Origin of the sequence: Streptomyces racemochromogenes (genome assembly GCF_044129415.1) — a bacterium.
GTDB lineage: Bacteria > Actinomycetota > Actinomycetes > Streptomycetales > Streptomycetaceae > Streptomyces > Streptomyces racemochromogenes_A.
On record NZ_JBBDHD010000022.1, the window covers coordinates 1 to 87,303 of the forward strand.

Sequence of the window (87,303 nt, forward strand, 5' to 3'; positions counted from 1 at the left end):
GGGAACGAGCCCCACCACGTCGACTGGACGCGCGGGAGTTCGTCGCGTCGCCACCGCGTCACAAGTGGCAGGTTCCTTCGGCTGACCATTCATGAACGGAATCCTGCCAGGCAGAACCGAGCGTCGCTGTTGTCCGTACCTGGCGCCGGGCGACGGATTCAATGCTCAGTTGCGGGCGGCCGGCCGGCGGCCGCTGCGGCTTCTGCGACGAACGGCCGGGGGGCGACACGGCCGACGGGCGGACTCAGGCGATGTGGCGGAGGAGGCTGACGCGAAGCTCGCCGTCGAGGAGGTCGTCCAGCCGGGCTGTGAAGTCCTGTAGGTGGGCGGTCTGGAGGTTCGCGGCGTGATCGGCGCGGCTGCGCCAGATCTCGTAGAAGCAGAACGAGGCGGGGTCGTCCACATCAACGTGCAGTCTGTAGGCGACGCAGCCCGGCTCGCGCGACGTGGGTGCCACGAGCGCTGTGAGTGCCTGGTGCAGAGCCTGCTCCTTGCCGGGCTTGGCCCGCAGCTGGGCGACGACTGTCAGGGCGTGGGATTCGATGTTCGTCATCAGGGGTGTTCCTGTTCATGGCGCGGTGACCCGTTGCCACCGGCTGCACAGGACGACGCTAGGGGCAAGTAGTCCGGCTATACAGTCCTCTTTCATGGGCATTGACCGAACCAATCGAGCCACCGGCCTCCTCATCGAACTGTCCGAGGACGGTGGGTCGTTGTACGAGCGCTTGACGAGGGGGATCAGGACCGCGATCGTGGACGGCCGCCTGGGACCGGGCCACCTGCTCCCCCCGAGCCGCGCGCTGGCCGCCGAACTCGGCTGCTCCCGATGGGTCGTCAACGAGGCGTACACCCAGCTCGCCGCCGAGGGCCAACTGCAGACGCGGCAGGGCTCCGGCACGCGCGTCACGGCCCATGCCACCGGGCCCCGCCCGGACCGGGCACCAACGACCCGGCGTGCCCCTTCCGCACCGCCGGTGGTGGCCGACCTCCGGCCGGGCACACCGGACGTGGCCGCGTTCCCCGCACCCGGGTGGACGCGGTCCATGCAACACGTCCTCGCCACCGCCGACTGGGAACCATCGGTCTTCCCGCAGGCGGCAGGCGCGCAGCGGTTGCGGGAGGTCGTTGCCGCCCATCTTGGCCGGGTACGCGGACTGACGGTCGAGGCCGACGAGGTGCTCATCACCTGCGGTACCTCCCACGGCGTGTCGCTCGTCGCGCGGGTCCTGGCCGCACGGGGGGTCGCACACCTGGCTGTCGAGGATCCCGGCTGGCCCCGTCTGCACCAGGTCGCGGCCGCCGCCGGCCTGCCCACCGAGCCGGTCGCCGTGGACGCGGAGGGCCTCGACGTCGAGGCGCTGACTCGAACAGACGCCCGGGCGGTGCTGTGCGCGCCGGCCCATCAGTTCCCCACGGGCGCGGCCCTGTCCCCGGCACGCCGGAGGGCTTTGCTCGCCTGGGCCGCGCAGCGCGCCGCCGTCATCGTCGAAGACGACTACGACGCCGAGTTCCGCTACGACCGCAGACCCGTCGGCGCGCTGGCCGGCCTCGACCGCAACCTCGTGGTCTACCTGGGCTCGGTCAGCAAGACCCTGCATCCCGGACTGCGTCTGGGCTGGATGGTCCCACCGCCGGCGCTGCGCCGGCCGCTGCTTGACGCCCTCGACAGCGCGGCCGCCGGCCCCAGCACCCTGGACCAGCTCACCTTCGCCAGGCTGGCCGGCACCGGCGGCTACGACAAGCACCTGCGCCGTGTGCGCAAGACGTACAGGGCCCGCCGCGACGCCCTGGTGACCGCGCTGGGCAGCCATGCCGTCATCCGCGACTGCGGCCCGGTCCGCGGCATCGCCGCAGGCCTGCACCTGTTGGTCCCGCTGCCCCCCGGCCTCCACGACCACACGATCGTCGAACACCTCGCAGACCGCGGCATCGCCACGGTCGCCCTCTCCGGATATACCACCCGGCGCCACCCTCCGGCCCTGGTCATCGGCTACGGCCGGCTCTCCCCGAGCCGCGCGCAGTGGGCGGCCGAGCAGATCGCGGAGGTCCTCCTCGACCAGCCACCGACTTCGGCGCTCGGGCGGGGGTGACCGGCCAGCCGGTTCGTGCAGCAGCTGACCGGCCGTTCGCCGTGTGCGTCACCGGCGCAGCCCTCCCGAAAGTTCGGAGGCGCACGGGGGCGCGGAGTCCGATGGGCCAGTGCCCCTTGGCGCCGTGCGCGCGCCAGGTGTCGTCGCCCCCCGGACCCGACCGGCCCCCATACCTTTCCCCTGTTGGCAGGGCCGCGCACGTCATCGGTCGTACGACACCCAAGCCGGCGCCGGCGCCGGGCGTACCCGGGCAGCCAGAACCGCCGCCGGGCCGCGGCACCAACCGGCCGAAGGCGGTCCCTGCGGTGACTCATCCGGCAGACGAGGGAAGGCGGCAGTACATGGCCAGGCACGGCAGCGAACCGAGGGTCGACGTCAGCACCGCGGCGTGGACGGGCGCGGAGGGCGCCGAGGAGGCGCAGGGCGAGGCGCCGGAACCGCTCCGGCAGGGAGTGCTGTTCGCGCCCACACTGCGGGGGGACACGTCCCGCAAGGTGAACAAGCCGAATACGGTGTGGCAGCTCACCGGCGCGTTCGCGTACGACGGGGAGACGGCCACCGGGACCGCCGCCGTCTACTACGGCCTCGACGCCGACGGCACGCCCCACAAGGGCCTGGTCAACCCGATGATCTTCGCGGACGGGTTCAACTACGGCGAGAGCAGCCTCGACGACCTCTGCTCCCACCTCGACGCGCCCTACAACGCCGACGGCAAGCGGCTGCTCAGCCAGCTGCTTGCCGCGGGTGTGGACGTCATCCTGCTGGGCTTCAAGGAGCGCCACACCCACATCCAGGCCAACGCGGCCGTCGCGGTCAGCGCCATTCGCAGGGCCATCACCGACCGGCAGGAGGGCGGCGCCCCCCTGATCGTGGGCGGCGTCAGCATGGGCGGACTCATCACCCGGTACGCGCTGGCCTGGATGGAGAACGAGGGCGAGGACCACGAGAGCCGCATCTACCTCTCCTACGACTCCCCGCACAACGGCGCCTGGATCCCGGTCGCCCTGCAGCAGCTGGCGTACTTCTTCGAGTCCGTTCCCGACCCTTCCGGCAAGCCGAAGCAGGCCGAGCTGATCAGGAGCGCCGCCGCCCAGCAGCTCCTGTGGGCCTGGGTGCCGAACGCCAAGGACTCCGGCGCCGTCGCGACCTGGAGCGAGAAGCGCGTCCGGTTCCTCCAGGACCTGAAGGACATCGGATGGTTCCCGTCCAAGCCGGGCCTGCGCAGGATCGGCGTCGCCAACGGCACCGGTGACGGCACCTCGGGCCCGCTGCTGCCGGACGAGCCGGTCTTCGACTGGAGGGCCCCGGGAATCGCCCGCGCGGTACTGCGCACCCAGCCGGCTTTCGGCCAGGACCAGGAAGTCGTACGGATGTCGGCCCTGCTCCTCGGCTACCGTACGAGCCGCACCAGCGAGATCCCCCCGCTCGACGGCGCGCCCGGCGGCACCCTCAGCTCGTACGGCATGCTCGCCGACGCGCTCGGCGCCACGATCGACGAGCGCCACCGCTCCGGCTGCTTCGTGCCCTCGGTCAGCGCCGTCGCCCTCAAGTACGACCCCGTCACCTGGGACGTCGACCTCACCACCCCCCTCAACGACCTCCCCTCCGGCCGTAGCGAGCTGGACGCCTTCCGCTGCGACGACACCAACTCCGAGCACAGCCTGGTGACCGAGAGCCTCGCCGAGTGGATCCTCGCCGAACTCATCGGCTGACCGCGCCGGCCACGGATGGAGCCGGCCCGACCAGGACCGAGCCGCCGTCACCGGGCCCCCGCGCGTGCAGCGCGGGGGCCCTACGCGTCTCGGGGATCAGCTCTGCGTCTCCTCGCGGCGTCCCGTAGCGGCCGCACCGGGTACGACGAGCAGCTTGCCGGTGGTGCGCCGAGCCTCCAGATCGCTGTGGGCCCGGGCGGCCTCGGACAGGGCGTAGCGGCCCGTTACGGTGACCTCAAGCGCCTTGGAGCGCACCCACTCGAACACATCGGCGGCCCGTCGGAGCAGTTCGGACCGGTCGGCGATGAAGTCCCCGAGGCTGGGCCGGATCAGGGTCAGCGAACCGCCGTGGGCGAGCCGCATCGGATCGAACGGCGGCACGGCACCACTTGCCGCGCCGAAGAGCACGAGGTGGCCGCGCCTTCGCAGGCTGGCGAGGCTCGCGTCGAAGGTGTGCGCGCCGACGCCGTCGAAGACGACCGGCAGTCCCTGACCGCCGTTGAGCCGCCTCACCTCGGCTGCGAGATCGTCGACTGCGGAGGAAAGGATCACCTCGGCGGCCCCGGCGCGCTTCGCCGGCTCGGCCTTCGCCGTGGTCGACGTCGTGCCGATCACCCTGCCGCCGAGATGGGTGATGAGCTGGGTCAAGAGCAGCCCCATGCCACCAGCAGCCGCGTGCACGAGCACCGTGTCGCCCGGCTGAACCGGGTAGGCGTCCTTGATGAGATAGTGCGCGGTCATGCCTTGCAGGAGCACGGCGGCGGCGGTGTCGAAGCCGATGTCGTCGGGCAGCGGCACCAGCCGCGAGGCGTCCACGACGGCCCGCTCGGCGTACGTGCCGGGAATCTCCACCCAACCGACCCGGTCCCCGACCGCGACGCCGGTGACGCCGGGTCCGACTTCGACGACCGTGCCGGCGCCCTCGGTGCCCGGGGTGAAGGGCAGCGGGAGGCTGTACCGCCCGTCGCGGTGGTAGACGTCGAGGAAGTTGACCCCGGATGCGGCGACCTCCACGACCGCCTCGCCCGGCCCCGGCGGCGGCTGGTCCACCTCGACCTCCCGCAGCACCTCGGGACCGCCCACTTCGTACACCTGAATCGCTCGCATGACCCCTCCAATGACGGCTTGTCCCCCCAACCCCGTCGATGCCGATCCGATTCCCGGCATGCGGACCACTCCGCCGTCCCCGCTGACATCTGTCGGCATGGAGAGACCCTGCCTGTGCGGGCCAGGGGCAGGCACCCGCTCTCCAACGAAGGCCGCGGCCCGCTGTGGGAGCACCACGACATGGGGTGCCCCGCCTTCCTGCCGGCGGTGCTCACAGGAACGGCGGCCTCGCATCGGGCGCCGATCGTGGAGTGGGCGGCGGGCCGCCGGAGCGGCCCCCGCACCACCAGCAGGTCAGCGGATGGCCGTCCCCGGGTCTTCCAGTTCGTACGGGGACACCCACCAGCCGTTGCGGCAGATGCGGCCCTCGGGGTCGTGGTCGCCCTCGGCGTACTCACCGCTGCCGGTCTTCTCGCCGTTGGGGCCCGTGAAGTAGCTGGTGTAGTAGTAGCGGCAGCCGGCGGCGGCAGCCCTCGCGGCGGGCGCGGCCTGCGCCGCGGGGACGACGGTGAGTGCTGCCGCGGCCGTACAGGCGGCGACGGCGACAACACGCGTGAACGTCTTCATGACGGGGATCTCCTTCCTCAGCGGGGCGGGTGGTTCGCGCGCCCTCGCGCCGCCAAGGCTGCTGTCATCCGCCCTTCGGCGCGCAGCCCACGCGCAGAGCTTCACCCGGCCTGGGCGGGGAAACCGATTCGCCGCTGCGCCATACGGTGCAACGGTCTGGGCGGCCGGGCTCGCCGGCCACAGGCTGCGCCGCGCCCGGTCGTCGGGGGCCGGCGGCCCGGGCTTGGCGTCGGCAGTACGAGGCAGACCGCCGTCCGTTGCACAGCCGGTTACTCTCGGGGCATGCGGATCTCCGTTTCCTCGGACATGGACGAGCCCGTGGCTCGCGCGCTCCTCGGGCAGCTGCGCGACCGCGGGCACGAGGTGGTGCCGTACGGGGCGCTGAGACCGGGCGACGATCCGCAGTGGGCGGCCTGCTCGGAGGCGGCAGCCCGCGAGGTCGCCGCCGGGAACGCCGACCAGGCCGTCGTGTGCTGCTGGACCGGTACGGGCGCCTCGATCGCCGCGAACAAGGTTCCCGGCGTACGCGCGGCCCTGTGCACGGACGCCTACACGGCGGACGGGGCGCGCCGCTGGAATGACGCCAACGTGCTCGCGCTCAGCCTGCGCCTGACCTCGGAACCGCTGCTCAAGGAGATCCTCGACGCCTGGTTCGCCGCCGATGCGAGCACGGACGCCGAGGACCGGGAGAACGTAGCGCGCGTCAAACGGCTCGACGGCAGCCGAACCACACCCTGAATCAAGGGGGGCCGGCCGCCACCGTGGTCCGCGGCAAGCGCCGCTGTCGGCAGGCGTTCATGGTGAGGGCCGGCGTGGGGGTGGGAGTACGGACGTCAGTACTCCCAGGGCCCGGACCCGGTCGGCTTCCGCCGCCGCGACGCGGGCGCGGACCGCGTCGGCGGTGTCCGGGTCGGCGGCGACGTCGGGTTCGACCACCGCCCAGCCCTCGCCTTCGGCGGTGGGCACGGTGATGACCTCCAGGTCGGTGCGGCCCGTCATCAGCACCGCCAGCAGGCTCAGGTACTCGCGCTGCAGCACCGGCCCGAACGCCGAGCCCTCCGGCCCGGCCAGCACCGCCGTGTGGCCCTCGGCCAGCATCGCGCAGGTGTCCCGCACGGCCGCCACCACCGCCTCGAAAACGGCCGGCCCGCACCGGGCCGCCAGAGCCGCGAGGTAGCCGTCCAGCAGGTCACCGTCCACGTGACCGCCCGCGTCACCGCCTGAAGCCGGCATCGACCTCGCCCACCATTCCGCACCGTCCCGCAAGCCGCCGGGCGCCCCACCCCAGGCCGTCAGGTTACGCCCCCAGGGCCGACGGGGCAGCCACTTCACCGTGATCAGTCCTGCCCCGGCACAGCGGGCGCGAACCCGGCAGGAGCACGGCAGCCGGGAACGTGCCGGGTCAGCGGTCGAGTCTCAGCGCGCGGCCTGCCGGATGGGTGTGCAGGGCCTCGGCCAGCGGCGTCGAGCCCCGGGTGGTCTTCGCCAGCAGGTTCCATACGGGGCGGATGCGGGTGACCGCCATGTACGACAGGCCGGTGTGCCGCTGGAGGAAGTCGAAGACGCGCCGTCCCACGGTCATCTCCGCGCCGAGGCCCGTCGTGACGGCGTTCGCGTAGTGCAGTGCCTGGCGGTGGACGTCCGCCGTGTCGCGGGCCTGCGCGATGCGCACCGCCGACTCTCCCGCGAGGCGGCCCGAGCGCAAGGCGAAGGAGATGCCTTCGCGGGTCCACGGTTCGAGCAGGCCGGCCGCGTCGCCGCACACCAGGACCCGGCCGCGGAACAGCGGGGAGTCGTCGCTGCGGCAGCGCGTCAGGTGGCCGGAGGAGATGCTGGGCTCGTAGTCCGCGAGGCCGAGCCGGACCACGAAGTCCTCGAAGTACTGTTTCGTGGCCGCGCCTTCGCCGCGCCTGGAGATCACGCCGACGGTGAGCGTGTCGCCCTTGGGGAACACCCAGCCGTAGCTGCCCGGCAGGGGACCCCAGTCGACGAGCACCCGGCCCGCCCAGTGGGCAGCGACCTTCGCCGGCACGGGAATTTCCGCCTCCAGGCCCAGGTCCACCTGGTCGAGTCTCACCCCGACGTGCGCTCCCACGCGGCCCGCGCTGCCGTCGGCGCCCACGACCGCGCGCGCCAGGACGGTCTCGCCGCCCTGGAGGACGAGCCGGGCCGTGCCCGCGTCCGGCTGGTGCTGTTCCACGCGCGCCACGGTGGCTCCGGTGCGTACCTCGGCGCCCGCCTGCCGGGCGTGCTCCACCAGTTGCCGGTCGAACTCCGACCGGTTGACGAGCCCGAACAGCGTCCTACGGGAGCGGCGCGTGCGGGAAAACCTGCCGTTCCGTGTGAACGTCACCGCGCGCACCCGGTCGCGCAGTCTCAGCTCGAAGCCCGGCGGCAGCGCGTCTCGCGAGAGGCCGATGATGCCGCCGCCGCACGTCTTGTACCGCGGCAGTCGTGCTTTCTCCAGGAGGAGCACGCGGCCTCCCGCGGCGGCGGCCGCGTAGGCCGCGGAGGCTCCGGCGGGGCCGGCTCCGACCACGACGACGTCCCAGACCTGCTGCGGATCGTCCGCTGGCTTCTCGGTGCTCACGTCGGTCTTCCCCTCGCAGTTCCGTCGTGGTGGTGGGGGATTCTGTCGCGCGTGCCCGCGTGGCTTTCCGCATGCGCTGCGAGATTACAGCGGGCCGTAGGACTCGCTCCGCAGGACGAGCGGCGCGGCGCCGGGGAGGACCTCGTACGCGAGACACCGCTCACCCCGCTCGCGCTGCCCGGCGCCCGGCGATCACCGAGCGGTGCCGTGGGGAGCGACCGTGGCGTGCCCGCACGGTGGGCCGCCGAGGGGACGTTCGGGGGGAGAAGGGGGAGAAAGGGGCCGTGGCCGGTGGTAGGAGCGGGTGCGCAGCCAGAAGGCCAGCGTGCCCACCGCCGAGGTGAGCGCGAACCACACCAGTCCTCTGGCCGCGAAGCCGCCCGGCCACGCCTGGGTGAACGCCGCCGCGTAGGCGGCCTGGGAGGGGCCGTACAGGGGCATGAAGGGCAGCCACGGCTGGTCGGCGGGCGGGTTCAGGCCCGGGTTCTGCAGGCCGTTGTCGATGATGCTGGTCATGATGACGACGAAGAAGCCCTCCAGCTCGCCCCGCAGGAGGGAGCCCAGCATGATGCCGAGGCCGCCGAACGCGGTGTTCGCCGCGAACAGCGCCAGCGCCGTTCCTCCTGCCTGCCGCTGTGTGAAGGACAGGTGGATCAGCGCGGTCGCGTACAGCGCGAGCAGGGCGGCGATGACGAGCAGCGCGGCGGCCCGGGCCGCCATCAGGTGGCGGCGGGGGTAGCCGGCCAGGACCAGGCGCCGCTCCAGGGGCCCGGATTTGAGCGTCTCCAGGAACGCCATGAACCCGGTGATCACGGTGACGGAGTTCATCACGCTGGAGACCTGGCTGCTCTGGTTGTTGTCGGCGCCGATGTACCCGCCCGCCGGGAACACCTGGAAGTGCAGGGTCGCATGGTAGGAGCAGGCTCTTGTGAGGAAGAGCCATCCGGGCGTGAAGACGAGGGCGAGCACCAGCGCGAGCCGGTTGCGCTGATGCGCCGCCAGGACGAACCGCAGCGCCGTCGTGAACGGCGTGACGTGTGCCCTCACCGCTGCCGGGCCCCTTCGGTGAGGACGCCGTCCCGCAGCTCGTAGACCGTGTCGAAGTGCTGGAGGTCGTGGAGGAGGTGGGAGACGACCACGACCGCCTGCCCGTCGTCGCGGAACCGCCGGGCCAGGTGCCAGAAGCGCCGGTGCGTGTCCCAGTCGAACCCTTGGTACGGCTCGTCGAGGACCAGGAGCGTGGGCCGGTTCATCAGGGCGAGCACCAGGTTCAGCTTCTGGCGGGTGCCGCCCGAGAGCGTTCCCACCTGCTGCTCCATCGCGTCGGGGCAGCCCAGCGCTCCCAGCAGGTCCTGGGCGTGTCCGGTGTCGGGCAGCCCGTGGGCGGTCCGGAACAGTTCGAGGTGCTGCGAGACGCTGAGCAAGGGGTTGACCACGGTCTCCTGGGGGCAGTAGCCGATCCGGCCGTCCCGGTGCACCGCGCCCTCGTCGGGGGCCAGTTCGCCCACCATGGTGCGCAGCAGCGTGGTCTTGCCCGCGCCGTTCTCGCCGGTCACGCCCAGCAGGGTGCCGGGCTCGACCGTCACGTTCACGCCGCGCAGCACGCTCCGGGCGCCGTAGGACTTCCACACGCCTTGCATGGACAGGGGAGCCCCGGTGCTCTGCCTGACCGGTTGCCGGCCCGTGCGGAATCCGTTCTTCACGGAACGGGCCAAGGAGCGAGCGGTGGGCAGGGCCCGAGGCGTCGTTCGTGCGACCGCGTGACGTTGTCCTGCGTGGTGGTGCACCGGTTCCATCCCGTTCGCTGTCAGTGGGCCAGCTGTGTCCATCGTCCGATCTGCGGAGGGAGCCGGGATCGGCGGGGGCCGCGGTGCGGCGGTGTCGGGCCGGAGGTGATGGGAGGTTTCCGCTGGTGGGGGGTGGTGTAGCGGAGGGTGTCGCGGCTGAAGGTGGTGATCCCGGCGGAGGCCCGGCCGAGGAGGTCGACGTAGTCGCGTGTGCGGGGGCCGGTGTCGGCGCGGGCGGCGGCGGCGAGCCGAAGGTGGAGGTCCATGACGCGGTCGCGCAGGGCGGCGGCGTCGTCGACGGCTTCCTGGAGGGTGCGGGGGCCGGGTTCGGCGAGCAGGACGGGGATCAGGCCGCAGTCGTACTCGCCGCGGTCTTCTTCCTTGCGGCGGGAGAGGAGTTCGTTGTCGAGGAAGGCGGCCGTCAGGGCGGTCTCCTGGGCGGCCTGGACCAGGGGTGAGCCGATCTCGTGGGGAGGCAGGTCGAACTCGCCGGCGATCTCGACCAGGCTGGCCATCCACCGGCCGGAGGCCAGGGCGTAGCGGAAGGGCAGGTAGTGGTCCAGGGGCGGCAGGGAGGCGGTGCGGCGCAGGGAGGCTTCGTGGACGCAGCCGAGGGCGTAGGCGCGGATGCCGTCCTGGGCGCGCTGCCAGGGGGCGGGGAGGGCGCAGGCGCGCAGGTCGTCGATGGCTGCCGCCCATGCGCGGGTCCACGGGTCGGGGTCGTCGTGGCCGGTTTCGGGTGCGTCCATGACGGCGGCGAAGCGGGTGGCCCGGTGGATGAGGCGGTGCAGGGAGCGCTCGGAGTCCGCCGACTGGTCTTCCTGGTCGTCGATGGCGAAGCCGACGGCGACGGCGCGGGCCATGGCGTGTGCGCAGGGTCCGGTCGCGGCCGGGATCGCGTAGCCCACGAGTTGGGCGCCCGCCGCGCCGAACCGGGCGGCGCCGGCTTCGTCGGGGCATGCTCCGGTCTGTCGGAGGAAGGCGGCGACCGGGGCGGCGAGTTCGAGGCTGTCGTGGTTGGCGACGGTGTCGATCGGGGCCCACAGGGCGGGGAGCTCGTAGGTCATCGGGCTGCCGGGGGTCATCGGTCGCTGAGGGCGTAGGTGGTGGCGAGTGCGGCGAGGGCTTCGCGGGCGGCGGGGTCGGGGACGAGGTGGTCCAGGGGGGCGAGGGCGTCGTCGAGCTGGCGGCGGGTTTCCGTCAGGGTGGCTTCGCGGCCTCCGCACCGGTCGATGAGGTCGGCCGCGCGTTGTGCGTCCTGGTCGCTGAGCGGGCCGGGCGGGGCGTGGTGGTAGAGGTCGACGAGACGTTCCTGCTGTTCGCCGGTCTGGGCCAGGGCCGTGAGGAGGGGGTAGGTCTTCTTGCGGCTCTTGAGGTCGGAGTGCGCCTGTTTTCCGGTGAGTGAGGGGTCTCCCCAGATCCCGAGGTAGTCGTTGCGCAGCTGCCAGATGAGGCCGAGGCGGCTGCCGAACGCGGCCAGTCCCTCCACGGTGGCCGCGTCGGCGCCGGCGAAGGTCGCGCCCAGCGCGCAGCCGCACTCGGCGAACGACCCGGCCTTTCCGTCGACCATGGTCAGGTAGTCCTGGAGGGTGACCTCGTCCCGGTCTTCGAAGCGGATGTCGAGGAGTTGCCCGGCGTTGAGCTTGACGACGGTGCGGGCCAGCCAGCCGGTCGTCACGGCTGCCAGGTCGGGCCGCGCGGTGGCCAGGACGTCGAAGGCCACCGCGGTGAGGGCGTTCCCGGCGAGGATCGCGTCCGGCTCGCCGAACAGGGCCCAGACCGCCGGCCTTCCCCGGCGGGTGCGGTCGCGGTCGATGATGTCGTCGTGGATGACCGCCGCGTTGAAGGCCAGCTCGCAGGCCAGCGCGGCGGGCAGGCCCCGGCGCCAGTCGCGGCCGTTGAGGCAGGCGGTCAGCAGCGTCAGGGCGCCGAGCCGTCGGCGCCCACTGGGCAACGCACAGCTGCGGCCCTGCTCGTCGCGCCAGCCGAAGTAGTAGGCCACGGCCTGGTGCGCGGCCGGTTCGAGTGCGGAAACGGCCTCCCGGAGGCCGGATTCCAGGCTGCCCCGGACATCGCTCAGCCAGTCGGATCCATTCGGCCGGCTGCCCGTGCGAAAAGAGTGATCCATCTCGCGCTCCTGTCGATATTTAAGGCACGCCGATTTTCCGGCTCCGCGAGCGGAAACGGAAAGGAATCATCGCCATCCAGGAACAGCCGGACGTGGCATGTTTCCGGATGCATGGGCACGACAGACTGGCAGCACTGCGGCCGGCAATGATTTTTCAGGTGATTCCGGTCGATGCGCGGAGAAGGATTCATCGGGGCAGACCGGGAGGACCAGCGGTGGGTCGATCGACATTGTTTCCCCCCGGCCCCGCCCTTGTCAAAGGGGCGCCGGGTGCTCGATGCATTCACCTCCGGAGGGGCGTACGCCCGGCGCACGTCCAAGTGACCCGGTCGCGGGTGTGCGCCGAATCCTGCCCCCCAGCTCATTTCAGCCTGCACGGAAGACTTCTCTCGCTACGTCACGCCACACGAACCGAAAGCGCGTCCATATTTTCACCACATCAGGTAACACCCGGCGGATCCTTGATTTCATGGCGTTAGCGTGAGTTCGGCAATGCAGAATCGCGCAGGAGGAGAGGTATGAAATCTTCGATGGAAGACCAGGGCCTGGACCGGCAGGCGCTACTGCTCGCGGCCGGCCTGGCGGACGTGGCGGTCAGTACCGCCTGCTCGGCCCTGGCAGGGGTACGGCAACTGCTGCGCCGGTCCGACGGTCCCGACCTCGTCCAGGACGCGCAGCAGGACCTCATGGCCCGCGGCCGCATCGCCCTGGAGCGCGTCGCACCGGCGGCCCCGGCGCACCTGGAGGTCCTGGCCCAGCACGTCGTGGCCCGCGGGGCCGCTTTCGCCGACGATGTCTGAGCACTGGGACCCGGCCGGCTTCAAGGACCGGATCGACGCGCTGCTGGAGGACTTCCTGGCGGCCGAGGCCGAGCGGCTCGTGACGATCGACGGCGCGCTGCGGCCGGTCACGGAGCAGCTGCGGGTGGCCGCGCGGCACGGCAAGCGCATGAGGGCGGCCTTCTGCTACTGGGGGTGGCGGGCGTCCGGCCAGCCGGGATGTGACGCCCTGCTGCGCGCGGCCGCCTCCATGGAGCTCGTCCACGCCGCGGCGACCGTCCACGACGACATCATCGACGACAGCCCGATACGCCACGGCCTGCCCACCGTCCACGTCGCCCTGGAGACGCCCCTGGCCGGCGGGTCGCGTCCGCGCGCCGGGGGCCGCTCGCTGGCCATGCTGGTCGGCGACCACCTGATGTCCCTGGCGGGGCAGCTGTTCGCCGAGAGTGGCCTGCCTGCCGCCTACCTGAGCCGGGCCCGGCCCATGTGGGCGGACCTGGCACGGGAACTGATCGCCGGCGAATGCCTGGAGATCCTCGCCACGGGGGCGTGCCCCGACCCGGAGGTCTCCCTCAAGGTCATCCGTTACAAGACGGCCAAGTACACCGTCGAACAGCCCCTCCTCATCGGCGCCCTGCTCGCGGGTGCCTCCCCCGGACTGCGCGAGGCCCTGTCGGCGTACGGGCTGCCGCTGGGAGAAGCGTTCCAGCTGCGCGACGACCTCCTGGGCCTGTTCGGCGACCCGGAACACACGGGCAAGGCGAGCCTGGACGACATCCGCGCCAACCGCCCCACCGCCCTGCTGGCCATGACCTGGCAGGCCGCCCTGCCCTCCCAGCGCGACCACCTCGCCGCCGTTCTGGGAAGCCGCGACCTGGACGACGGCCACCTGCGCGAGGTGCGCGAGCTGATGGTCGAACTGGAAGCACCACAACGGGTGGAGGAGCTGATCGCGCAACGGGTTCGGGAGGCCGTCCGCCACCTGAACGGGGCCGGTGTGCCCGCGCAGGCCCGACAGGCCCTGACCGTCCTCGCCCACCACGCCACCGACCGCCACCGATGACCCCACTGCGCGGCATCCGCCCACCGCCGTCCAGCCCGTCCGAAGGGACCGCCGAGATGATCTACACCGAGACCTCGATGAACGCCTTGCGCCAGAGCGGGGACGAGCTCGCCGACGCCGTCGTGGCCACCCTGTTCGAGCGGGGGGAAGTCGGCACGTTCAACACCCTGATGCGCTACGTCTCCGCCGTCGGCTCACCCCTGCCGGACGGACTGCCCGACGTCGCCCGCGAGTACCTCGCCACCACCGCCGCGCCCCCTTCCTGGGTCGACTGGGGCGAGATGGAGAAGGCGCGGCTGTTCTTCATCGACAACAACGTCCACATCACCACCGCCCTGTCCTTCGCCTCCATGCCCGCCTGCTACCTCGTGCCGCACGTGGCCAAGCTGCTGTCCGCCACGCACGGGCTGAACTACCCCTCCAAGCGGATGGCGGAGACGGGTCAGTTCACGGTCTACCTGATGAGGCCCGACGCCTTCGAGGCCGGCAGCCGCTTCGTCCCCGCCGCGCAGAAGGTCCGCCTCCTGCACGCCTCCATCCGCCACCACCTGCGGCGCGAGGGCCGCTGGGACACCGGGGTCCTGGGGACGCCGATCTGCCAGGAGGACATGATCGGCGGGCAGATGTTCTTCTCCCTGCTCGTCCTGGACAGCCTGCACCGGCTCGGCATCCACATGTCCACCGAGGGCGCCGAGTCCTACTTCTACGCCTGGCGCGTCGTCGGCGCCATGCTCGGCGTCGACCAGGGCGCCGCACCCGCGACCCTCGACGAGGCCCGGCGGTTCCTCGACCGCTACATGATCCGCCACATGGGCCCCTCCGACGAGGGCTCCCACCTGACCCGCCAGCTGATCGACCTCTACGAGGAAGTCGTCCCCGGCACCTTCTTCGACCCGATCGTCTCCGCCCTCATCCGCCACCTGGTCGGCGACACCTGCGCCGACTGGCTCCAGGTCCCCCGCACCGGCTGGGACCGCGTCGTCAAGGTCATCCCCAGCCTGCTGGGGGTACTGGAGACCATCGAGGACCACTCACCGCTGGGCGCCTGGGCCCTGGACCGCCTCGGCCACCTCACCACCGTCTTCGAACTCTCCTCCCTCACCCGCGGCCGGGTCATGCACTACGCCATCCCCGAGCACCTGAAGAAGGACTTCGGCCTCGACCACGCGGTGCCGCCCCACCGCCGCTGGACCCCGCCCGCCCCCACCCAGGTGCCCTGAGGCCGAGGGCTCGCGGGCCGGTTCGTCAACGTCCCGCACCCGGGAGCGCCGACTGCGCCCCTGTTCCACCCCGCCGTCCCGCCCGAGAGGCATCCCATCCGAGGAGGTGTACAGCGGAGATGACGCCCGACGACGCGACACCGCCCGTTCCGCGCCACCACGTCCCCGCAGGTCCGACGGCCGCGTCCGTCCCCAGGCGGTCCGACGTCGTCGACGACCTCGGTGACGTCGTCGGCGGGGGCGCCCCCGGACACCCCGCCCCGCCCGCCGACCCGGCCGCCCGTACGACCGGAGCCGCTGGGGCCGGAGCAGGGGTGTCCACCGGCACCCTGGCGCGCCGGCTCGGCGTCTCACCCACCACCATCCGCTCCTGGGAGCGCCGCTACGGCATCGGGCCCGCCCGACGCGCACCGGGGCGCCACCGGCGGTGGGAACCCCGGGACATCGCCGTACTGGAGGAGATGTGCCGGCTCACCTCCCGCGGTGTCCCCCCGAGCGAAGCCGCCCGGGCCGCGCTGGCCGGCGCCCGCCCCGGCCCCGCTCCGGCCGTCCCCCCGCCCGCCGGCCGGGCGGCGGGCGCCCCGGGCGGTCGTACGCTGCCGGTGGGAACCGTCCGGCCCGAGTGCCGGGGCCTGGCCAAGGCCGCCGTGCGCCTCGACGTCGGCGAGCTCACCCGTATCCTGCGGGACAGCATCCGCGATCTCGGCCTGGTCACCGCCTGGACCGAGGTCATGACCCCCGCCCTGCGCGCCGCGGGGCGCCAGTGGATCACCGAGGGGGAACGTTTCGTCGAAGTGGAGCACCTGCTCTCCTGGCACGTCGCCGTCGCTCTGCGGGAGAGCGCCCGTCGCGCCGACCCGGCCACCGGTCCGACGGCGGTGCTCGCCTGCATGCCCAACGAACTGCACTCCCTCGCCCTCGAAGCGGTCGCCGCCGGACTCGCCGAACGCGGCATCCCCTGCCGCATGTTCGGTGCCGCGCTGCCCCCGGAAGCGCTGATGGAGGCCGTACGCCGCACCGGACCGCCTGCCGTCCTGCTCTGGTCGCAGATCCAGCGCACCGCCGACCGTGCCCTGGCCGATCGTGTCGCCCGGACCACCTGGGGGCCGCCCGGAGCACGCGTCAGCCCCACCGTCATCACGGCCGGTCCAGGCTGGACCGGTCCCCGGCTGCCCGGCGCTCTGCGCCCCCGCGACCTCGCCACCGCCCTCGACCAGTTGACGGAACTGATGCCCTGACAGGTGGGGGAGCCGCTGCGAAAACGATGCTGCTTTCGCGCGGGAGCACCCACTCGCTATGTTCCATGGCAGTGCGGATCGTACGGCGCCCTGGTGCCGGAAGGCCTCCGCCGGCCGAGCTCCCGCATCCCGCGACATGCGGGCCCGGGAGAAGCGCCGCATCACCGAACCGCTTCCCTCTTCCTGACGGGCCGTCGATCCCGTCGGGCGAAACCTGCGCATCCACGAGGCCTTGGCGCCGGCGCACCCGCCGACGCCGGTCAGGCCACCGCACGTCGGCCGTCCGGCGGCTCCGGTGACTCCCCCGGAGCCCCCCCCCGGCGGAACCCCGCCGAGCGGGCCGAAGGCCCCGTGACACACCGAGCCCCGGAAACCAGCGAGCATCGGAGCACCGCGATGCCGATCCCCCTGTCCTCCCTCCCCGCCACAGCCGGCCCGGCCGGCGGTCTGGACCTCGACCGGATCCGAGACCGGACCGCCGACATCGTCACCGAGTTCTTCGCCACCAGGACCGGCCCCCTCGCCCGGCCCCTCCGCGAGGCGACCGAGGGCGGCAAGATGTTCCGCCCCGTCCTGTGCACGGTCGGCTGGCACGCCGCCGGCGGCCCGCCCGCGGACGACCCGGCGCTGCACCTCGGTGCTTCGTTGGAGCTGTTCCACGCCTCCCTCCTCATCCACGACGACATCTGCGACCAGGCCGACACCCGCCGCGGCCGCCCGACCCTCCACCGGGCGCTGGAAGCCGAGTACCCCGGCGCCGGTACGGGCCTCGCCCTGGTGGCCGGCGATCTGCTGGCCTTCTGGCACCAGGAGGTCGTCGACCGCGCTCCCCTGAACTCCGGCCAACTCCGGCGCGCCCGGACGGTGTTCGCGAGGATGCGGGAGGAGGTCTTCGAAGGCCAGTACCGCGAACTGGCGCTGTCCCGGCAGGGCCCCGTCGAGGACCTCGACGAGATCCTCGCCGTCGCCCGCGCGAAGTCCGGCAACTACTCGGTCACCTGGCCCCTGGTCCTGGGTTCCACCCTCGCCACCGCCGACCCCGCCGTACCCGCCGCGCTGCACCGCTACGCCGTCCCGCTCGGCGAGGCGTTCCAGCTACGCGACGACCTGCTGGGGGTCTTCAGCGACCCCGGGGTCAGCGGCAAGCCGGTCGGCGACGACCTGCGCGAGGGGAAGCCGACCGCCCTCCTCGCCCTCGCCTGGCGCACCGCCGACCCCGACCAGAGGCGGGTGCTGCGCGCACACGTCGGACGCCGGGACGCCACCGAGGCGGAGATCGCCGAGTGCCGGGCGGTCCTGGTCGCCCTCGGCGTTCCCGGCCGCGTCGAGACGATGATCGACGAGCGGTACGGGCAGGCGGTCGAGGCCCTCGGACGAGCCGCGGTCACCGGCCCGGCACGCACCACCCTGCGGCACCTCGCACACCGTCTGGCCTACCGGGACAGCTGACGACCGGCGGCAACGATTCCCGTTCACCCGTCAGAAAGGGACACCCACGTGGATGGACTTCCCGACCCGCGCCGAGCGGTCGTCAACACGATCAGGCGTTCTCCCGGCACGGGAGCCAGGATCGCGGGCCTGGGCGCCTACCGCCCCGCACGAGTGGTGGGCAATGCGGAGGCCGCCGCGGCGGCCGGGGTCGACGCGCAGTGGATCGAGCAGCGCGTGGGAGTCCGGGAACGCCGTTACGCGGCGGAGGAGGACACCGTGGTCTCCATGGCCGTCGAGGCGGGACGTTCGGCGCTCCAGGACGCTGCCGTGAGCGCCGCGGAGGTGGACACCGTCATCCTTGCCACCAGTTCCATGCCCTCGCCGATGCCCAACGGGGCGGCCCGGGTGGCGGCCGCCCTGGGCTGTCCGGCGGCCGGCTTCGACCTGAACGCGGCCTGCTCCGGGTTCAACCACGCCCTGGCCGTGGCCGACGCCCTGGTACGGGCCGGAACCGCGGGCGCCGTCCTGGTCGTCGCCGCCGAGCGGATGACCGACTGGGTGGCGCCCGAGGACCGCGACACCGGACCCATCTTCGCCGACGGGGCCGCCGGGGCCCTGGTCCTGCCGTCGAGCGAGCCGGGCATCTTCCCGGTGGCCTGGGGCAGCGACGGGGCGAAGGCCGACCTGATCGTGATCCCCCGTGCGACCGGCCGCATGGAGATCGCGGGACGCAGGGTCTTCCGCTGGGCCGCCAACGCGCTGGCGCCGGTCGTCGCGGCCGCCTGCGAGCTGGCCCGGATCAAGCCCTGCGACCTCAAGGCGTTCGTCCCCCACCAGGCCAATCTGCGCATCGTCGACGCACTGGCCCGGAGCCTTGACGCACCGGAGCTCGCGGTCGCCACGGACATCGTCGGCTCCGGCAACACCTGCGCGGCCTCCGTCCCCCTGGCCCTGCACGCGCTGCGCCGGAGCGGAGCGATCACCAGCGGCGACCCCGTCCTCCTCTTCGGCTTCGGCGCCGGCCTCACCTACGCGGCGCAGGTCGTGCACTGCCCCTGACCACCGACCGTCCACGGCCGTCACCGACGGCCCTTCCACCCCTCCCCAGATGAAGGAGAACCAGAGATGACCACCGACATCGCGGTACTGGACCGGGTCCGGCAGATCGTCGCCGCCCTCACCGAGCGCCCGGTCGAGGAGATCCGGCCCGAGGACCGGCTCTTCGAGGACCTGAGCCTGGACTCCCTCCAGATCACCGAGCTGGCCGAGAAGCTGGAGAACGACACCGGGCTGTCCGTGGACGAGGACCGGCTGAACGCGAGCGGCGTGACCGTCGTCCGCTGCGCCGAGCTCGCGACCGGCCACTGAGCCCGGACCCGGTCCGTCACCGCAGGAACCGCACGGCCCGAGCGGGCTCGGGCCGGGAAGGGCGAATCCCCATGACCGCCGATCCAGACGCACCCGCACACGTGATCCGCTGCGCCCCGGAACCCGGGCGGATCGGAGCGGGCCGCGCGCACGCCAAAGCCATCCTGCTCGGGGAACACGCCGTGGTCTACGGCGCGCCCGCGGTGGCACTGCCCCTTCCCGGCCTGTCCTGCACGGCCTCGGCCGTGCTCAGCGGACCGCCGGGGCACGGCCTGAGGGGCTACCGCCACCGGGACGCGGCGGGTGCCACGGCCGGAGAGGAGGCCGGCTCGCGGGCACCCCAGGCGCTGGGGTACCTGGTCGAGAAGACCGTGGAACGGTTCTGCCCGGGCGAGGTGTTCGGAGTGGAGCTCGTCCTGGAGAGCGGCATACCGGTGGGGCGCGGGCTGGGGTCCAGCGCGGCCTGCGCCCGCGCGGCGGTGCACGCCCTGGACGACCTGCTGCGGCTGCGGCTGTCCGCCGACGACGTCTTCGACCTGGTGCAGCTCGCCGAGACGCGGACGCACGGCCGGTCCAGCGGGATCGACGCCCTCGCCACCGGCAGCATCGGGCCCGTGCTGCTGGCGAGCGGCCGGGTGAGCGTGCCGAGGGTCGCCGCCCCGGCCTGGGTGGTGGTCGCCGACAGCGGGGAGTCCGGCAGCACCAGGGAAGCCGTCGCCCTGGTGCGCGACGCCTTGCGCCGGCGGCCGGGCCGGCAAGCCTCCTTCGTGAGCCGTTCCGCCACCCTGACCGCCAGGGCGCTGGAAGCGCTGGGCAACGGTCGTCTCGACCTCGTGGGACCGGCGTTGACGGACACGCACCGGCTCCTGGCCTCGCTGGGACTGAGTACGCCGGCACTGGACCGCCTGGTCCGCGCGGCCCTCGGCCACGGGGCGCTGGGCGCCAAGCTCAGCGGCGGCGGGATGGGCGGCTGCGTCATCGCCCTGGCGGACACGCCCGAGGCCGCCACCGGCATCGCCGCCGAGCTGACCCGTCAGGGGGCGCGGGAAACCTGGACCGCTTCGATCGCCGAGCGAGGAGAAGATGACTGACGCGTCCACCGCCGTCGCGACCGCCCACCCGAACATCGCACTGGTCAAGTACTGGGGCAAACAGGACGAGGAGCTCGTCCTGCCGCTGGCCGACAGCCTGTCCATGACCCTGGACGTCTTCCCGACCACGACCTGCGTCACCCGGTGTCCGGGGGCTCCGGCCGACACCGTGACCATGGACGGCCGCCCCGCGTCGCAGGAGGCCGCCCGGCGGGTCGTACGCTTCCTCGACCTGGTCCGGCAGCGGTCCGCCTGCGACGACCGCGCCTCGGTCGCCACCCGCAACACGGTCCCCGTCGGCGCCGGACTGGCCTCCTCCGCCAGCGGTTTCGCCGCCCTCGCCCTGGCCGCGGCCGCCGCCTACGGGCTCGGCCTCGACCCGGCGGGCCTGTCCCGCCTGGCCCGGCGGGGCTCGGGCTCCGCCGCGCGGTCGGTCTTCGGCGGCTTCGCCCTGTGGCACGCGCCCGGCCCGCACGCACCCGACCCCGACGCCGCCTGCTACGCCGAGCCGCTGGCCGGGGTCCGGGTCGACGCCGCCCTGGTGGTGGTCCTGCTGGACACGGGGCCGAAGTCCGTCTCCAGCCGCGAGGCCATGCGCCGCACCGTGGCGACCTCCCCGCTGTTCCCGGCGTGGCTCGCCGCCACCCGGCTCGACCTGCGGCACATGCGGGCCGCCCTGGAGGCGGGCGACCTCGCCACCGCCGGGGAGATCGCCGAGCACAACGCCCTGGGGATGCACGCCACGCTGGAGAGCGCCGACCCGCCCGTCCGCTACCTCACCGAGCAGTCGCACCGGGTGCTCGAACAGGTCCGCGCCCTGCGCACCGCCGGAGCCGGCTGCTGGGCCACGATGGACGCCGGGCCCAACGTCAAGGTCCTGTGCCCGGGCGACCAGGCCACCCGGATCGCCGAGCGGCTGACCACCGCCACGGGGTTCCCCGCCGTCGTCGCCCGGCCCGGGCCGGCAGCCGCCCTCCACCCCGGGGCGGAGGCGGCACGGTGAACGCGCCGGCGACGGCCCGCGCCCCGGGCAAGCTCCTCCTCGTCGGCGAGTACGCGGTGCTCGAACCCGGCCGGCCCGCCGTGGTGATGGCCGTCGACCGGTACGTGACCGTCACCGCCACGCCCCCGGAACACGCCGAGGTCGAGCTGGTCACCGACCTGCTCGACCATCCGGTCGGGCTGCGCCGCGGCCCCCGCGGGCTCGCCGTGTGCGACGGACGCGACGCCGGACACCTGGCCGGTGCCCTCGTCCACCTGGCCGCCGTGGTCGACACGGTGGACCGGCTGTGCACGGAGTCGGGCCTCGGGCGCGTGCCGGTCCGGCTGACCGTACGCAGCGAGCTGCACCGGCACGGGGTCAAGGTGGGCCTGGGATCGAGCGGCGCGGTCACGGTCGCCGCCGTGCGGGCCCTCGGCGGCCACCTGGGGATCCCGTTGGCCGGCGAGGAGCAGTTCCGGCTGGCGATGCTGGCGAGCGTCACCGTCGACGCCGGCCCCTCCGGCGCCGACCTCGCGGCCGCCACCTGGCAGAGCCTGCTGCTCTACCGCTCCCCCGACCGCGACGCCCTGCTGGGGCGGCTGCGCGCCCACGGCGTCCTGGAAACCCTCGGCGCTCCCTGGCCGGGCCTGTCGGTACGGCTCCTGCCCGTGCCGGCCGCCGTGAGCGTGCATCCGGGGTGGACCGGTCAGGCCGCCTCCACCGGCGCACGGATCGGCCTGCTGCGACGCACCGGCTGGCGGGGCAGTGACGACCACCGGCGTTTCCTGCTCCACAGCGAGCGCATCACGACCGCGATGGCCGGAGCCTTGCTGCGGGACGAAGCCCCGGCGCTCCTCGCGGCCGTCCACGACGCCCGCCGGCTGCTCGGCGAACTCGACCGCCGGACGGGGCTGGGCATCTCCACCCCCCTGCTGACCGCGCTGTGCAGGGCGGCTCAGGAGGCCGGAGGAGAGGCCAAGCCGTCGGGGGCCGGCGGCGGCGACTGCGGCATCGCCCTGCTCCCGGCCGACGCGTCCGTCGACGGACTCCACCGGCGGTGGACCGAGGCGGGCATCGTCCCGCTGCCCCTGCGTCCCTGCCCGCCGCCCACCACACGCCGTGCGCCGCGCACCCCAGCCCGGAGGACGATCCGATGAACGCCACCCGCAAGGACGACCACGTCCGCCTGGCCGTCGCCCAGCACGAGGGTCCGCACGCCGACCGCCCCAGCACCTTCGACGACGTGCGTTTCGTCCACCACGCCCTGGCCGGAACCGACCGTGACCGCGTCGACCTGACCACCACGGTGGCCGGACGGACCTGGCCCGTCCCCCTCTACATCAACGCGATGACGGGCGGCACGGCCGCCACCGGCCGGATCAACCGCGACCTGGCCATCGCGGCCCGCGAGACCGGACTGCCGATCGCCACCGGCTCCCTCAGCCCCTACCTCAAGGACCCCGGCACCGCGGAGACCTTCACCACGGTCAGGCGTCACCATCCCGACGGGTTCGTGATGGCCAACCTCAACGCGAACGCCACCCCCGAACAGGCCCGCCGCGTCGTCGGCCTCCTGGAAGCCGACGCGCTGCAGATCCACCTCAACAGCGTGCAGGAGACCGTCATGCCCGAAGGGGACCGCTCCTTCGGGCACTGGCCCGCCGCGATCACCGCCATCGCCGAGGCCGTCGGGGTGCCCGTCATCGTCAAGGAGGTCGGCTTCGGCCTCAGCGGCCGCACCGTGGCGCACCTCGCCCGGCTGGGGGTGGCCGCCGCCGACGTGGCCGGCCGCGGTGGGACCGACTTCGCCCGCATCGAGAACGGCCGGCGCCCCGAGGCGGACTACGCCTACCTGGAGGGCTGGGGACTGAGCACCGCCGAGGCGCTCCTGGACGCCCGCGACAGCGGACTGCCGCTGCTCGCCTCCGGCGGCGTCCGCCACCCCCTGGACGCCGTACGGGCGCTGGCGCTGGGCGCCCGCGCCGTCGGCTCCTCCGGTCCCTTCCTCACCACCGTGACCGCGGGCGGCCCCGACGCGCTCATCGCCAGGATCACCACGTGGATCGACCAGCTCACCGCCCTGATGACCCTGCTCGGCGCGCCAACCCCCGCCGACCTCGCCTCGTGCGAGCTCCTGCTCACCGGAGCCCTGCACGAGTTCTGCGCCCAGCGCGGCATCCGCCTCCAGTCCGGGAAGGACACCTGATGTCATCCGAACCCGCCGTCACCTCCACCACGGTGCCCGCCCAGGCCGTCAACGGGGTGGCCGACGAGCCCGCCGGCACCCGGGTCCCGCTGCGCTGGGTCGGCCCGCTGCGCATCAGCGGCAACGCCGCCCAGGGCGAGACCCACGTTCCGCTGGCCACCTACGAATCACCGCTGTGGCCCTCCGTCGCCCGCGGCGCACGCGTCTCCCTCCAGGTCGGGGCGGGGATCACCGCCACCCTGGTCGACGAACGCATGACCCGTTCCGTCCTCGTCGAAGCCCGCGACGCCCAGGGCGCCCACGCCGCGGCCCAGGCCGTCGACGCGCGCTTCGAGGAGCTGCGCGCGATCACCCGCGCCACCAGCCGCTTCGCCGAACTCCTCGCGGTGCGCCACGAGATCGTCGGGCCCCTGCTCTACCTGCGCCTGGAGTTCGCCACCGGTGACGCCTCCGGGCACAACATGGCCACCCTCGCGGCGGACGCCCTGCTCACCCACCTCCTGACCCACGTCCCGGGCATCGGCTACGGCTCGATCTCCGCCAACTACTGCACCGACAAGAAGGCCACCGCCGTCAACGGCATCCTCGGCCGGGGCAAGAACGTGACCGCCGAGATCCTCGTGCCCCGAGCGGTCGTGGAGCGGCGCCTGCACACCACCGCCGCCCGCATCGCCCGTCTCAACACCACGAAGAACCTGATCGGAACCCTGCTCGCCGGCGGCATCCGGTCCGCCAACGCCCACTACGCCAACATGCTCCTGGCCTTCTACCTCGCCACCGGCCAGGACGCCGCCAACATCGTCGAGGGCTCCCAGGGCGTCACCTACGCGGAGGACCGCGACGGAGACCTCTACTTCTCCTGCACCCTGCCCAACCTCATCGTCGGGACCGTCGGCAACGGCAAAGGACTGCCGGGGGTCGAGGAGGCCCTCACCCGCCTGGGCTGCCGGCAGGACCGTCCCACGGGCGCGAACGCCCGCCGGCTGGCCGCACTGGCCGCCGCCACCGTCCTGTGCGGGGAACTGTCCCTGCTGGCCGCGCAGACCAACCCCGGCGAACTCATGTCGGCCCACACCCGCCTCGAACGATCAACCGGACCGAGCCATGCCCAGTGACAGCGTTCCCGTCGGCATCCACGACCTCACCTTCCGCACCACCAGCCTCCAGCTCACCCACGCCGAACTCGCAGGCCACACCGGCGTACCGCTCGCCAAGTACCACCGGGGCATCGGGCAGAAGGCGATGAGCATCCCCGCCCCCGACGAGGACGTCGTCACCATGGCGGCCGACGCGGCCGCCGCGGTCGTCGGACGCCACGGCGCCGACCGCATCCGCACCCTGGTCTTCGCCACCGAGACCTCGATCGACCAGGCGAAGGCCGGCGGCCTCTACGTGCACTCCCTGCTCGGCCTGCCCCCGCACATCCGGGTCGTCGAGCTCAAGCAGGCCTGCTACGGCGCGACGGCCGCCCTCCAGTTCGCGACCGCCCTGGTCCACCGTGATCCGGACCAGCAGGTCCTCGTCCTGGCCAGCGACATCGCACGCTACGACCTCGACAGCCCCGGGGAGCCCACCCAGGGGGCCGCCGCGGCAGCCTTCCTCGTCACCGCCCGGCCCGCGCTGCTGGAGATCGACACGCCCTCCGGGGTCTTCACCCGCGAGGTCATGGACTTCTGGCGCCCCAACTACCGCACCACGGCCCTGGTCGACGGCAGGGCCTCCATCGACGCCTACCTGCACGCGCTCACCGGCGCCTTCGGCGACTACCGGAGGCGCGGCGGAGCAACCCTCCGCGACATCCACACCATCTGCTACCACCAGCCCTTCACCCGCATGGCCCACAAGGCACACCACCACCTGCTCCAGCAGGCCGGGCTCCCCGCTGGCCCGCAGGACATCGCCGCGGCCCTGGCCCCCACCACCACGTACAACGAGCTGCTCGGCAACAGCTACACCGCCTCCCTGTACGTCGCCCTCGCCGCGCTCCTGGACAGTGGCACCCCCCTCGACGGCGAGACGGTGGGCCTCTTCAGCTACGGATCCGGCAGCGTCGCCGAGTTCCTCACCGCCACCGTCCGCCCCGGCTACCGCGACCACCTCCGCACCGAGGCCCACCACGCCGCCGTCACCGACCGTCGGCCCGTCGGCTACGCGGCCTACCGCGACCTGCACGGCAGCGGGCTGCCCACCGACGGGAGCCGGTACGCCACGGCGGCCTCGACGCCCGGCCCCTACCGCCTCGCAGGCATCCGCGACCACCGGCGCCTCTACGAGACGAACGGGCCGGCGGCCGGACCCACGGCAGCCACGACCGGCACCGCCACAGACCGCGGCGTGCCCGGAGAAGGGGAGGGCGGCGGTGGCTGAGTCGCGGGCGGTCGTCGTCGGCGCAAGCATGGCCGGCCTGCTGACGGCCGCCGCACTGGCCGGAGCCTTCGACGAAGTCGTGGTCCTGGAGCGGGACGTGCTGCCCGAGGGAGAGGACTTCCGGGCCGGTGTGCCGCAGGCCCGGCAGTTCCACGGCCTGCTGATGCGCGGTGCGCGGTCGATCGAGAAGCTCCTTCCCGGCATGCTGCAGGAGCTGGCCGCGGACGGAGCCCCGCTCTTCGATCTGGGGGAAGGGTTCCTGCTGTCCGTTCACGGCCGGGTGGTACCGCCGCGGCCCTTCGGCCTGCGGGCCCAGCTCTTCACCCGGAACTTCCTGGAAGCCCGGCTCCGGACCCGGGTGCGCGCGCTGCCGGGCGTGGTGCTGCGGGAGAACAGTCCGGTCACGGGCCTCCTGGCGGACCGCCCGGGCGGACCGGTCACCGGAGTACGGACCGCTCACGGCGGTGACCTCGCCGAGGAACTCCTGGCGGCGGACCTGGTGGTCGACGCGAGCGGACGCAGCTCACAGGCCACCGCCTGGCTGGGGGCGCTGGGATACCCCGCCCCGGAGGAGCAGCGGGTCGACTCCGGCCGGTCGTACGCGACCGCCTGGCTGGGAACACCGCAGGAGCTGGGGTTCACGGGGGCCCTGTACGAGATCGGGCAGCACGTCACACGCGGGCGCGGAGGACTGGTGGCGGCCCTTCAGGACCGGCAGGTCCTGCTGATGCTGTACGGACGCGGGCCCGACCGGCCGCCCACTGACCCGGACGGCTTCCGTGAGCGGGTCGACCAGCTGGGCTCGCCGGCCCTGTCGGAACTCGCGGCGCACATCGGCCCGAACACTCCGATCCACCCCTACGCCAAGCTGATCAACCGTCGCAAGCTCTACCACCGGATGCCGCGCCGGCCCGACCGGTTCCTGGTCCTGGGAGACAGTCTGTGCATCTTCAATCCGATCTACGGACAGGGCATGACCGTCGCAGCCATGCAGGCCGAGGCGTTGCGCGACGCGGTCCGCGGCCCGCACCACCGCTCCGACTGGACCCGGACGACGCAGCGCCGCATCCACCGCCGCACCACCGTCCCCTGGCTGCTGGCCACCGCACAGGACTCGCGATGGACACAGCGGCCCTCGGCACTCGGCCCGGCCGTCGCCTGGCTGATGGAACGCCTCATGAACCGGGTCGGGCACAGCCCGCAGCTGCACCGCGCCCTGCTGCAGATCTACCAGCTCCTTCCACCGACCGCGCTGTGCGACCCGCGGGCCGTGCTCGCCGCATGCCGGCCCGGGCGGCTGGTGCGGCGTGGCCGCACGTGATCCGCGCGTGGTTCGGCAGCGCCACAGCAGCGTGATAGGTGTTGACTCCTCACCGGGACGAGCAGGTGAGGAGTCGACCGTCCGCCCCACGAGAACAGGCAGGTGTCATGAACTGTGCCGAGTTCGTCGAGCTGGTGACCGAGTTCCTCGACGGCGCCATGGGCGAGCCGACCGAGCTGCGCTGTCTCGTCCACCTGGCGCGCTGCGAGGGCTGCGAGACGTACCTGGACCAGTTCCGGCAGACCAGCGCGGCTGTGGGTGCGCTGCCCGGCCCGAAGCTGCCCTCCGCCCTGCGCGATCAACTCCTCGGCGCCTTCCGCGGCTTGCCCCGTGACTGACCCCGGCGTCCGGCGGCCGTGAAGGTCCTTACAGGGAGATGACCGAACGCACCCCCGCGGACCCCGCCCGTGTTCCGCTGCCCTAGGCTGACGCTTCCAGTTGACGCCGGCAAGGAGAGAATCATGGCGGCCCCACGCGAGTTGCCCTCGGACGAGGTCCTGGTGCAGCGCCTTCGCGCAGGTGACGAGGAGACGTTCGCCTTGGTCCTGGACTCCTGGTCGGGCGGCATGCTCCGGCTCGCCATGTCGTTCGTGTCGACCAAGGACTCCGCCGAGGAAGCCGTCCAGGACACGTGGCTGGCGGTCATCCGGGGCATCGACAACTTCGAGGGCCGTGCGTCCCTGAAGACGTGGGTGTACCGGATCCTCGTCAACACCGCCAAGGCGCGCGGCACCAAGGAGAGCAGGACGGTCCCCTTCGCCAGCCTGCTCCCGGAGGAGGCAGGGCCGACCGTCGACGCCGAGCGCTTCCGCGCCCCCGGCGAGCAGTACGCCGGGCACTGGGTCGCCGGGCAGGAACCCCGTCCCTGGCACATCCCCGAGGACCACGTGCTGCGCGGCGAGGTCCGCGAGCTGATCGCGGAGGCCATCGACGAACTCCCGCCCCGCCTCCGTGCCGTGGTCACCCTTCGTGACGTCGCCGGGTACGGGTCCGAGGAGGTCTGCTCGCTCCTGGAGATCTCGCCGGGGAACCAGCGTGTCCTCCTCCACCGGGGCAGGGCTCTGCTACGCCGTAAGCTGGAGTCGTACTTGTTCGGTGCCCAGGGTGTCGCGGGCGGGAGGGGGCGGGCGTGAACTGCAACGACTTCGTGGAGCTCGTGACGGATTTCCTCGACGGCGCGTTGTCCGAAGGGGACGAGCGGCGGTTCATCGAGCACCTGGCGGAGTGCTCCGGGTGCGAGACCTACCTCGACCAGTTCCGTCAGACGATCGCCACCACGGGCGAACTGACGCCGGACGGCATCTCGTCGGACGCCAGGCAGCACCTCCTCTCCGCCTTCCGGGACTGGCAGCGGCACGCGTAACGCGGTCGCGGCGCAGGCGGCAGCGCGTCACGGGCAGACGCCGAGCGGCCGGGGAGCGGGTGGCACGATGCCACCCGCTCCTCGTCTTTCCGCGCCGGCCGCCTCCGTCAGGCGTGCTTCAGCGCGGCCGCGCCGAAGGAGGCGCTGAAGCGCTCGCACCAGATGGTCACCGTGGTGAACTTGTTCAGGTCGGTGCCGGCGGGGATCGCGTAGTTCTGGTTGCCCTCGTTGCCCTTCAGGCCGCCGAGGTCGATGTGCCTGCCGTCGTCGAGGTTGTCTCCTCCGCCCTTCTTGACCGGCTGGTCGCTGAGCCACACGTGCAGGGCCGGACCGTCGGAGGTGCGCAGGTTCGACAGGCGCAGGGTCGCCTGGCCGTCGGCGAGCTGCTGGATCTCGACCGAGCCGCTGGTCTCGTGCTCGTGTGAGATGAACGCCCCGCTCGCCACCTGCTTGACCGTGCCCGCCTGCCGGCCGGCGGCCGCGGGAGGCGCCTCATCCACGCGGTCCGTGGTGAACAGCCTCCAGGGCTGGAAGAGGTACAGCCCGACGGCCGCCACGACGACGAGGGCGGCGGCGGTGATCCAGAGGGCGTTGCGGCGCTTGCTGCGGCACATGGGGGTTTCCGTTTCGTGTCGGGTGTTCGTGGGGCGCGGCGCGGGGGCGGGTGTTCAGAGAGGGAGGGAGCGGCGGACGTTACGGATGAACGTCCGCCGCTCCGGTCCGTCTACGACCTTCAACAGTTCCCGGCGGGGTGCGCGTGCTCGGCAGGGGTGGCCGGGGAGATCGTGGCTTCCGGAGTGGCCACGTGAGCGCGGCGCAGCGCGTCGGCCTCGTCGCGGACGGCGTCGAGCCGGACTTCGAGCATGCCGACGCGCTCGCGGTAGCGCTCCAGCTCGGCCCGCACGAACTCGGCGTCGGCGACCCTGCCCGCGGCCTCCTCGCGGATCTCGGTGGTCTCCAGGGCGAACTTCTCGATCGCGGCGTCGAGCGCGGCGACGGCCATGTCGGCCGCCTCCTCGGCGAGCGTGGCACGCTCCTCGGCGGCGAGGATGCGCTGCGCGGACGCGCGCGTGACCGTCTCGATGCGCGCCTCGGCCGCCGCGGAGTCGGTGATGATCGCCAACTCCTCTATGTAGGCGGGAAGTTCGGCGGAGAGCTGCTTGATGAGTGCGACGACGGTGTCGCGGGGCTGGGCGCCGTCGCCGCACTCGGCCGTCGCCATGGAAGCCGTGGCTTCCGTCGTCTCCATGGCCTTCAGCGCCAGGGCGGGCTCGGACGTCCCGGTGGCGGCGGTGTGTCCGTGCGCCGGGGACACGGCCTCGGCTCCCGGGGCGGAGGAGGCGGGCCACGCTTGCCCGGCGACGGGTGCCGCCCCTGCCGCTCCGTTCGCTCCCTCCTTGGCCGCCTTCCTGGCGTCGGCCGCCGCGCGCTTGTCCTCCTTGCGCTGCTGCCGCTTGGCGCGGAACTTCCGGAAGGCGCCGAGTGCGTTGTGGTCGGGGTGGTCGCAGTAACGGGAAGCCGGACCCTCCGTGCCGGGCGCCTTCGGCTCGGGCGCGTGGGTGCAGCCGGGGTAGGCGCAGGTGGGAGCGGTCTCGACGGTCTCGACAGTCATGGTTCTCAGCCTTTCGTTGCCGATGTCAGCGGGTTGGGGGGATCTTGACGTGGGAGCAGCAGCGGTCATGGATTCATGGCGCGCTGCTCGGCTGCCTTCGGCTCCGCTTCGGGCTCTTCTGCGGCGTGCGGTCGAGGAGCACTGCACGCGGGTCGTCATGGCTCATACCTGTCAGTGCCGCCGAACGGCGGAACGTTACAAGCGGGTTCGAGACCGGTCGCCTCCCGCCGACGGCACGTCGAGCTGGAGGCGTCCGCGCCGGACAGTCCTGGCGCGCGGACCGGGGCGGAACGCCGGGGGACCGGGGGTCGCGGAGTTCAGGACTCGCTGCGGGGGACGGTGGGGGTGAGCGTCCAGGAGGTGAGCAGGTCGAGGGCGTGCCGGGACGGGGAGCCTGCTTCGGTGCTGTAGAGGAAGACAGCTGCTTCGGTGTCTCCGGGGAGGGCGAAGGTTTCGTACTGCACGGTGACCTCCCCGACGAGCGGGTGGAGCAGCCGCTTGGTTCCGTGGGTGCGCTGGTGGACGCGGTGCTGCTGCCACCAGCGGTCGAACTCCGTGCTCTTTTCCTTCAGCTCGTTGACGAGGTCCTGAGTGGGTTGGTCCTCAGGGGTACGGCCGACGTCGAGGCGGAGGTTTTCCACGGCTGCGCGGGCTTGGACGTCCCAGTCGACGAAGAGGGTGCGGGCTTCCGGGGCGAGGAGGAGCCACCGCGTGTAGTTGCGTTGAGCCGGCGGCAGGGCCTCGAAGTCCGTGAACAGCGCCTTGGCGATCCGGTTGATGCCCAGGACGTCCGTTCGGCGTCCCAGGACCAGGGCGGGGGTGCCCTCCATGGAGTCCAGCAGCTGGTGGAGGCCGGAGCGCAAGCGTTGGACGGTCGGCGGACGACGGCGTCGGGGGACCGCGGTGGTGGTGCCGATGAGGTTGTTGAGGTGGGCACGGCCGGCGGCGTCGAGTTCCAGTGCCCGGGCCAGTGCTTCGACCACTGCGGGTGAGGGGGTGATGTGGCGTCCCTGTTCGAGGCGGGCGTAGTAGTCGGCGGAGACTCCGGCCAGTCGTGCCACCTCTTCGCGTCGCAGGCCGGGTACGCGGCGCACGCGGTCGTCCGGCGGCAATCCCGCGCGCGCTGGGTCGCACTGGGCACGCGCCCGGCGCAGGAAATCGGCGAGTTCGCGGTTCGGGGTGGCCATGGGTCCAGTGTGGTCGATTCGCTGCGGGCACGGCCGCCTCACCAGGGACTGTCAGTCCTAGGCAGAGCGGAGCCAGGAAGGTCAGGGCCGATGATGACCGCCTTCAGGCGGCCGGGGCGGGTGACGGTGTACGTGCTGCCGGAGCAGCCGGTCCCGCAGCCCGGTCCCGCACGGCAGGTGACCGGCTGCAGCCGCTGGACAGGCACAGCGCCGACCCTGCGATCGCCGGTGAGGACTGTGCCCGGCACGTGGCCCACGCTCAGAAGGCGCTCAGTGGCCTCCGATGACGACGCCGTGGTGCTGCCGGGCGGGCACGGCCCCGTGGTCGACCTCTTCCAGGACCGGAGCCTGCGCCGATTGCTGATCGAGGCCGACCGCGCCGGCAAGATCATCGGCGCGGTCTGCCACGGTCCGGCCGCGTTGCTGTCCGAACGGTGACCCGTACCAGGCATTCACCGTCCAGGACGCCGACCTCTTCACCGGCCAGAACCCGGCTTCCAGCACCGGCGTGCCAGGTTTCCGGCGGGCGGTGGTGCTGCTGGAGTCGGCCGGCGGCCGTATGGCCGGGGACCACCCCCGGGGAATGGACGTGCCGGGTCAGCCCAGCTTCGTGAGCTGGAGATCGACGAGGTCGCCGGGGAACTTCGCGGCGGTGCCGAACGTGTAGAAGGTGGCCAGCGCATTGCCCTTGCGTACGGCCACCAGGTGGCCGGTCGACTTCTCGCCGTCGCCCAGGTCCATGACCACGGTGTAGTGCACCGCCTCGTCACGGGCCCGGACGGGGGCCGAAGTGACGCTGTCGAGCTTCGTCTTGTCGCCTTCGTAGGTCACCGTGTACCCGCCGGAACACGCGGCGCCTGCGGCCTTGACGGACGCGAAGGCGTCCTCGGCGCCCTTGCCGTCGTACGAGGCGACGGTGATCAGGGTCTGGTCCCCGCCGAGCGCCAGCAGGCCGGCCTTGAGCTTGTCCTCGGCGGAGGCTCCCGCGGGCAGTTCCTGCGGCTTGGCCTTGGCCGAGGTGCGGCCGAAGCCGGTGGGCGCACCGACCTTCTGCGCCGTCTGGACCTGGGAGAGCGGCTTGCAGGCGGCGTTGTCGACCTCGGCCGGGACCGCGGCGGCGCCGGCCGCTCCCTGGGCCGACACGATCTGGTCCTTGAGGTCGGCCTGGGTGACGAGCAGCGCTGCCGTCTCCGCGTCCGACTTGCCCTTGGCGGCCGGGGCGGCGGACGGCGCGGCAGCGCTCGCGGACGGCTTCTCCTCCGCCTTGTCACCGGCCTTGTCGTCGCTGCCGCCGGAGCCGCAGGCGGAGGTGAGCAGGGCCAGCGACACGGCGGAGGCGGTCAGGACGGTACGACGGACGAGCGTGCGGCGCACGGCGTTTCCCCCATGAGAAGAGCGATGGAACAGCGGCACGCCACGCGCCCCTTCGGGCGGGCGGTCGGCGGCTGCGGTGATCCACACCGTACGGGACCCTGGGCCACGGACCTGCGCGGAGCCGGTCAGCCACGCGCATCGTGATCCGGTCGAAACCGCACATGCCCGCAATCGAGACCACCGCCCGTACAACCAGTGGCCTCGCCGCGTATCCGCCGGCCATTCCCATCGGCTACGGCGGACGCGTGCGCGGAGCCGTCCCGGCTGCGGCGGGCCGGTGCCGGTGCCGGTGGCGGTGCCCATGACGCCCGTCCCTCGGACAGCGACCGAGGGGGGAGGGGTTACCCGGCGGCGGCCAGGCGATGCCGAAGCTCCTCGTCCGACACGTCTTCCCCATGGGTCAGAAACACCCACATGTGGCCCGAAGGGTCCCTGAGGATGGCGGTGCGGTCACCGTGGAACATGTCCGTCGGCGGCTGGAGGATCTCGGCACCGGCCGCCCGGGCGCGCTCCGCCAGGCCATCGACGTCCGGCACGAAGACGTGCAGCGTGACCGACGTGCCTCCGCCGAGGGAGGTCGGCGCGGCGAAGGAGCCGGTCTCCGCCTCGTTCACGCCGGCGTCGCCCAGCATCAGCACCGACCGTCCGACGGTGATCTCGGCGTGCAGGATCCCGCCGCCCGGAGCGTCGATCCTGAAGTCCTCCCGGGCGCCGAAGGCCCGTTCGTAGAATGCGATCGCCGCGGCGGCATCCTCGACCATGATGTGCGGGATCACCGCGTAGCGGTAGCGGGCGGGGATCTCGATCTGGGCTGTGCGCTCGGTCATGGCGAACCTCCTCGGAAGGCGCCGCCGGTCGGTTCCCGCGGCCCTGAAAGGAGCCTAGGAACTCAAGCTTGCTTGAGGTCAAGCGCCGACGTGGCCCTGCGGCACTGCGGCAGCACGCAGGAGCGCGTACGCGACCGTGACCCGCTCGCTGTTGTTCCGCTGTGTTGCGGTCGCGAGGGGTTGTTCTTGAATGGTTGCTCATCTATGTTTGCCTCATGCCCAGACCCCGAGAGTTCGAGCCCGACACCGTCCTGAACGCGGCCATGCTGCGGTTCTGGGAGCGTGGGTACCGGGCGACGTCCATCGAGGATCTGGTGAAGGCGACCGGGGTGAAGCCGGGCAGCCTCTACAGCGCCTTTCCCGGCGGCAAGCACACCCTGTTCCTGAAGTCGCTGGAGCGGTACTCCAGGCTGGTCGTCCCCGAGAAGCTCGGCGAGCTGGAGGCCGCGGGCGCCTCGGTGGCCGAGATCCGCGGCTACTTCGACGGGCTGGTGCGCGACCTGCTCAGCCCCGAGGGCCGACAGGGGTGCCTGCTCGTCAACACGGCGATCGAGAAGGCCGCCGAGGACGACGAGGCGGCGGCCGTCGTCCGCGGCCACCTGGCCCGGCTCGAACGGTGCATGACCCACGCGCTGGAGAACGCCGCCCGCAGGGGGCAGGTGCGTGCCGCGCTGGACTGCGCCGGCAGCGCCAAGCTGCTGGTCGCGACATGCCAGGGACTGATGGTCGTCGGGAAGGCCAATCCCGACGAGGCGCTCCTGCGGGCGATCGTCGACAACGCCTTCGCCGCTCTCGGCTGACGCTGACGGCTGACGGCTGACGGCGGGCCACACGGGCCACCGCACGCGGTGGCCCCTTTTGCCGCACCAATAGTTGAATACACACTCAAGAATGGAGTCTCGACGTGAAGGCTGTAGTCGTCTCCGCCCACGGCGGCCCCGAGGTGCTCACTCTCGCCGAACTGCCCGACCCGGTGCCCGCCGAGGGTGAAGTGCTCATCCGGGTCAAGGCCTTCGGCCTCAACCACGCGGAAGCGTACATGCGCAGCGGAGCCTGGGGAGAGGTGGCGGCCGTCCCCGGGATCGAATGCGCCGGGGTGGTCGAGGCCGACCCGTCCGGCAGACTCCCCTCCGGGTCGCGGGTGGTGGCGATCCTCGGCGGCATGGGCCGCACCCGCAACGGCAGCTACGCGGAACTGGTGACCGTACCGGCGACCAACGTGGTGGCGGTGCACTCGTCCCTCGGCTGGGCCGACCTGGCCGCCGTCCCCGAGGTGTACGCGACGGCGTGGAGCGGCCTGTTCGGCAACCTGGACCTGCGGGCGGGCGAGACGATCGTGGTGCGGGGAGCGACCTCCGCGCTCGGCCAGGCCGCCGTCGGCCTCGCGGTCGACCACGGCGCCGCCGTGGTCGCCACCACGCGGAACCCTGCGCACGTGCCGCTGCTGAAGGAGCTCGGCGCCGTCGAGGTGCTCATCGACGACGGCGCGCTCGCCGTCCAGGTCGCCGAGCGGGGCATCGCCGTCGACGCGGTGTTCGACGTCGTCGGCAACAAGGTGCTGCGCGACTCGCTGGCCGTGGTCCAACCCCGCGGGCGGGTGTGCCAGCTCGGCTTCCTGGGGGGATTCGAGCCGGTGCGGGACTTCAACCCGATCAGCGACCTTCCCAGCGGGGTCCGCTTCAGCTTCTTCGGCAGCGCCTTCGTCCTGGGCACCCCCGCGTTCCCGCTGACCGACGTGCCGTTGAACCGGATCTACGCCAAGATCGGCGCCGGCGCCCTCCGGGCCCGTCCCACCCGGGTCTTCCGGTTCGACGAGGTCGTCGAAGCCCACCGGGTCATGGAGGCCGGAGAAGCCCTCGGCAAGATGGTCGTCGTCCTCGGCTGACCTCCCGGACTCTCCTTCAGCCGCGAAGGGACCCCCCGCCCCCCGCCCCCCGCCGGTCAGGTCTGCCGGGGCGGCAGGGGGGTGCGGACGCCCTCGGTCACGCTGGGGGCGGTGGCGAAGGCCAGGTCGGCACCGGTGATCTCCAGGAGGCGGGCCAGGCGCCGCGGTACGGTGCCCGCCAGGACCACCGGGTGCTCCAGGGCCGCCTGCAGCATGATGCTGAGCGCGGTGGAGTCGGCGAAGGTCACCTCGGCGACGTCCAGGACGAACCGGGCGACACCGGGTGCCGCGGGATCCATCGCGGTCCGCAGGTCGGCGACGTTGTCCATGTCGAACTCCCCCGCCATCACCACGATGCGCACGTCCCCCTCGGAACGGGTCTCGACGCGGCTGCGTGCCTCGGCGTTGTGCGTGTCCATGCTGTTCACGTCCGGTTTCCTCGTTTCGCGTTCGCCTCTGTCAGCGGTCCGGCCGCCGGCCTCATCTCGTACGGGGGAGCTTGACCACGGTGACGAAGAAGTCGTCGATCTGCTGGATCGCCCGGATGAACTGGTCGAGGTCCACCGGCTTGGTGACGTAGGCGTTGGCGTGCAGCTTGTAGCTGCGCAGGATGTCCTCCTCGGCCGCCGACGTGGTGAGCACGACCACGGGGATGTGCATCAGCTCCGGGTCGGTCTTGATGCGTTCGAGGACCTGCCGCCCGTCGTACTTGGGCAGGTTGAGGTCGAGCAGGATCAGGTCGGGGCGCGGGGCGTCGGCGTGGACGCCCCGGCGGTACAGGAAGTCCAGGGCCTCCAGGCCGTCCCGCACCACGTGCAGCACGTTGCCGATCTTGTTGTCCTCGAAGGCCTCCCGGGTCATGAGCTCGTCGCCCGCGTCGTCCTCGACCAGCAGGACTTCGGCGGGGGTGGCCTGGGGCCGGTCGGTGGGAGTGCTCATCGGGGGGTTCCTTCGGTGGGTACGGGGGCGGGTGACGCGGACTCGGAGGCGGACGCCGGGGACTCGGCGGCGGCCGGGGCGGCGGCCTCGGCCACGGGGAGGGTGAAGACGATGCGGGTGCCCTCCACGTGGCCGGTGTCGATGCGGATGCGTCCGCCCGCGTGCTCGACGATCTTCTTGCAGAGCGCGAGGCCGATCCCGGTGCCGCCGTAGGTCTCCCGGCCGTGGAGCCGCTGGAAGATGACGAAGACCTTGTCGGCGAACTCGGCCGGTACTCCGATGCCGTTGTCGGTGACGGTGAAGGTGTGGAAGCCGGGCCCCGCGGCGGGGTCGTCGGTCACGGCCACCTCCACGCGCGGTGGCCGGTCGGGCGAGCGGAACTTGACGGCGTTGCCCACCAGGTTCTGCCAGAGCATCGTGAGCAGCGTCGGGTCGCCCACGACATCGGGGAGCCGCTCGGGCCGGGTGATCTCCGCACCGCTCTCCTCCACGGCGGCGGCCAGGTTGCGCAGGGCCCGGTCCAGGGGGGCGTCCATCGCGAGCGTCTCGCGCGTGTCCTGGACCCGGCCCACCCGGGAGAAGGTGAGCAGGTCGTTGATGAGGACCTGCATCCGCTTGGCTCCGTCGACGGCGAAGGCGATGTACTGGGCGCCGCGCTCGTCGAGCTGGTCCCCGTACCGCTTCTCCAGCAACTGGCAGAACGAGGCCACCTTGCGCAGCGGTTCCTGGAGGTCGTGCGAGGCCACGTACGCGAACTGCTCCAGCTCGGCGTTGGAGCGGCGCAGCTCCACCGCCTGGGCGTCGAGTTCGGCGGCCGTGCGGTCGAGCCGTTCGGCGTTGCGCAGCGAGCTGTTCAGTTCGGCCACGGTCCGGTGGCGCATGGCCTCCACCGCCCGGGCCAGGGCCTTCAGGTCGGAGGGTCCGCACAGCGGGATCTCCTCTTCGAACGCGCCGTCCGCGACGCGCTGGGAGGCGGTGCGCACCCGGGCGAGCGGCCGCAGTACGCCCAGGTGGAGCAGTACGGCGAGGGTCGCGCCGGCGAGCAGGAAGGCGACGACGATCGCCAGCAGGACGCGGTCGCGCTGCGTGCGCGCCGCGCCGAAGGTGGTGCGGGCGTCGTCCTGGAGGCGGTCCAGGCGTGCCTGCTGCGCGGCGACCCGGCGGCGGACCTCGTCGAAGCGGTCCTTGCCGGCCTGGGCGGAGGGCGGGGTGGTGCCGTTCTCCACGGAGGTGATGGCGGGGACGGCGAACTCCTCCCGCCAGGTCCGGGCGGCTTCCTGCACGGCGGCCAGGTCCTGGCGCACGCCCTCGTCGTCGGGGAGGACGGTCGCCAGGCGGCCGGCGGCCCCGGTCTCGTCGGTCCGGCCGCGTTCGTACGGTTCCAGGAGCGCGGGCTCGTGGGCCAGCAGGTAGCCGCGGACCCCGGTCTCCTGGTCCAGTACGGCCGTCTCCAGCCGCAGGGCGTCCCGCTGGGCGGGCAGGATCTCGTCGACGAGGCGGTTGCCGGCCGTGGTGGTGCGGGACAGCAGGGCGGCGCCGAGCGCTCCCGTGCCGACGACCATCAGGGCCAGCACGACCAGCACGGTGGTCAGCCAGGCCTGGAGGCTCGGCCCCTGGCGGTCCCGGGCTCGTCCGGGGCGGGTGGCGGCGGGCTGTGCGGGGGAGGTCACGGGGACGGGTTCCATTCGAGGTGGAGGACGGCGACGTCGTCGGCCAGGCCGCCCCAGTCCGCGGCGAGGCCCTGGGCCGTCTGGATGAGGGTGTCGACGAAGGCTTCCGCGGGCAGGTCGGCGTGTTTGCGGGCGATCTCCAGCAGGCCCTCCTCGTCGAGGCGGTCGGAGCCGGGGCCGACGCGGCCCTCGATCAGGCCGTCGGTGAAGAGCATCAGGGCGTCGCCCTCCGCCACCGCGACCTCGCCGACGGGCCAGCCGACGCTCCAGCCCGGCAGGATGCCCAGCGCCGGCCCTCCGGGGACGGTGCGCAGCTCCACGCCGCCCGCGGAGCGGACCAGGAGGCCGGGGTGCCCGGCGCGCTGGACGGACACGGCGTGGGCGCCGGCCGGACGGGTGAGGCAGACGAGGGTGGCGAAGATCTCCGGGCCCGATCGTTCGGCCACCAGGATCCGCTCCAGAAGGGCGAGCAGCTCCGCGCCGCGGGCGCCGGCCATGACGAAGGACCGCCAGGCCACGCGCAGGCAGACCCCGAGTGCGGCCTCGCTGGGGCCGTGGCCCGACACGTCGCCGACCACGGCGTGGGTGGCGCCGTCGGGAGTCTGGACGACGTCGTAGAAGTCTCCGCCGAGCAGTGCCTGGGCGCGCCCGGGGTGATAGCGGGCGCAGACGGTGACGGTGTCGGCCGCGTCGTCGAGCAGCAGCGGTGTCGGGAGCAGGCCGCGTTCGAGGCGGGCGTTCTCCTCGGCGCGGAGTCTGCCCGCCTGGAGGGCGACGGCGGCCAGCTCGGTGCGCTTGCGCTGGATCGCGTAGCGGATGGCCCGCATGAAGACGTCGGCTTCGAGGCGGCCCTTGACCAGGTAGTCCTGGGCTCCGGCCGCGACGGCCGTCAGTCCCGCCCGTTCCTCGGACAGGCCCGTCAGGACCACGACCGCGGTCTCGGTGGACCGGGCGAGGACCTTCTTCAGTCCGTCCAGGCCCTGGGCGTCGGGCAGGTGCAGGTCCAGCAGGACGCAGTCGGGGGTCCTGGTCTCCAGCAGGCGGAGGGCGTCGGCCAGGGAGCGGGCCCGGGCGAGGCGGACCTCGGTTCCGCTGTCCTCCACGAGTTCCTCGACGAGGAGGGCGTCGCCCTCGTCGTCCTCGATGAGGAGGACCTGGGGTGGGGCGCCGTCCCACAGGGCCAGTGAGTCCTCCGGCTCCACCGTAGGGGTCTGCCGGGGCCGGATCACCGGCTGCGTGCTCACCATGGCGTCGGGTCTGTCCCTTCTCATTTCGGACGGCGGACGCCCGGCGGACGCGTGGTTGCGTCGGACAAGCCTAGGGTGATCATTTGCCGCTGGGCAATATTTTACGGACTCAATGATCCTGCCTTGCTCCAGCCCGACCTGAAATCACCGTCCGGGCCGGAAGCCGACACCCGGTCCCACCCGGCCCCGCCCGTCGGCCCCGTCAGGCCCCGTCGGCAAGCCGCGCCGGGGCGGGGGCGGGGGCCTCCGCGGGGGCACCGGTGTCCGCGGGCGGCGCGTCCGCCGGGGACAAGGAGGCGGCGGCCGCCTCCCGGAACGCCGTCAGGCCCGCCACCAGCGCGTCCACCGCCTCGGGGGCCATCCGTCCGAGCACCGCCGACAGCTCCCGCAGCCGGATCACCCGCCGCTCGTCCAGGAGCGCCCGTCCCCCGGGCGTGAGCCGCAGCTCCACCTCGCGGCGCCTGAGCGGGTGGGGCGAGCGGGTGAGCAGGCCCATGGCCTCCAGCCGGTCGCAGAGCCGGGTGACCGACGGCGGACGGGAGCCGAGCACCTCGCCCAGGGCCCGCAGGTTGATGCCCTCGGCGCCCTCGACGGCGAGCAGCGCCCGCAGCTGCGCCGGCGACACCGCCGGTGCCGCCCCGTCCTGTCCGCGGGCGTGCAGCACCGCCAAGAGGTCCGCCGCGGCGGCGAGGACCGCGGCCGGGTCCTCTTGCTCGCCGGAGCGGCCGGGGCGGGGCATGCCACCACTGTGCCACCGTCCGGCCCGACGGGCCCCCGGCTACCGGGTGCCGTCGGTCCCGGCGCCGGGCCTGCCGTGCCAGTCGAGACAGACGACCATCGCGTCGTCGGCGGCGTCCACGCCGCCCCGGTATCCGGGCAGCTCTTCCAGGAGCGCCCTGGGCACCTGCGCGGGCGGCAGCAGCCGCGTGCTCATGACCGCCCGGGTCAGGGCGCGCTCGCCGTACGGTTCCCCTACCGGGGAGAGGACGTCGTAGACGCCGTCGCTCAGGAGGACCAGCCGGTCCCCCGGCAGGACGGTGAAGCGCTGACAGGTGTAGACGGTGTCCTCGAACATGCCGAGCGGCAGCTGCGCCTCCAGCGTGACCGGCTCCACGGTGCCTCCGCGCAGCCGCCAGAGCCGGGGCGACCCGGCGTCGATGGCCTCGACCGCGCCGGTGTCGAGGTCGAAGCGGAGCAGCAGCATCGACAGGTGCCGGCGCCCCTGGTAGTGGCCGTACAGGGCCTGGTCCGCGAGGGCCGCCTGATCGGCGAGGCCGAGGCCGGCCCGCCGGGCGTTGCGCAGGGCGCTGACGGCGAGACTGGTGAGCAGCGCCGCCTCGACTCCTTCGCCCATGCCGTTGTTGACGGTCAGCGTCAGGTGGTCGGCCGAGGCCGACCAGTCGAAGCTGTCGCCGAAGATCGCGTACGCGGGCTCCAGCTGCGCCCCCAGGTCGTACTCGGGCCGGGAGCAGGAGCGCCCCGGCAGCAGCTGCCACTGCATCTCGGCGGCCAGGGTGAGTCTCCTGGTCCGGCGCGCCTGGAGGAAGAAGTCCGTGTCCCGGTCGGCGACGAGGATCTCGTGGGCCAGCGCGTCGGCCACGTCCTGCAACGGGCCGAGGAGCCCGCCGACCGGAACGCCGGCCGGGAAGCGGACGCTGAGGACCCCGAGCCGGTCGCCGCGCACGGTCACCGGCAGGTGCACGGTGGTGCCGTCCTCCCCGGCGACGACGTGCGCCTCCTGGGCGCCGAAGGCCCGGCCCTCGGCGCCGCTGTACGCCGACACGGAATCGGCGGTGAAGGGCTCCGCGGTGACGGGCTGGAGCCGCGCCGCCGCGTAGTCGGCCATCAGCAGCTCCGCTCCGGCCGCCCCGTGGTCGCGGGTCAGGACGCCCCGGACCTCCTCGAACACCTCGTGCGGGGCGGCGGCGCGCAGCACGCGCTCGACGCCACCGCCGCCCCCGACACCCTCGCCGCCTACCACTTCAGTCACCGGCCCCGTACCTGTCTCTCTCGCAACTGCCAAGATGGGGGACGACGGAGCCGCCGGTCCACCGAGTAAGGGCCGCCCGTGCGTCCGGTAGGGAGTGTCACATGAGTCAGCGGCCGATCGGCCCCGCCGGGCCCGCCGCCCCGGCCGTGGCGGAGATGAGCGAACTGATCGAGCTCCTGGAGGTGGTCTGGGAGCGGGGCCGCGACACCGCCAGCACCCCGCCGGTCTCCTCCGCGCAGGCCCGCGTGCTGTTCCTCGTCGAGGCGAACGGCCGGCTGAACCTGCGCGAGCTCGGCCGACTCCTGGAGGCGGCCCCGCCCTCCGTCACCCGGCTCTGCGACCGTCTGCAGGCCGTGGGCTTCCTCGAACGGCACGCCGGGGCCGACGACCGCCGCGAGGTCCTGCTCCGGCTGACCCCGGCGGGCCTGACGTACCTGGGACGGCTGCGCACCCGCAGGCTGGAGGTGCTGGCCGAGGCGATGGCCGGGATGCCGGAGACCTCCCGGGCAGCGCTCGCGACGGGGCTCGCGGCCTTCTGCGCCGCCGTCGCCAAGCCGCTGCGGCTGCCGTCCGCGGAGTCCTTCACCACCAGGACGGCCTGAACCGGACGGCCTGCACCGGACAGCCTGCACCGGACGGCCTGCACCGGACGGCCTGCACCGGAGGGGCCGGCCCGCGGCGCGGGGCCGCGGCCGCGGATGCCGCGCCGGGGCCGGGTCAGCTCAGGCGCATGGCCGTCGTGATGGTCTTGCCGTCGGCCCGGGTCGTGCAGTCCACGCGCTCCGCCAGACACTGGACGAGGGGCCAGCCGTAACCGCCGGGGTGCTCGGCCGACCCGGTGCGGGCCGTGGGCGGGAGGGGGTTGGCGTCGGCGACCGACAGGCTCAGGACGCCGTCCGCTATGTCGGCCCGGAAGGCGGTGACGCCGTGGCCGTGCCGGATCGCGTTGGTGACCAGCTCCGAGGTGACGAGCAGCGCGTCCGCGGCCGGGACGCTGTCGAGGCTGACTCCCGCGAGGAGCAGCAGTTCCCGGACGTGCTCACGGGCCGCGGCCGCCGACTCGGGCTGCGGTGTGGCGGGTCGGGCGCCCAGCCCTTCCTCGGGGTGCCTCTGCGCGCCCTGGAGGCTCTGGGACGGCGGGGGTGGGTGGTTCATGCTCATCGCCTGCCCATCGCCGGAAGGGTCGTACCGTGACGCCCCGTCCGGAGGCGTCTGGTGGGGGTCAGCATGTCATCGCTGTCGCCATGCTGTCGGCCACGCGGAAGGCCGGTGCGGCTCCCGTGACGTCCAACAGCCTCCGGACGGCGGTCTGCAGCGGGCCGGAGAGGACGAGCACGCGGCCCCGGGCCGCGTGGGCCCGCTGCGCGGCGAGCAGCGCGTGCAGCACCGAGGAGTCCACGAAAGGGGTGTCCGACAGGTCCACGACGGTGCGCGGCGGGCCGTCCTGTGCCGCCTGCGCGAGGGCCCGGGCCAGCAACGGCGCTTCCTCCTCGTCGATTTCACCCTGCAGGCGGATGACGGTCGCTTCGCGTTCTGTGGTCGTGGTGACGACCGCTTTCCCTCCGGTCACCGGACCATCCTCCTCCATCGCGCGCTGTGCCCGGTACCGGGCCCCCGCATCCGCTCACCCGTACCGCCGTCACCCGTACCGCCGTCACCCGCGGGGATGAGCCCTCGACACCGCGTCCGCGGGGGTCCGGTTGCACGGTGTACGGCCCATGGAGGATGGTTGCCGGAGGACAACTGTTGTTCCGAGGTCCTTCCGACGTGATGAACACGATGAAGAGGTGAGGGGTCCGCGCAGCGGGCCTTCAACGTTTGGTTCCTTCCACCGAGACGACGTCTGATCCGCCCACCGGGGCCCGGCCGTGGAGCCAGGCCCCCTACCCGGTGCTGGTGGCCGACGCGGACGCGGTCGTGGTCCACGTCAACGAGGCGGCGGGGCTGGTGTTCCCCGACGCCCGCCCGGGCGCGTCGCTGAGGGACGCGGTCCCCGGCTGGCTGGTGAGGGCGCACGCGCGCTGCACCGCCCCCGTCCCCGCGCAGCGCCCGCCGGCCGGCGCCGGGACCGTCCAGGGGCGGGTCGGCGACCGCTCCTACGAGGCACACCCGACACCTCAGGCCGACGGCACGGTCGCGTGGTGGCTGGTCGACGACACCGACCACCGCCTGGCCCGGGAGGCCCTGTGGACGGAACGCAGACGCACCGAGTTCCTGGTCCGCTCCTCCAACCTCCTGCTGTCGTCCCTGAACCTCGACCGCTGCATGGACGTCACGGCGCAGATGGCTGCCGACCACCTCGCGGACGCGGCCCTGGTGATCGCGCCCGCGCAGGGCCGCCTGCTCCCCGTCGTCTCGTGCGTCCGCGGCGGCAGCCCGTCGGTGTCGCGCGCCGCCGTCGACCCCGGGGAGGTGCCGGGGCTGGCCGAGGCGCTCCAGGGCTTCCCGCCCGTCCCCTCCCGGTGGCTCGACCCGTCGGCCGCGCCCGCCTGGCTGGTCCCGGACGGTCTCGACGCCCTGGGGTCGATCGTCATCACGCCCCTGCCCGGGCACGGTGTGCCCGCGGGCGCCCTGGTGCTGCTGCGCAACGAGGGCGCCGAGGCGTTCACGGAGGGCGAGGAGGTGTTCGCGCGGCTGTTCGCCGCCCGCGCCGGCGCCGCGATGTCGGCCGCCCGGCTCTACGCGGAGCAGGCGTCGATCACCGACACCCTGATGCGCGAGCTCCTGCCGCCCTCGCTGCACCAGGTCTGCGGGGTGGAGTACGCCGGCGGCTACCGGCCGTCGAAGGACCACGAGCGGGTGGGCGGCGACTTCTACGACGTCCACCCCGCCGCCGATGAGGGCGCGCCCTCCCTGGTCGTCCTCGGGGACGTGTGCGGCAAGGGGCTGGAGGCCGCGGTGATGACCGGCAAGATCCGCAACACGCTGCACGCCCTCCTGCCGATGGCCGACGACCACCACCGGATGCTCAGCCTGCTCAACACCTCGCTGCTGAACACCGAGAACGCCCGCTTCGCCACCATGGTGCTCGCCTCCGCGGCCCGCGACGGCAACGCCGTGCGGCTGCGCCTGACGAGCGCCGGGCACCCCGCGCCGCTGATCCTGCGCTCCGACGGCCGGGTGGAGGAGGCCCGCACCAAGGGCACCCTGGTGGGGGCGCTGCCCGAGATCACCACGCAGACGGCCCGGGTGACCCTCGCCCCCGGGGACACCTGCGTGCTGTACACCGACGGAATCAGCGAGGCACGGGGAGGGCCCATGGGTGGTGTGATGTTCGGGGAGGAGCGGCTGCGCCGCGCCCTGTCGCAGTGTGCGGCGATGCCCGCCGAGGCGGTGGTGGAGCACGTCCAGATGCTCACCTCCCAGTGGGTGGGGCAGGGCCGCCACGACGACATGGCCGTCGTCGTCATCTCGGCGCCGCGCACCAACCACCTCAGCGCCGTGGACGGCCACACCCGCGGGCGGTTCACCGCGTGAGCCCGTACGACACACCGGCGGCGGCGCCCGCGTCGCCGTCGACGACGACGACGGAGGAACTCCGCGCACGGCTGTGGGAGTCGGTGATGGCGTTCGACGAGCCCGCCGCGATCGGCGCGGTGGTCCGCGCGCTGGACGAGGGCATGGGCGCCGAGGACCTCCTGCTCGACGTCATCGCCTCCGTCCAGGGGCGGGTCGGCCGGGAGTGGGCCGCCGACCGCATCACGGTCGCCCAGGAGCACGCCGCCACCGCCATCAACGACCGGGCCGTCACGGCCCTCGCCCTGCACCCCTCGGCGCGGACGGCGCCGACGCGCGGCCGCGTCGCGGTGGCCTGCGTGGACGGCGAATGGCACGCCCTGCCGGCCCGGCTCCTGGCCGAGGTACTGCGCATCCGGGGCTGGCGCGTCGACTACCTCGGGGCGCAGGTGAGCGCCCCGCACCTCGTCGCCCACCTGCACCGGACCGGTCCGGACGTCGTCGCCCTCTCCGGCTCCCTCGCGACGCGGCTGCCCGCCGCGCACGCCACCATCACCGCCTGCCAGGCCGTCGGGACCCCCGTGATCGTCGGCGGGGCCGGCTTCGGCCCCGGCGGCCGCTACGCCCGCCTGCTCGGCGCGGACGGCTGGGCCCCGGACGCCCGGGCCGCCGCAGACGCGCTGGCCGGCGGCCCGCTGCCGCAGGTCCGCCCCGGCCACCAGGCCATCGACGACCTGCCCCACCTCAAGGACCAGGAGTACACCCTGGTCGCCCGCAGCCGCCCGCAGCTGGTCGGTTCCGTGTTCGGGCAACTGGCGGACGCCTACCCGGCGATGCGCGCCTACACCGAAGCCCAGCGCGAGCGCACGGCCGAGGACCTGTCCCACATCGTCGAATTCCTCGCCGCCGCCCTCTACACCGGGGACGAGGACCTCTTCTGCGGCTTCCTGGAATGGACCGCCGGAGTCCTGGACGCCCGCGGGGTCCCCGCCGCCTCGCTGCTGCCCGCGCTGGAGCTCCTGGGACGGGAGCTCCAGGACTTCCCCCGCGCCACCGCCACCCTGCGGGCCGGAGCCGCCCGCCTGACCCGTACCCCCCTCACCCCTGCCGGGACCGCTGAATGACGAGCACGCCCTCCGCCCCGCTCGGCCTGACGTACTCCGCCTCGCACGGCACGGTGCGCGTCGAGCTGAGCGGCGACCTCGACCACCTCCACGCGGACCTCCTCCTCGAAGCCGTGGACGAGGTACTCACCGTCCACGCCGGGCTGGACCACCTGCGGCTGGACTGCGCCGGGCTGTCGGCCGTCGACTCCAGCGGCCTGGCGGCGCTGCTGATGGTCCGCCGGCGCACCGGCGAGGCCGGCGTGGACCTGCACCTCGACGCACGGACGGTTCAGCTGGACCGCCTGCTGGAGGTCACCGGCACGCTGGAGTACCTCTTGGCGCCCGCCGCGGGCCCGCAGGCCCGGCTCCGCACCGGCCGCGGCCTCCCGCGCGGCGGTCCGGCGGACGAGAACAAGCCGGCGGCCCCTCCCTCCGGCGTCGCGGAGCCCCACGCCTGAGGGAGGGGCCGCCGGTCGGCGGCCCCTGCGCCCCTCCGCTCCTCGGGTGGAGGCCCGGCCTCAGCCCTGAGGCGTGGGCCGTCGGGAGGTGAGCTGGTCGGAGATGCGGTTGATCAGCTCGCCCGCGTCGACCGGTTTGGTGATGTAGTCGCTCGCGCCCGACGACAGGCTCTTCTCCCGGTCGCCGATCATGGCCTTCGCGGTGACGGCGATGATCGGCAGGTGCGCGTGCTCGGGCATGGCCCGGATGGCGGCGGTCGCGGTGTAGCCGTCCATCTCGGGCATCATCACGTCCATCAGGATCACGTCGAGGCCGGGGTTGTCGGCCAGGACCGACAGGGCGGTGCGCCCGTTGTCCGCCTGGAGGACGCGCATTCCGTGCAGTTCGAGGATGCCGGTGATCGCGTAGAGGTTGCGGTCGTCGTCGTCCACGACGAGGGCGGTGCGTCCGGTCAGGTCGGCTCCGGTGTCCGGGGGCGTCTGCCAGGCGGATTTGGGGGCGGTGGAGCGCAGCGGCAGGACGTCGCCGGGCCGGTCGGCGCTCATGTGCAGGGCGATGCGCTCGCGCAGTTCGTCGAGGCTGGAGATGAACTCCACCCTGTGCCTGGCGTCGGGGTGCGTCTCGTCTTCCGCCGCGAGGTTGCGGCTGCTGTGCGCGAGGACGGGCACGCAGGCCAGGGCCGGATCGCGGTCCATCTCGGCCAGCAGGTCCGCCGCGGCTCCGTCGGGCAGGTCGAGTTCCAGGACCACGCAGTGGCAGGGGCCCGCAGCCAGGCAGGCGGCCGCTTCCTGCAGGCCGTCGGCGGTCGCGATGTCGACCTCCCGTACCGTTCCCCCTTCGGTGTACCGCGCGACGTCGGCCACGGCGCTCTCGGCGACCAGGGACAGCAGTCCGTGCGGGCGCCCTTCGATGACGAGCAGCCGCCGGGGCGGGGCGGGGGGACGGTCCGTGTCGCCGTCCGTGCCCTCACCCGCGGTGGTCTCCTGCCGGGCTTCGCCGGGGGTGGCGGCGGGGGTGCGGGCCCCTTCCCGGGCGGTGTCGGAGGCGTCGGGCTCGGACAGGGGCAGGTAGAGGGTGAAGGTGCTGCCCGCGCCCGGCGTGCTCTCGGCGGTGATGGCACCGCCCAAGAGGTGGGCGATCTCGCGGCTGATGGACAGTCCGAGTCCGGTGCCGCCGTACCTGCGGCTGGTCGTCCCGTCCGCCTGCTGGAAGGCTCCGAAGACCGTCTCCAGGTGCTGGGGGGCGATGCCGATCCCGGTGTCGGCGACCCGGAAGGCGAGCATCGGGGCGCCCGGCCGTCCGGCCTGCGGCAACGCGGCGCCCTCCACGCGCTCGATGACCAGTTCCACGTGGCCCCGCTCGGTGAACTTGACCGCGTTGGACAGCAGGTTGCGCAGGACCTGGCGCAGCCGGTAGTCGTCGGTGACCAGCTCGCCCGGTACGCCCTCGCCGGTGCGCACGGTGAAGCCCAGGCTCTTCTGGGTGGTCATCGGCCGGAAGGTGGCTTCGACGTAGTCCAGGAGCGTGCCCAGCGGGACCGGTTCGATGGTGAGGTCCATCTTGCCGGCCTCGACCTTGGACAGGTCGAGGATGTCGTTGATCAGCTGGAGGAGGTCGGAGCCGGCGGAGTGGATGATGCCGGCGTACTCGACCTGCTTGGCGCTCAGGTTGCGCGTGGGGTTCTGGGCGAGGAGCTGCGCGAGGATGAGGAGGCTGTTGAGCGGGGTGCGCAGTTCGTGGCTCATGTTGGCCAGGAACTCCGACTTGTACTTCGAGGCCAGCGACAGCTGGTGGGCGCGGTCTTCCAGCTCCTGGCGGGCCTGCTCGATCTCCAGGTTCTTGGTCTCGATGTCGCGGTTCTGGGCGGCGAGCAGTTCCGCCTTCTCCTCCAGTTCGTCGTTGGAGACCTGGAGTTCCTCCTGGCGGGCCTGCAACTCCTCGGAGCGGACCCGCAGTTCGGCGGTCAGGCGCTGGGACTCGCCGAGCAGTTCGTCGGTGCGGGCGCTGGCGACGATGGAGTTGACGTTGACGCCGATGGTCTCCATCAGCTGGTCGAGGAAGTCGCGGTGCACGGCGGTGAACGGCCGCACCGAGGCCAGCTCGATCACGCCGAGGACCACGCCCTCCACGACGATCGGGAGCACCACCAGGGACAGTTCCTCGGTGCGACCGAGGGCGGAGGAGGCCGCGAGGTAGCCGGCGGGCAGCCGGTCGACGGCGATGGTCTGCCTGCTGCGGGCGGCCTGGCCGACGAAGGACTCGCCGAGGCGGAAGCGTGCCGGGAGGTCTCCGCCGGGGAAGGCGAAGGAGGCGACGAGCCGCAGGACGGTCTCCCCGTGGCCGTCCTCCTCGGTCAGGTAGAAGGCGCCGCACTGGGCGCCGACCAGCGGGGTGAGCTCGTCCATGATCGACTCGGCGACGGCCGCCAGGTCGCGCCGGCCCTGCATGAGCGCGGAGATCCGGGCGAGGTTGGTCTTCAGCCAGTCCTGTTCCTCGTTGGCGCGGGTGGTCTCGCGCAGGGACTCCACCATGAAGTTGATGTTGTCCTTCAGGTCGGCGACCTCGCCGGAGGCGTCCACGGTGATCGAGCGGGTCAGGTCGCCGGCCGCGACGGCGCTGGTGACCTCGGCGATCGCCCGGACCTGGCGGGTGAGGTTGCCGGCGAGTTCGTTGACGTTCTCGGTGAGCCGCTTCCAGGTGCCGGAGACCCCTTCGACCTCGGCCTGGCCGCCCAGGCGTCCTTCGCTGCCGACCTCGCGGGCCACGCGGGTGACCTCGGCGGCGAACGCGGACAGCTGGTCGACCATCGTGTTGATGGTGGTCTTGAGCTCCAGGATCTCCCCGCGCGCGTCGACGTCGATCTTGCGGGTGAGGTCGCCGTTGGCCACCGCGGTGGTGACCTGGGCGATGTTGCGGACCTGGCTGGTCAGGTTGTGCGCCATGAAGTTGACGTTGTCGGTCAGGTCCTTCCACGTGCCGGCGACGTTCGGGACCCGGGCCTGGCCGCCGAGCGTCCCCTCGGTGCCGACCTCGCGGGCGACGCGGGTGACCTCGTCGGCGAAGGCCGAGAGCGTGTCGACCATGGTGTTGATCACCCCGGCCAGTGCGGCGACCTCGCCCTTGGCCTCCACGATGATCTTCTGCGACAGGTCGCCCTTGGCGACCGCGGTGGCGACCTGCGCGATCGAGCGGACCTGGCCGGTGAGGTTGGAGGCCATCACGTTGACGTTGTCGGTCAGGTCCTTCCAGGTGCCCGAGACCCCGCGGACGGTGGCCTGGCCGCCCAGGTTGCCCTCGGTGCCGACCTCGCGGGCGACGCGCGTGACCTCGTCGGCGAAGGCGCCCAGCTGGTCGACCATCGTGTTGATGGTCTCCTTCAGCTCCAGGATCTCGCCCCGCGCGTCGACGCGGATCTTCTGCGTGAGGTCGCCTTCGGCGACGGCCGTGGTCACCGAGGCGATCGCCCGCACCTGGGCGGTGAGGTTGTCCGCCATCACGTTGACGGACTCGGTGAGGTCGCGCCAGGTGCCCGACACGTCCCGCACGTCGGCCTGTCCTCCCAGCCGGCCCTCGGTACCGACCTCCCGGGCGACACGGGTCACCTCGCCGGCGAACGACGACAGCTGGTCGACCATCGTGTTGATCGTCGTCTTCAGCTCCAGGATCTCGCCCCGGGCGGTGACGGTGATCTTCTGCGACAGGTCGCCGCGCGCGACCGCGGTGGCGACCTGCGCGATGGAGCGGACCTGGCCGGTGAGGTTCCCGGCCATGAAGTTGACGGAGTCGGTCAGGTCGCGCCAGGTCCCCGAGACGCCCTTGACGTCCGCCTGGCCGCCGAGGATGCCTTCGGTGCCGACCTCGCGGGCGACGCGGGTCACCTCGCCCGCGAAGGACGACAGCTGGTCGACCATGGTGTTGACGGTGTTCTTCAGCTCCAGGATCTCACCGCGCGCATCCACGGTGATCTTCTGCGAGAGGTCGCCCTTGGCGACGGCGGTGGCGACCTGGGCGATGTCGCGCACCTGCGTGGTGAGGTTGCCGGCCATCGCGTTCACGGAGTCGGTGAGGTCCTCCCAGGTGCCCGAGACGCCGGGAACCTGGGCCTGCCCGCCGAGCCGGCCCTCCGTGCCGACCTCCCGGGCCACCCGGGTGACTTCCGAGGTGAAGTGCGAGAGCTGGTCGACCATGCCGTTGAAGACCGTGGCGATCTCACCGATCAGGCCCTCGGCGTCCGCGGGCAGGCGCGTCCCGAAGTCCCCGTCCCGCACCGCCGTCAGCCCGGCCAGCAGCAGGCGCAGGTCCGGCTCCGCCACCTCCGCGGCGCCGTACCCGGCGGCGGTGCCGCGTCCTCGCGGGGCGGTGGGAGGTGTTGAGCCAGCCATCGAACGTCGCCTCCAGACCAGGCCGGCCCGCGGGTCCGGCATCCGAGCGGACGCCCCGGGGCCCGGCACGTACCATCCCGGAGGCTACCCCAGGGCTCGCACCGCGGCGGCGTTCCGGGTGGACGGTGCGGTCCGGCGGTACCGCCCCGCCCGCGCTTCGCCGGTCGGGCCGGACATACGACCGGCGAAGCACGTGTGTCCCCGTTCACCGTTCCCAAACCCCGCGTTCCGCCGACGAGTTGCGCCGGGCGCGGCCGGCCGCCGACCGCTCCGCGCCGGTTCGACGACGGCCTCCTCCTGTCCGGAGCTCACGGGTCCGCTTCTTGTGGCCCGGTGTGGGTAGCCGGGCGGTGACAGCAGCGCGCGGCAGGCGCACGAGGAGGAGCGATGATCAAGCAGGAGCAGGTGGCGGCCATGGCGGGGTGTGCGGCCTATACGGAGGGCGGCCAGCGGGTCGGCGGGGTGGAGTACGTCCTGGTGGACGACACCACCGGCAGGCCCGAGTGGGTGCGGATCACCGATCGGGCGTCCGGCCTGGGAGGGGTGTTCGCCCCGCTGCGGCACGCGGTGCTGGAGCAGGAGCGGCTGGTGCTGCCGTACGCCGTCTCGCTGATCGAGCGGGCCCCGTGTGCGGCGCTCGACTGCGGGAGCGTGCTGACCGTGGCGGAGGAGCAGCGGTTGTTCGCGCACTACGGGCTGACGGACGTCCGCGAGGAGGTGAACGCCGAACACGGTTCGGGCTGGAGCCGGATGGACCGGGCGGGCGCCATCCGCGAGGGGACCGCCGGCCGGGAGGCCCGCGCGTCGCGATTGCGGCCGGCACGGCCCGGCCGGTGAGCGGCTGAACCGCACGGGGGCGGCCGCGCCGCCCCCGCCCCGCCCCTAGGGCGCCCGGCGGGCGAGCACGGCGTTGAACTGGGCTCCGGCCAGGAGGGCCAGGTTGGTGACCCACAACCACACCAGGAACACGATGGTCCCGGCCAGTGAGCCGTACAGCCGGTTGTAGGTGCCCGACTCGGCGTAGAGGGTGAACAGGCCCGAGGCGCCGAGCCAGAGCAGCGCCGCCAGGACCCCGCCGGGCAGGCAGCGCCGCGTTCCGCGGGCCGGGCCGGGGCCCGTGCGGTAGAGGACGAGGATCAGGGCCGTGACGATCAGGAGCAGGACCGGCCACCGCAGGAGGGTCAGCGTGTCGGCGCCGGCGTGACCGGCGGCCCGGGCGAGCCGGCGGACCACGGGGCCGGTGGCGACCAGGCTCGCGGCGCCCGTCACCAGGAGGGCCAGCAGCGCGGCGGCGGTCAGGGCCAGGACGTGTGCCGACCGCAGGGGCGGGCGGGTGTCGGGCAGCCGGTGCATGGCGTGCAGGGCGCGGCGGAAGACCGCCAGGTAGCTGGAGGCCGACCACAGGGCGCTCGCGGCCGCGCTGCCGAGCAGGACCCAGAGGGAGGACGGGCCCGAGGTGAGGCCGTCCAGTGCCTCCCGGAGCACCTGGGCCGACTGGGGAGGGGCGTACGAGGTGAGGTCGACGATCAGGCGCTCGCGCGTGCCTCCCCCGACGAGTCCGACGAGGGAGACGCACACGAGGAGCGCGGGCACCAGGGCGAGGACGGCGTAGTAGGTGAGCGCCGCCGCCTGGTCGGCGACGTTGTCGTCCCAGAGCCGTACCGCGGTGCGGCGCAGGGCCGCGGCGGTCCGTCGGGCCGGGGTGATGTGTGCGGGGGCGCGCCGGGGCGCGGGGAGAGTGTCGGGTGCCACGGAGCTCTCTTGCCCCGGGGGCCCGGCACCATCCGTGTGCCGACGGCACCGCCTTCCCGGACCGCCGGTCAGTCGACCTGGACGCCGATGACGCAGGTGTCGTCGTCGGTGTCCGACCAGCTGTCGGTGAGGAGGCCGTCGAGCCGGCCTTCCAGGTCGTCGGGTCCGGTGGCCACGGCGTCCAGCAGCTGGGCGAGGGAGTCCTGGACGGAGACGTCCCGCCGCTCGACCAGCCCGTCGGTGTACATCAGGAGGGTGTCCCCCGGTTCGAGGCGGACCTCCTGCTCGGCGTAGGTGACGTCGGGCAGCGCGCCGAGGAGGAGGCCGTCGATCAGGGGGAAGGCCTGGGCCTCGCCCTTCCTGACGTGCACGGGCGGCAGGTGTCCGGCACGCGCCCAGCGCATGACGCGGGTGCGGGGGTCGAAGAGGCCGCAGACGGCGGTGGCGGTGACCTGCTGGGCCAGGTGGTGGGTGACCGTGTTGAGCCAGGACATCAGCTGGGCCGGGCCGGCGCCCGTGACGGCGAGGCCGCGCAGGGCGTTGCGCAGTACGACCATGCCCGTCGCCGCCTCGATGCCGTGGCCGGCCACGTCGCCCACGGAGAGCATGATCAGGCCGGAGGGCAGGACCAGCGCGTCGTACCAGTCGCCCCCGACCAGGGACTCGGTCTCCGCGGGACGGTAGCGGACCGCCACCCGCAGCCCGGGAGCCTCGACGTGGTGGTGCTGGGGCATGATCGCGTGCTGGAGCTGGAGGGCGAGCCGGTTGCGTTCCGCCGATTCGGCTTCGGTGAGCGCGAGCTGGTCCTGGGCCGCGGCGAGGGCGACCTCGGTCCAGTGCTGGGCGGAGATGTCCTGGTAGGCGCCGCGCACGGCGTGCAGCCGCTGGGAGGCGTCGAGGACGGGCTCGGCGACGACCCGGATGTGGCGCAGGATGCCGTCGGAGCGCCGCAGCCGCAGGTTGACGGAGGCGGGCCGCCGGTAGCGCAGTACGGTGCGCAGGAAACGCCCGAGGGCCGCGGAGTCGTCCGGGTGGGCGGAGGAGGGCAGGTCGCGCAGCGGTACGGGCGGCGCGCCGGCCGGCAGTCCGTGCAGGGCGTAGAGCTCGGAGTTCCAGGTGATCGCGCCGGTGGCGAGGTTCTCCTCGAAGCCGCCGATGCGGCCGAGCCGCTGGGCGTGCTGGAGGAGGTTGGCGAGCCGGGCGGTCTCGTCCTCGATGCGCCAGATCAGCAGGACGGCGCCGCCGTGCCGGCTGACGCTGATGTCCGCGACGGAGGTCAGCGGGATCTGACCGACGAGCGCGGTCAGGCCCATGCGTTCGGCGCGGAACGGTTCACCGGTGGCGTGCACCCGCTCGATGGTGTCGAAGAGGCCGCTGCCGCCCCCGGCCATCGGGTAGGCCTCCAGCAGCAGTGCGCCGTTGACGTCGCCCCGGGGCCGGCCCGCGGGGTCGGCGAACCGGCTGTTCACATGGCGGATGCGGAAGTCGGCCAGCCGGCCGTCGGGATCGAGCACCGGGGTCAGGACGATGGTGGGGTCGTGCAGTCCCTCGGCGAGGTCGATCAGCTCCGAGACGTCGGGGCGCAGTGCCTCGGGAGCCGCGGCGGGGGGAAGGGGCACCGTGTCCAGGGTGTGGGCGCACAGCTCGGCCAGCGCCTCGATCTGGCGCAGGACCTGCGGCTGGAGCGGCGGCAGCGGATGCGGCCAGCACACCTCCAGGACCCCGTGCAGCCGTCCGCCCGTGCCGGCCGGTACGGCCACGCGTCCGCCGTCGGGCCATTGCAGGTGTCCGATCGAGGGAAGCCCGTCACGCCCCGGATCGGCGAGGGTCACCGGGGCGCGCTCGCGCAGGGCGGCACGTGCGACGGTCGCGACGCCGGGGGGTACGTGGCGCCAGCGCGGGGCTTCCCCGGAGGCGAATCCGGCGTGGCCGGCCAGGGCCAGCGAACCGTCGGGCGCCGCCGCCCACACGGCCACGGCGACGGCCCCCAGCGGCGTCAGGGCGTTGACCAGGAGCGAATCGGCCACGGCCTGGGCGTCGTCGGCGGCGGCGAGGACCCCGCTCTCGGCGGTGCGCAGGCGTACGCCCACGGAGGCGGCCTGCGGGGAGGGATTCGCGGTCCGTTCGACGAACTCGGCCGCGACCGCGCTGACCTGGTCCCGGGCCGCCTGGTTGACGATGTCGGCGGCCAGCTCCAGCGGGGAGAGCCGGGCCTCGCGGCACAGTTCGTCGAGCTGGCGGGCCGCGGCGGCCGGGGTGCAGTCCAGCCGCCCCATCAGGATTCCCTTGGCCAGCTCGACCAGGGCCCGGCCGTCGGCGGCCGCGTGGGCCTCCCGTACCTCCCGTCGCAGGCGTTCGACCGTGGCGACCAGACGTCCCAGCGGTGTGGGCGCCTGCGGGGGCACCGAGGGCAGGGGCCCTTCACCGGCCGCTGCGTCGTGCGCCCGCTCCTCCGCCGGCCGGGAGGTGCCGAAGGGGGTCATCGTGCGGCCGTCCCCTGCTCGCGGCGGGCCGGGGGCGTCCGCCGGCCGCCCGTGCGCGGCTGCGCCCCGGTGACGTCTGCCCCGCCGGTCCGCCCGGCCGTCGCCCACCTCGCCGTCGTCGTCCCCGGCGGGGGGAGTGCCGGTTCCCCGCCGCGGCATCCGGTGGCCGTCACGAGGCGAGCGCGGCAGGGACGTCGGGGTACAGCGAGAGCACCGTGTCGGCTCCCGTCAGCGCGAACAGACGGCGCAGCTGCTCGCCCGGCGCCGCGATCCGCAGGGCGGTCGTGCGGCGCACCCGCAGCAGCAGGTTGAGGAAGGAGGAATCGCCGAAGGTGACGGCGCTCGCGTCGAGGACCACCACCGGGTGCCGGTCCGCGGCGGCGGCCAGGGCCTCCTGGAGCGAAGGCAGGGTGTCCTGGTCCAGTTCCCCGCTGGCGACGACGACCCAGCCGGGCCCCGCCGCGTAACCGTCCTCGACCACTCCGTCGCACGGCACGTCCTCTGCTCCGCTCATGTGTGCCTCCCCGATCGGGTCACCGTACGCGTCCCGGAAGGGAGTATGCACGGTCGTCCACCGGGGGGACGACGCCAGGTGCACCGAACGTGCGCCGGGAAACGGCCGGACCTCGTATGTGTGCGGGCAGGATCCCTGGGCATGAGCGCGCTCGGCAGCCCACAACCAGAAGGAGGGAACGGCCATGACGCCCCGTTCGGCCGCAGTCCTCAGCCCCGATCGTGCGACGGACCACCCGATCCCGGCCGATGCCCCGGCCGGAGAGGCAGCACCGTCGCAGGGAGTCCTCCCCCGCGTGGAGCAGGCGCGCGAGCTGTCCCCCGCGGACGCCCGGGAGTTGTCGCGGGTGTTCCTCGCGAGGCTGCGCACCCTGGAGGAGGGGACGCGCGCGTACCAGTACGTCCGCAACACCCTCATCGAGATGAACCTCTCCCTCGTGCAGTACGCCGCCCGCCGCTTCCGCTCCCGGGCGGCCGGCGGCGGGGTGGACATGGACGACATCGTCCAGGTCGGCACCGTCGGCCTGATCAAGGCCATCGACCGCTACGACCCCGAGCGGGGCGTGGAGTTCAGCACGCTCGCGCTCCCGTACATCACCGGTGAGATCAAGCGGCACTTCCGCGACACCACCTGGGCCGTCCACGTACCGCGCCGGCTCCAGGAACTGCGTACCGAGCTCGCCCGGGCCCAGGAGGCCCTCACCGACGAGCTGAACCGCGCCCCGACGGTCAAGGAGGTCGCCCGGCACCTCGGGCTGTCGGAGGAGGAGGTGATAGAGGGCCTGGTCGCCGCCAACGGCTACACCAGCGGCTCCCTGGACCTCGCCTGCGAGGAGGACGAGTCCGCGGGGGCGCGCCGCCCCACCCGGGCGCTCGCGGACAGGTTCGGCGACACGGACCCGGCCATGGAACTGTTCGAGGAGTTCCACACCCTCGCTCCGCTGCTGCGGGAGCTCAGCGAGCGCGACCGGCTGATCCTGCACATGAGGTTCGGTCAGGAGAAGACGCAGGCGGAGATAGGAGCCGAACTCGGCATCTCGCAGATGCAGGTCTCCCGGCTGCTCTCCCGCATCCTGGGCCGACTGCGGGCCGGGCTGCTGACGTAGGGATCCGGTGGCACCGACAGCCCTGCCACTGCGCCTCCGTCCCGCCGGGCCGCCCGGGAACGACGCCGGAGGACCGGGCCCATTACACTGTCCCGACGCTCGAAGGCGCACCGCGGCGGGGACCGCCGGATGGTCCCGTCGGGCTCGGGGCACGCACTGACGGCCCGGAAGCACCGGGTGCACTCCGGGGCGCATGCGGTCGCCACGAGAAGACAGCCACGCAATGGTGGGGGTGGAGCACAGTGAAGAGCAGCGGACCGCCGGTCGGCCATCCACCGCGACAGCAGCCGCCGGCGACGCGCCAGCGCCGACTCCTGGCGCTGGACGGCGCCCGCGGCCAGGTCGCGAAGGGCCGCGACTTCACCCGGCGGGCGCTGCGCGACCGCGGCTGGGACGGGACCGAGAGCTCGCAGGACGCCCTGCTCGTCGTCTCGGAGCTCCTGACCAACGCGAACCTGCATGCCGGCGGCTGCCTCCAGCTCGTCCTCACCCTCGGGGAGTCCTTGCGCATCGAGGTGGTCGACGGCTCCCCGGTGCCCCCGCGCCGCGCCCCCTCCCCCCGGCGCGGCGTGCCGGGCGGTCACGGGCTCTACCTCGTCGACCGCCTGAGCGACCGCTGGGGCTACGAGGCGCAGGCGCAGGGGAAGGTGGTGTGGGCGGAGATCGAGAGCACGCGCCTGGTCTCCGGCGAGGCCGCCGGGTCCTGAGCCGCACACCCTCACGTGTGGGTGGACTCCGCGCTGCACAGGACCATCGTGCTGTGCGGGCACAGGCGGAGGCTGGCGCCCGGTTTGAGCTCGCGTTCGTCCGGGGTGTCGGGGGTGGCGGTGTCCACCAGGAGGGTCCAGCGGGTGGCGAAGCGGTCGTCGGGGAGGCGGAAGTCGACGGCCCTGGCCGAGTTGTTGAACATCAGCAGGAAGGAGTCGTCGGTGACCCGGTTGCCGTAGGGGTCCGGCTCCGTGATGGCCTGTCCGTTGAGGAACATGGTCAGCGCGCCGGCCTGCGGCCGGCTCCAGTCCTCCTCCCGCATCGGCGCGGCATCGGGGCGCAGCCATTCGACGTCCGCCGGCGTCCGGTCGGCGTGGCCCATCGGACGCCCCGAGAAGAAGCGCCGGCGCCGCAGGACGGGGTGGTCGCGGCGGAGCCGGATGAGGCCGGAGGTGAAGTCCAGGAGGGCGCGGGCCTCCTCGTCGAGGTCCCAGTCGATCCAGGTGGTCGGGTTGTCCTGGCAGTACGCGTTGTTGTTGCCGCCCTGGGTGCGGCCCAGCTCGTCCCCATGGCTGATCATGGGGATGCCCTGGGAGAGGATCAGCGTGGTCATCAGGTTGCGCTGCTGGCGCGCCCGCAGCGCCAGGACGGCCGGGTCGTCCGTCTCGCCCTCCGCCCCGCAGTTCCAGGAGCGGTTGTGGTCCTCCCCGTCCCGGCAGTCCTCGCCGTTCGCCTCGTTGTGCTTGCCGTCGTAGGAGACCAGGTCGCGCAGGGTGAACCCGTCGTGGGCGGTGACGAAGTTGACGCTGGCGAGGGGGCGGCGCCGGTCGTTCTCGTACAGGTCGGCGGAGCCGGTGATGCGGGAGGCGAACTCGCCGAGCGTGCCCTCCGCGCCGCGCCAGTAGTCCCGGACGGCATCGCGGTAGCGCCCGTTCCACTCCGACCACAGGGGAGGGAAGTTGCCGACCTGGTAGCCGCCCTCCCCCAGGTCCCAGGGTTCGGCGATGAGCTTGACCCGGCTGATGACCGGGTCCTGCTGGATGACGTCGAAGAAGGCGGACAGCCGGTCGACCTCGTGGAACTGACGGGCCAGGGTGGCGGCCAGGTCGAAGCGGAAGCCGTCGACGTGCATCTCCTGCACCCAGTAGCGCAGGGAGTCCATGATCAGCTGGAGCACGTTGGGGTGGCGCATCAGCAGGCTGTTGCCGGTGCCGGTGGTGTCGTAGTACCGCGAGCGGTCCTCGTCGGCGAGCCGGTAGTAGGCGGCGTTGTCGATGCCCTTGAACGCCAGGACCGGGCCCTTGTCGTTCCCCTCGGCGGTGTGGTTGTAGACGACGTCGAGGATGAGCTCGATGCCCGCCGCGTGCAGCGCCTTGACCATCTCCTTGAACTCGGTGACCTGCGCCCCGCGGCCTCCGGTCGCCGCGTAGGCGTTGTGCGGGGCGAAGAAGCCGATGGTGTTGTAGCCCCAGTAGTTCGAGAGGCCCTTTTCGGCCAGATGGCCGTCCTGTACGAACTGGTGGACGGGCATCAGTTCCAGGGCGGTCACCCCGATACCGGTCAGGTGTTCGAGGAAGGCCGGGTGGGCGATGCCCGCGTAGGTGCCGCGCAGCTCCTCCGGCAGGCCGGGGTGGGTGCGGGTGAGGCCGCGGACGTGGCCCTCGTAGATGACGCTCTCGCCGTACGCGTAGCCCGGCGGCTTGTCGTCGCCCCAGTCGAAGCGGCGGTCGGTGACCACCGACAGCATGGTGTGGCCCGCGCTGTCGAGGGTGTTGGGCTCCGAGCCGTCGGCGAAGCGGTGCCCGAAGAGCGACTCGTGGTGGTCGAGCTGCCCGTCGATGGCCGTGGCGTACGGGTCGAGGAGCAGCTTGGCCGGATTGCAGCGGTGACCGGCGGCCGGGTCGAAGGGGCCGCTGACGCGGTAGCCGTACCGCTGGCCCGGCCCCACGTCCGGGAGGTGGATGTGCCAGGCCGACCGGTCGATCTCGGTCATCCGGACCCGGGTCTCGCGTCCCGCGTCGTCGAGCAGCACCAGGTCGACGGCGTCCGCGGCCTCGGAGAACAGTGCGAAGTTGGTTCCGGAGCCGCCGTACGTCGCTCCCAGGGGATACGGTTTGCCCGTCCATGTGCGCATGGGGGTGACGCTACTGTCGGCGGGGCCTCCAGGCGCGTTGGTGCGCTGGTTCAGCATGTCGCCGCCGGCCGGCCGGTGAAGCGGTCGGGGTCGGCGGCGGCCCAGTCCCCGGCCCAGGAGCGGGGCGCCCCGGCGAGCAGCTCGCCCGGTGCGAGCCACTCGTGGAGCTCCGCACCGGAGCGCACGGTGTGCGTGTCGACGCGGTGCAGCAGCAGCCCGGGGTGCAGCTGCCCGGGTTCGTCGACGCCCATCGCCGCCATGATCTGCAGGGCGCTCTTGACGGTGGCCTCCTGGTAGCGGTGGACCCGGGCCGCCTTGTCCGCCACGTCGAGGGCGGCCGCCCGGCGGGGGTCCTGGGTGGCCACTCCGACGGGGCAGGTGTTGGTGTGGCACCGCTGGGCCTGGATGCACCCCAGGGCGAACATCATCGACCGGGCGGCGTTGGCGTAGTCGGCACCCTGCGCGAGGCGTTCGACCAGATCGGCCCCGGTGGCGACCTTGCCGCTGGCGCCGATCCTGATCCGGTCGCGCAGGCCCGTCCCGACGAGGGCGTTGTGCACGGTGATCAGGCCGTCGGTGAGCGGCAGCCCGACCCGGTCGGCGAACTCCAGGGGTGCGGCGCCCGTCCCGCCCTCGGCCCCGTCGACGACGACGAAGTCGGGTGTGGTGCCCTCGTCCAGCATGGCCTTGCACACCGCGAGGAACTCGCGGCGCGAGCCCACGCACAGCTTGAAGCCGACCGGTTTGCCGTCCGCCAGCTCCCGCATCCGCGCCAGGAAGCGGACCAGGCCCCGCGGGGTGGAGAACGCGGTGTGGTAGGGAGGTGAGACGACGGTCACCCCCTCCGGCACCCCGCGGACCGCCGCGATCTCGGCGTTGACCTTCGCCCCGGGCAGCACCCCGCCGATGCCCGGCTTGGCGCCCTGGCTCAGCTTCAGCGACAGGCACTTCACCTGGTCGTGGCCGGCCTTCTCCGCGAACTGCCGTTCGTCGAAGCGGCCGTCAGCGGTGCGGCAGCCGAAGTACCCGGTGCCTATCTCCCACACCAGGTCGCCGCCGGGGCGCAGGTGGTGTTCCGACAGTCCGCCCTCGCCGGTGTCATGGGCGAACCCGCCCCGGCGCGCCCCGGTGTTCAGGGCCGTGACGGCCTGCGCCGACAGCGAGCCGAAGCTCATCGCGGAGACGTTGAGCAGGGCCATCTCGTAGGGGCGGGTGCAGTGCGGGCCGCCGATCCTGACCCGTGGCGGCTCCTCGGGGACGGGCCGGGGTGCCATCGAGGGGGTGAGGTAGACCCTGCCCGGCTCGTAGAGGTCCCGCTCGGTGCCGAACGGCTCCTCGGCGTCGGTGCCCTTGGCGCGTTCGTAGACGATCGTGCGGGTGTCGCGGTCGAAGGGGCGGCCGTCGAAGTTCCGCTCGACGAAGTACTGCTGGATCTCCGGCCGCACGGTCTCCAGCGCGAACCGGAAGTGCCCGAGCAGCGGGTAGTTGCGCAGCACGGAGTGGCGGCGCTGCGTGGCGTCGCGCACGGCCACGGCCAGCAGGAGGACCATCGGCACGGCCAGGGCCCACCACCACGCGGACAGGGTCACCGCCGCCGCGGTACCGGCCACCGCCAGGGCGCCGGGCAGCGCGAACGTCATCGCCTTGAGATTCGTCATCACGCCGCGCACATGCCCTGCCGGCCCGTTCGCATGCGGTGACCCGGCCGGGTGACGGGCACCCCGGCCGGGTGACGGGCATGCGGTCCTGGTGACGGCTGGGCGGGCCTGGTGACGGCGGGCGGGTCAGCGTTCCACGGCGCGGGCCGGCTCCCGGGCCGCCGCGCCGATTCCGGCGCGGACGACCGCCGCTTCGCGGCCGGCCCGTTCGGGGTGCCGGCGACGCCAGTACGGGTTGTCGTGGGGCAGTCCGCCGCTGACCCGGCCGTACATCCCGAAGGTCATCACCAACAGCCCCATCAGGAAGCTGAAGATCACGTTCGACATGCCGAAGTCGAGGACGTTGCCGCGCCGGCCGATGAGGAACAGGTGGACGAACCCGCTGGCCACGAAGAGCACCCCGACGACGATGTTGACCGTCGAGGCGAGGTTCCCCCCGATGACCGCGGCGACGATGAGGAGCAGTCCGAAGACCACCGAGACCGTGCTCAGCAGTCCGTTGGTGGACAGGCCGGCGATCCGCTGCCCGTCGGTGCTGAACGCGGAGAGGCTGCCGGCGAAGCCGAGGCAGCCGAACACGAGGAGGAGCAGGCCGCAGATGCCCGCGCCGAAGCGGTAGACGCGGTTGAGGGGGTGATCGACGGGCAGTTCGTCCTTCAGGCGCATGAGGTGCTCCCGGAGTGTGCGGTTCGTTCCCGAGGAGGCCAGCATCGCGTCCGGAAGGCCTCGGGGAAACTCGCAGCGTTTCTGCATTCAATCCTCCTCGCGCGAACAACCGCGAGGGCGCCGCTCAGGCCTGGCTCAGGGTGAGCTGGTGGTTCATCTCGGCGAGGAACCGCACCACCACGTGGAGCTCGTCGGGCGAGAAGCGGGCGCGGGCCGTGTCCGTGCTGTGGGCGAGGGAGCGGAAGTACGCGCGCGCCACCCGCCGGCCCGCCTCGGCGTAGTGGACGTGGACCACGCGCCGGTCTTCGGCGGAGCGGACGCGGTGGATGTGGCCGGCCTTCTCCAGCCGGTCCAGGCAGGCGGTCATGGCGCCGGACGTGAGGTTCATCTGCCGGCGCAGCCGGCCGGGCGTCATGGCCCCCTCCCCGTGTACGTCCGCGTCGAGGACGGCGATCAGGGCCTGCACGTCGGTGAGGTGGAGCCCCTGGGACTGGGCGAACTCCTGGGCGATCCGGTTGAACTCGGCGTTCATCCGCCGCAGGAGGACGGCGAAGGACTGCAACCCGATCGGGTCGTCGGACGGAAGAGGGGGCGTCGGGCTTTCGGCGTCGGGCATGATCTCAGCATAAGATCTCTCGATGATTGAGATTCTCGATGCTTGAGATGAGCGAGGTATGGTCGTGACAAGAACACCGCCCTGGGCGCGCTGGGCCGTGCCCCTGGTGCTGGTCCTGGTCTGGCTGGGCATCGGCGGGACGCTGGGGCCGTTCGCGGGGAGGCTGGGCGAGGTCGCCACGAACGACCAGGCGGCGTTCCTGCCGCGCGGCGCCGAGTCGACCCGGGTGCTGGAGGCCCGAAAAGCGTTCGAGCCCTCGGCTTCCCTGCCGGCCGTCGTGGTGTGGACGGCCGACTCGGGGCGGGTGTCGACGGCCCAGCAGCAGGCCGCCTCCGCCGCCCTCTCCGCTCTCACCGGGCGGCCGGGCATCGGCTCCGCCCCGTCCCCGGCCCTCCTCTCCGAAGACGGCGAGGCGATCGAGGCCGTCGTGCCGCTCGCCCCGGACCTGGGCAAGGAGCTTCCCCGGGTCCTGGACGAGGTGCGCCGGGCCGCCGGGCAGGTGCCCGGCACCGCCGTGCGGATCGCCGGCCCCGCGGCGACCCAGGAGGACCTCTTCTCGGCGTTCTCCGGCATCGACGGGATCCTGCTGGGCGTGGCGCTGGGGGCGGTGCTGCTGATCCTGCTCCTGGTGTACCGGAGCGTGCTGCTGCCCCTCGTGATCATCATCAGCGCGGTCTTCGCCCTCGGGCTCGCCTGCGCGACGGTCTACGCCCTGGCCGATCAGGACCTGGTCCGCGTCGACGGGCAGGTCCAGGGCATCCTGTCCATCCTGGTGATCGGCGCGGCCACCGACTACGCCCTGCTGCTCGCCGCCCGCTTCCGGGAGGAACTCGCCGCGCGCGGAGACCGGCTCGAAGCGGTGCTCGCCGCGGTCCGCCGCTCCGCGGGCGCCATCGTCGCCAGCGCCGCCACCGTGGCGCTGGGCCTGCTGGCGCTGCTCGCCGGCGACCTGACGAACAACCGGGCCCTCGGGCCGGTCGGCGCGGTCGGCATCCTCTGCGCCGTGCTGACCACGCTGACGTTCCTGCCCGCTGCGCTGGCCCTGCTGGGCCGGTCCGCCTACTGGCCGGCGGCTCCCGGACCGGCCGGCACCGGCGCCGACGCCGACGCCGGGGAGAAGGGCCGCGGCGTGTGGCCGCGCGTCGCCGCCGTGATCGGCCGCGCGCCACGGCGGGTGTGGCTCTCCACCGCCCTGCTGCTCCTGGTGCTGGCCGCCTTCTCGCCGGGCCTGTCGTCCCGCGGGGTGCCGCTGGACGAGATCTTCGTCAACGACGCCCCCTCGGTCGGCGCCCAGCAGACCCTGGCCCGGCACTTCCCCGCCGGGTCCGGCACCCCTGCCGTGATCATCGCCGACGCCGGGCAGGCGGCCGCCGTCCAGGAGACGGCCCGGGGCACCGCGGGCGTGGCCGGGGTGCGCCCCGTCACCGCGGGCGGCCGCCCCGGCACGGAGCCGCTGGTGGTGGACGGCCGGATACGGCTGGACGCCACGCTCGACGCGCCGACCGACAGCGACGCCGCCAAGGAGACGGTCCAGCGGCTGCGCGAGCGCCTCCACGCACTGCCGGGCGCCGACGCGCTGGTCGGCGGCTACACCGCCCAGCAGTACGACACCCAGGTCACCGCGGCGCGCGACCGGACGGTGATCGTGCCCGTCGTCCTCGGCATCATCCTGCTCATCCTGGCCGGACTCCTGCGCTCGGTGCTCGTGCCGGTCCTGCTGGTGGCCACCGTCGGTCTGAACTTCCTCGCGACGCTCGGCGTTTCCGCGCTGCTCTTCCGGCACGTACTGGGCTTCAGCGGTACGGACGCCTCCGTCCCGCTGTACGGGTTCGTGTTCCTCGTCGCCCTCGGCGTCGACTACAACATCTTCCTGATGTCCCGGGTGCGCGAGGAAGCCCTGCGCCACGGCACCCGTGAGGGCGTCCTCCGGGGCCTGGTGACGACCGGCGGGGTGATCACCTCGGCGGGCGTGGTCCTCGCGGCGACGTTCGCCGCCCTGATGGTGATCCCGCTGGCCTTCCTCGTCCAGATCGCGTTCATCGTCGCCTTCGGGGTGCTGCTCGACACCCTCGTCGTCCGCTCGCTGCTGGTACCGGCCCTGGTCGTCGACATCGGCCCACGCGCCTGGTGGCCCAGCGCCCTGGCCGGCCGCGACGCCTGACGGGCAGCCAGGCGCGGCCCGGCCCGGCCCGGCTCACGTGCCGGGCCGGGCCGGTGGCAGGGCTGGGCCCCGGCCGAGGGGGATACGGCCGGGGCCCAGCTGCTGCTGCGCGGCGTTCCGCCGCGCGGTCTAGTGGCGGAAGGCGTCCTTGACGTCTTCCTTGGCGTGGCGGGCGTCGCCCTTGGCCTGCTCGGCGCGGCCCTCGGCGGCCATCCGCTCGTTGCCCACCGTGCGTCCGAGCGCCTCCTTGGCCTTGCCCTTGGCCTGCTCGGCGGCGGCCTTGCCCTTCTCCGTACCCGACATCGGGGACCTCCTCGTCAGTGGTGGACTGGTCGTGACCGCGCATGTGCTCGCGATCGCCGGGCCCAAACCCGTCCGCGGCCGTCAGTTCTCGGCGCCCGCCGGGCGCGGCAGCCGACGGCGGGCGTCGAGCAGGTGGTGGCGCAGCTCGTGGAGGGTGTGGACGGCGACCCACCGCAGGGACCGCTCGGCCGGTTCGGGGTAGCTGTACACGAGGGTGCGCTCCCAGTCCACGGCCGGCAGGCGGTGCAGGACGTTCCCGAACAGCGAGGCCGCGTCGGTCAGTTGCCGGGCGACGTCGGACGGGTCCTGGAGGGCGTACCCCTCGTGTTCGACCCGCTCGTCGCGGCCCATGGGGGTGGCGACGGGGGTATCGGTACGCCGGGCCGAGAGCACCCGCTCGCGCTGGACGAGCAGGACGTCCCGCACGTGGCAGGCGTATTCCAGCGGCGACCAGACCCCGGCCTCGGCGCGCCGGGCGAGCGCAGACCGCTCGGTGCGCAACAGCAAGTCGGCGTACCGTGCGGCGTATTCACCGGCGAGCGAGGCGACCGAAGGAGCCAGTTCCAGGTCGTAGGCGAACCCGCATTCCGCGCAGTCGTCAGTCACGCACCCACCCTAGCGACGGCGGAGCCACCCTCACAGACCCCGCCGGGGGCACCCCGGCTTTTCGGTCCGCGCCCGCGGCGGCGGCACCCGCCCCGGGCGTGCGCCTCACGACCCGGCCGGCGCGGACCGGCAGCCGCCCCCCTCGCCGATGGCCGCAACGATGCCGCGGGCCCATTCGGCGGGAGCCGGTGCCTCCAGGAGACGGGCGAGACGGGCCGTGTGCGCCCGGCCCTGCGCGGGGGTCATCGCCAGCGCGGCGCGCAGTTTCTCCGCGAGGTCGTGCGGGGAGTGCGGGTCGGTGAGGAGGGCATGGCCCTTGACGTAATCGGCGGCACCGGCATGGCACGAGAGGACCAGCACGCCCGACCCGCCGGTCGCCGCCTGGGCGGTGACGTACTCCTGAGCGGTGAGGTTCATGCCGTCGGCCAGGGACGTCACCCAGAAGACGTCGGCCGCCAGGTAGTGGTCGACGACCTCCTCGAAGGGCAGCGCCGTGGTGATGTACTCGACCGGCTCCCAGCCGTCCTCGCTGCGCCAGTGCCCGTTCAGTTCGGCGATGGCCGCTTCGAGTTCGGCGCGGGTGGTGTCGTAGGCGTGTATCCCCTTCTCCGGCGGCGGGCACACGAGGCGGAAGCGTGTTCGTCCGCGCAACGCCGGATGGGCGTTCAGGACGTGTCCCAGGGCGTGGATCTTGTGGACGGGGGCTTTGGCGTAGTCGAGCCGCTCCACGGAGAGGATCACCCGGTCCTCCCCGCCGTCCGTCCCGGTCGCGGCAGCGGCCCGGGCCCGGGCCCGGGCGAGGGAGGCGACGGCCCTGCGGTCGATGCCCAGGGGGTGCACGCCGGTGCGGGGTATGCGGGCGGCGCCGGCCAGCAGGCTGCGGAAGTTCTCGGCGAACCCGGCGGTGTGGAACCCGGCCCAGTCGAGCTGCGCGAGGGAGGCGCACAGTCGCTCGGCCTCGGGGAGGCGCCGGAAGGTCTGCGGGTCGGGGAACGGAGTGTGGTGGAACAGGCCGACCGCCAGATCGGGTCGGTGCTGTCTGAGCAGCGCGGGGACCAGCCACAGGTTGTAGTCGTGCAGCCAGACGGTCCCGCCGTACTCGGCGTGGGCACTGACATGCCGTGCGAAGGCGGCGTTGACGGCTTCGTAGTCCGCCCAGGCGGCCGGGTCGTGGCGGATGAGGTGCGCCTGGGAGGTCAGGGCGGGCCACAGGGTCTCCTTGCAGGCGCGGTGGAAGTACCCGGCCCACTGGCCTGCCGGCAGCGGAAGCAGCCTCAGGGGCAGTCCCGGCGGAATCGTGGCGGCGGTGGCCGCGTCCTCGGTCGTGGCGGCGGCCCATACGGCGTCCAGCTCACCGGTGTCGGCCCCCAGCACGGACACGAGGGTCGGCAGGATCCCGTTGGGGCTCGCCGGCGGCCGCCAGCGGCCTTCGCACCGCTGCCACGGCGGGCGGTGGTACCCGATCACCACGCGTCTGGGCGCGCGCACCCAGCCGAGCCGTTCCAGCGCGTCCAGCACGGCCCCGGCGCCCTCCAGTGCCGGGCGGTGGACACGCGGGTCGCCGGCCACCTGCGCGGCCAGGGCCGGTTCGGCGTTGCCGACGACCACTCCGTGCACGCCGAGCCGGAAGAGCGACAGGTCGTTGAGCGAGTCCCCGGCGACGAGCAGGTCCTCCCGCGGCCAGTGGAGGTGGCGCATGAGTTCCCGCAGGGCCGGGCCCTTGCCCGCACGCGGCGGAAGCACGTCGAAGTACAGGTCCGCGGAGTGCGTCCAGGAGCATCCCAGCGCCTCGACGGCCGCCGTGATCTCGTCCGACGGCTCGCCGCCCGCGAGGTAGTAGGAGCAGCGGCCTTCCTGCGTGACGGCGTCCTGGTAGACGAGCTGCGGAAACCGGCCCAGTGCCTGCCGGACTCGGCGCTCCCCCGGCCATCCGGTACGCAGCGCGGTTTCGAGCGGCTCGCAATGCGACATGTCCGCGGTGTCGATGACACTCGCCCCGACGTCCGCGATGATCCACTGCGGCCAGGGGACGAGGAGGTCCTCGGCGAGCAGGGACCGGACCGAGGCGAGGGAGCGGCCCGTCGCGTAGACCACGGTGATGTCGCGATGCCGGTCCAACGCTCGGCGCAGTCGGCGGCGGCTGTCCTCGTCGCCTCCCAACAGCGTGCCGTCGAGGTCGCTGACCAGGACCTTCTTCACCGGAACGGCGTCGGTGGCGCACATGGCGAATCCTTCCTGCACCCCCGGTTCGGCAAGCTGCGGGGGGTCACCAGGCAGGGTCGTGGGTCACCGGGTCGAGCACGGTGGTACCGGAACGGGAGGAGGAGGTGGAGGTGGAGTGGAGGGAGCCGTCGGTGCTCCGCCCGGCCCGAAGCAGTTCGTCCCGTATGGCCTGTATGGCCCGGCCCAGCCTGGCCGTACGGAAGTCCCTGCTCGTCAGGAGGTGGGCGACGGTCGCGCGCGGCGCGTCGACGGCGCAGCCCAGCAGCTCGTCGACCAGACGGGCATGCTCCAGCACCAGGTCCGCGCCCCGTGTGTCCGGCCCCACCACGGGCGCCGCTTCCGGGGCACGGGGGACACTGAACGCGAACGAGACGTCTCCCCCGCCCCCGTCGACGTCGCCCAGGCCCGGGTGCTCGCCCGCGATCCGAGTGGCCGACGGGCTCTGCGTCACGGTGACGTGCACATGGGTGTACCCGTAGCGGGATCTGTTCCTGGAGCTGGGCCTGATGCGCTCGTTCCTCGGTATCACGGCGGTACCCCTTCCAGAGGACAGGCAACCTCCCCAGGATTGCCTCCGGCCCAGGCCCGGGCACCCGGGGCACGGCCGTTGGAGTGACGCGGCCCCTGCGACGGGGAGAGGACGCCCCCGCGACGGGGCGGGGATCGGTGCACGCAGGGGGTGAGAGGGCTGCCGGGCGGTGTGGCGCTTGGGGCTCGCTGGTGAGGGAAGACTCTTCATACCAGCCTGGTCTGGTGGGAGACCCCGCGCCACCAACCGGCCACCTGTGGTGGCTGACGGACGGTACGGGTGGTCTCGCTCGGCTTTGCGCGGCCCGGTGCCGCGCGCTTGACGGCCTACTCCGCCCCGTCCCTGGGGAGCCGACCGTGAGGGGCTCCGAGAACGGCGGCAGACACCGTGCGACCCACCCTCGACGTGCACGTGCGCGCCCATCCGAAGCGGACCATCATCAGCGTGGCAGGCGAACTCGACATCGACACCTGCCCCCACCTGGCCGAAGCGGCCCACGCGTTGATCGGGGCCGGCCACTGCCTCATCGTCGACCTGTCCGGCCTGACCTTCATCGACCCGAGCGGTCTCAACCTGCTCCTGGCGCTCAACCACCGCGCCCGCACCGCAGGCCAGAGTCTGGAACTGGCCGGCGTCCCCGCCCAGGCCGGGCACGTCCTCGACCTCACCCGGACCCGGCACCTGTTCACGTCCGGCGACGGCGCCAGCTGAGGAGGGCGGCGCGGCGCTCACATCGTGCCCGGAATGCGGGCATGGATCGTCTTGCCGCCCGCCTCGGTGGGACGGACCTCCAGCTGCGACGACAAGGACTCCACCAGCGGCCACCCGTACCCGCCCGACGCCCCCGTGGCATCCCCGGGGCGGGCCCGCGGCGGAACCGGGCTGGAATCGGTGACCTCGATGTCGAGGCCGGCGCGCGACCAGCCCACATCGAACACGCACGGGCCGGGGGCATGGCGTATGGCGTTGGTCACCAGCTCGCTGGCCACCAGCAACGCGGCTCGCGGACCGGGGGTGGTACAGGAGGGCCGCGCAGGGCCGCCTCCTCGACGAGGGATGCGATTTCCCGGCGGGCCTGGGCCGCGCCACCGCCGACCCCGCATTCGCAGTGCCGCCGCACGAGGTCATCCATGGCCCTCTCCTCCCACAGGCCGGCCAGGCCGTGCGCACCCGCCCATCGGCCCGCCACTCGACTCGCGCCTTCCCCACCCCTCCCGGCCCATGCCCCCGACCCCCTCCGCCGGTCAAGCGGCTGCCGCGCGTGCTGTGCGTCACCACTCGGGGTGGACCTCGTGGCTGTCGTAGCGGTCGCCCGCGGCCGTCAGCCAGGGGCGGAAGCGGCCGGGGCCACTGCGTTCGCCGCTGTAGCGGACCGCTTCGCCGGTCTCGTCCGTCACGACCACCGCCCCGGCCTTCTGGGCGCTGCGCAGGGCGTGGGTCCAGTGCCGGCCGCGGTGGCCGGTGCGGTAGTCGGGGATCTTGCACTGGGACATCGGTGTCACCGCCTCGTCGGATACCCGGGCGCCCGCCCGCCGCAGGGTCGCGGCGGGGCGACGCGGGCCGGACAGGCCGTTCTACCCGGTATACGCGGGTTCGAACGTGGTGCGAACGGTCGTCACTGACCGCGAGCGTGTACGGCTTCGCAGATCTCCACGGGGGCGGGCCGCCGGCCGGCAGATCGGCCAGGCCTCTGCCGCGAGATCCCGCACGAACGGACCGCCTCGGCAGTCACGTCGAAGACGGACAGCCCGCCGGGCCACAGCCCAAGCTCACTCAACGCTGAAGTGCCGGTCGGTGCACCGCCCGACGCCGTATACGCCGCGGGGGTGGGCATGCCCGTCGGGGCGCGGGTCCTGGTCCGCCGGTGCGGCCTCGGCCCGCGGCCGGTACCGGGAGACGGCCACTCCGGCCAGGCACAGCAGGCCGCCGAGGAGGGTGAGCCAGGCCGGCACCTCGCCGAGGAGGATCCAGCTCAGCAGGACGACGATGGCCGGCACCGCGTAGGTCGTCGCGCCGAGCTTCCCGGCCGGCATCCGCGCGAGGGCGAACGTCCAGGTGGTGAAGGCGAGGGCGGTCGGGACCACGCCCAGGTAGAGCATGTTCAAGGTCGCGGAGAGCGGGGCCCGCGGGACCTCGGCCGCCAGTTGTCCGGCGAACGGCAGGCAGGCCACGGTTCCGGTGAGGCAGCTGTACGTGGTGATCTGCAGCGGCGTCCCGTACGAGAGGGCGGGCTTCTGCGCGACGACGCCCGTGGCGTACGCCACCGCCGCGAGCAGGCACAGCACCACCCCGAGCACCGAGGTCGTGCCGTCGCCGCCGGACGACATCGACAGGCCGACGACCACCGCGCCGACGAAGGAGACCGCCATGCCGGCCACGAGCCGGGGCGGCAGGGCCTCGCCGAGCAGGCGCGCGGCCAGGAGCGCCATCAGGATCGGCCCGGTGTTCACGAGGAGGGAGGCGGTGCCCGCGTCGACGAGGCGCTCGCCCCAGTTCAGCGCGACCGTGTAGCCGGCGAACCAGACGAGGCCGGACAGGAGGATGCCGCGCCGGGCGCCGCGCGCGGGCAGGCCCTCGCGGCGCAGCAGGAGGAGCACGACGAGCACCAGCGAGGCGGCGAGGAGCCTGCCGAGGGCGAGGGCCCCCGGCGAGTAGGCGGCTCCCGCGCTGCGGATGGAGACGAAGGCGGACGCCCAGGCGAACACCGTGAAGCAGACGGCGCCGAGGGTGGGGAGGTGGGGCGGGAGGACACGCGAGCGGGCAGGCGGCTGGGTCTTCATGTCTCCCGACCCTACACCCAATACTTCGGTGATCGCCGAAGTATTTTTCTCGGCGGCTTCCGTGGACCTACCTCCACGTCGCCGGGGTGAGGCCCAGCAGCCGGCCGAGGGCCTCCTCCCCCGCCGACGTCACCAGCAGCCCCCGGCCGCCGCCCTCGGGGCGGACGACCCAGCCCTCGCCCAGGGCCCGCGCGCACAGTCTGGCGCCGACCAGGCCGCCGAGGTGGCGGCGGCGTTCGGTCCAGTCCAGGCAGGAGCTGACCAGCGGCCTGCGGCCCGCGGCCGCCACGTCGACGCCCGCCTCCCGGCACCAGTCCAGGCCCGCCCCGGTCAGCGCGAAGACCGCTTCGGTGCGCAGCAGGCCCCGGCGTTCCATCGCGTCCGTGACCGCCATGCCGAGCCGGCCGGCGAAGTGGTCGTAGCAGGTGCGGGCCCGGGCCAGCGGGTCGGGCGCGGCGACCACCGGGACGGTGTGCGCCGCGTCCCGGCCCGGGACGGCGTAGGAGGCCAGCGCGTCCACCAGGCGGGCGGTGTCGGCGTCGGCGATGCGCACGTAGCTGTGCCGCCCCTGGCGCTCCGTCACGCAGATCCCCGCTTCGAGGAGCCGGTTCAGGTGGCCGCTGACGGTGGACGGGGCGACCCCGGTGATCCGGGCCAGCTCGCCGGCGGTCCAGGCCCGCCCTTCCAGCAGCGTCAGGCAGATGGCCGCCCGGGTCTCGTCGGCCAGGGCCGCGGCGAGGGCGGCCAGCCGTGCGGCGGGAGCGGGAGAGTCCGCCGGGCCGGGGGCCGGTGCGTCATAGTGATTCATGGGTCCAGGGTGCCTCATTGCTTCGGCTTATACCGAATGGTTGGCGCCCTGAAGATGGTCTCCGAACCACACCGTTGGTCCTGGGCGATGCTCCAGCCGGCTGTTCTCGCCACCGCCGCCTGGTCAGGCGCTTGGCGGTCGTGGTCGTGGTCGTGCTGATCGTCCAGCCGCGTTCGCGCAGCCGGTGGATGTCGGTGGGTCTGCCCACTGGCGGACCGTGGACGTGGGGCCTCCCACCCCGCCGACGGCGTGGGACTTCGTCCCGGTCTCGGGCGCCGTCTTCGGATCGCTGGATCAATGGCCTCAGGTGACACAGGTTGCGAGGTCGGCGACGGAGAGGCAGGCGTCGCCGTTCCCGTCGCCCGCGGGTTCCGCGTTGACGGCGCGGAAGACGTCCGGCGGGACGGTGAAGATGGCGACCTGGTGGCGGGGCATGACCACACGGCCCACTTCCCTCCGCAGCACCATCGTTCGATCGGCCTCCTGGCCCTTCGAGAGGTAGAGACCGATCGGAACGCGGGCGCCAGCGGGGTATCCGTAGACCGCGATCCTGTGGTTGTGCTCCCAGCCCTCCGTCGCCGCCGCTCCCCGAGGCAGGCGCAGCGGCACCTCGCTCTCCGCCCGGACGCCTCCTGAGCGCGCCGCCACGGTGAACCGTCTGGACCGGGCGACGTCCGTCAGGGCCGGCTCGGACGGGAGGAAGGACCAGAAGCCGCTCTGGAGCAGGCCGCCGCCCTCGTCCTCGACCTCCATCGGACGGCCGTTGAACAGGTCGTCCGTCGCCGACGGCGTGGCGCTCAGCTCGGCCACGGGTTTCGCGACCGTGGTGTAGGTGCGCCCTCCGGCCTTGACCGTGACGGTGATCGGGCCGGGCGGGAAGCCCTGCAGGCACAGGAGCGACTCCTCGCCCATGCCCACTGCGCCGCTCGCCCCCGTCGTGTCCTCGCCCGAGGTCACCCAGACCCGGGGGCCGGCGGCCGGACGGCTCGGCGGACGCTCGTCCGGGTCGTCGCGGCAGCTGACGGGGCCGGCGCCTTCCCCGCCCATCGCGAACTGCTGGGCCAGCAGGATGTCCAGGGCGTCCGGGCTGCCAGGGGTTGCCGACCGTGTGGCGGCCCGGCCGGCGGGGGCAGCCGTCGGCGGCTCACCGGGCATCGTGCAGCCTGCGCCGAGGAACAGGCTGAGCATCCACAGCAGGGGTGGTTGCCACTGTGCCCGGCTTCGTGTGGCCACTCGTCACCTCTCGATCGTTCGTGTCATCGGCTGTTGCCGCACCGCTCCTCGGCGCGCCGCAGTTCTGTGGAGGAGATCTGCTCGTACTGGCGGAGGCGCGCGCTGTCCGCCCTGCCTGCGCGCTCCGCCGCGGCCAGCTGGGTCAGGGCGTCCTGCCATGCCCTGCGCCCGGTCGCGAGGTCGCAGCGCTTGAGGCTCCAGGAGGCCAGCAGGCCGTGCCAGACGCTGCGTTGGACCGGATCGCGGCCGTGTGCGATGGCGTCCCGGATGTGGTCGACGGCTCCCGCCAGGTCACCCCGGTCGGCCGCGTGGGTGGCGGCGATGGACTCCGCCAGGGCGCGCAGGTCCGCGGAGCCGGTGAGGTCCTGGGCTGCGCGTACGGTGGCTGCCGCGCGTTCCACCGTGCCGTCGTCCTTGACCAGGCGGGCCCTGATGCGGCACTCCTCGACCTGGGAGAGGTTCACGGTGGCCTTGATCCGTCCGAGTTCGGTGACGCCCGGGTCCGCTGCGAGGTCGCGCAGGGCCTTGGAGGCTTGGGCGAGGTCTGCGGCGCGGACGGTTCCCGGCTTGCAGCTGGAGGCGGAGCCGAGGGCCTGTCGATAGGTGTTGAGCTGGAGGCTGAGGGCGGCGCGGCGGCCGGCCGGCGAGTCCGGGCCGATGGCGAGGTAGTCGGCGCGGGCCGCCGCGAGCAGCTTCTCCTTGCCGGGACCGCTCTCGTCGAGCGCCTGTGCCTCCAGGGCGTGGCCGTGGAAGAGGCGGACCAGGTCGGGTGGCACGAAGCTGCCGGTGTCGTCCTGCCGCTCGGCGTCGAGAAGGCCGGCAAGGGTCCGGGCAGCCTCCCTGGGGCTGCCGTTGCGCCAGGTGTCCAGCGCGTCGACGAACCGGGCGAGGGCGCCGATCCGGCGGCTCAGTTCCGCGGTCAGCTGACTGCGGGCGCGAGCCGACTCCCAGCCCTGGGCGACGAGGATGGGCGAGCCCAGGACCCATCCGGTGATCTCGGGCGAATCGGGGATCTGGTCGGCCCGGACGTAGACGGCGGGCCGCAGCGTGCTCTGGCCCGACCGGTCCTCGCTGACGAGACCGCCCACGACGACCTCGGCATTGGTCTCGTCGGCGAACCTGGCGGTCTTCCGTTCCAGTGTGCCGCGGTGGGTGTCGGCGAGCTGGGTGAGGGGCAGCTGTGCCTCGCCGGCGTAACTGCGGACGGCGGTCGCGGTGGGGATGCGCGCCGCCATGTCGTGGGCGAAGGTCTCGGCCACGTCGTCCAGGACCCGCTGGTCCTGCCGGCCGCCCCCGGCCGCGAAGCCGACCACGGCCACGTCGCGGGCGCCGCTCATCCGGGTGAGCGGGGGCGGCGGGGGGCGGAAGGCAAAGAGCACCACGACGCTGCCGACGAAGAGCACACCGGCGACCATCCACACCAGCGTTCGGTACCGGCGCGGGTGCTGCCCGAACCGCTCCCCCACCAGGGCGCGCACCGCCAGCACGTACCCGGCCAGTGCGGCCAGCACGGTGAGCACGAGCGGCACGGGTGACAAGGAGGAACCGAGCTTCTCCACGACGAGCAGCGCGCACGGCACGCAGGCCGCGAACAGACCGAGCAGGGACCACAGCCCGGCGCGATGGCCTCCGGACGGGGGGTGGTCGGGCGCACTGTCCGGAGCCTGGCCGGGCGCACTGTCCGGGGAGCGGTCCGGCATACGCCTCCTCACCCCGTCGCTGTCGGCGCGGCCCGCGCCAACCAGCACGGTAGAGGGCGCCGCGCCGCGCCGACGGTCGACGCCGCCCTCGGCGCCGAAATCGCGTAGCGAATTCCCCGTATCAGAAGCGGGTGCGACCCGGCAGTGGAGGGACTACCGGGTCGGAAGCTGGGGGTTCAGGGGCGCCAGTCGGCTTCCAGGTCATGGGAGCCGGTCTTGGTGAGCTGGGTCAGTGCGGTGCCGTCGGCCCGTACGAGGTAGAGGTGTTCGGGGTCCGCGTCGTCGGTGCCGCCCCTGGTGAAGACCAAAGTGCTGCCGTCCGGGGACCAGGAGGGGTACTTGTCGTTGGCACGCGCCGAGGTGACGCGGTGGAGTCCGGTGCCGTCGGGGCGGACGACGTAGAGGTGGGCGAAGCCGGAGGCGTCCACGCGGCTGAAGGCGATCCGGCCGCCGTGCGATGCCCAGTCGGGCGTCCCGTCGTGGGAGCCGGGGCCGGTGACCGCGGTCTGGGCCAGGGTGGACAGCCGGATCTTCATCAGCCTGCTGTCTCCCGCCGCGTCCGCGCGGTTGAAGGCCAGGTACTTGCCGTCCGGGGACCACGTCGGATGGAGGTCGTCGGCGGCGGTGTGGGTGAGCCGGGTGGCGTGAGTGCCGTCGACGTCGGCCACGTAGATCTCGCGCTGGGTGCCGACCGGCTTGGCGTAGGCGAGCCGCTTTCCGTCCGGGGACCACGCCGGGTCGGAGGCGCCCTTGGTACCGGGGACGGCCTTCAGGCCGGTGCCCGTGGTGCTCATCGTCCAGATGCCGTCGATGGCGCCGGCGGCTCCGTAGCGGACGAAGGCCACGCGTGTGCCGTCGGGGGACCAGCTGGGCATCACGTCGCTGACGGTGGAGGTGTGGGTGAGTTTGACGGTCGTGCCGCCGCTGGGGGAGATCGTGTAGAGGTCTTCCGTGGGCGCTGCGGCGGTGTAGCGGGCGAAAACGATCGGGTGGTCCCCCGCCGCCCCCGCGTTTCCCGCGGCACCGAGGGTCAGGGGTGCGGCCATGGCCATCACCGTGGCGGTCACCGCCGCCCAGCGGCGCCGCGGTGCGCGGGTGGAACTGTTCGCCCTGTGTACGCCGTTCCCGTCGCTCCCCGGAGTCCTTCTCAAGGTGTCCACCCGATCCCTCCCGACGGCCCGCTGCGGGCCGCTGCAGCCCGTAACGTCCCACCGTTGGGGCTCGGGGGGAAGCAAGGGGACCCTGCGGTGCGCGCCCTGTGACATGTTCCGTACACCGCTGTCACACTCTGTTCCTTCTGGGCCTGCCCGTCAGTCCGCCGGCCGGCGGGCGCCGGTGGCTGTGGGCGCGGTCCATGCCAGCAGCATGCGCAGGGCGTCGTGGGACGGGGTGTCCGGCTGGGCCGCGTAGGTGATCAGCGCCTGGTCGGGGTCGTCTGCGGGGCGCAGGGTCTCGTAGGTCAGTTCCAGGTCGCCGACCGACGGGTGGTGGAACCTCTTGGTGCCCGAGGTCTTGTCCTGGACCGGGTGCTCGGCCCACCAGCGGCGGAAGTCCGCGCTCTTCATCGACAGTTCGCCGATCAGCTGTGCCAGTCGCGGGTCTCCGGGGTGGTCCCGTCCAGCCTCCAGGTGGAGGTAGGCCACGTTCTCGCGGGCGCAGGAGGGCCAGTCCGCGTACAGCTCTCGGGAGGCCGGGTCCAGGAAGGTGATCCGGGCGATGTTGCGCTCGGCCGGGTCCATGGCGGCGTAGTCGCCGAAGAGGGCGACCGCTGCCCGGTTCCAGGCCAGGATGTCCATGTGCCGGCCCATCACCATGGCCGGCACGTCCTTCAGCTCGTCCAGCAGCCGTTGGAGCATCGGCCGCACGCGCTGTCGGCTGGCCTGCTGCCTGCGCGCCGGACGGGCGGTGTGCCGCGGTCGGGCCAGCTGGTGCAGGTGGCGGCTCTCGTCGTCGTTCAACCGCAGTGCGCGGGCGAGGGAGTTGAGGACGGTGTCCGAGGGGTTGGACACGCGGCCCTGTTCCATCCGGGTGTAGTAGTCGACGCTGACTCCGGCGAGCTGGGCGATCTCCTCGCGGCGCAGGCCGGCGACCCGGCGCGTGCCGCCGAAATCCGGTAGGGCCACGTCGTGCGGGTGCAGGCGGGCGCGGCGGGTCCGGAGGAAGTCGCTCAGGCTGGTCGCGGTGGTCATACGACGATTGTTGCCGATCTCGGCGGTGGGGGGGGGGGGGGGGGGGGGGGGGGGCGCGGCCCCCCCCCCCCCCCCCCCCCCCCCCCCCCCCCCCACCCCTCCCCCAAGACCCGACGGCCACGCCGGGCGTGCCCCGTGGCGGACCCGGCGGGCGGCCGGGAGGGGTCAGGCCTGGCGGGTCGGCAGGACGATGGACTGGCGCAGGTTGACGTGTCGCGGACGGCTGACGGTGTACGCGACGAGGTCGGCGATGTCCTCGGCGGCGAGGGCGGGGATCGCGGTGAACATCGCGCCGAGCTGCTCGCGCAGTTCCGGGTTGTCGATGTGCCCGGGGAGTTCGGTGTCGGTCAGGCCCGGCTCGATGGTGCTGACCCGGACGTCGCACGGGCCCAGCTCCGTGCGCAGTGCGGCGGAGAGCTGGGTGAGGGCGGCCTTCGTGGCCCCGTACACGGCGTAGTCGGGGAAGAGGACGTGGGAGGCGATGGAGGAGACGTTGACCAGGTCCGCGGTCCGGCCTTCGGCGGCGACTGCGGTGAGGTCGGGGGTGAACGCGCGGATGACGCGCAGGGCTCCGGTGAGGTTGGTGTCGATCATGCGGGTCCACTCGTCCAGCCGGGCCGCGGAGAGGGGGTTGGGCAGCATCACGCCGGCGTTGTTGACCACGAGGTCGACCCGGCCGTAGGCGTGGTGGACGGCCTTGGCGGCGGCGTCGACGGATGCCTGGTCGGTGACGTCCGCGGTGACGGCGAGGGCCTGGCCCCCGGCGGCGGTGAGTTCGGCGGCCAGCGCGTCCAGGCGGTCGGTGCGCCGGGCGAGCAGGGCGACGCGGGCACCACCCGCTGCGAGCAGGCGGGCGGTGGCCGCGCCCATGCCGCTGGCCGCTCCGGTGACGACAGCGGTACGGGCGGCGAGGGCGGGGTGGTTCATGGGGTGCTCCTGGGTCTGCTGCGCGGGCCGGTCCCGGTGGGCCGGCCCGGCGTGGGCGGATGAGGACCACTCTGCGGCCGGCCGGGACGGCCAACCAGAGCCTGCCGTTCCCTGGGAGAGCCAGGACCACCCTGGGGGCGGCACGTGCCACCCCGATGCGGGAGTGGCGGGATGCGGGCCGGGAAAAGCGGTCGACAGGCGGGCCCGGGGCGCGATGGGACCCGCGGGCGGGGCTGGGCCTTGGCGACGGGCCTCAACGCCCACGTCGCGTACGCCGCCACCGACCCCCGCGTCGCCGCGCAGACCACCCGCCGGATCACCGCGGCCCTGGCGGGCTGACGCGGTCAGCGCCGCTCGTGCCGAGCGCGCTGGTGTCCGTACCCGCTGTGCTTCGGGGAGGAACTCGGCCGGCAGGGCTACATGCTGCCCGCCTGGTGCGGCGCGGCAGGGGTGCGCGGACCGCTGCTCGGCGGGGCGCGGTGGAAGGGGTGCATCCAGGTCCACCCCGGCCCGGTTGCCAGGTGCAGTGGCCTGCCCGGCGCCGCACGGCATCGTGGTCGGCGTACGGATCCGACGGATCCGACGGAATCATCGGGTGAACGGGGAAGGTGCTCATGGGGCGCATGGACGGGGACTCCGCGGGGCGGACCCGGCGTCGGGGCGGGGTGTGGGGCACGGTAGGAGTGTTCACGGTCGTCGCCTCCCTGGCGGCCGGGACCCTGGGCGCGCTACAACCGGCGACCGGGATACCGCAGGAGGTCGTGCAACTGACCCAGTTCGGGCCGGCCCTCGCGGTGGGCGCGCTCGCGCTGTACCAGCGCCGGCGGACGGGCGAGCTGCTGCGGGGCGCCGCCGGGGCGGGTGCCGGTCCGCGCCCCCTGGGCGGGGCGGTGCTGCTCGGTGCCGCCGGGCTAATCGTCGTGCTCTGCGTGCTCGGGTCCTACGCCGTCTGCGGGCAGGCGCCCTTCACGCCGCCGGGGTCCCTGCACCAGTCGTTCGCGCTGATCGTGGTGGCGCAGCTGGTGGGGGCCTGCGGGGAGGAGGTCGGCTGGCGCTGCTTCCTCCAGCCGCTGCTGCGCACGCGTCTGGGGACGCTCGCCGCCTCGGTGACGGTGGGCGTGCTGTGGGGGGTCTGGCACGTGCAGGTCTTCGCGCAGGCGCCCGCCTACGCCGCCGCGTTCCTCGTGGCAACGGTGGCGATGTCGGTGGTCCTGGGCATCGCACTCGACGGTCTGGGCGGGTGGCGGCGGCTGCTGTACGCGGGTGGCTTCCACGCCCTGGTCAACCTCGGACTGCTCCTCTTCCTGGACGAGGAGTCCGGAGCCGTCCCGCCCATGCTCTGCTTCGGGCTGTCCTGCCTGCTGGTGGCGGTGCTCGCGGTCACCCTCCGCGGCGGCCGGCGCGCACGGGAGCGGGCGGTTGCGCCTGCGGCGGCTACCCTGCACGGGACATGAGTTCGACATCACGCCCTCTCCGCGCCGCGTTGTCCCGCCGCTCGGCCGCCGTCGGCCGCTGTCACCTCGCCGGGCTGCTGGGCCTGCGGGTGGCGGCCGTCGGAGCGGGCGTCGTCGGAGCCCTGCTCCTGCTGCCCGTCGGCCTGGGCCTGCGGCTCCTGCCGCCCGCCGCGGCCGCGTTGCGCCGCTGCGCCGAACGCGCCGGGCACCGGGCGGAGCGGTGGTCGGGCGTGCGGATCACCGCACCCGATCCGCTCCCCCGGCCCGCGGGGGCGCGCGCTGTGCTGGCCGACGCGAGGTTCTGGCGAGACCTGTCCTGGGCATGGCTGGAGCCGCTGGTGGGCGGCCTGCTGGTCGCCGTGCCGCCGTCCCTGGTCGTGTACGGGCTGTTCGGGCTACTCGTGCAGCCCTTCGTGTGGCGGCTCCTGGACGACGGCAACTGGTACGCCTTCGTCCCCGTGCACAGCACCGCCCTGATGGTCGCGGCGGCCGTACTGGGCCTGGGCTTCACCGCGGCAGGGCTGCTCCTCGCCCCGCCCGTCCTGCGCCTGCACGCCCGGTGGGGGCGCCGCCTGCTCGCGGCCCCGCGCGTCACCGAACTCCGACGCCGCGTCGAAGAGCTGACGGACAGCCGGACAGGGGTGCTGGACGGGCGGGCGGCAGAGCTGCGGCGCATAGAGCGGGATCTGCACGACGGGGCGCAGGCGCGGCTCGTCGCCCTCGGGATGCGCCTGGACAGCGCGGTGCGGCTGCTGGAGGTCGATCCGCCGGCCGCCCGGGCCGCACTACTCGACGTACGCGAACTGTCCGGGCGGGCCCTCGAAGACCTGCGCGGCCTGGTCCGGGGCATCCAGCCGCCGGTCCTGATCGACCGTGGCCTGGGCGACGCCATACGCTCCCTGGCCCTCGACAGCTTCCTCGACGTGACCGTCGAGGTCCGCATGACGGGACGGCTGCCGGCCGCCGTCGAATCGGCCGCCTACTTCGCCGTCAACGAGCTGCTGGCCAACGCGGCGAAGCACTCCGGCGCCGACCGCGTGGACATACGCCTCACGCACGAGGACGAGGGCGAGAATGCGGACGCCGGCGGCCCGCAACTGCACATCACCGTCACCGACGACGGCCGCGGCGGCGCGGACCCCTCCCGGGGGACCGGGCTGGTCGGCGTCCGGGAGCGATTGGCTACCTTCGACGGGAGCCTCGTCCTGCACAGCCCGCAGGGCGGCCCCACCACCGTCACCCTGGAGATCCCGTGCGCGTCGTCCTTGCCGAAGACCTCTTCCTGCTGAGGGACGGCCTGGTCCGCACGCTCACCGAGCACGGCTTCGACGTCGTCGCCGCCGTCGACAACGGCCCCGGCCTCCTGCGCGCCCTGCTGCGGGAGCGGCCGGACGTGGCGATCGTCGACGTACGCCTGCCGCCCACCCACACCGACGAGGGCCTCCAGGCCGCCCTGGAAGTCCGGCGCCACCACCGCGGCCTGCCGGTCCTCGTCCTCTCGCAGTACGTCGACCAGCTCTACGCCAACGAACTCCTGTCCAGCGACGACGGCGCGGTGGGCTATCTGCTCAAGGACCGGGTGACCGACACCGGCCAGTTCATCGACGCCGTACGCCGCGTCGCCGCGGGCGGCACCGTCCTGGACCCGCAGGTGATCGGACGCCTGCTGGCACGCGGTGAGGCCCGGGGCACCATATCCGCCCTCACCCCGCGCGAACGCGACGTCCTGGAGCTCATGGCGGAGGGCCGCTCCAACGCCGCGATCGCGAGCACCCTCCACTTCAGCGAGAGCGCCGTCGCCAAGCACACCGCGGGCATCTTCACGAAGCTCGGCATCGCCCCCTCCACCGAGGACAACCGGCGGGTCCTCGCCGTCCTCGCCTACCTGCGCCGCTGACGGCCCCGGCGCTCCGCGCCCACCGGGACCGCTCCCACGCGGCGCGCGCCGAGCACCTGGGCTGCCCCGCAGGCGCGGCGTCGAGGACGGCGCGTCATCCGCCCGGCGGTTCGACGGTGGGCCGTGCCTCGTCGCGCGGCTGATGACGCGCGTGCACCGGTCCGGAGGCCGGCGGGGGCTGCCGGGCGTGGTCATCGCGTGGGCCGGTAGTAGGCCGCTACGGGGGCGTGCGCCTCCTCGGGGAGGGCAGGGCCGTCGTGCGGGACGGCCGGCCAGGCGCCCGACGGGGGGTTGAGCGCGATGAGCTGCTCGGTCGACAGGGCATAGACGACGCGGCCGATGCCGGAGCGGGCGATGCCGCCATCGCACATGCCGCACGGCTGGCAGCTGGTGTAGAGGGTGGTGCGTGCGGCCGACTCCGGGTCGAGTTCGCGGGCGGCCCAGCGGGCGAGCTTCAGTTCCGGGTGGGCGGTGATGTCGTCGTCCCGGCGGACCGTGTTGTGGGCTTCCGCGAGCACGGTGCCGTCCGGTCCGGCCAGGAGCGAACCGTACGGCGCATCGCCCAGGGTGACGGCGTGGGCGGCGATGCCGATGGCACGCCGCAGCAGGGCCTCCTCGGCCGAGGTGATCATCGTTCGCTCTTCTTCCAGTGGGTGGCCACGGTGGTGAGGGCCTGCCATGCCGCGTCGGGCCGGCGGGTCTCTTCCGGATCTCCGTGGTAGGGGTCGAGTACGACGGTGTCCGCCCCCAGCAGGCGCAGTTGGCGGAGGTCGTCGACGATCTGCTCGACGGTGCCGACGCCGGCGGGCCGGTCGGGCGCGTCGACCGGGGCGCCGGTGACGCGCAGGGCGATCCGGGGGGCGAACCCCGGCAGGGCGTGCCGCCGCAGGATCGCGCGCATCTGCGGAAGGGTGAGCCGCAGCGGGTGCCAGGCGTCACCGAACCTGACGGCGCGGCGCAGGGCCGCCTCGCTGTGGCCGCCGATCCAGACGGGGACGCCGCCCTCCGGGCGCCCCGCGTCCCTGGCCTCCCGCAGGAGGCCGAGACACTCGTCCGTCAGCCGGCCACGTGCGGGGAACGGCACGCCCAGCGCCTCGAACTCCTGGCGGGCCCAGCCGACGCCCACTCCGAGGACGAAGCGATCGCCGCTCAGCCGGCGGAGGTTGGCGGCCATGCGCGCCACCAACAGGGGGTGCCGGTACGGCAGGACGAGCACGGTCGTGCCCAGCCGCACCGTGGTGGTGAGACCGGCCAGCCACGACAGGGTGGTGAACGGTTCGTAGAACGGCTCCGGGTACCGCTCGGCCACATCAGGCGTGACCGCCACATGGTCCGACACCATGAGGGTGCCGAGGCCGAGGCCTTCCGCGAGCCGCGCCCATTCACGCAGGACGCCGGGATCGGTCCCGGGGCCGAAATTGATGACGTTGACGCCCAGTTGCATGGTTCGAGGCTATCCCGGCGATCACGGCGTACGGAACCGACAGTTCCCCGCACCGGGACTGTCTCACCGTGGATTTGCTGGTACTTTCGGCAGATGACCGGGAATCTCGACCACGTGGACTGGGCGATCATCGAGCAGCTGCAACGGGAGGCCCGCGTCTCCCTCAGCGAACTGGGCCGCCGCGTGAACCTCAGCCCCTCGGCGACCACCGAACGCGTCCGCAATCTGGAGGCCCTGGGCGTCATCACGGGCTACCGCGCCGAGATCGACCTGGCCAAGGTCGGCTACCCCGTCCTCGCCGTCGTCCGGCTGAAATACCCCGGCAACCGCCACGAACCGCTGCGCCGCCTCCTCGCCGAACGCCGCGAGGTCCTGGAGTGCCTGCGCACCACCGGCAACGACTGCTACACCCTGAAGGTGGCCGCGACCTCGATGGAGCACCTGGAAACCCTCATGGACGAACTCGCCGGCTTCGGCAGCACGACCACGAACGTCGTCTACAGCCAGACCCTCCCCTACCGAGGCCCCGTCGCCCCCGACTGACGACCGGCCTCCCCTCCCTGCACGGGCTCGGCGGCTCCGCCCCTCATCGTGACCGGGGCCGCCGCCGCGTGGTCACAGCTTGAGGAGCGCCCCGCGCCAGGTCCAGCCCGCGGCGAGGACCGCCTCCCGCAGCGGATCCTTCAGCTGACCCGTGTCGAAGGCGAAGTCCTCGGTCAGGGCCCGCTTGCCGTCGGGCCCCTTTTCGATCGTCCACCGCTTCGAGACCGTGGTCACCTGGCCGCGGCTGGACTCGCTGCCCGTGGCCACCCTCGGCGTCCCGCCGACCCAGCTGACCTCCAGCTGTTCGTCGAGCGCCCGCACCTCGCGCTTGTCGCCGACCAGCCGCATCCTGATCTTGAGGGTGCGCTCCAGCTGGGACGCGAAGAAGAAGGTGTGCCAGGAAGGATCGAGGATCCGCCACTCGGCCACCAGGTCGGCGTTCTCCGCGGGCCGGGCGTTGCGCACGAGGTACGCCTTGTCCGGTGCGTTGACCGCGAGCAGCGCCTCCCGGACCTCCGCCGCGCTCCGCGGCGCGACACCGGCGTCGGGCCGAAGGGTGCCGGTGAGCTTGTCGAAGAGGCCCATCGTCAGTCCGCCGCCTTCGTGTCCGGGCGCACCGTGCGCAGGAAGTCCTGGAAGTCTCCCAGGACGCTGTCGTGCTGCGCGGCGGTGGCCGTCAGCACCGTCCGGATCATCGCGCGCCGGTGCGGGTCCCCGGTGTCCTGGAGGGTCATGTAGACCTGCGTCTGGACGAGGTCGCGGTGGACCCCTGCGACGACGGCCGACAGGGTCAGCCGCTGCGTCAGGCCCGGTGCGCCGGGAGAGCCGATCGCGCGGCGGCCGACGACCTCCGCGGTCTCGGCCATCGCGCGGACCCGCACCGCCGAGGCGTCCGCGAGCTCCTCCAGCGTCGTCCCGTCCGCCATGAAGTCGCCGTCGATGGTGATGTTGGCGGTGAACCCGGAGTCCGGGTGCGGGTGCAGCGCGACGAACGCCGCGTCCGAGGCCCCGACCTCGTCCGGAGGGGCGGCCCGCCAGTCGTCCGGCAGGCTGAATTCGATGGGTACGGGCAGTGTCGTGGGCATTTTCTGGAACCCTCCTTCCTCGGAAACGTACATCAGTCGAACCACCCGCCGACGGTGTCCTTGACCCCGCCCGCGAAGTCGCCGACCGCGTCGGCCGCATCACCGAAGGCGTCGCCCACCTTGTCGGGGTCCACCGTGAACTCGGCGCCCACGGAGCCGCCGACGCCGAGGGCGACGCCCACCTTGCCACCGATGTGCCATTTGCCGTCTTCGCCCTTGCCGAAGGTCGCCTTGGCCTCGGCTCCGGCGCCGGCCCAGGCCTCCGCGGTGCCGCCGGCGCCGAGCCCGGCGAGTTCACCGCCGCCGGCGGCGCTGGCCTTGCCCCCGGCGAACGCCTTCGCACCGGCGTTCAGGCCGTCCTTGCCGACGCCCGCGCTGACCTGGGCCTCGCCGCCGGCGAAGCCCTCGACGCGGCTGTTGACGCCGACGTACCCGTACTCGGCGTTGGCGCTGGTCAGCGTACGGGCACCCGCGGACACCTCCGCCTTGCCGCTGAGGCCGCTGTTGGTGAACCCGTAGCTCGCGGAGCCGCGGGCTCCGACGACGAAGTCGTCGACGCCGGAGAGCTTGATCCCGCCCATCGTCGTCTCCCCCTTCGCGGTCGCGTGGAAGAGGTCGGCATAGGCCTTGACCTGACCCTCCTTGCCGTTCTTGACGCCGGTGACGGTGATGCCGGCATCCGGCCCGGTCACCTTGACGGAGTCTTCCTTCGTCTTGACGTCCGCGTCGTCGGCCATGGCGGCCTTGGCGTCCTTCACGGCCTTGTCCAGGCTGCCCTCGGCGCCCGCGTTGAAGCCGTCGAGGGTCTGGTCGGCGCCCTTGCCGAGGGCGTCCTTGTTGCTGTCGACGACTTCGGCGCTCAGCGCGAGCTTGACGTTCTGGTCGAGTTCGTCGACGGCCTTCACACGGTCGTCGATGTGCTTCTGCCACTTGCCGACGGCTTCGCTGATCGTCTTCTGGCCGTCGGGGTCGTGGTGGTACGCGCTGCGCTCGGAGGGCGTGAGCTTGCTCCAGTCGAAGGCGACGTTCCCGCCCTCGGAGACCGTCATGCCGGCGGCTATCGCGTCGTCGCGGGCGCTCTCCAGCTTCTTCTTCAGGTCGGCGAACTGCGTGTGCGCCTCACGCAGCAGGCTCGCGATCGCCTTCGCCTGGGTCTGCGCGGCCGCGTATTCGTACCGGGTCGCCTGGAAACGGGTGTGAGCGGTCCCGGCGCTGACGCCGGCCCAGGTGTCACCCATGGTGATCGTCTGGACGGTCTCGCCGTAGCGGGTCTCGACCTTGTTGATCTCACTCGCCATCGACTCCCACTTGCCGGCGGCCGTCGTCAGCAGGCCCAGGTCCGTGGTCATGACTTCCGCGTAGGTCAGCACCGCATCCCCCTGTTACAGCGTGATCAGCATCTACCGCGCCACAAGGAACCGGACACGAAACGCCTCCCCCGTTGGCCAGGATTGATCATATGCATGGCAACTGTGCAAGGGCCAAGCTGCCGGAGCAGCCCTCACGTTTCCTGCACGAGACGGCCCGCGGAGCCCCGTCGGCGAGCGCCCGAACGGTATGGGCGTACCAGCCGTTCGGCGCAGCGCCGGCTGCGACGGCCGCCGTGACACCGCTCAGGTGCCGTCTCCCGTCGTGTCGTGTCTGCCGGGGCGGTAATCCCCGGGTGGAGGAGGTGCGACGGGGGCTAGGGTGCCGCTCATGGTGAACATGTCGCTGCTGCCCAGCCGGTTCCTCAGCGCAGGTGAGCGGTTGCTGCACGGCAGGGGTGTGGCCGCGGCGGTGGGGGCCGGGCGGGCTGAGGACTGGGTCCGGCTCGACGAGGACGTCTTCCTGGGGACCCTGCGCCGGGTGGCCGGGTGGAACATCTCCTGCCGGCTCCAGGTGGGGTTCCACTGGTTCGACGGACGTGAGATCGCGGACTGGGACACCGCCCCCTACTGGGGTGTGGACGGCCCGTCCTGGGCGGGTGTGCCGACCGGGTCCGAGCTCGCGCTGTGTCTGTGTCACGCCGACCCGCGGATCCGGGCCGCCGCGCTGGCCGCCGGCGGTCCGGCGGCGCCGCTGCCGCTGCTCCTGCTGCGCTGTGCGGACAACGACGAGCGCGTGCGGGGGCAGGCCCGCGCCCTCTTCGCCGAAGCCCTCGCCGCGGCCGGCGACGGCCGCGTGCGTTCTCTCGTCGTCCTGGCGCTCCGCGTCGGCGTCCGCAGGCACGGGAACTGGGCGCGGGACGCGGTGCTCGCACGGGCGGGTGGCGTTCGGGCGGCGGACGTCCGGGAGTTGCTGGCCTGTGGGGGGCGGCGGGGTGCCGACGCCAGGGTGGCGGGGGTACGGGCCGGTGTGGCCGCCGGGCTGCTGGACGCGGACGCCCTGTACCGGATCGCGCTGACGGCCGACCAGGGGAACCGGGACCGCTTCGAGGCGGTCCGCGCCGCGGTCGCGGCGGGACGGGACACTGCCGCGCGGAAACGGTTCCTCGACTTCCTCGCCGAGTGCGGGACGCCCGAGGTACGGACCCGGGCCCTGCGGTACGCGTTCGCCGCCCGGCTGCCGACCGCCGGTGACCTGGCCGCTCTCGCCGCCGGGCATCGCGACCGCAAGCTCCGGCGGCTCGCCGTCACGATGGTCCTGGACCTTCCGGACGCTGACGCGGTCCTGGACCGGCTGCTCGCCGCGTCCGACAGCGTGGTCCGCGGCACCGCCGTGCAACGGCTGGCGGCCTGCGGGGCCGCCGAGCGCCTCGTGCCGTACCTCACCGACCGCTCCCCCTGGGTACGTGGCCTCGCCGACCGTGGCCTGCGCGCCGCCGGCGGTGATCCGCACACCCGCTACCGGGCCTGGTGCGCCGACCCCGAGGCGGTGACGCCCGCTGCGGTGAGCGGCCTGGCCGAGTACCGGAACCCGCGGGACGAACCGCTGCTCCAGGCCCTGACCCGGCACGCCGACGGGGCCGTGCGCGGCCGGGCCCTCGGCGGACTGCGACGCCTGGGTGTCCTCGACGACGCCACGCCGGCCCGGTACGCCGCCGATCCCGACCCGCACGTCGTGGCGGTCGGACGCCGGGGCCTGCGCGACGCGGCGCCTCCCGCTCCTGGTCGCCCCGCCCGGGACCGCGGTGATGCGGCCGTCTCGGATTCCCCGCAACTGCCGTGAGAAACCCGTGAAGTTCGCGTGCATGGGCGGCGGGGGGCCGGGCAGACGACGGCTCGGAGGTTGATAATCATGGTTCCCCTGCTTCTCG

85 protein-coding genes and 1 pseudogene are annotated in these 87,303 nt (G+C 73.2%); 38 read left to right on the top strand and 48 right to left on the bottom strand.

Features of this window, described 5'->3' with window-relative positions:
- Nucleotides 1-244 precede the first annotated feature (244 nt).
- A complete protein-coding gene (locus WDV06_RS11395) occupies nucleotides 245-553 on the bottom strand; it encodes a putative quinol monooxygenase (RefSeq protein ID WP_395509548.1) in 309 nt (102 codons plus the stop codon).
- A 94-nt stretch (nucleotides 554-647) separates the two neighbouring features.
- Between WDV06_RS11395 and pdxR the strand changes: the two genes are divergently transcribed.
- A complete protein-coding gene (gene pdxR / locus WDV06_RS11400) occupies nucleotides 648-2,090 on the top strand; it encodes a MocR-like pyridoxine biosynthesis transcription factor PdxR (protein ID WP_395509549.1) in 1,443 nt (480 codons plus the stop codon).
- 341 nt (nucleotides 2,091-2,431) lie between these two features.
- On the top strand, nucleotides 2,432-3,802 hold the full coding sequence (locus WDV06_RS11405) for a lipase family protein (protein ID WP_395509550.1): 1,371 nt from the start codon (nucleotides 2,432-2,434) through the stop codon (nucleotides 3,800-3,802).
- 96 nt (nucleotides 3,803-3,898) lie between these two features.
- Here WDV06_RS11405 and WDV06_RS11410 read toward each other — a convergent pair whose 3' ends face one another.
- The gene (locus WDV06_RS11410; protein WP_395509551.1) at nucleotides 3,899-4,909 is read right to left on the bottom strand and encodes a quinone oxidoreductase family protein; all 1,011 of its coding nucleotides are present in this window, start codon (nucleotides 4,907-4,909) and stop codon (nucleotides 3,899-3,901) included.
- 294 nt (nucleotides 4,910-5,203) lie between these two features.
- On the bottom strand, nucleotides 5,204-5,476 hold the full coding sequence (locus tag WDV06_RS11415; protein WP_395509552.1) for a hypothetical protein: 273 nt from the start codon (nucleotides 5,474-5,476) through the stop codon (nucleotides 5,204-5,206).
- Nucleotides 5,477-5,758: 282 nt separating this feature from the next.
- On the opposite strand from WDV06_RS11415, the gene WDV06_RS11420 reads away from it, so the two are divergent.
- Entirely contained in the window at nucleotides 5,759-6,214 is a 456-nt protein-coding gene (locus WDV06_RS11420) for an RpiB/LacA/LacB family sugar-phosphate isomerase (protein ID WP_395509553.1), read from the top strand.
- A gap of 57 nt (nucleotides 6,215-6,271) precedes the next feature.
- On the opposite strand, the gene WDV06_RS11425 is transcribed toward WDV06_RS11420, so the two are convergent.
- From WDV06_RS11425 to WDV06_RS11450, 6 genes are all read right to left on the bottom strand, one after another.
- Entirely contained in the window at nucleotides 6,272-6,709 is a 438-nt protein-coding gene (locus tag WDV06_RS11425; protein ID WP_395509554.1) for a hypothetical protein, read from the bottom strand.
- Nucleotides 6,710-6,878: 169 nt separating this feature from the next.
- The gene (locus WDV06_RS11430; protein WP_395509555.1) at nucleotides 6,879-8,066 is read right to left on the bottom strand and encodes a geranylgeranyl reductase family protein; all 1,188 of its coding nucleotides are present in this window, start codon (nucleotides 8,064-8,066) and stop codon (nucleotides 6,879-6,881) included.
- A gap of 192 nt (nucleotides 8,067-8,258) precedes the next feature.
- The gene (locus WDV06_RS11435) at nucleotides 8,259-9,113 is read right to left on the bottom strand and encodes a hypothetical protein (RefSeq protein ID WP_395509556.1); all 855 of its coding nucleotides are present in this window, start codon (nucleotides 9,111-9,113) and stop codon (nucleotides 8,259-8,261) included.
- The gene (locus WDV06_RS11440; protein WP_395509557.1) at nucleotides 9,110-9,706 is read right to left on the bottom strand and encodes an ATP-binding cassette domain-containing protein; all 597 of its coding nucleotides are present in this window, start codon (nucleotides 9,704-9,706) and stop codon (nucleotides 9,110-9,112) included. The genes WDV06_RS11435 and WDV06_RS11440 overlap by 4 nt, the downstream gene beginning before the upstream one ends.
- Before the next feature lie 167 nt (nucleotides 9,707-9,873).
- The gene (locus WDV06_RS11445) at nucleotides 9,874-10,938 is read right to left on the bottom strand and encodes a terpene synthase family protein (RefSeq protein ID WP_395509558.1); all 1,065 of its coding nucleotides are present in this window, start codon (nucleotides 10,936-10,938) and stop codon (nucleotides 9,874-9,876) included.
- Nucleotides 10,935-11,981, bottom strand: coding sequence for a polyprenyl synthetase family protein (locus tag WDV06_RS11450; RefSeq protein ID WP_395509559.1), 1,047 nt, complete (start codon nucleotides 11,979-11,981; stop codon nucleotides 10,935-10,937). Before WDV06_RS11450 ends, WDV06_RS11445 begins: the two co-directional genes overlap by 4 nt.
- A gap of 518 nt (nucleotides 11,982-12,499) precedes the next feature.
- Between WDV06_RS11450 and WDV06_RS11455 the strand changes: the two genes are divergently transcribed.
- From WDV06_RS11455 to WDV06_RS11535, 17 genes are all read left to right on the top strand, one after another.
- Entirely contained in the window at nucleotides 12,500-12,781 is a 282-nt protein-coding gene (locus WDV06_RS11455) for a polyprenyl synthetase (RefSeq protein WP_395509560.1), read from the top strand.
- Complete coding sequence (locus WDV06_RS11460; RefSeq protein ID WP_395509561.1) at nucleotides 12,774-13,826, top strand: polyprenyl synthetase family protein; 1,053 nt, start codon at nucleotides 12,774-12,776, stop codon at nucleotides 13,824-13,826. The genes WDV06_RS11455 and WDV06_RS11460 overlap by 8 nt, the downstream gene beginning before the upstream one ends.
- A 56-nt stretch (nucleotides 13,827-13,882) precedes the next feature.
- Nucleotides 13,883-15,046, top strand: coding sequence for an oxygenase MpaB family protein (locus WDV06_RS11465; RefSeq protein ID WP_395509562.1), 1,164 nt, complete (start codon nucleotides 13,883-13,885; stop codon nucleotides 15,044-15,046).
- Nucleotides 15,047-15,165: 119 nt separating this feature from the next.
- On the top strand, nucleotides 15,166-16,284 hold the full coding sequence (locus WDV06_RS11470; RefSeq protein WP_395509563.1) for a MerR family transcriptional regulator: 1,119 nt from the start codon (nucleotides 15,166-15,168) through the stop codon (nucleotides 16,282-16,284).
- Nucleotides 16,285-16,680: 396 nt separating this feature from the next.
- Nucleotides 16,681-17,733, top strand: coding sequence for a polyprenyl synthetase family protein (locus WDV06_RS11475; protein WP_395509564.1), 1,053 nt, complete (start codon nucleotides 16,681-16,683; stop codon nucleotides 17,731-17,733).
- A 48-nt stretch (nucleotides 17,734-17,781) separates the two neighbouring features.
- Nucleotides 17,782-18,774: a beta-ketoacyl-ACP synthase 3 gene (locus WDV06_RS11480; RefSeq protein ID WP_395509565.1), complete on the top strand. Its 993-nt coding sequence runs from the start codon at nucleotides 17,782-17,784 to the stop codon at nucleotides 18,772-18,774.
- Between the two features lie 66 nt (nucleotides 18,775-18,840).
- Nucleotides 18,841-19,083: an acyl carrier protein gene (locus tag WDV06_RS11485; RefSeq protein ID WP_395509566.1), complete on the top strand. Its 243-nt coding sequence runs from the start codon at nucleotides 18,841-18,843 to the stop codon at nucleotides 19,081-19,083.
- A 71-nt stretch (nucleotides 19,084-19,154) separates the two neighbouring features.
- Nucleotides 19,155-20,174, top strand: a complete 1,020-nt coding sequence (gene mvk, locus WDV06_RS11490) for a mevalonate kinase (RefSeq protein WP_395509567.1) — start codon at nucleotides 19,155-19,157, stop codon at nucleotides 20,172-20,174.
- Nucleotides 20,167-21,177 carry a diphosphomevalonate decarboxylase gene (gene mvaD, locus WDV06_RS11495; RefSeq protein ID WP_395509568.1) on the top strand — a complete coding sequence of 337 codons (1,011 nt, stop codon included), beginning with the start codon at nucleotides 20,167-20,169 and terminating at the stop codon, nucleotides 21,175-21,177. Before mvk ends, mvaD begins: the two co-directional genes overlap by 8 nt.
- Nucleotides 21,174-22,313 carry a phosphomevalonate kinase gene (locus WDV06_RS11500; RefSeq protein WP_395509569.1) on the top strand — a complete coding sequence of 380 codons (1,140 nt, stop codon included), beginning with the start codon at nucleotides 21,174-21,176 and terminating at the stop codon, nucleotides 22,311-22,313. The genes mvaD and WDV06_RS11500 overlap by 4 nt, the downstream gene beginning before the upstream one ends.
- Entirely contained in the window at nucleotides 22,310-23,362 is a 1,053-nt protein-coding gene (fni, locus tag WDV06_RS11505; RefSeq protein ID WP_395509570.1) for a type 2 isopentenyl-diphosphate Delta-isomerase, read from the top strand. The genes WDV06_RS11500 and fni overlap by 4 nt, the downstream gene beginning before the upstream one ends.
- A complete protein-coding gene (locus tag WDV06_RS11510; protein WP_395509571.1) occupies nucleotides 23,362-24,477 on the top strand; it encodes a hydroxymethylglutaryl-CoA reductase in 1,116 nt (371 codons plus the stop codon). Before fni ends, WDV06_RS11510 begins: the two co-directional genes overlap by 1 nt.
- Nucleotides 24,467-25,729 (top strand): hydroxymethylglutaryl-CoA synthase, encoded by a 1,263-nt coding sequence (locus tag WDV06_RS11515; protein ID WP_395509572.1) that lies wholly within the window; start codon nucleotides 24,467-24,469, stop codon nucleotides 25,727-25,729. Before WDV06_RS11510 ends, WDV06_RS11515 begins: the two co-directional genes overlap by 11 nt.
- On the top strand, nucleotides 25,722-27,050 hold the full coding sequence (locus WDV06_RS11520; RefSeq protein ID WP_395509573.1) for an NAD(P)/FAD-dependent oxidoreductase: 1,329 nt from the start codon (nucleotides 25,722-25,724) through the stop codon (nucleotides 27,048-27,050). The genes WDV06_RS11515 and WDV06_RS11520 overlap by 8 nt, the downstream gene beginning before the upstream one ends.
- A gap of 107 nt (nucleotides 27,051-27,157) precedes the next feature.
- Nucleotides 27,158-27,388, top strand: a complete 231-nt coding sequence (locus WDV06_RS11525; protein ID WP_395509574.1) for an anti-sigma factor family protein — start codon at nucleotides 27,158-27,160, stop codon at nucleotides 27,386-27,388.
- 123 nt (nucleotides 27,389-27,511) lie between these two features.
- Complete coding sequence (locus WDV06_RS11530; RefSeq protein WP_395509575.1) at nucleotides 27,512-28,183, top strand: RNA polymerase sigma factor; 672 nt, start codon at nucleotides 27,512-27,514, stop codon at nucleotides 28,181-28,183.
- Nucleotides 28,180-28,413, top strand: coding sequence for an anti-sigma factor family protein (locus WDV06_RS11535; RefSeq protein WP_395509576.1), 234 nt, complete (start codon nucleotides 28,180-28,182; stop codon nucleotides 28,411-28,413). The genes WDV06_RS11530 and WDV06_RS11535 overlap by 4 nt, the downstream gene beginning before the upstream one ends.
- Before the next feature lie 107 nt (nucleotides 28,414-28,520).
- Here the strand turns inward: WDV06_RS11535 and WDV06_RS11540 are convergent, their stop codons facing one another.
- The 3 genes from WDV06_RS11540 to WDV06_RS11550 form a co-directional block, all read right to left on the bottom strand.
- Entirely contained in the window at nucleotides 28,521-29,027 is a 507-nt protein-coding gene (locus WDV06_RS11540) for a DM13 domain-containing protein (RefSeq protein WP_395509577.1), read from the bottom strand.
- A 119-nt stretch (nucleotides 29,028-29,146) separates the two neighbouring features.
- Nucleotides 29,147-30,025: a hypothetical protein gene (locus WDV06_RS11545; protein ID WP_395509578.1), complete on the bottom strand. Its 879-nt coding sequence runs from the start codon at nucleotides 30,023-30,025 to the stop codon at nucleotides 29,147-29,149.
- 317 nt (nucleotides 30,026-30,342) lie between these two features.
- Nucleotides 30,343-31,212, bottom strand: a complete 870-nt coding sequence (locus WDV06_RS11550; RefSeq protein ID WP_395509579.1) for a helix-turn-helix transcriptional regulator — start codon at nucleotides 31,210-31,212, stop codon at nucleotides 30,343-30,345.
- Nucleotides 31,213-31,485: 273 nt separating this feature from the next.
- Here WDV06_RS11550 and WDV06_RS11555 point away from each other — a divergent pair, with 273 nt between their 5' ends.
- Entirely contained in the window at nucleotides 31,486-31,650 is a 165-nt protein-coding gene (locus tag WDV06_RS11555) for a DJ-1/PfpI family protein (RefSeq protein ID WP_395509580.1), read from the top strand.
- 159 nt (nucleotides 31,651-31,809) lie between these two features.
- Here the strand turns inward: WDV06_RS11555 and WDV06_RS11560 are convergent, their stop codons facing one another.
- Nucleotides 31,810-32,586: a hypothetical protein gene (locus WDV06_RS11560; protein ID WP_395509581.1), complete on the bottom strand. Its 777-nt coding sequence runs from the start codon at nucleotides 32,584-32,586 to the stop codon at nucleotides 31,810-31,812.
- Between the two features lie 341 nt (nucleotides 32,587-32,927).
- Complete coding sequence (locus tag WDV06_RS11565) at nucleotides 32,928-33,413, bottom strand: VOC family protein (protein ID WP_395509582.1); 486 nt, start codon at nucleotides 33,411-33,413, stop codon at nucleotides 32,928-32,930.
- A 215-nt stretch (nucleotides 33,414-33,628) separates the two neighbouring features.
- Between WDV06_RS11565 and WDV06_RS11570 the strand changes: the two genes are divergently transcribed.
- Both WDV06_RS11570 and WDV06_RS11575 read left to right on the top strand, forming a co-directional pair.
- Nucleotides 33,629-34,213 (top strand): TetR/AcrR family transcriptional regulator, encoded by a 585-nt coding sequence (locus WDV06_RS11570; RefSeq protein ID WP_395509583.1) that lies wholly within the window; start codon nucleotides 33,629-33,631, stop codon nucleotides 34,211-34,213.
- Between the two features lie 104 nt (nucleotides 34,214-34,317).
- Nucleotides 34,318-35,298 carry a zinc-binding dehydrogenase gene (locus WDV06_RS11575; protein WP_395509584.1) on the top strand — a complete coding sequence of 327 codons (981 nt, stop codon included), beginning with the start codon at nucleotides 34,318-34,320 and terminating at the stop codon, nucleotides 35,296-35,298.
- A 56-nt stretch (nucleotides 35,299-35,354) separates the two neighbouring features.
- Here the strand turns inward: WDV06_RS11575 and WDV06_RS11580 are convergent, their stop codons facing one another.
- The 6 genes from WDV06_RS11580 to WDV06_RS11605 form a co-directional block, all read right to left on the bottom strand.
- Nucleotides 35,355-35,717, bottom strand: a complete 363-nt coding sequence (locus WDV06_RS11580) for an STAS domain-containing protein (protein WP_395509629.1) — start codon at nucleotides 35,715-35,717, stop codon at nucleotides 35,355-35,357.
- 61 nt (nucleotides 35,718-35,778) lie between these two features.
- Nucleotides 35,779-36,237 (bottom strand): response regulator, encoded by a 459-nt coding sequence (locus WDV06_RS11585; RefSeq protein ID WP_395509585.1) that lies wholly within the window; start codon nucleotides 36,235-36,237, stop codon nucleotides 35,779-35,781.
- Nucleotides 36,234-37,907 (bottom strand): sensor histidine kinase, encoded by a 1,674-nt coding sequence (locus WDV06_RS11590; protein ID WP_395509586.1) that lies wholly within the window; start codon nucleotides 37,905-37,907, stop codon nucleotides 36,234-36,236. The genes WDV06_RS11585 and WDV06_RS11590 overlap by 4 nt, the downstream gene beginning before the upstream one ends.
- Nucleotides 37,904-39,154 (bottom strand): PP2C family protein-serine/threonine phosphatase, encoded by a 1,251-nt coding sequence (locus WDV06_RS11595; protein WP_395509587.1) that lies wholly within the window; start codon nucleotides 39,152-39,154, stop codon nucleotides 37,904-37,906. The genes WDV06_RS11590 and WDV06_RS11595 overlap by 4 nt, the downstream gene beginning before the upstream one ends.
- A gap of 202 nt (nucleotides 39,155-39,356) precedes the next feature.
- Nucleotides 39,357-39,893: a MarR family winged helix-turn-helix transcriptional regulator gene (locus WDV06_RS11600; protein ID WP_395509588.1), complete on the bottom strand. Its 537-nt coding sequence runs from the start codon at nucleotides 39,891-39,893 to the stop codon at nucleotides 39,357-39,359.
- A gap of 39 nt (nucleotides 39,894-39,932) precedes the next feature.
- Nucleotides 39,933-41,144 carry a PP2C family protein-serine/threonine phosphatase gene (locus WDV06_RS11605; protein WP_395509589.1) on the bottom strand — a complete coding sequence of 404 codons (1,212 nt, stop codon included), beginning with the start codon at nucleotides 41,142-41,144 and terminating at the stop codon, nucleotides 39,933-39,935.
- A gap of 101 nt (nucleotides 41,145-41,245) precedes the next feature.
- On the opposite strand from WDV06_RS11605, the gene WDV06_RS11610 reads away from it, so the two are divergent.
- A complete protein-coding gene (locus tag WDV06_RS11610; RefSeq protein ID WP_395509590.1) occupies nucleotides 41,246-41,746 on the top strand; it encodes a MarR family winged helix-turn-helix transcriptional regulator in 501 nt (166 codons plus the stop codon).
- Nucleotides 41,747-41,861: 115 nt separating this feature from the next.
- Here WDV06_RS11610 and WDV06_RS11615 read toward each other — a convergent pair whose 3' ends face one another.
- Complete coding sequence (locus WDV06_RS11615) at nucleotides 41,862-42,299, bottom strand: ATP-binding protein (RefSeq protein ID WP_395509591.1); 438 nt, start codon at nucleotides 42,297-42,299, stop codon at nucleotides 41,862-41,864.
- Between the two features lie 67 nt (nucleotides 42,300-42,366).
- Nucleotides 42,367-42,714 (bottom strand): STAS domain-containing protein, encoded by a 348-nt coding sequence (locus WDV06_RS11620; protein ID WP_395509592.1) that lies wholly within the window; start codon nucleotides 42,712-42,714, stop codon nucleotides 42,367-42,369.
- A 320-nt stretch (nucleotides 42,715-43,034) separates the two neighbouring features.
- Here WDV06_RS11620 and WDV06_RS11625 point away from each other — a divergent pair, with 320 nt between their 5' ends.
- The 3 genes from WDV06_RS11625 to WDV06_RS11635 all read left to right on the top strand — a co-directional run bounded on the left by WDV06_RS11625 (nucleotide 43,035) and on the right by WDV06_RS11635 (nucleotide 46,164).
- Nucleotides 43,035-44,621, top strand: a complete 1,587-nt coding sequence (locus WDV06_RS11625; RefSeq protein WP_395509630.1) for a PP2C family protein-serine/threonine phosphatase — start codon at nucleotides 43,035-43,037, stop codon at nucleotides 44,619-44,621.
- 86 nt (nucleotides 44,622-44,707) lie between these two features.
- Complete coding sequence (locus WDV06_RS11630; protein WP_395509631.1) at nucleotides 44,708-45,724, top strand: cobalamin B12-binding domain-containing protein; 1,017 nt, start codon at nucleotides 44,708-44,710, stop codon at nucleotides 45,722-45,724.
- Nucleotides 45,721-46,164, top strand: a complete 444-nt coding sequence (locus WDV06_RS11635; RefSeq protein WP_395509593.1) for an STAS domain-containing protein — start codon at nucleotides 45,721-45,723, stop codon at nucleotides 46,162-46,164. Before WDV06_RS11630 ends, WDV06_RS11635 begins: the two co-directional genes overlap by 4 nt.
- A gap of 60 nt (nucleotides 46,165-46,224) precedes the next feature.
- Here WDV06_RS11635 and WDV06_RS11640 read toward each other — a convergent pair whose 3' ends face one another.
- Nucleotides 46,225-50,547 carry a HAMP domain-containing protein gene (locus WDV06_RS11640; protein ID WP_395509594.1) on the bottom strand — a complete coding sequence of 1,441 codons (4,323 nt, stop codon included), beginning with the start codon at nucleotides 50,545-50,547 and terminating at the stop codon, nucleotides 46,225-46,227.
- 387 nt (nucleotides 50,548-50,934) lie between these two features.
- Between WDV06_RS11640 and WDV06_RS11645 the strand changes: the two genes are divergently transcribed.
- Nucleotides 50,935-51,384, top strand: coding sequence for a PRC-barrel domain-containing protein (locus WDV06_RS11645; RefSeq protein WP_395509595.1), 450 nt, complete (start codon nucleotides 50,935-50,937; stop codon nucleotides 51,382-51,384).
- Nucleotides 51,385-51,429: 45 nt separating this feature from the next.
- Here WDV06_RS11645 and WDV06_RS11650 read toward each other — a convergent pair whose 3' ends face one another.
- From WDV06_RS11650 to WDV06_RS11660, 3 genes are all read right to left on the bottom strand, one after another.
- A complete protein-coding gene (locus WDV06_RS11650; RefSeq protein ID WP_395509596.1) occupies nucleotides 51,430-52,299 on the bottom strand; it encodes a YihY/virulence factor BrkB family protein in 870 nt (289 codons plus the stop codon).
- Nucleotides 52,300-52,367: 68 nt separating this feature from the next.
- Nucleotides 52,368-54,782 carry a SpoIIE family protein phosphatase gene (locus WDV06_RS11655; RefSeq protein ID WP_395509597.1) on the bottom strand — a complete coding sequence of 805 codons (2,415 nt, stop codon included), beginning with the start codon at nucleotides 54,780-54,782 and terminating at the stop codon, nucleotides 52,368-52,370.
- Nucleotides 54,783-54,951: 169 nt separating this feature from the next.
- Complete coding sequence (locus tag WDV06_RS11660) at nucleotides 54,952-55,296, bottom strand: STAS domain-containing protein (protein ID WP_395509598.1); 345 nt, start codon at nucleotides 55,294-55,296, stop codon at nucleotides 54,952-54,954.
- Between the two features lie 184 nt (nucleotides 55,297-55,480).
- Between WDV06_RS11660 and WDV06_RS11665 the strand changes: the two genes are divergently transcribed.
- Nucleotides 55,481-56,401 (top strand): SigB/SigF/SigG family RNA polymerase sigma factor, encoded by a 921-nt coding sequence (locus tag WDV06_RS11665; protein ID WP_395509599.1) that lies wholly within the window; start codon nucleotides 55,481-55,483, stop codon nucleotides 56,399-56,401.
- Nucleotides 56,402-56,643: 242 nt separating this feature from the next.
- Nucleotides 56,644-57,108, top strand: coding sequence for an ATP-binding protein (locus WDV06_RS11670; RefSeq protein ID WP_395509600.1), 465 nt, complete (start codon nucleotides 56,644-56,646; stop codon nucleotides 57,106-57,108).
- Nucleotides 57,109-57,119: 11 nt separating this feature from the next.
- Here the strand turns inward: WDV06_RS11670 and glgX are convergent, their stop codons facing one another.
- The 4 genes from glgX to WDV06_RS11690 form a co-directional block, all read right to left on the bottom strand.
- Complete coding sequence (gene glgX / locus WDV06_RS11675; RefSeq protein ID WP_395509601.1) at nucleotides 57,120-59,243, bottom strand: glycogen debranching protein GlgX; 2,124 nt, start codon at nucleotides 59,241-59,243, stop codon at nucleotides 57,120-57,122.
- 50 nt (nucleotides 59,244-59,293) lie between these two features.
- Nucleotides 59,294-60,883, bottom strand: coding sequence for an FMN-binding glutamate synthase family protein (locus WDV06_RS11680; protein WP_395509632.1), 1,590 nt, complete (start codon nucleotides 60,881-60,883; stop codon nucleotides 59,294-59,296).
- Between the two features lie 144 nt (nucleotides 60,884-61,027).
- Nucleotides 61,028-61,567, bottom strand: a complete 540-nt coding sequence (locus WDV06_RS11685; RefSeq protein ID WP_395509602.1) for a DUF4383 domain-containing protein — start codon at nucleotides 61,565-61,567, stop codon at nucleotides 61,028-61,030.
- A gap of 124 nt (nucleotides 61,568-61,691) precedes the next feature.
- A complete protein-coding gene (locus tag WDV06_RS11690; protein WP_395509603.1) occupies nucleotides 61,692-62,183 on the bottom strand; it encodes a MarR family winged helix-turn-helix transcriptional regulator in 492 nt (163 codons plus the stop codon).
- 64 nt (nucleotides 62,184-62,247) lie between these two features.
- Here WDV06_RS11690 and WDV06_RS11695 point away from each other — a divergent pair, with 64 nt between their 5' ends.
- The gene (locus WDV06_RS11695; protein ID WP_395509604.1) at nucleotides 62,248-64,344 is read left to right on the top strand and encodes an MMPL family transporter; all 2,097 of its coding nucleotides are present in this window, start codon (nucleotides 62,248-62,250) and stop codon (nucleotides 64,342-64,344) included.
- A gap of 129 nt (nucleotides 64,345-64,473) precedes the next feature.
- On the opposite strand, the gene WDV06_RS11700 is transcribed toward WDV06_RS11695, so the two are convergent.
- The 4 genes from WDV06_RS11700 to WDV06_RS11715 form a co-directional block, all read right to left on the bottom strand.
- The gene (locus tag WDV06_RS11700; RefSeq protein WP_395509605.1) at nucleotides 64,474-64,647 is read right to left on the bottom strand and encodes a CsbD family protein; all 174 of its coding nucleotides are present in this window, start codon (nucleotides 64,645-64,647) and stop codon (nucleotides 64,474-64,476) included.
- A gap of 81 nt (nucleotides 64,648-64,728) precedes the next feature.
- Nucleotides 64,729-65,253: a DinB family protein gene (locus tag WDV06_RS11705; RefSeq protein ID WP_395509606.1), complete on the bottom strand. Its 525-nt coding sequence runs from the start codon at nucleotides 65,251-65,253 to the stop codon at nucleotides 64,729-64,731.
- Nucleotides 65,254-65,358: 105 nt separating this feature from the next.
- A complete protein-coding gene (locus WDV06_RS11710; RefSeq protein WP_395509607.1) occupies nucleotides 65,359-67,476 on the bottom strand; it encodes a trehalose-6-phosphate synthase in 2,118 nt (705 codons plus the stop codon).
- Nucleotides 67,477-67,519: 43 nt separating this feature from the next.
- The gene (locus WDV06_RS11715) at nucleotides 67,520-67,927 is read right to left on the bottom strand and encodes a hypothetical protein (protein WP_395509608.1); all 408 of its coding nucleotides are present in this window, start codon (nucleotides 67,925-67,927) and stop codon (nucleotides 67,520-67,522) included.
- 465 nt (nucleotides 67,928-68,392) lie between these two features.
- On the opposite strand from WDV06_RS11715, the gene WDV06_RS11720 reads away from it, so the two are divergent.
- Nucleotides 68,393-68,716 (top strand): STAS domain-containing protein, encoded by a 324-nt coding sequence (locus WDV06_RS11720; RefSeq protein WP_395509609.1) that lies wholly within the window; start codon nucleotides 68,393-68,395, stop codon nucleotides 68,714-68,716.
- A gap of 17 nt (nucleotides 68,717-68,733) precedes the next feature.
- On the opposite strand, the gene WDV06_RS11725 is transcribed toward WDV06_RS11720, so the two are convergent.
- From WDV06_RS11725 to WDV06_RS11765, 9 genes are all read right to left on the bottom strand, one after another.
- The gene (locus WDV06_RS11725) at nucleotides 68,734-68,994 is read right to left on the bottom strand and encodes an ATP-binding protein (RefSeq protein WP_395509610.1); all 261 of its coding nucleotides are present in this window, start codon (nucleotides 68,992-68,994) and stop codon (nucleotides 68,734-68,736) included.
- A gap of 282 nt (nucleotides 68,995-69,276) precedes the next feature.
- Complete coding sequence (locus WDV06_RS11730) at nucleotides 69,277-69,498, bottom strand: hypothetical protein (protein WP_395509611.1); 222 nt, start codon at nucleotides 69,496-69,498, stop codon at nucleotides 69,277-69,279.
- A gap of 276 nt (nucleotides 69,499-69,774) precedes the next feature.
- The gene (locus WDV06_RS11735; RefSeq protein WP_395509612.1) at nucleotides 69,775-70,785 is read right to left on the bottom strand and encodes a DMT family transporter; all 1,011 of its coding nucleotides are present in this window, start codon (nucleotides 70,783-70,785) and stop codon (nucleotides 69,775-69,777) included.
- Between the two features lie 67 nt (nucleotides 70,786-70,852).
- Complete coding sequence (locus tag WDV06_RS11740; RefSeq protein ID WP_395509613.1) at nucleotides 70,853-71,593, bottom strand: ArsR/SmtB family transcription factor; 741 nt, start codon at nucleotides 71,591-71,593, stop codon at nucleotides 70,853-70,855.
- A 303-nt stretch (nucleotides 71,594-71,896) separates the two neighbouring features.
- Complete coding sequence (locus WDV06_RS11745) at nucleotides 71,897-72,826, bottom strand: hypothetical protein (RefSeq protein WP_395509614.1); 930 nt, start codon at nucleotides 72,824-72,826, stop codon at nucleotides 71,897-71,899.
- 23 nt (nucleotides 72,827-72,849) lie between these two features.
- A complete protein-coding gene (locus tag WDV06_RS11750; RefSeq protein ID WP_395509615.1) occupies nucleotides 72,850-74,526 on the bottom strand; it encodes a hypothetical protein in 1,677 nt (558 codons plus the stop codon).
- Nucleotides 74,527-74,702: 176 nt separating this feature from the next.
- Nucleotides 74,703-75,572, bottom strand: a complete 870-nt coding sequence (locus tag WDV06_RS11755; protein ID WP_395509616.1) for a hypothetical protein — start codon at nucleotides 75,570-75,572, stop codon at nucleotides 74,703-74,705.
- A 264-nt stretch (nucleotides 75,573-75,836) separates the two neighbouring features.
- Nucleotides 75,837-76,715 carry a helix-turn-helix transcriptional regulator gene (locus tag WDV06_RS11760; RefSeq protein ID WP_395509617.1) on the bottom strand — a complete coding sequence of 293 codons (879 nt, stop codon included), beginning with the start codon at nucleotides 76,713-76,715 and terminating at the stop codon, nucleotides 75,837-75,839.
- A 165-nt stretch (nucleotides 76,716-76,880) separates the two neighbouring features.
- The gene (locus WDV06_RS11765; protein WP_395509618.1) at nucleotides 76,881-77,642 is read right to left on the bottom strand and encodes an SDR family oxidoreductase; all 762 of its coding nucleotides are present in this window, start codon (nucleotides 77,640-77,642) and stop codon (nucleotides 76,881-76,883) included.
- A 219-nt stretch (nucleotides 77,643-77,861) separates the two neighbouring features.
- Between WDV06_RS11765 and WDV06_RS11770 the strand changes: the two are divergent.
- From WDV06_RS11770 to WDV06_RS11785, 4 genes and pseudogenes are all read left to right on the top strand, one after another.
- Nucleotides 77,862-77,981, top strand: a pseudogene (locus tag WDV06_RS11770) (phosphotransferase); the annotation flags it as partial.
- 284 nt (nucleotides 77,982-78,265) lie between these two features.
- Nucleotides 78,266-79,096, top strand: a complete 831-nt coding sequence (locus tag WDV06_RS11775) for a CPBP family intramembrane glutamic endopeptidase (protein WP_395509619.1) — start codon at nucleotides 78,266-78,268, stop codon at nucleotides 79,094-79,096.
- A complete protein-coding gene (locus WDV06_RS11780; protein ID WP_395509620.1) occupies nucleotides 79,093-80,385 on the top strand; it encodes a sensor histidine kinase in 1,293 nt (430 codons plus the stop codon). Before WDV06_RS11775 ends, WDV06_RS11780 begins: the two co-directional genes overlap by 4 nt.
- The gene (locus WDV06_RS11785) at nucleotides 80,349-80,993 is read left to right on the top strand and encodes a response regulator transcription factor (RefSeq protein ID WP_395509621.1); all 645 of its coding nucleotides are present in this window, start codon (nucleotides 80,349-80,351) and stop codon (nucleotides 80,991-80,993) included. Before WDV06_RS11780 ends, WDV06_RS11785 begins: the two co-directional genes overlap by 37 nt.
- 191 nt (nucleotides 80,994-81,184) lie before the next feature.
- On the opposite strand, the gene WDV06_RS11790 is transcribed toward WDV06_RS11785, so the two are convergent.
- Together WDV06_RS11790 and WDV06_RS11795 are read right to left on the bottom strand one after the other, a co-directional pair.
- Entirely contained in the window at nucleotides 81,185-81,625 is a 441-nt protein-coding gene (locus WDV06_RS11790) for a nucleoside deaminase (protein ID WP_395509622.1), read from the bottom strand.
- Nucleotides 81,622-82,437, bottom strand: coding sequence for an LLM class flavin-dependent oxidoreductase (locus WDV06_RS11795; protein ID WP_395509623.1), 816 nt, complete (start codon nucleotides 82,435-82,437; stop codon nucleotides 81,622-81,624). Before WDV06_RS11795 ends, WDV06_RS11790 begins: the two co-directional genes overlap by 4 nt.
- Nucleotides 82,438-82,530: 93 nt before the next feature.
- On the opposite strand from WDV06_RS11795, the gene WDV06_RS11800 reads away from it, so the two are divergent.
- Nucleotides 82,531-82,980: an Lrp/AsnC family transcriptional regulator gene (locus WDV06_RS11800; protein ID WP_395509624.1), complete on the top strand. Its 450-nt coding sequence runs from the start codon at nucleotides 82,531-82,533 to the stop codon at nucleotides 82,978-82,980.
- Nucleotides 82,981-83,052: 72 nt separating this feature from the next.
- On the opposite strand, the gene WDV06_RS11805 is transcribed toward WDV06_RS11800, so the two are convergent.
- From WDV06_RS11805 to WDV06_RS11815, 3 genes are read right to left on the bottom strand one after another with little or no spacing between them, the layout of a single operon-like run.
- Nucleotides 83,053-83,565 carry a hypothetical protein gene (locus tag WDV06_RS11805; protein WP_395509625.1) on the bottom strand — a complete coding sequence of 171 codons (513 nt, stop codon included), beginning with the start codon at nucleotides 83,563-83,565 and terminating at the stop codon, nucleotides 83,053-83,055.
- Between the two features lie 2 nt (nucleotides 83,566-83,567).
- Complete coding sequence (locus WDV06_RS11810) at nucleotides 83,568-84,065, bottom strand: hypothetical protein (protein ID WP_395509626.1); 498 nt, start codon at nucleotides 84,063-84,065, stop codon at nucleotides 83,568-83,570.
- A gap of 32 nt (nucleotides 84,066-84,097) precedes the next feature.
- The gene (locus WDV06_RS11815; RefSeq protein WP_395509627.1) at nucleotides 84,098-85,414 is read right to left on the bottom strand and encodes a hypothetical protein; all 1,317 of its coding nucleotides are present in this window, start codon (nucleotides 85,412-85,414) and stop codon (nucleotides 84,098-84,100) included.
- A gap of 349 nt (nucleotides 85,415-85,763) precedes the next feature.
- Here WDV06_RS11815 and WDV06_RS11820 point away from each other — a divergent pair, with 349 nt between their 5' ends.
- Nucleotides 85,764-87,215, top strand: a complete 1,452-nt coding sequence (locus WDV06_RS11820) for a HEAT repeat domain-containing protein (protein WP_395509628.1) — start codon at nucleotides 85,764-85,766, stop codon at nucleotides 87,213-87,215.
- The last annotated feature ends 88 nt before the right edge of the window (nucleotides 87,216-87,303 follow it).

Bases quoted from the DNA above. Each gene is read 5' to 3' on its own strand.
- WDV06_RS11395 (WP_395509548.1), bottom strand. From the start codon at position 553: ATGACGAACATCGAATCCCACGCCCTGACAGTCGTCGCCCAGCTGCGG.
- pdxR (WP_395509549.1), top strand. From the start codon at position 648: ATGGGCATTGACCGAACCAATCGAGCCACCGGCCTCCTCATCGAACTG.
- WDV06_RS11405 (WP_395509550.1), top strand. From the start codon at position 2,432: ATGGCCAGGCACGGCAGCGAACCGAGGGTCGACGTCAGCACCGCGGCG.
- WDV06_RS11410 (WP_395509551.1), bottom strand. From the start codon at position 4,909: ATGCGAGCGATTCAGGTGTACGAAGTGGGCGGTCCCGAGGTGCTGCGG.
- WDV06_RS11415 (WP_395509552.1), bottom strand. From the start codon at position 5,476: ATGAAGACGTTCACGCGTGTTGTCGCCGTCGCCGCCTGTACGGCCGCG.
- WDV06_RS11420 (WP_395509553.1), top strand. From the start codon at position 5,759: ATGCGGATCTCCGTTTCCTCGGACATGGACGAGCCCGTGGCTCGCGCG.
- WDV06_RS11425 (WP_395509554.1), bottom strand. From the start codon at position 6,709: ATGCCGGCTTCAGGCGGTGACGCGGGCGGTCACGTGGACGGTGACCTG.
- WDV06_RS11440 (WP_395509557.1), bottom strand. From the start codon at position 9,706: ATGCAAGGCGTGTGGAAGTCCTACGGCGCCCGGAGCGTGCTGCGCGGC.
- WDV06_RS11445 (WP_395509558.1), bottom strand. From the start codon at position 10,938: ATGACCCCCGGCAGCCCGATGACCTACGAGCTCCCCGCCCTGTGGGCC.
- WDV06_RS11450 (WP_395509559.1), bottom strand. From the start codon at position 11,981: ATGGATCACTCTTTTCGCACGGGCAGCCGGCCGAATGGATCCGACTGG.
- WDV06_RS11455 (WP_395509560.1), top strand. From the start codon at position 12,500: ATGAAATCTTCGATGGAAGACCAGGGCCTGGACCGGCAGGCGCTACTG.
- WDV06_RS11460 (WP_395509561.1), top strand. From the start codon at position 12,774: ATGTCTGAGCACTGGGACCCGGCCGGCTTCAAGGACCGGATCGACGCG.
- WDV06_RS11465 (WP_395509562.1), top strand. From the start codon at position 13,883: ATGATCTACACCGAGACCTCGATGAACGCCTTGCGCCAGAGCGGGGAC.
- WDV06_RS11470 (WP_395509563.1), top strand. From the start codon at position 15,166: ATGACGCCCGACGACGCGACACCGCCCGTTCCGCGCCACCACGTCCCC.
- WDV06_RS11475 (WP_395509564.1), top strand. From the start codon at position 16,681: ATGCCGATCCCCCTGTCCTCCCTCCCCGCCACAGCCGGCCCGGCCGGC.
- WDV06_RS11485 (WP_395509566.1), top strand. From the start codon at position 18,841: ATGACCACCGACATCGCGGTACTGGACCGGGTCCGGCAGATCGTCGCC.
- mvk (WP_395509567.1), top strand. From the start codon at position 19,155: ATGACCGCCGATCCAGACGCACCCGCACACGTGATCCGCTGCGCCCCG.
- mvaD (WP_395509568.1), top strand. From the start codon at position 20,167: ATGACTGACGCGTCCACCGCCGTCGCGACCGCCCACCCGAACATCGCA.
- fni (WP_395509570.1), top strand. From the start codon at position 22,310: ATGAACGCCACCCGCAAGGACGACCACGTCCGCCTGGCCGTCGCCCAG.
- WDV06_RS11510 (WP_395509571.1), top strand. From the start codon at position 23,362: ATGTCATCCGAACCCGCCGTCACCTCCACCACGGTGCCCGCCCAGGCC.
- WDV06_RS11515 (WP_395509572.1), top strand. From the start codon at position 24,467: ATGCCCAGTGACAGCGTTCCCGTCGGCATCCACGACCTCACCTTCCGC.
- WDV06_RS11525 (WP_395509574.1), top strand. From the start codon at position 27,158: ATGAACTGTGCCGAGTTCGTCGAGCTGGTGACCGAGTTCCTCGACGGC.
- WDV06_RS11530 (WP_395509575.1), top strand. From the start codon at position 27,512: ATGGCGGCCCCACGCGAGTTGCCCTCGGACGAGGTCCTGGTGCAGCGC.
- WDV06_RS11540 (WP_395509577.1), bottom strand. From the start codon at position 29,027: ATGTGCCGCAGCAAGCGCCGCAACGCCCTCTGGATCACCGCCGCCGCC.
- WDV06_RS11545 (WP_395509578.1), bottom strand. From the start codon at position 30,025: ATGACTGTCGAGACCGTCGAGACCGCTCCCACCTGCGCCTACCCCGGC.
- WDV06_RS11550 (WP_395509579.1), bottom strand. From the start codon at position 31,212: ATGGCCACCCCGAACCGCGAACTCGCCGATTTCCTGCGCCGGGCGCGT.
- WDV06_RS11565 (WP_395509582.1), bottom strand. From the start codon at position 33,413: ATGACCGAGCGCACAGCCCAGATCGAGATCCCCGCCCGCTACCGCTAC.
- WDV06_RS11570 (WP_395509583.1), top strand. From the start codon at position 33,629: ATGCCCAGACCCCGAGAGTTCGAGCCCGACACCGTCCTGAACGCGGCC.
- WDV06_RS11580 (WP_395509629.1), bottom strand. From the start codon at position 35,717: ATGGACACGCACAACGCCGAGGCACGCAGCCGCGTCGAGACCCGTTCC.
- WDV06_RS11585 (WP_395509585.1), bottom strand. From the start codon at position 36,237: ATGAGCACTCCCACCGACCGGCCCCAGGCCACCCCCGCCGAAGTCCTG.
- WDV06_RS11595 (WP_395509587.1), bottom strand. From the start codon at position 39,154: ATGGTGAGCACGCAGCCGGTGATCCGGCCCCGGCAGACCCCTACGGTG.
- WDV06_RS11600 (WP_395509588.1), bottom strand. From the start codon at position 39,893: ATGCCCCGCCCCGGCCGCTCCGGCGAGCAAGAGGACCCGGCCGCGGTC.
- WDV06_RS11610 (WP_395509590.1), top strand. From the start codon at position 41,246: ATGAGTCAGCGGCCGATCGGCCCCGCCGGGCCCGCCGCCCCGGCCGTG.
- WDV06_RS11615 (WP_395509591.1), bottom strand. From the start codon at position 42,299: ATGAACCACCCACCCCCGCCGTCCCAGAGCCTCCAGGGCGCGCAGAGG.
- WDV06_RS11630 (WP_395509631.1), top strand. From the start codon at position 44,708: ATGGCGTTCGACGAGCCCGCCGCGATCGGCGCGGTGGTCCGCGCGCTG.
- WDV06_RS11635 (WP_395509593.1), top strand. From the start codon at position 45,721: ATGACGAGCACGCCCTCCGCCCCGCTCGGCCTGACGTACTCCGCCTCG.
- WDV06_RS11640 (WP_395509594.1), bottom strand. From the start codon at position 50,547: ATGGCTGGCTCAACACCTCCCACCGCCCCGCGAGGACGCGGCACCGCC.
- WDV06_RS11645 (WP_395509595.1), top strand. From the start codon at position 50,935: ATGATCAAGCAGGAGCAGGTGGCGGCCATGGCGGGGTGTGCGGCCTAT.
- WDV06_RS11655 (WP_395509597.1), bottom strand. From the start codon at position 54,782: ATGACCCCCTTCGGCACCTCCCGGCCGGCGGAGGAGCGGGCGCACGAC.
- WDV06_RS11660 (WP_395509598.1), bottom strand. From the start codon at position 55,296: ATGAGCGGAGCAGAGGACGTGCCGTGCGACGGAGTGGTCGAGGACGGT.
- WDV06_RS11665 (WP_395509599.1), top strand. From the start codon at position 55,481: ATGACGCCCCGTTCGGCCGCAGTCCTCAGCCCCGATCGTGCGACGGAC.
- glgX (WP_395509601.1), bottom strand. From the start codon at position 59,243: ATGCGCACATGGACGGGCAAACCGTATCCCCTGGGAGCGACGTACGGC.
- WDV06_RS11680 (WP_395509632.1), bottom strand. From the start codon at position 60,883: ATGACGTTCGCGCTGCCCGGCGCCCTGGCGGTGGCCGGTACCGCGGCG.
- WDV06_RS11685 (WP_395509602.1), bottom strand. From the start codon at position 61,567: ATGCGCCTGAAGGACGAACTGCCCGTCGATCACCCCCTCAACCGCGTC.
- WDV06_RS11690 (WP_395509603.1), bottom strand. From the start codon at position 62,183: ATGCCCGACGCCGAAAGCCCGACGCCCCCTCTTCCGTCCGACGACCCG.
- WDV06_RS11700 (WP_395509605.1), bottom strand. From the start codon at position 64,647: ATGTCGGGTACGGAGAAGGGCAAGGCCGCCGCCGAGCAGGCCAAGGGC.
- WDV06_RS11710 (WP_395509607.1), bottom strand. From the start codon at position 67,476: ATGTGCGCCACCGACGCCGTTCCGGTGAAGAAGGTCCTGGTCAGCGAC.
- WDV06_RS11730 (WP_395509611.1), bottom strand. From the start codon at position 69,498: ATGTCCCAGTGCAAGATCCCCGACTACCGCACCGGCCACCGCGGCCGG.
- WDV06_RS11735 (WP_395509612.1), bottom strand. From the start codon at position 70,785: ATGAAGACCCAGCCGCCTGCCCGCTCGCGTGTCCTCCCGCCCCACCTC.
- WDV06_RS11740 (WP_395509613.1), bottom strand. From the start codon at position 71,593: ATGAATCACTATGACGCACCGGCCCCCGGCCCGGCGGACTCTCCCGCT.
- WDV06_RS11750 (WP_395509615.1), bottom strand. From the start codon at position 74,526: ATGCCGGACCGCTCCCCGGACAGTGCGCCCGGCCAGGCTCCGGACAGT.
- WDV06_RS11755 (WP_395509616.1), bottom strand. From the start codon at position 75,572: ATGGCCGCACCCCTGACCCTCGGTGCCGCGGGAAACGCGGGGGCGGCG.
- WDV06_RS11760 (WP_395509617.1), bottom strand. From the start codon at position 76,715: ATGACCACCGCGACCAGCCTGAGCGACTTCCTCCGGACCCGCCGCGCC.
- WDV06_RS11765 (WP_395509618.1), bottom strand. From the start codon at position 77,642: ATGAACCACCCCGCCCTCGCCGCCCGTACCGCTGTCGTCACCGGAGCG.
- WDV06_RS11775 (WP_395509619.1), top strand. From the start codon at position 78,266: ATGGACGGGGACTCCGCGGGGCGGACCCGGCGTCGGGGCGGGGTGTGG.
- WDV06_RS11780 (WP_395509620.1), top strand. From the start codon at position 79,093: ATGAGTTCGACATCACGCCCTCTCCGCGCCGCGTTGTCCCGCCGCTCG.
- WDV06_RS11790 (WP_395509622.1), bottom strand. From the start codon at position 81,625: ATGATCACCTCGGCCGAGGAGGCCCTGCTGCGGCGTGCCATCGGCATC.
- WDV06_RS11795 (WP_395509623.1), bottom strand. From the start codon at position 82,437: ATGCAACTGGGCGTCAACGTCATCAATTTCGGCCCCGGGACCGATCCC.
- WDV06_RS11800 (WP_395509624.1), top strand. From the start codon at position 82,531: ATGACCGGGAATCTCGACCACGTGGACTGGGCGATCATCGAGCAGCTG.
- WDV06_RS11805 (WP_395509625.1), bottom strand. From the start codon at position 83,565: ATGGGCCTCTTCGACAAGCTCACCGGCACCCTTCGGCCCGACGCCGGT.
- WDV06_RS11810 (WP_395509626.1), bottom strand. From the start codon at position 84,065: ATGCCCACGACACTGCCCGTACCCATCGAATTCAGCCTGCCGGACGAC.
- WDV06_RS11815 (WP_395509627.1), bottom strand. From the start codon at position 85,414: ATGACCACGGACCTGGGCCTGCTGACGACGGCCGCCGGCAAGTGGGAG.
- WDV06_RS11820 (WP_395509628.1), top strand. From the start codon at position 85,764: ATGGTGAACATGTCGCTGCTGCCCAGCCGGTTCCTCAGCGCAGGTGAG.